The following is a 111,311-nucleotide window of genomic DNA, read 5'->3' on the forward strand; positions in this document are numbered from 1 at the left end:
TCGACAACGCATACGGAGACCGAAACCTCATCTGCACATGCCCACCAATGGACGCTTACGAAGAAGCCGCAGAGTAAACAGACGACAACCAGATCAGCCCACGCACTGTCCGCGGGCTGATCCATCCCGGGCCATATGCCTTTGCCTGTGGCCCAGGCTTTTCAGCGGGGGAGACATGAAGCATTGCATCTTCGAAAATGACCAAGCCTATCTGGCTGAGCCAACCTCTGCTGCGTTCGTGCGAACCCACAACATCGATGTGATCGTGCGCGATAGTAGTGCATTTGCCTCGGCCGAGATGATCAGGGAATTTTATCATGCCCTGAGCGATCTGACCGGCGACCATTCCTATGTCGTTAATCTGCGTTTGGCTGGTGCGGGGTCCGTAGGAGGACCGCAGTACTGGACCGGAAGAGCGGCTGTTTTCTGGGGCGATTTTTCGGATTGTTGGACGTTGTCCGACGCCGAAAGAACATGGGTCTCACAAGTTCTGAACCTTTCGCCACGGACCGTTCTTGTCGGTGGTGCCGTGCTTGTGCTGGCCCAGATTAGATTGTCGGAAAAAACAGTCGCGGCCATTCACCCCAACTTCGATGCAGCAGCGCGTGAAGCAGGTTTGACCAACTGTGGTACAGGCACATATCTGGCGGCGCGCGGGCGCACGCATAGCGCGACGACACGTCTGAGTACGCTGCGTTTGTTGGCGGATTTTGTTTCGTTGGACCATGGTGAGAATATGGCAGATAACCTACGCGGGTTTATCGGCCTGTCCGAACCCAAGCGGGACTGCGAAAGCCAGCTTGCCAATCGCTTGATCCATCGTGCGGGCGGGGATCACCTGGTTATGTCAGCGGTTGAGGCAATGCTGAACCATGTCGAAGAGCCACTCAGGATCACGGATCTTTCGAACATGGTCGGCACTTCAACCCGGCAGCTTCAGAGACGGTTTCTGAACAAGACGGGGGCAAAGCTTTTGGCCACATACCGAGAATTGCGTTTGGAACGTGCGCATAGCCTGCTGCGGTTTACGGATTTGCCACAAATCGAGATTGCCACCGCCACAGGGTTTTCGTCTACAACGTCACTGAAACGTGCTTTTCGAGACCAGTACAAGACGATGCCGGAAGATATCCGCAGCCTCCGCTTTTCCGGTGGAATGGCGGATCGGGGGCTGGTGAACTGACAGCTCGTGCAGTGTGCCGATTAGGGCGCACGCCTTTGAAATCTAAATCCGCTGTGGTTGGCGAATCGAAAAAAGCCTGATCAGACCGAATGCAGGGCAGACCGATATTCGGGCTCAGTATGATCCTTTAAGTCTTTGAAACGCGGATTTCTGCATCCGGATTCTGATTCTGTTCTGCAACATTCTCGTGATTGCTGCAATTCCGTCCCTTTTCTGCCGGAATCGTCACTGATAAACCCTTGGCCATCGGGCAGTGATTTGTTGAGGGGTACGGGCGGTAAAATGAATACCGGGGTAAACGGTCGTGTTGCCATTTCATGGTTGCAGACTGAGATTGATGGGCTAGAGGCGGCGCCTCTGGCATTTTTAAATGTAGGGTCGGCCTGGTCCTGGCGCGGTCAGGCATCGATGCTGGCAGGCAGCGCTGAAGTTGCCGGGCGTAAAAACGCATTTGCATCTGGTACAATCGGGCGCGTTATTCCTGGCACGACTTTTTCGGATAATGTCGTCGGAACGCTCGAGCTTATGAACGGGGCGCAACGGTTTTCAGCGTTACTGGTCGTTTCCGATGATGATGAAAGCCCGTCGCTGGTGTTTGAAAGCGGCTGTCCTTCACGCGATCAGGAATTCTGGATCAGCGCATATACTCAGATCAAGCATCAGAGTGGTGAAGTTGCAGAGCAGGACGGAACTGTCGTCGCGTTTCATCGCAAGGCCACTCAGTTCCAGTACATTGGTGTCGCGAACCTACGCGCAACTGTAAACGGTGCCACTTTAGCGGACTAAATCCCGTTAGTGGTGCCGTCTTTGAATTGAATTTCAGAAAGTTTCGGTTCTGTCCGTTCGGCATGTTGACTCTGCCAGCGCTGCGGATATAAGCGCGGCTTCATTGGTGTTGGTGGCCCCCGCAAGGGGAGGCCTGTCATGAGGGAAACCTCAAGAGGACAACGCCCTTCATAGTGGCCTATCAGGGCCTCGACCTTAAGAAGGAGATCAGCCGTGACCAAACGCACGTCTGCCAAGTACAAAATCGACCGCCGGATGGGCGAAAACATCTGGGGTCGTCCGAAATCCCCGGTCAACCGTCGTGAATACGGCCCTGGTCAGCACGGTCAGCGCCGGAAAGGCAAACTGTCTGACTTCGGTCTGCAGCTGCGCGCCAAGCAGAAGCTGAAGGGCTACTATGGCGACCTGACCGAAAAGCAGTTCCGCCGCATCTATGCCGAAGCTGTTCGTGTCAACGGCGATACCGGTGAAAACCTGATTGGTCTGCTGGAACGCCGTCTGGACGCCGTTGTCTATCGCGCCAAATTCGTCGCGACCGTGTTCGCCGCGCGTCAGTTCGTGAACCACGGCCACGTCACAGTGAACGGCAAGCGGGTCAACATCCCCAGCTACCGTGTCAAAGAAGGCGACGTCATCGAAGTACGTGACAAGTCCAAGCAACTGGCCGTTGTTCTTGAAGCTGCTGCTCTGGCCGAGCGTGATGTTCCTGATTACATCGACGCCGACCACTCGAAAATGACCGCGACTTTCGTGCGCGCACCGGGTCTGGGCGATGTGCCTTACCCTGTCATGATGGAACCGAACCTGGTTGTCGAATTCTACGCGAAGAACTAATCTTCGCCGAAATCGAAATTCGAAAGGCCGCGCGGTTGCGCGGCCTTTTTTCGTTTTAGGGGACTCTGCCCCCAATCACGACCAGCCGCGATGCCCCCCGAGCAATTTTTTTGGCCAAATAAAGAGCGGATCAGATTGGCAAGGGTCGTCCTTCTGCAATTGCCTCCATCGCGAAATATGAGGTTACGCTGTCCAGCTCGACTTTTTCGATGAGGCGTTGATAGACCTTGTCGTACGAAGCCATATCCTGCGTAACAACCTTGAGCTGATAGTCGTAGTCGCCGCCAATGCGGTGAAAGTCCACGACCTCTGGTATCGTCAGAACATGTCTGCGAAAGGCCTGTAACCACTCGGCCGAGTGGTGCCGCGTACGCAGCATGACGAAGACCACAAGGCTCAGCCCTAGTTTTTCGCGCGCGATTTGCGCCGTCGATCCGATGATGACGCCCTGATCATTCAGGGCCTTCAGCCGACGCCAGCAGGCGTTTTGCGATAGCCCGATGCGGTCGGCCAATTCTCGTTGGGACAGCGTAGCGTCGGTTTGCAATTCACGCAGCAGGCGGTGGTCAATATGATCTAGATTTTTTGACATTCCAAATCATATGACACATGATTTATGAAAACCATCTAAAAATATGCATTATATACCCAACACATATCAATCATATTTGTTGGGAAACTTCGGAGTCCATATAATGACACTTTCCCAATTTCGTTCTGACATTGAAGCTGCTGTTCGTAGCGACACGTTGCGCGATGGCTTAATCGGCGAGAATGTTATGATCCCGGGGCTGCGCGGGGACATACCTTTGGTTTACGCGGATTATGTTGCGTCGGGCCGCGCATTGAAGCAGGTCGAGGATTTTGTGGCCGCGCATGTGTTGCCGTTTTATGCCAACAGCCACACCGAGGCGTCTTATTGCGGGGCCTACATGACCCGACTGCGCCGCGAGGCCCGTGCGGAAATCTCCCGGATTGTTGGCGCCGGGGAAAATGATGCGGTGATTTTTACGGGATCGGGCGCTACAGCGGGTCTCAACCGGCTGGTCAATCTGTTGGGGATCGAGGCTGCTGCGCGACCAGTGGTTTTGATCGGCCCATATGAGCACCATTCGAACATCCTGCCGTGGCGGGAAAGCAAAGCGCTGGTGATTGAAATCCCCGAAGCACCCGAAGGGGGTGTCGATCTGTCGGCTTTAGAGCGTGCCTTGGCGGAAAACGCGGATGCGGATCTGATCGTCGGATCATTTTCGGCCGCTTCGAATGTGACGGGCATAATCACTGATCCCGACCCGGTTACGCGGCTGCTCAAGGCTAATGGCGCTGTAGCGGTTTGGGATTATGCGGGCGGTGGGCCTTATCTGCCAATGAGAATGGGCCCTGCGGATGCGCGCAAGGATGCGATCGTGGTCTCTCCTCATAAATTTGCCGGTGGACCCGGCGCGTCTGGTGTATTGATCGTCAATCAAAACGTTGTGCAGCGCACATGCCCCAGCTGGCCCGGTGGTGGCACTGTGAGTTTCGTGTCCCCTTGGGGGCATGACTACAGCGCCGATCTTGCAACGCGCGAAGAGGCGGGAACGCCGAATGTCATAGGCGACATCCGTGCCGCGTTGGCTTTCATGGTCAAGGATGCGGTTGGCGCAGACGAAATCGCAAGGCGCGAGGCGCTTTATAACCAGATGGCATTGGAAGGGTGGGGAGATAACCCAGGTCTGACCTTGTTGGGCGCGGACAATCCACATCGGTTGCCGATTTTTTCCTTTCTTGTTCATGACAGTAAAGGTCAGCCGGTGCACCAGCAGTTATTCACCCGGATGCTGAGTGATGTTTATGGCATTCAAGCGCGGGGCGGGTGTGCTTGTGCCGGGCCCTATGCCCATCGGTTGCTGGGTATTGATCGTGCAGCCTCGGAGCAGTTGCATGCGGCGCTTGGTGCTGGTGAAGAGTTGAAAAAACCCGGTTGGGTGCGTCTGAACTTTTCATATCTGATGTCCCAAGAGACTGTCCGCTTCATCATCGACAGCGTCAATGACCTGTCCCGGCGGACCGAAGAATTTACCCCCTTTTACGACGCCGACCCGGCGACAGCCCGCTTCAAGGCGGCATAAGGGAATTGCCGCTTTTCTCAACGCTTTGAGACGGGTATGAGGGGCTTCTAAATACGGAGCCTCTTATGACCCAGATCACCCCTCAACCCGGCATTATGGACATCGCGCTTTATCAGGGCGGCCAGTCGAAGGTGGCGGGGGTCGACCATGTGATCAAGTTGAGCTCGAACGAAAACCCCTTTGGCCCCAGCCCCAAAGCGATCGAGGCAGTACGTGACAGTGCGGCCACCCTGAACCGGTATCCCAGTACAGATCACGCCAGTCTGCGTAAGGCCATTGGCGAACGCCACGGGCTGGACCCGGCGCGAATTATCTGCGGCGTGGGCAGTGACGAGGTGCTGCAATTCGTGGCACAGGCTTATGCCGGTCCGGGGGATGAGGTTATCTATACCGAACACGGATTTTCGATGTACCCGATCATCGCTCGGATGGCGGGGGCAACTCCGGTGATGGTGCCTGAAACCGATCGTCACGTGGATGTGGACAACATTCTTGCCGCTGTGACTGACCAGACCCGGATCGTGTTCGTGACCAATCCGGGCAATCCGACATCGACCATGATCCCCGAGGCTGATCTTATCCGACTGGCCGAAAGCTTGCCGCAGACCTGTCTGATGGTGATTGATGGCGCCTATGCCGAGTTTGTCGAAGGGTTCGACGGAGGCCGCGCTCTGGTGGATCGGTTCGAGAATGTGATCATGACGCGGACCTTTTCCAAGATCTATGGACTGGGCGGGATGCGGGTCGGTTGGGGCTATGCGGCGCAAGAGATCATTGATGTGCTGAACCGGGTGCGCCAGCCCTTTAACCTGTCGCTGACTGCGTTGGCTGCTGCCGAAGCCGCCATAAAGGACGAAGAGTACCTGACCTTTTGCCACAGCGAAAATGCACGCTTGCGGGATTGGCTTTCGGCCCAGTTGTCCAAAATCGGCGTATCTTCGGATGCGTCCAGCACCAATTTTATTCTCGCCCGCTTTAAGGATCAGGCCGAGGCCGAAGCGTGCGACGATTACCTCAAGACACAGGGTTTGATCGTGCGCCGCGTGGCGGGATATAACCTGCCAAATGCTCTTCGGATCACGGTTGGGGACGAGGAGGCTTGTCGCCGTGTCGTTGCGGCCATAACCGCTTTCAAAGGGGGGGCCGCATGAGCCAGGTATATGACCGCGTTGCGCTGATCGGGTTGGGCCTGATCGCATCGTCGATGTTCTGGGCGATTAAACGTGCTGGATTGGCCGCCGAAGTAACCGGCTATGCCCGGTCCGAGGCCACGCGCGACACAGCGCGCAAGATTGGCCTATGCGACCGGATCTGTGACACCGCGCAAGAGGCCGTTGAGGGGGCAGACCTTGTAGTTCTGTGCGTGCCTGTTGGCGCGATGGGCGCGGTAGCGCAGGAGATTGCGCCTGCCCTGAAGTCGGGCGCGACCGTGTCAGATGTGGGTTCGGTCAAGCGGCATGTCATTCAGGATGTCTCGCCTCACATCCCGCAGGGCGTTCATTTCATTCCCGCGCATCCGCTGGCCGGGACCGAGCATTCCGGCCCTGAATCCGGATTTGCCGAGCTGTTCGATAATCGGTGGTGCCTATTGGTGCCGGTAGAGGGCTCGGACCCGGAGGCCGTTGCGCGACTACGCTCATTGTGGACGGGTTTGGGTTCGAATGTTGATGAGATGGATGCCGATCACCATGATCTGGTTCTTGCAGTGACATCCCATGCGCCACACCTTATCGCCTATACGATGGTCGGCGTAGCGGATGATCTGCGCCGTGTGACCGATAGCGAGGTCATCAAATACTCGGCCGCGGGTTTTCGGGATTTCACCCGGATCGCGGCCTCGGACCCGACTATGTGGCGCGATGTGTTTCTGACCAACAAGGATGCGACGCTAGAGATATTGGGGCGTTTCACTGAAGAACTGTTTGCGCTGCAGCGGGCCATTCGTACAGGTGACGGCGATCAGCTGTTCGATTATTTCACGCGCACACGTGCGATCCGGCGCGGGATCATTGATGCCGGGCAGGATACGGACGCGCCGGATTTTGGTCGCGGGAATACCAACCCATGAGGCGCGGCTGGAGCGGTCTGTCGATTGGGTGGTTGGTACTTGGTGCCACAATGGGGAATGCAACGCCATCGGAACACCGGTTGACCCCCGATGACCAACCGGTTCTGGCCTTTGCCACTCCGGTCGGGATGCAGCCAGAGTTGCAGCCGAATACGCTGGTACAGCAGGTGCTGTTCAAAAAGCGTAAGCTGCGCAAAACATCGGTCTGCGGGAATATCGAAATTCAGGGCAAGCCGGTGGGTAATGTTCCCGGCAAGATCAAAGCCTGCGGGATCAAGGAAGCGGTACAGATCACCTCAGTTTCTGGTGTGGCGCTTAGCCGTCCGTCCACCATGGATTGCGGCACAGCAATTGCGCTGAACCAATGGGTCGAGAAAAGCGTGAAGCCCACCTTCAAAAGGCGCGGTCCCGTTGTCGAACTGCAGGTCGCGGCCCACTACGCATGCCGGACGCGCAACAACCGCAAGGGTGCGCGGATATCGGAACACGGTAAAGGCCGGGCCATAGACATATCAGGTTTCAAGATGGCGAATGGCGAGGTTGTGACCGTTCTGAACGGTTGGCGCAAGAACCCGTCAAAGAAGCAACTGACCAAGATCTGGCGCGCCGCCTGCGGGCCGTTCGGAACGGTACTTGGCCCGAATGCGGACCGGTATCACCGGGATCATTTTCACTTGGACACAGCCCGGTATCGCCGTGGCCCGTACTGCCGTTAACGCAGGATCAACCGCGGCGCCGGACCAAGGGGTAGCGGGCCAAGCGCCACATAGCCCTCACGGAAGTTCAACTGCAGATCCAGCGCATCGGGATTGCCCCCCAAGCCAGCCATGAATTTCAGGGCACGTGTCACAGGGTCTACCGCCTGATCGGGCAGGGCCCCTGCGGCGTTGGCCATGGCAACCATCTCACGCCAATTTTCGGCCTTGATCGAAATCTCTCCGGTAGGAATACCCTGATCGTCCACGTCCAGCTCTCCGGCAGCGAACAGGCGCAATGCACCCCATTTCATCTCAGCCAGACGCAGGTCGATCCGGGTGGGCTGAGGTCGGCTTTGTTCCAGTGCAGATCGATCCCACGGTTTGTCAAAGGTGGCGACCATATCCATTTCCAGCGCATCGAATGTCTGGGGCAGTGTGGTGGCGGAATGCATCATGGCGCGCAGATCATCGCCGGGGGAAAAGCCGTCGATCCGTGCGCTGATCGCATAGGCTTGAGGATTTTCGGTTTGCTCCATCACCAGACCAAGCGTGGTTCCCGCTGCTAGCAAATCAGCATCATTGGCAACGGACCATGGTCCGGCAGTCAGAGACATTTTCTCTAGCACCAGCGCGACACCAGGTTGCAACTGCAGCTCGGCCTGCAGGTCAGCTGCAACGATGGTCGACGTTTGATCGAAATAGGACAGCAGCTGCGGCGTTTCCGCGAAACGCAGAACTTGCCGACCCGGCCAGATCGCGGGGCTTTGGAATTCTATCCAGTCGGCGCTCCAGGCGGTGCCGTTGACCGGGTCGGCCAGTGCGGGGCTGTTCAGTCGGGTGACGTGGTTGAACGGATAGCCTGCTGTTGCTACATCCGAAAAATCGGCCAGCCAGCCTCTTTCTTGTTGGTTGTCGAACCATGTTGTGATCGCGTTGCGCAATCCATATCCGGCGACGAACCAATAGGCGCTCCAGATCGCAGTGATGAAAATGACTACTCGTATCAGCCCGCGCATTGCTAATGGCCCTTTTTCCCGCCTTGAAATTGATGTTTATAGGCGCAAACGGGCAAGGACCAGTGCTATGACGATGTGGGTTTTCGGATATGGGTCGCTGCTGTGGAATCCCGGCTTTCCCGTGTCCCGCAGCGAACGCGCAACCCTGAATGGATATGCGCGGTCTTTCTGCATGAGTTCGATTCATCACCGCGGAACCGAAGAGAAACCCGGCCTTGTTCTGGCGTTGGATGAACAGCAAGACACCCTGTGCAAAGGTCTGGCCCTCGCCGTCGAAGCAGGCCACGAAGAGCGTACCTTGCATGAACTGCGCGAGCGCGAGCTGATCTCGTCGGCCTATGTCGAAAAGATGCTGGATGTGCATTTGGAAACGGACGAGGTCGTAACGGCAGTCACCTATGTTATCGACGCAGATCACGTGCAGTATTGCGGGGGCATGCCGTTAGAAGACCAGGCGCAGATCATTGCCCATGCAGTCGGCGGGCGTGGTCCAAATACCGAATACCTTTATAACACAGCTGAACATCTGACCGAGATTGGTCTGCGTGATCCCGATCTTGAGTGGTTAGCGCAACGGGTGCGAAGCATTACCTCATAAACCCTTGGCGTCACCGGCAGATTTTCGGTAGATTCGCGTCAGAGCAGAAAAGAACCGGGAAAAACGCGCATGGCGCAGGCACAACAGGGCGCGAGACCGCATTTCTCGCAACCCATTCGTCAGATCGTAACGATGCTTGTGGCGATCGGCCTGGCTGGTATGGGCATCTTCATGGCGCTGCCTTACGTTTTGCCGGTTTTCTATGCAAACCCGTATCTGAACGGTTTTATCCTTCTGGTATTCTTCGTCGGCGTAATTGCCTGTTTTTATCAGGTGACACAGTTGATCGGTTCGGTGCGCTGGATCGAGTCCTTCGTTGGTGGCGTTGTTCATGAGGACGCGCGCACGCCTCAGCTTTTGGCACCGCTGGCGTCGCTGCTGCGGGACCGGGGTGCGCGGTCGCAGATCAGTTCCAGTTCGACCCGGTCTATTTTGGATTCGGTGGCCGAAAGGGTCGAGGAAGAGCGTGAGATCACGCGGTATATCACCAATGTTCTGATCTATCTTGGGCTTTTGGGAACGTTTTTTGGTTTGGCCACGACGGTCCCCGCTATTGTCGACACGATCCGCAGTCTCAATCCGCAGGATGGCGAAGAAGGGCTGGCGGTGTTCAATCGCCTGATGGTTGGCCTTGAAACCCAACTGCAGGGAATGGGCGTGGCCTTTGGGTCTTCGTTGCTGGGCCTTGCCGGATCGCTGATTGTGGGGTTGCTGGAACTGTTCGCGGGCCACGGGCAGAACCGGTTTTATCGAGAGCTCGAAGAATGGTTGTCCTCGATCACCCGTGTCGGCTTTGCAGCAGGCGATGACGGCAGCAGCACCGAACTGGCGGTTCTGACACCGGTTCTGGATGCAATGTCCGAACAGATGAACGCCCTGCAGGACTTGTTTTCGGCGCAGGAAACCGACCGGGCCGAGCTGTCGGGCAAGCTGGGGCATCTTGTCGGCGCAATCGGAGATATGAACCAGCGTCAGTCTGAGACCGAGAATGTCACCGCTGCGCTGGAACGTGTCGCACTGGGGCAGGACGCTCTGCTGGATCATCTGCGGGAACAGGGGACCAGCGAGGGAATAGACGCCGAAAGCCGCATGCGCCTGCGCTCGATGGATGTTCAGTTGCTGCGTATTCTCGAAGAAATTTCTGCAGGTCGCCAAGAAAGCATGAGCGAGCTGCGCAAGGACATCGAACTGTTGGTCAAAGCTCTTACATTGCCCAGAGGCGCCGTTCGAACCGCTCCGGAAGGAGAGTAATCCATGGCTCTGTCCCGTCGCACAGGTCAGCGGTTTCAGGGGTCGGTCTGGCCGGGTTTCGTGGACGCGATGACCGGGCTGTTGATGGTGCTGACCTTTGTGTTGACCATCTTCATGGTGGTGCAATTCGTGCTGCGCGAGACGATTTCAGGGCAAGAGGATGAACTGACCGCCCTGTCCGGCGAAGTGGCGGCCCTTGCCGGTGCGCTTGGGTTGGAAGAAAGGGAAAACAGCCGCCTTCAGGCCCGGTTAGGGGCGCTGAATGCGACCTTGACGCAGGCCGAGGAAGATCTGGCGCAGGCAGAAACCAGGATCACGTCATTCGAAGCACAGGTCGCATCTCTGTTGGCCGATCAAGAGCGGTCGCTGGGGGTTATCGCCTCACTGGAATCTGAGCGTTCGGAATTGCTGAATGAACAAGAGGCCCTGAACCTGGCCCTTGCCCAAAGCCGTGCCGAGGTCGATGCCCAGGCCGAGGCCGCCCGGCTTGATGCTGCCCGCCGCGAAGCGCTTGAAGCGTTGGTGGCGGATCTGGAACAAAATGAGGCCGCGCAGGCCGCATTGGTCACCGAGCTTGAAGGCCAGCTTGACGCCGAAGAGGCCGCGCGCCTGGCCGAAGCTGCGGCTGCCGATAACCTGCGCAATCGTCTGCAGGACGCGGATGCGGAACTGACCGCTATGACGCTGGCTCTGGAAGCGCAACGCAAGCAAGCCGAAGAAACCCTGACCCTGTTGGCCGCTGCGCAAGCTGCCAAGGCCGAGCTGGAGCGGCAGTTTGGTGAGCTCGATAGTCAGGAGTTGCAGGCCCAGCTGCAAGCGGCATTGGCCGCCCAAACCGACGCTCTGACAGCGGAACAGATACAGCGTACATTGGCCGAAGAACGCGCAGCCTTGCTGGCCGTTGCGCGTGAGGCAATCTCTGCCGAGAAAGCCGTTTCAGCCAAGGCGCAGCGTCAGACTGCCTTGCTGAACCAGCAGATGGCAGCCCTGCGCGAGCAGTTGGGTGGATTGCAGGCCCTGCTGGACGATTACGAAGACCGCAACGCCGCCGCAGATATTCGTATTCAAACATTGGGTCAGGATCTGAACGCCGCACTCGCCCGCGCCGCCTCGGAAGAGCGTCGTCGTCGTCTGTTGGAAGAGGCCGAGCGCGCCCGGCTTGAGGCCGAGGCCGAGGCTCTTTCGGGTCAGAACCAAGAACTTACGGCGCAGGCCGAGGATCTTCAGCGATATCGCTCGGAATTCTTCGGTCGGTTGCGCGATGTGCTGGGTAATCAGGAAGGCGTTCGGATCGAAGGCGATCGGTTTGTGTTCTCGTCCGAAGTACTGTTCGATACAGGATCAGCAGTGCTGTCGCCCAAGGGTCAGCTTGAGATCGCCAAGGTGGCCAATATACTGCGCAGTGTCGCGGCTGAAATTCCCGAAGGCCTGAACTGGGTTATTCGCGTGGACGGCCATACCGACAATGTCCCGCTGGCCGGAACTGGCCGCTATCGGGACAACTGGGAGCTTAGCCAGGGACGCGCCTTGTCGGTTGTCCGTTATATGGTCGATGCGCTGGGTATTCCACCGCAACGTCTGGCGGCCAATGGCTTTGGTGAATTCCAACCCTTCAACCCCGCAAACACCCCAGAAGCGCGCGCTCAGAATCGCCGGATCGAATTGAAGCTGACCGAGCGCTGATTGCAGCAAGTAAGGCCCATTGTCAGAGTTGGGTGGTTTTCCGGGCGCCCCTGAGATTTTCTTTTGAGACAGGTGACTCAGCTCGGGCAAGAAAAAAGCCCGGCGTAGAAGCCGGGCTTTGATTTGATGCGCTGCTTTTAATCTGCAGTCAGAAGCGGGGGTTTGTCGCCAGGGATGCGCGGTTGATCGGGGCCAAAAATGTCCAGATCCAGCTCTCCCTTCTTGACCGAGACGCGAACGACACCGCCCTTGGCCAGCTTGCCGAACAGCAGCTCCTCGGCCAGAGGTTTCTTGATGTGTTCCTGAATGACGCGTCCCAGTGGCCGCGCACCCATCTTGTCGTCATAGCCTTTGTCGGCCAGCCATTCGGCAGCTTTTGGCGTCAGGTCGATGGTCACATTGCGGTCCAGAAGCTGTGCCTCAAGCTGAAGAACGAATTTCTCGACCACCTGCAGGATGACCTCTTTCGGCAGCGGCGCGAAGGAAATGACAGCATCCAGACGGTTGCGGAATTCCGGCGTGAACATACGTTCGATCGCGGCGGTATCCTCACCTTCGCGGCGGTCGCGGGCAAAGCCGATGGCCGCCTTTGCCTGTTCTTGCGCCCCTGCATTCGAGGTCATGATCAGCACCACGTTGCGGAAGTTCACCGTGCGACCATTGTGGTCGGTCAGCTCTCCGTGGTCCATCACTTGCAGCAGGATGTTGAACACGTCCGGGTGGGCTTTTTCGATCTCATCCAGCAGCAGAACGCAATGCGGATGCTGGTCGACACCATCAGTCAGCAAACCGCCTTGGTCGAACCCGACATAGCCCGGAGGCGCACCGATCAGGCGGCTGACCGCGTGTTTCTCCATGTATTCCGACATATCAAAACGCAGCAGTTCCACTCCCAGCGTATCCGCCAGCTGTTTCGCGACTTCGGTCTTTCCCACACCGGTTGGGCCAGCAAACAGATAGTTGCCGATGGGCTTTTCCGGCTCGCGTAGACCGGCGCGCGCCAGTTTGATGGCGCTGGACAGCGCCTCAATCGCCACGTCTTGCCCGAAGACCACCCGTTTGAGCGACTTTTCAAGGTCTTTTAGAACCTCGGCATCGTCCTTGGTGACGTTCTTGGGTGGAATCCGGGCGATCTTGGCAACAACGGCCTCAATCTCTTTGACACCGATGGTCTTGCGGCGCTTGCTTTCAGCAACCAGATGCTGGGCCGCACCGGCTTCGTCGATCACGTCGATCGCCTTGTCGGGCAGCTTGCGGTCATTGATGTAGCGTGCTGACAACTCGACTGCGGTTTTAATCGCGTCGGCTGTATATTTGATCTCGTGATGCTTTTCGAAATAGGGCTTCAGACCGCGCAGGATTTTTACGCTGTCCTCGACCGAAGGTTCGTTCACGTCAATCTTCTGGAACCGGCGGCTGAGCGCGCGATCCTTTTCGAAATGCTGGCGAAACTCTTTGTAGGTGGTCGAACCCATAGTGCGCAGTTTTCCACCCTGAAGGGCCGGTTTCAGCAGGTTCGAGGCATCCATTGCCCCGCCCGAGGTGGCACCGGCACCGATGACGGTGTGGATTTCATCAATGAACAGAACCGCGTCTGGGTGATCCTCAAGCTCGGTCACGACCGCTTTCAGGCGTTCTTCGAAATCACCGCGATAGCGGGTGCCCGCCAGCAATGCACCCATATCCAGCGAATAGATGGTGGTTTCTGACAGCACATCGGGGGCCTCGCCAGAGATGATCTTAAATGCCAGCCCCTCTGCGATTGCGGTTTTACCAACGCCCGGATCACCGACCAGAAGCGGGTTGTTCTTGCGCCGGCGGCATAACACCTGAATGCAGCGCTCAACCTCATCGGCACGACCGATCAGCGGGTCGATATCGCCTGCTCGCGATTTCGCGTTCAGGTCGATGCAGTATTTCCCCAGCGCGCTTTCTTTTTGCTCGCCATCGGCAGTGCTGGCCGGAGATTCCTCTTCCGCCTGATCCGCGCCTGATACTGAACGGCTTTCGCCGTAAGCCGGGTCCTTGGCCACACCATGGGCGATGAAATTCACCGCATCATACCGGGTCATATCCTGTTCCTGCAGGAAATAGGCTGCGTTGCTTTCGCGTTCGGCAAAGATCGCGACCAGAACATTCGCCCCGGTCACCTCGGTCCGGCCCGAGCTTTGGACATGGATCGCAGCGCGCTGGATCACACGTTGGAAAGCGGCTGTCGGTACAGCCTCGGACCCGTCAATATCGGTGACAAGGTTCGATAGGTCTTCGTCGATGAATTCCACCAGAGTGCTGCGCAATTCGTCAAGATCGACGCTGCAGGCTTTCATCACGCGGATCGCATCGGGCTCTTCCAACAATGCCAGAAGCAGATGCTCCAGCGTTGCGAATTCATGTCGCCGTTCATTCGCAGCCGCCAGGGCCGCGTGGATGGCTTGTTCTAGTGTGCTCGAGAATGAAGGCACGCGGGTGCTCCTCTGTCTTGGGTCAGAAGGGGGCGGGCTGAAGGCCGGATCCCCATCCCAACCATGTCCTCATACTATTAGAGTTTGGTTGATCAGAGCCCGGCTTCAAGGGTTTTCTTGCTCTTGACAGTCACATTTGTTGTGACCGTGGCTGTGAAGTAGGTGAAATAGGTATCAAAACCGATCTTTTCTAGCCCTGATTTCAGCAAAAATTTTGGCTGGTTCGGCGCCTGCCATACCCAGATGCGCCTGAATCGCCGGGTCAGCAGCGCGCAGGAAGGGGTTAGTGGCCTTTTCCAACGCCAGAGTGGAGGGAACCGTAGGCTGTTGGGCGGCTCGGGTGCGGTCAATTTCTGCGACGCGTTTCTGCAGCGCAGAATTTCCTGGATCGACGGTGAGAGCGAATTTGGCGTTGGACTGCGTGTATTCGTGCCCTGAGCAAACCAGCGTGTCATCCGGCAAGGCGCTCAGTTTACACAGCGATTCCCACATCTGCGGTGCGGTGCCTTCAAACAGGCGTCCACAACCCATTGCCATCAGGCTGTCGGCGGTAAAGACCACCGCGCTTTGCGGCATGTGAAAGGCGATATGACCAAGAGTATGCCCCGAAACGTCCAGAACAAGGACGGGTTCCCCGCCGATTTCAAAACTGTCGCCGTCATTGACCTGTTGATCCAAGGGGGGCAGGCGATGTGCGTCGGCTGCCGCGCCGATCACCGTCGCCGGGTGCTGTTCCAAAATGGCCGGCAACCCGTCGACATGGTCGAAATGGTGATGCGTGAGCAACACATGAGACAAGCCCCAGCCACGTCGTTCCAGTTCTGACAGAATCGGGCCGCTTTCGGGCGCGTCGATTAATACGGTGTTGCCGCTAACCGCGTCATGCGCCAGAAATGCGTAGTTATCGCTGAGACATGGGATGGTGACGATCTCAAGAGGCATGGCCTTTTGCCCTTTCGTTGCTAGACTGCGCTCAGCTAATCCGATTGGCCAGGTGTCCGCAATGCATCTTGATGTGCAGGATCTGAGGAATTTCTACTACCGCAGCACTCTTGGTCGTGCAGCGCAGGCGGCCATTCGTGGGCGAATGATTGATCTGTGGCCCGAGGCCAAAGGTCAAACCGTCGTAGGGTTTGGCTTTGCTGTGCCGTTGTTGCGGCCCTACCTGAAAGATGCGCGTCGCGTCATCGGGCTGATGCCCGGGCCGCAGGGGGTGATGCCCTGGCCTGCGGGAATGCCCAACGTATCTGTTTTGACGGAAGAGACCTTGTGGCCGATTGAAACGGGCCATGTGGACAAGCTGGTGGTGATGCATGGACTTGAAACGTCACAACGTCCCGCCGAATTGCTGGCGGAATGCTGGCGTGTGCTTGGTCCCGGTGGACGGGCGCTTTTTATCGTACCGAACCGTGCGGGGCTGTGGTCACGGACCGATCGAACGCCATTTGGATTCGGGCGCCCTTATTCTGCCTCGCAGTTGGAAAGCCAGCTAAGAGCGCATCACTTTATGACGGATAACTATTGTTCCGCCTTGTATTTGCCTCCGTCCTTCCGTCGGTTCTGGTTGAAATCCGGCAGCCTGATAGAGAAAACTGGCCAGCGCTTGCCGACGATCATGGCAGGCGGCGTTCTGATGGTTGAGGCGACAAAGCAAATCAGACCGCCCAGCGGAACCGTCACCAAAGCGACAGGGCGCCGTCAGATCAAGGCGCTGGATGGCCTGCTCAAGCCAGCCTAGCGCAACGCCGGTACTAGCTTCCATCATAAGGCCGAAACACGCGAAAATGGCTGCAGGAATCGCAAAACCTTGCGGTTTGGTAACATTTTTCACCCTCATCAGCCGTATAAAAGGGTCGCACCCAAGCTAAGTATCTGAAATAGAACGCTTTGTGGATAAGGTGCCCATGGTGATAATATGTTGCTAGCTGGGTTTACCTCTGCTACATCCCCGTTGATTTTGATCCCCGGCCTTATGGACGGGGTTTCTTCACGCCCCCGGGTAGCTGCCGCAACGCGAATTCGGGGCCCAAAATATCGGAAGGGTGGACGTGTCCGAACCAGCTTCGATTTCCACAGGCATCGCCGAGCGCTATGCCACAGCGATTTTTGAGATCGCTAAAGAGAATAAAGACCTCGCAGGTCTGGAAACCGGAATCAACGATCTGGCAGCAGCATTGGGCGACAGTGCCGATCTGCGCGACTTGATCGCCTCGCCTCTGGTTTCGCGCGCTGAACAAGAAGGCGCGATTACTGCGATTGCCGACAAGATGGGTCTGAACGCCATCCTGCGCAACACGCTGGGTCTGATGGCGCAGAAACGCCGTCTGTTCGTTGTGCCGCAACTGGTGCAGGTTCTGCGCGACATGCTGGCCGAAGAGCGTGGCGAAGTGACCGCCGATGTCGCCTCGGCCAAGGCGCTGACTAAGACACAGATGGATAAACTGTCCAAAACGCTGTCCGAGCGTGTGGGCAAGACCGTGACAATAAATGCGACCGTTGATGAAAGCCTCATCGGCGGTCTTGTCGTTAAAGTGGGCTCGAAGATGATCGACAGCTCGATCCGCTCCAAGCTCAACTCCCTACAGAATGCAATGAAAGAGGTCGGATAAATGGGAATCCAAGCTGCAGAGATTTCTGCAATCCTGAAGGACCAGATCAAGAATTTTGGTCAGGAAGCCGAAGTGGCCGAAATCGGTCGCGTGCTGAGCGTCGGTGACGGGATTGCCCGTGTATACGGCCTGGACAATGTGCAAGCCGGTGAGATGGTCGAATTCCCCGGTGGCATCATGGGCATGGCGCTGAACCTGGAAAGCGACAACGTTGGTGTTGTTATCTTTGGTTCTGACCGTGACATCAAAGAAGGTGACACTGTTAAGCGCACCAACTCGATCGTGGACGTGCCAATCGGCAACGGTCTGCTGGGTCGTGTTGTTGACGGCCTGGGCAACCCGCTGGACGGCAAGGGCCCGATCGAATCCACCGAGCGCGGCGTTGCAGACGTCAAAGCGCCGGGCATCATCCCGCGTAAATCGGTTCACGAGCCGATGGCAACCGGCCTGAAATCGGTCGATGCAATGATCCCGATTGGCCGTGGCCAGCGTGAGCTGATCATTGGCGACCGTCAGACCGGTAAAACTGCCGTTGCTCTGGACGCGATCCTGAACCAGAAAGTGTACAACGAAGCAGCGGGCGACGATGAGTCCAAGAAGCTGTACTGCGTTTATGTGGCCATCGGCCAAAAGCGTTCGACCGTTGCTCAGCTGGTGAAGAAACTGGAAGAATCCGGCGCGATTGAATATTCGATCGTTGTGGCCGCAACCGCGTCCGACCCGGCGCCGATGCAGTTCCTGGCACCCTATGCCGCGACCGCGATGGCTGAATTCTTCCGCGACAACGGCCGCCACGCGCTGATCATCTATGATGACCTGTCGAAACAGGCCGTGTCCTATCGTCAGATGTCGCTGCTGCTGCGCCGTCCGCCCGGACGTGAAGCCTATCCTGGCGACGTTTTCTACCTCCACTCCCGCCTGCTGGAGCGTTCGGCGAAGCTGAACGAAGACTTCGGCGCGGGCTCGTTGACGGCTCTGCCGGTTATCGAAACCCAGGGTGGCGACGTTTCGGCGTTTATTCCGACCAACGTGATCTCGATTACCGACGGCCAGATCTTCCTTGAAACCGAACTGTTCTATCAGGGTATCCGTCCTGCCGTGAACACCGGTCTGTCGGTTTCGCGTGTGGGCTCCTCGGCTCAAACCAACTCGATGAAGTCGGTTGCTGGTCCGGTTAAGCTGGAACTGGCTCAGTACCGTGAAATGGCTGCCTTTGCACAGTTCGGTTCCGACCTTGACGCCGCAACCCAGCAGCTGCTGAACCGTGGTGCGCGTCTGACCGAGCTGATGAAACAGCCGCAGTACTCGCCGCTGACCAACGCTGAAATCGTTTGCGTCATCTTCGCTGGCACCAACGGTTACCTCGACAAGATCGACGTCACCGATGTTGGCCGCTATGAAGCTGGCCTGCTGGCGCATCTGCGTGGCAAGCACGCGGATCTGCTTCAGTGGATCACGGACGAGGACCCCAAGATCAAGGGCGACGCTTCCGACAAGATCAAGGCTGCGCTGGACGAATACGCCGCAACCTTCGCTTAAGGGAGAGGCGGGCACATGCCAAATCTTAAGGATCTAAAAAACAGGATCGAGTCGGTCAAATCGACCCGCAAGATCACCAAGGCCATGCAGATGGTCGCGGCCGCAAAACTGCGCCGCGCCCAGGAATCTGCCGAAGCCTCGCGCCCCTATGCCGCACGGTTCAATGCCGTGATGGCGGGGCTGGCGGCATCGGTCGGGGGCAGCGACAGCGCCCCCAAGCTGCTCCGTGGTACGGGCAGTGATGATGTCCATCTGCTGGTTGTCATGACAGCTGAACGCGGCCTGTGTGGCGGCTTCAACTCGAACATCGCCAAGCTGGCCCGCGCCAAAGCTTACGAGCTGAAGGCAAAAGGCAAGACGGTCAAAATTCTGACCGTTGGCAAAAAAGGTCGTGATGCAATCAAGCGCGACTTTGGCGACCTGTTCGTGGGCCATGTCGATCTGAGCGAGGTCAAGCGTTTGGGCTATTCCAACGCGCAGGACATCGCAAAAGACGTCCTGTCACGTTTCGACGCGGGTGAGTTCGACGTAGCCACGATCTTCTACTCGAAGTTCGTCAACGTCGTAAGCCAGACCCCGACGGCACAGCAGATCATCCCTGCCTCGTTCGAGGATGTCGAAGGGGACGACAGCGGCGCGGTCTTTGATTACGAGCCCAGCGAAGAGGCCATCCTGGCCGATCTGCTGCCCAAGGCGGTTGCGACTGCGATCTTCTCGGGACTGCTCGAAAACGGGGCCTCGGAACAGGGTGCACGGATGTCCGCGATGGACAACGCGACACGCAACGCGGGTGAGATGATCGACAAGCTGACGATCCAGTTCAACCGTTCGCGTCAGGCCGTGATCACCAACGAGCTGATTGAAATTATTTCCGGCGCCGAAGCGCTGTAGAGACAAACCGGAGACGAAACATGGCGAATGCAAAAGGCAAAGTCACTCAGATTATCGGGGCCGTCGTCGACGTGCAGTTCGATGACGCACTGCCTGAAATTCTGAACGCGCTGGACACCACCAACAACGGCAAGAAGCTGGTTTTGGAAGTGGCTCAGCACCTGGGCGAAAACACAGTCCGCACCATCGCGATGGACGCGACAGAAGGTCTTGTACGTGGTGCCGAAGTCACGGACACCGGCGCACCCATCGCGGTTCCGGTCGGCAACGCCACCCTGGGCCGTATCCTGAACGTTGTGGGCGAGCCCATAGACGAAAAAGGTCCCGTGGAAACCACCGAAACGCGCTCCATCCACCAGGACGCGCCGGATTTCGCGGATCAGGCCACTGAATCCGAAGTTCTGGTGACCGGCATCAAGGTTGTTGACCTGCTGGCCCCTTACGCCAAAGGCGGTAAGATCGGCCTGTTCGGCGGCGCCGGTGTTGGCAAAACCGTTCTGATCATGGAACTGATCAACAACATCGCCAAAGTGCACTCTGGCGTGTCCGTGTTTGCGGGCGTTGGTGAGCGGACCCGTGAGGGCAACGACCTGTATCACGAGATGATTGAATCCGGCGTTATCGTTCCCGACAAGCTGGAAGACTCGAAAATCGCGCTGGTTTACGGCCAGATGAACGAGCCTCCGGGAGCCCGTATGCGGATCGCTCTGTCGGGTCTGACCCTGGCGGAACAGTTCCGTGATGCAACCGGTGCCGACGTTCTGTTCTTTGTCGACAACATCTTCCGCTTTACGCAGGCGGGTTCCGAGGTTTCGGCTCTTCTGGGTCGTATTCCTTCGGCGGTGGGCTATCAGCCGACACTGGCGACCGACATGGGCGCGATGCAGGAACGCATCACCTCGACCAAATCCGGGTCGATCACCTCGGTTCAGGCCGTATATGTTCCTGCGGATGACTTGACCGACCCTGCGCCGGCCACCTCGTTCGCACACTTGGATGCGACCACCGTTCTGAACCGTGCGATCTCGGAAAAGGGTATCTACCCTGCCGTTGACCCGCTCGACTCGACCTCGCGTCTGCTCGACCCGGCCATCGTCGGTGAAGAGCATTATACCGTTGCGACTGACGTTCAGCAGATCCTCCAGCGCTATAAGTCGCTGCAGGACATCATCGCGATCCTCGGCATGGACGAACTGTCGGAAGAAGACAAACTGACCGTGGCCCGTGCCCGTAAGATTGAACGCTTCCTGTCGCAGCCGTTTGACGTGGCCGAAGTCTTCACTGGCTCGCCTGGTGTTCAGGTTCCTCTGGATGTCACCATCGCGTCGTTCAAGGCCGTTGTGGCCGGCGAATACGATCACCTGCCCGAGGCAGCCTTCCTGATGGTTGGCGGCATCGATGAAGTGATCGCCAAAGCGGAAAAGATGGCCGCAGAAGCCGCCTAAGGAGCACACCTGATGGCAAACACGATGCACTTTGACCTCGTCAGCCCGGAGCGGAGCCTTGCTTCGCTCGCGGTGACTGCGGTCCAGCTTCCCGGCGCGGACGGGGACATGACGGCGATGCCCGATCATGCCCCCACCATCACCACGTTGCGCCCCGGTCTGCTAAAGGTCGAGGCACCCGAAGGGTCCAGCGAATACCTGGTCACCGGCGGGTTTGCCCAGATCAATGGCGACAGCATGTCGGTTCTGGCCGAAAAGGCCATTCCGGTCTCTGAAGTGACCCGCGCGCATCTGGACGATCTGATCGCCGAGGCACGTGCGTCGCATGACGCGGCCAAAGGCGGCGACGATCAATCAGTCGTCGACGATGCGGCTAAGCTGCTGGCCGATATGGAAGCTCTTGGGACACATATGAGCCTGTAAGTTTCAGGACATGTAGATTTAGAAACGGCCCTGCCTGTGCGGGGCCGTTTTTTTGTGGTGATTTTGGATGAAGCGCGGTCTAAGGTTCCGTAATTCTTTATAAAAGACGACAAAATGCAGACTTTTAGTACCCATCCGATTGGTATCGACCAAGGCGAAGTTGTGCTGTTCTCCGACTTCGCAGATGGCGGTGACATGTGGACAGGCGAGGGGCCGCGCGAACGACGCTCGGACATAGAATTCAGCCAGCCATTCCGTTCCGCGCCTGTTGTACAGATCAGCGTGTCACTGTGGGATGTTGATACATCTTCGGCATTGCGCGCCGAGGTCAAGGCCGAGGACATCACGCCCGAGGGATTTTCTGCGGTGTTCCGTACCTGGTCGGATACCCGCATCGCGCGCATCCGAATATCTTGGACAGCGTTCGGCGAGGTGCCGCATGAGGATGACTGGGATATTCTGTGAAGCCAGCCTTGGGTTTAGGACTCGTCCGATGCCTCAATCATGGCGACCCGGTGTGCATGCCGTCCGCCTTCGAATTCGGCTGACAGGAACGCATCCACTATATCCAGCGCCTGACCCTCACCCACGACTCGGGCGCCGACAGACAGCATGTTGGCGTCGTTATGCTGGCGGATCATGCGTGCGGAAAAGGCATCCGAGCAGACACCGCAGCGAATGCCGGGGACCTTGTTGGCCGCCATCATGATACCTTGACCCGTTCCACACAGAACGATGCCAAGCTGACAATCCCCGGAAGCCACTGCTTGGGCGGCGGCTTTGCCATGAACAGGGTAATGGGTGCTCTCAGGTGTCTTGGGGCCGATATCGACGACGTCCCATCCCTGGGCCGCAATATGAGAGGCAACCGCCTGGCGTAATTCGATAGCTGCGTGGTCGCTGGATAGAACAATGCGTTTTGAGGCTGTCACGGTAAACTCCGACCTGAATTGCAGAAAGAAAAGAGGCGGCCCTTGGGCCGCCGCGTTCGATCAATCCCTATGATACATCGACTCGTAGATCGGCGTCAGGGTCTTATCCTCGAACAATGACGATACACTGGTGCCGTTCCAGATATTCAGGATCGCCTGCGTAAAGATCGGGGCCGTTGGCACGATGCGGATGTTCTTGGCCTTGGTTATTTCTTCTGTCGGCTGGATCGTGTCGGTCAGCACCAGAGATTTCATCACCGAATTGGTCACGCGTTCGACCGCAGGGCCGCTCATGACGCCGTGTGTGATGTAGGAATGAACTTCCTTCGCACCATTATCCAGCAGTACTTGCGCCGCTTTGCACAGGGTACCGGCCGTGTCGCACATGTCGTCCACGATCAAACAGATCTTGTCTCTGACATCGCCAATTACGGTCATCTCGGCGACTTCGCCGGCTTTTTCGCGGCGTTTGTCCACGATCGACAGCGGGGCGTTGATCCGCTTGGCCAACTCGCGCGCGCGCGCCACGCCGCCCACATCGGGCGAAACGACCATGATCTCGTCGAGGCTGTCCTTGAACTGATGTTTCACATCCAGCGCAAAGATCGGCGAGGCATAAAGGTTGTCGACAGGCATGTCGAAGAACCCCTGAATCTGCGCTGCGTGCAGATCCATGGTCAGGATGCGCTCGATCCCGGCGCCAGTCAGCATGTTGGCCACCAGCTTGGCGCTGATCGGTGTGCGGGCCTTGGTGCGGCGGTCCTGGCGGGCATAGCCGAAATAGGGGATCACGGCGGTAATCCGTTGGGCCGACGAACGGCGCAGCGCATCAGCAATGATGAGCAGCTCCATCAGATTGTCATTGGCCGGGTTCGAGGTGGGTTGGACGATGAACATATCTTCGCCGCGCACGTTCTCGAACACTTCGACAAAGATTTCACCGTCGTTAAACCGTTCGACCCGGGCATCGACCAGACCCTGATCGACGCCGCGATACAGGCTCATTCGGCGTGCAATGGATTCGGCAAGCGGAAGATTAGCGTTCCCAGCGATTAACTTGGGTTCGTGAAGTGTCGGCATCGGCTGAGGTCCCCGGGCAGCAATGGCAAATGTGACAGATTCGTGATGTTGACACCGCTTAGCATGGCCTTACCGTCCAGCAAAGATAACGCTGCGGAGAAAGTTCACATGTCCACCATTGACTACTTTTTTGCGACACTCTCGCCATACACCTACCTGGCGGGACTGCGCCTGGAGGAGATTGCGGCCAAACATGGTGCGACAATCAACTACAAGCCGCTTGATATCGTCGCCCTGTTCGGACGTACGGGAGGTGTTCCGCCCAAGGACCGCCATATCTCGCGCATCGAATACCGGACACAAGAAATGCAGCGACAGTCAAAAAAGCTGGGTATGGCGTTCAACCTGCAACCGGCCCATTGGCCCACCAATGCGGCGCCGTCCTCATACGCGATCATCGCCGCCATTCAGGACGGGTCAGGGGAGGTGGGGCAGCTGGTGCATTCCTTTGTGCGCGCCTGCTGGGCCGAGGAAAAGGACATCGCGCAGGACGACGTGATCCGCGCTTGCCTGGCTGACGCTGGGTTTTCCCCGGATCTGGCCGTTAGCGGCTTGCTGCTCGGGGCTGAGACCTATACCGCCAATCTGGAAGAAGCCGTGGAACGCGGGGTTTTTGGAGCTCCGTTCTATATAACGGAAGACGATCAGCGGTTCTGGGGCCAAGACAGGTTGGACGATCTGGACGGGCATCTGGCCGGGCTGAAGGGATAGGACAACATAATGGCCGTTGCGCAGAACCTGCATGTCACGCAGTTGGGGCAGGGTGATCGCCCTGTGCTGGCCTTGCATTGTACCATTGCTCATTCCGGGGTCTGGGCGGGCCTAGCCGCGGCGATGAAAGGGCAGGCAAGTTTTATTGCACCGGATATGTTGTCCCATGGGCGCAGTCCGGACTGGGATCGCCAGGGGGATCTGTATGACCGGCTGACCGAAGCCACACTTGAACATCTGACCGAGCCGATGGACGTGGTCGGGCATTCTTTTGGCGCGGCGATTGCATTGCGGCTGGCGGTCGAGCACCCAACATTGGTTCGCAGTGTCGTACTGATCGAACCGGTGTATTTTGCGGTGGCACAGCAGGATGCCCCGGACCTTGTGGCGGAATACGCGCATGTTGCCCAACCCTGTATGGACGCGCTTGCATCAGGCGACGAACCTTTGGCGGCAAGGCTGTTCAACCGGTTGTGGGCCGGAGATAGGGGACCGCGTTGGTCAGACATGCCCGAAACTGCACGGGCGGGGATGGTGCGTGGAATTCATCTGGTGTCCGAGGTCGAAAACGAACTGATAATGGATTCCAAAGGCTTGCTACGGCCCGAGCGGATCGCACACGCCAATATGCCGGTATTGCTGCTGCATGGCGCGCTCACCCACCCAGTGATGGTCGCGATAAACTCTGGATTGAAATCCCGTCTTCCAATGGCCGAAAGCACCGTGATCGAAGGGGCAGGGCATATGGCTCCGATCTCTCACCCGACAGAGACCGGCGCTCTGATCGAGGCTTTTTGGAACAGACTGCCTGCCACTGCCTGAAGCTTCGGGCGCGTCGTTACAAGAGCGCGATGAACCGATCAATTTGCGCAGGCTCGATGGACCAGTCACAAACCAGCCGACAGGCTAGAATTTCGCTGTCATCTGCCCCGTCCAGCTCTGCCCCCCACAGGTGGTAAACAGCACCTGCGGCATGCAGTTGCTTGTGTTGGGCGCGTGAAAATTGGGCAAAAATCATATTCGCCTGCGGCGCGTGCAGGAAAGAGGCACCTTTGGCCCGCAACCCCTCGGTCAGACGGGCGCAGTTGTTATTGGCCTGACGGGCCAGTTTCAGCCACAGATCATCCTGCAGATACGCCGCCATTTGGGCGGACAGATAGCGGTGCTTGGAGAACAAATGCGCCCCGCGCTTGCGGCGCAATTCGAATTCCCAGGCTTTGCTTTCATCAAAGAAGACAACGGCTTCGACGCCCATCAGCCCGTTTTTGGTGCCGCCAAAACTGACCGCATCCACGCCTGCTTTCCACGTCATCTCGGCGGGTGAGCAGTTCAACGCAACAAGGGCGTTGGAAAAACGCGCACCGTCCAAATGGACAGGCAGCCCATACTCTTTGGCCACAGCGCAGAGCGCCTGCAATTCTGACAGGGTGTAAACAGACCCTCGTTCGGTCACCTGCGTAATGGATACAGGTCCGCGCTGCGGTCCATGCACGCCGCGTGTTTCTTCGGCCAGAATCGAGCCGCGCAGCGCGTCCGGCGCCATCTTGTCCGCGCCCGGAACCAGCGTCAGCTTGGCGCCGCTGTAAAACTCGGGCGCGTTGCACTCATCCTCGTGGATATGGGCCACAGGTGAGCAGAACACCGTCTCCCACGGCTGCGCCAGCGTCGCCAGCGCCAGCGAATTCGCCGCGGTCCCGGTGGCCACCAGATACACGGCGGCGCCAGGTGCCTCGAACACCCCGCGAATGCGATCCCGGACCTCATTCATCAGGGTGTCGGTTCCATAGGCCATCTGATAGCCCTGATTGGCAGCATTCAGCGCTTCCATGACCGCCGGGTGAACCGGCCCCGAATTGTCAGAGGCAAAGTACATTAGCTGGGCTCCTCGATGATATGATCTTCCCACTCCTCCAGCGGAGTTTCGAATTCGGACACGGTCCGCCCCTGAACCGAGACTCCGGCGGCATGAACGCTGTCCGGTGTGCCAGAAATCAAGGGGTGCCAGTCGTGTAGGGGTTTGCCCTCCCACAGCAGGCGATAGGCACAGGTCTGTGGCAGCCAATAGGCGTGATCGTTGATGTTGCCCGGCGTCATCACGATACATTCCGGCACAAATTGGTGGCGGATATCGTATTGGGTGCAGCGGCAACTTTCGTCATCCAGCAGACGGCAGGCGACGCAGGTCAGGGCAACCTCGCCGGTGTCTTCATCTTCCAGTTTGTTCAGACAACATTTGCCGCAGCCATCGCACAAAGCTTCCCATTCGGCTTGGTTCATGCGGGTTAGCGGTTTTCGTTCCCAGAACCTGGGGGCCAGGCCGGTGCGGTCGATCGGATCCGTTGTCATCGGTCCGCCAGCAGGCCGCGGGCCTTGTCGCAATCGGCATCCATCTGCGCGATCAGGCCGTCCAGACCGTCAAAGGTCATCTCGGGGCGCAGGTATTCTACCAGACCCACCGACAGGGTCGCGCCATAAAGGTCACCCGAGAAGTCGAACAGGAAGGTTTCGATATTGGGGACCTCACCATTGAACATCGGTCGCGTCCCAACCGAGGCTGCGCCTTGATAGCTGCCCAGATGAGGTCCATCCAGAACATCGACCAGTACGGCATAGACGCCGAATCTTGGCGGATGCAGCCCCTCAATGGACATGTTTGCGGTGGGAAATCCCAGTTCACGGCCCCGTTGTTCTCCTCCGATCACCTCGCCTTCGATCCGGTGCCAGTGACCCAGCATGGTAGCGGCATCCTGCGGGCGGCCCTCGGTCAGTGCAGTACGGATCGCAGTGGAAGAAACGACATTTTCGGACCTCTCCATCAACGGAGCGATGGTGACACCGAACCCCATCTCTTGCCCAAAGAGCACCAAGTCATCAGCGGTGCCGCTGCGGCCTTTGCCGAAACAGAAATCGGCACCTACGACGACATGCGACAGGCCGAGCCCGTCGCAGATCACGTTGCGGGCGAATTCCCTGGGCGTCAGGCCAGCCAATGCGGCGTTGAACGGCAGCTCATACAGCTTTTCGACCCCCAGTTTTGCTAACCGGTGCGCGCGGGCATTGCCGCGCATCAGGCGAAAGGGCGGGGTGTCCGGGGCGAAGTATTCCCTGGGATGCGGCTCGAATGTCAGTACGCCCAAAGGTGCACTCGGCGCGGCGCTGAGGGCCAGTTCGATCACAGATTGGTGGCCAATATGAACGCCGTCGAAATTCCCGATCGCCACGCTGGCGCCGCGATCTTGGGGTTCGATGAATTGAAGGTCACGAATGATGCGCATAGCGACTGCCTAGCGGGACAGGCGCGCTTGTTCAAGGGTCTGAGACTCCCGGAAACGCTCAGTCGAATTTGCGCGACGGGGCCAGCACCATGGCTTCGCCGACCAGCACCTTCTTGCCATCCACTGCGCAGTGACAATCGAGCTTGACCCGACGTTTGGCAAAATCAATGTCGATCACCTTGACCTCGGCATAGACCATGTCACCCGGGCGAACAGGAGCGAGAAACTTCAGCGATTGCCCCATGTAAACTGTGCCGTGGCCTGGCAACTGCTCGCCGATCACGGCCGAGATCAGACCCGCGGTCAGCATCCCATGCGCGATGCGCCCCTCGAAGATCGTGTCGCGGGCGTAATCGTCGTCCAGATGTACGGGGTTTCTGTCGGTCGACACCTGAGCGAACATTTCGATATCCTCGTCCGTCACCACTTTGCGAAGGTGACGGGACATGCCCATCTCGATGTCTTCAATACAGATCGTGCCGCGTAGAAGATTATCCAACATGTTGCCCTCACTCGAATTCATCGGGCAACAAAAAAATCAAAGTCACCCCTGTTGGGAAACTTTATTACTTTGCAACTGCAGAAAATCAAGCCTTTTTTGACTACCTAAGGCGGCCGATCGTATAGATCGGGTTTATCTTTTCCTTTTGGATATAATCAGTTAGGGAGTCATGATGCGGATGTGCCTCGGTTTTTGTCTCGGCCGCGGCTAGCCCGCCCGAGATGAAAAGAGAATCAATGCCTTCCCCCATTCCACCCAGAATGTCGGTGTGCGGACCGTCTCCGATGACAAGAATGTCCTCATTGGGGATGTCGTGGCCAAGTTCCTGCAACCTGCGGCGGGCAAGATCATAGATCGGCGGATGAGGCTTTCCGAAATATAGGCTTTCGCCACCCATTTCCGTATAAAGCCTGGCTAATGCACCAGCGCACCACTCCCGAACCTCGCCGCGGTCCACCACAATATCGGGATTGGCACAAAGCAGCTTCAGCCCCTTTTGTTTGGCGTACAGGAAATCAGCGCGGTTCACAGACGGATCGGCCATAGGATCGAAGGGGCCGCAACAAGCAATGCCCTCTGCCTCGGCCAGCGGCACGCGCTCGATATGAATCGGGTGGTCCAACAACTTCAGCGGTTCAAAGAATCCCGCGTCCCGCTGCCATTCGCCCATGAAATAGACCTTTTCGCCCACTGCGCCACGGAACATGGCCGACCGGGCCGAATCTCCGCTGGTTGCAATCGTGTCATAGGCGTCGTCTGGGACATTGAATTGCGCCAGCTGGGTAGCGACGCCAGCACGCGGCTTGGGTGAGTTTGTCACCAGGACAACAATGCCGCCTTGCGCGCGATAGGCCTGCAGGGCCGCAACCGCTTCGGGGTAAGCGGTGATGCCATTGTGAACACAGCCCCAAAGATCGACGAATAGGGCTTTATACCGGCTGGAAACCTCGGGCAATGCGTGGATGATCTGCGTCATGATGGGCCCCCATTGATCTGGAAAGAGTGTCGTTTGAGCCTAAGACAGTGCGTGTGGTGTTTGGCCGGTAAGGGCAATGCCTAGCAAAAAAGGCGCCCAATCAAGGCGCCTTTGGTGATTTTGGGATCAGACCTTGAGGTTCGGAATGATCTGTTTCTTACGGCTCATGATCCCGGGCAGAACGACCGCGTCGCCATCAACCGAAGCGCCAAAGCTTTTCTCGGCCACGGCTTTGACCAGATCGTTGGGAACCAGCAGGGTGGCTTCTTCGTTCAGAATATCGACCACGAACAGCAATACCTGATCGACACCGTCCTCTTTTGCTACGTCGGCCATCGACGCCGCAAGGCTGTCTTTGCGGTCCAGCACGACACCCGGTGCTGTGGTTTCCAGAACCGAAACGCGGAATTTGGTGCCGTCGACTTCGTATTCCTTGCTGTCCATCCGGATCAGATCGGCGTCCGAGAATGAGGACACATCTGATTTGGCCGCGAACATTTCTGCAGCATAGGCCGAGACGTCCAGACCCAGATCCGCGGCCAGTTTTTCGGCCACAGCGCGGTCATGCGCGGTTGTGGTGGGCGAGCGGAATTCCAACGTGTCCGACAGGATGCAGGTCAGCGCCGCGCCTTTGATGGCATCGGGCATTTTGGCGGCATCGACGCCGATCATGTCGACCATGATAGTGGCGGTGCAGGCCAGCGGCCGCACGGTGATGTCGATCGGGCCTTTGGTTTCCAGACCGCCGACCAGTTTGTGGTGGTCGATAATGGCGCGGATATCGGCGCCGTTGATACTGGCGGGCAGCTCGGCGGGGTTGTTCGTGTCGACAATAACAACCGGCGCGTCAGCCTCTACGTCTGTGATGATGCGCGGCTTGGGCAGGTCCCAGTGCTGCAGCATAAAGGCTGCTTCAGTGTTGGGTTCACCCAGCAGGACAGGCTCGGCCTGTTCGCCTTTGATTTCGTTCATGTACCACGACCACAGGATCGGCGAACCGGTGGAATCAGTGTCGGGGGATTTATGTCCAAATACGAGGGTTGTCATTTCAGCGTCCTGAGGAGAGTAGATTTGGGCGCCTTATAGGGTGGTCTGGCACACTTGTCACCCGCCCCTGCGTAAACTGCGACGAAGGGTAAGGCCGGGCCTAGAAAGCGGCACGTTTCAGCGTGTATCCAGCCTGTTCCAACTGGTTCAACAGACCATGGTCATCGCCCAAATGTCCGGCGCCCACAGCAATGACCACCGTTTGGTCCTGAATGGCCAAAATGTGCTGCATCCAGTTGTTGTTGCGCCCGACTAGAAGTTGCTGTTCGAAACTGGACCACTCTTCGTCGAAGACCTCTTGTGACAGACCGGATGTTTCAAGCCCTTGTAGTCTGGCAAATTGGATGATCTCTGCGTGCTTTTCTTCTAGATAGGCATTGACCATAGTCGCCAGCTGATCCTCGCTGCTTTCAAAGGCACTGGCCATGCGGATCAGTGATTGCACCTGCTTTTCGATCGGGTGCTGGTCAAACATCGCCATCAGATCGTCAATCTGCTCTAACGAGTACTGGGGGATGTCATGGGCTTCGGCCATGTCGGTCAGGCGCGCGTCCATTCCATAGCTGGCTTCCGGATTCTCGGTCATGCATGGGGGGACACCCAGCATCATGCTCAGAAACCAGGGGCGCATTTTTGCAGCCATCCAACTGGGGATGCCACGCTCTGCCAGGCCGCTGGACAGGGCGGCCCAGTCCTCTTCCGGCATCAGCTCAATCAGGGTGGGACCTGAGGTGATCAGAACAGGGCTGAGGTCTTTGGCCAGTTCCTGTTCAAATGCAGTCATTTCGTCCTGGGCCACTTCGAAATAGAACGCATCCGCCTGGCTGAGTGTCGGTTCCAGCCTTTCTGTGACGGCGTCCATACGCGGGTCGTTTGTGTGCAGCGTTCCTATCAGATGCAGAACTGTATCGCCTTTTGTCGCGATCCAGTGATTTCCTTCCGGGTACGGGAAGTCGGCCAAAGCCTGCTGCAAATCAGCTTGCGCCACTGGACTTAGGTCAGACCTCAGGTCGCGCCCCTCGCAGGCCGCTTGGGCCGAGAAAGGTACCAGCAGACAAGCCAAAAAGATCAAAAAACGCATCGTACCATCCTGGTTGGATCAATCCCTATATGGGGTGCGACCTTGCCGGGGCCAAGGCCGGTGTTCAACCTGCCAGGATGGACACTGACCTGATCTGTGTCTGGCATTCCACAGTAATTCGAATAGCATGAGCCACATGGACCGCGAGCAGGATCTCTACCCCCCAATCAAGGCGCTGTTTGAGCGTCAGGGCTATACCGTCAAAGGCGAGGTCGGTGCGGTCGATGTCATGGCTGTTCGTGAGGGTGAAGAGCCTTTGATTGTAGAGTTGAAGTTGCGTTTCTCATTGGCGCTGTTTCACCAGGCAATCACCCGACTGAAGGTTACTGAAAATGTCTATATCTGTGTTCTCAAGCCCCGCGGACGCACGGCCAGGCGGGCGTTGAAGGACAACACGGCGCTATGTCGAAGGTTGGGCCTTGGCCTGATAACTGTTCGGGCGGATGGCGTTGTCGAGGTGCATTGTGATCCTGGGCCCTACGCCCCGCGAAAAGACAAGGCCAAAACAGCGCGGCTGCTGCGCGAGTTTGACAGGCTTGAAGGTGATCCGAACGCAGGCGGCGCCACACGCCACGGCCTCGTCACCGCCTATCGTCAGGATGCTTTGCGCTGTGCGGCGCATCTTGCAGAATGTGGTGCCACAAAAGGGGCAGATGTTGCTAAGGCAACCGGTGTTTCGATTGCGACCCGGCTGATGCGCGAAAACCATTATGGCTGGTTCGACAAAATTGAAAAAGGCGTCTACGCCTTGTCGGAATCCGGACAAGAGGGTCTGAAGCACTGGGCCTATAGCTGGGATCAGCCTGACTGAGTCCCAAGGATAAAAAATTCTTCACGCTTGTTGACTCAGGGATTTCGACCCCCTAGCTATACGCCGTTATCACTCGCAAGGGTCGAGTGCTAACGCCTCGCCGCAAGGTGAGGGGAGGATAAATAAACTTTGAGCCCAAGGAGCTGCAAAGATGGCATTGAAACCGCTTCATGACCGCGTGTTGGTTCGCCGTACCGAAAGCGATGAGAAAACCGCTGGTGGTCTGATCATTCCCGACAGCGCGAAAGAAAAGCCCAGCGAAGGCGAAGTTGTTGCGACCGGCGAAGGCGCACGCAAGGACAGCGGCGAGCTGATCGCAATGGCTGTAAAAGCTGGCGACAAGATCCTGTTCGGCAAATGGTCGGGCACCGAGGTCCAAGTCAACGGCGAAGAGCTGCTGATGATGAAAGAAAGCGACATCATGGGGATCATCGAGTAAGCCCACGCGCTTCCTCTGATCTTCATCCCAATACATTTTCTCAAGGAGAAACGACATGGCTGCTAAGGACGTCAAGTTCGACACCGATGCCCGTAACCGCATGCTGGCAGGTGTGAACATCCTGGCCGACGCTGTCAAAGTGACCCTGGGCCCCAAAGGCCGCAACGTGGTTCTGGACAAATCTTTCGGCGCGCCGCGCATCACCAAAGACGGTGTTTCGGTTGCCAAGGAAATCGAACTGGAAGACAAGTTCGAAAACATGGGCGCGCAGATGGTGAAAGAAGTCGCCAGCCGCACCAATGACGAGGCCGGCGACGGCACCACCACCGCAACCGTTCTGGCTCAGTCCATCGTCAAAGAAGGTCTGAAGCAGGTTGCAGCGGGCCTGAACCCGATGGATCTGAAGCGCGGCATCGACCTGGCAACTGCCAAGGTTGTTGAAGGCATCAAGAACGCCTCGCGTGAAGTCAAGGACTCGGCTGAAGTTGCTCAGGTTGGCACCATTTCTTCCAACGGTGAAACCGAGATCGGCCAGCAAATCGCAGACGCGATGCAGAAGGTCGGCAACGAAGGTGTTATCACCGTCGAAGAAAACAAAGGCCTGGAAACCCAGACCGATGTTGTCGAAGGCATGCAGTTCGACCGCGGCTACCTGTCGCCTTACTTTGTCACCAACGCTGATAAGATGGTCGCAGACCTCGAAGACTGCATGATCCTGTTGCACGAAAAGAAACTGTCCTCGCTTCAGCCGATGGTTCCGCTGCTCGAGCAAGTGATCCAGTCGCAAAAGCCTCTGCTGATCATTGCAGAAGACGTTGAAGGCGAAGCGCTGGCAACTCTGGTTGTTAACAAACTGCGCGGCGGCCTGAAAATTGCTGCTGTCAAAGCACCGGGCTTCGGCGATCGCCGTAAGGCTATGCTGCAGGACATCGCAATCCTGACCGGTGGTCAGGTCATCAGCGAAGATCTGGGCATGAAGCTTGAGTCCGTGACTATGGACATGCTGGGCACAGCCAAGAAAATCGAGATCACCAAAGACGAAACCACCATCGTCGACGGTGCTGGCGAAAAAGCCGAGATCGAAGCACGTGTTGCTCAGATCCGCACCCAGATCGAAGAAACCTCGTCGGACTACGACCGTGAGAAGCTGCAAGAGCGCGTTGCCAAACTGGCAGGCGGTGTTGCTGTTATCCGCGTCGGCGGCATGACTGAAGTTGAAGTGAAAGAGCGTAAGGACCGTGTGGACGATGCTCTGAACGCGACCCGCGCTGCTGTTCAAGAAGGCGTTGTTGTGGGCGGTGGTGTTGCTCTGGTTCAGGCCGGTAAAGCACTGGACACTCTGCAAGGCGCAAACGCTGATCAGGACGCAGGCATCAACATCGTTCGTAAGGCAATCGAAGCGCCTCTGCGCCAGATCGCTGAAAACGCAGGTGTTGACGGTGCGGTTGTTGCTGGCAAAGTTCGCGAAAGCGATGATGTGGCATTTGGCTTCAACGCGCAGACTGAAGAATATGGTGACATGTTCGCATTCGGCGTGATTGACCCGGCCAAAGTTGTCCGTACCGCATTGGAAGATGCAGCGTCGGTTGCCGGCTTGCTGATCACTACCGAAGCAATGGTTGCTGACAAGCCGCAGAAAGATGCACCTGCTGGCGGCGGCATGCCCGACATGGGCGGCATGGGCGGCATGATGTAAAACGTCGAATTCGCTTTGGCGAATTCTGACGGCCCCACAGGCGCTTGGCAGCATAGCCAAACCGCCCAGAGGGGAGCTGCAGAGCTAAGGAACGGGGTCGCCTTCGGGCGGCCCCGTTTCGTTTTGACACGCCCCTTATGACTGAAACTGTGGCCAAAACTATTCCGAGGTTGACGGTCTAACCGGTCCCCTTAGGAAAGTGAGTACCCAAACCGGTGTGAAACCGATATCGGGTTGATATGCGACTGTTCCTTCTGACCGCCCTCACCATGTGCGCCTTTGCAGCGAACTCCATTCTGAACCGGATGGCCGTTGAAGGCGGCGATAGCGACCCGGCGGGGTTTGCGGTTATGCGCGTTCTGGCAGGGGCGCTGATGCTGACGGTGCTGGTTCTGATACGTGGCGGCAGCCTGCCGTTGCGCAGCTCTCGCCGGTTCATTGGCGCCGGCGCCTTGTCGCTTTACATGATCGGGTTCTCGATCGCCTATCTTACACTGGATGCCGGGCTGGGCGCCTTGATCCTGTTTGGGGTGGTGCAAATCACGATGTTCGTGGCCACTGCCGTGACTGGAAATTCAACGACACGACAGCAACTTCTGGGGGCGGCGATTGCATTGGGTGGCCTCACCTATGTGCTTTGGCCGTCGGGCACGGTTCGCGTGGACCCGGTCGGAGCCGCCCTGATGTGCGCTGCCGGGATTGGCTGGGCAGCATATTCTCTGGCGGGACGGTCCGAGCCAAATGCGCTTGCCGGGACGGCGGCGAATTTCGTTATTGCCCTTCCGGTGACGGCCGGAGCTTTGCTGTTGCTCGGCGGAGGTTGGCAGATGACGGGCACCGGTTTGTTGCTGTCGGCAATATCCGGGGCGGTCACTTCGGGGCTGGGATATGCGTTGTGGTACCGTGTTTTGCCACAACTGGCACCGACCGTTGCAGCTGTAGTGCAGTTGAGCGTGCCCGTGATTGCTATTCTGGGCGGTGTCCTCTTGCTGAGCGAAACAGCAGAGGCCCGGCTTTTGATTGGCGCAGCGCTTGTGTTGGGCGGCATTGCGCTGGCGGTGCTGCAACGTCAGCGGGGGTAGGGCTTTCATCAGCGGCGCTAAGGCATTATCTGGCGCTTATGAAAATTCTGATCGCCCTGCTTATCTTTCTGCTTCCTGCCGCGGCCAGCGCGAAATGCGTGGTCTTGTTGCATGGTCTTGCGCGGACCGAGGCCTCTTTCACCGTGATGGAGCAGCTGTTCAAGTCACATGACTATTCGGTTGTGCGCCCGGGCTATCCCTCGACCGAGATCGGTATTCCCGAACTGGCCGAACAAACCATTCCTGATGCCTTTGCGTCTTGTGGCGATGACACTGTCAATGTGGTGGCACATTCGATGGGCGGCATTTTGTTGCGCTATTGGCTCAAGGATCATAGCCCGGAAAACCTGGGTCGTGTCGTCATGCTGGGGCCGCCCAATCAGGGCAGCCAACTGGTCGATGAACTTAGCGCGTGGGAGGTGTTCGGCTATCTCAACGGACCTGCGGGCCTTCAACTGGGCACAGGCGCCGAAGGGATCCCGGGTCGTCTACCGCCGGTGGATTTTGAACTGGGTGTTATCGCAGGTGAGAACTCATTAAACCCGGTATTTTCTTCACTGATTGATGGGCCTGATGACGGTAAGGTTTCGGTTGAAAGCACCAAGGTCGAAGGAATGACTGATCACCTGGTTCTGCCGGTGACCCACACGTTTATGATGAACAATCCGCGGGTCATGGCTCAGGCCCTGCACTTCATCGAATTCGGCCAGTTCGACCCGCAGATCACCTGGCTTGACGGGGTGATGGAAGCTATTGACGAGATCTGCATCGGACAGGATTGCTCGGAACCTGACTCGGAGTCCACGCAATGACCGCATTAAGCCTGACTCTGACCGGTGCAGAGGTTCTTCTGCCCGGCGAGGGGCTGACGGATGTCGATCTGACCATTGCCGATGGCGTGGTTCAGACAGGCCCTGCCGGGCAGCAGATCGACCTGTCAGGATATCTGGTTCTGCCCGGTATTATCGACCTGCATGGTGATGGGTTTGAACGGCACATCGCGCCCCGTCGCGGTGCCATGAAGCAGATGAACGAAGGGATCCTCTCAGTCGAGGCTGAACTGGCGGCCAATGGCATCACCACAGCCGTTCTGGCCCAGTTTTACAGTTGGGAAGGTGGGGTGCGCGGGCCTGAGTTCGCAGGGCAGGTGTTTGATGCCATTGCGGCAGTCAAGGACCACACCGTCACCGATCTGATGCCCCAGCTTCGGTTTGAAACGCATATGCTGGACGATTACGCCGGACTGGCAGAAAAGATTGCGGCTTGGCGGGTGCCCTATGTCGTGTTCAACGACCACCTGCCGCATGACCGTCTGGCTGAGGGGCGTAAGCCCCCGCGTCTGACCGGACAGGCGCTCAAGGCCGGTCGCAATCCCGAGGTGCATTTCGAAATGCTGCTGTCGATGCATGCTCGCCGGGATGAGGTGTATACCGCACTGGATGTACTCTGTACTGCTTTGACAAAGCAGGGCGTCCGGATGGGCAGCCACGATGACGCCACTGCCCAAACTCGCGCCGATTGGCGCGCGCGGGGCGCGCGGATTTCAGAGTTCCCCGAAACGCTGGAAGCCGCCGAGGCCGCCCGCACCGCCGGGGATCACATCATCCTGGGGTCGCCCAATGTGGTGCGCGGCGGGTCGCATAAAGGGAATGTTAGCGCGCTGGACCTGATTGCGATGGGGCTGTGCGATGCACTGGCCTCGGATTATCACTATCCCAGCCCGCGCCGGGCAGCCTTGATGCTGGCCAAATCCGGCCTTCTGGACATGGCGGGCGCATGGGCGCTGGTGTCGTCAGGGCCAGCCCGCGTACTTGGGTTGCAAGATCGCGGCACGCTCACCCCCGGGCAGCGTGCCGATCTGGTCATTCTGGAGGCAGATACAAACCGTGTCGCGGCAACGCTGGCTGCCGGGCGCGTCAGCTATATGGCCGGGGATATCGCCGCGCGGTTTGTCGGCTGATTTACCGCGTGATGCGGTTAAAATGACCCATCTTGCGGCCTGCCTTCACCTCGGCCTTGCCATAAAGATGCAGCGCAACATCACGTTCGGTCGCGAGTTCAGGTACGCGGTCCATATCGTCGCCGATCAGGTTCTCCATCACCACGTCTGAATGACGCTGCCCGTCGCCCAGAGGCCAGCCTGCCACGGCACGGATATGTTGCTCGAATTGATCCACTGCGCAGCCATTCTGTGTCCAATGGCCCGAGTTATGCACGCGCGGTGCGATCTCGTTCACGATCAGACCCTGCGGGGTCACGAACAACTCGACCCCCATGACGCCGACATAGTCCAAGGCGTTCAGGATATTTGCCGCCAGCAGGATCGCATCTGTGCGCTTTGCTGCGGGCAGGCGGGCAGGGACGGAGGTGGTATGCAAAATGCCATCGCGATGCACGTTCTCACCGGGGTCGAAACAGGCGACCTGACCATCCAATCCGCGCGCGGCGATGATTGATACCTCGTGGCTGAAATCGACAAACCCTTCAAGGATCGCAGGCGCACCCGCCATATCGGCCAGAGCAGTTTCAGCGTCATCGGGGCTGCGTAGCCGGGCCTGTCCCTTGCCGTCATAGCCAAATCGGCGGGTCTTCAGGATGGCAGGGGTGCCGATCTTGTCAATCGCAGCCTTCAGGCTGTCCAGATCCGTGATATCGGCGAAGGGTGCGGTATTCAGGCCCAGCCCTTGCAAGAAAGCCTTTTCGTTCAGTCGATCCTGACTGACCCGCAGCGCCTCGCGCCCCGGGCGGATGGGGCGGTGGACTTCCAGAATGTCCAGTGCTTCGGTGGGGATGTTCTCGAACTCATAGGTGATGACATCGACTGCTTCGGCAAAGGCCTTGAGGGCCTCGGCATCATCATAAGAGGCGGTGGTCACACGATCCGCCACATGACCCGCAGGCGGGGTCGCACCGGGTTCATAAATATGCGACACAAAACCCAGCCGGGCTGCAGCAACGGACAGCATACGGCCCAGTTGACCGCCGCCCAAAATCCCGATTGTCGCGCCGGGGGCAAGCATTTCCACCATTCTCAACTCTCCAAACGTTTGCCAATAGCGCCAAGTGCTGCGTGCAATGCCTTGTGCGCGCCCTGATCTTGCAGGGTCTGTGTCATTTGCAGGCTCAGCGTGCCGTCAGTGGCCAGCGCATCGCGTTCGGCCTCTAGGCGGCCTGCGGCCTTCTTATCCATCGCGTGCAGAAAGCCCGATACCAACTGGGTGGTGTAGAATTCGGCCCCGGCTGCGTCTCCGGTTGTGTCTCCCAGCCAAGTTGCTCCGGTCGCCATCAGGTCCAGAAGGCCGGGGACCATGGCGCAAATGGCGAAATGTGCGTTCAGTGCCGCCTCATCTGCGACCTTGATCACCGGGTTTTCCGGTGCGAACAAATCGACCAGCAGTTGATCGTTGCCGAAAGCGACAAGCGGGCAACCACCGGCTTCCAAAAATCCCAGCGGAATGGTTTGCACGATTGCCGGCGCCGGAGAGCAGAGCTCGGTTAGTTCATCTTTCGAGACTGCTGCCATGACCGAGACGATCTGATGGTCGGATCGAAACGTTAAGGCGGCCAGAACGTCCGCAGCGATATGTGGGCGCAGGCACAGGAACACGATCTCGGATGCATCTATCACGGCCTGTGGCGTCGTGACAGACACACCCAGTTCAGCATTTAGCGCGGCTGAAACCTGGTCATTGCGTTCTGTCACGGAGATCTCGTGCCCTTTACGGGCCAAAAAACGCACCATCGGGGCCGCAATATGGCCCGTGCCGATGAATCCGATCCGGCTCATCCCTCGGGTTCTTCGGGGATTGAGGCCGATAGCGCGTCGCGCCAGGCATCCAGCCGGTCGGCCAGAGCGTTATCCTGCAGCGCCAGAATGCCAGCGGCCATCAATCCCGCATTGGCACCGCCTGCCGACCCGATCGCCATAGTCGCAACCGGGAACCCTTTGGGCATTTGAACAATGGAATAGAGCGAATCGACGCCAGACAGCGCCCGCGTCTGCACCGGAACGCCGATCACAGGAACGCGTGTTTTCGAGGCCATCATACCCGGTAAATGCGCAGCCCCGCCGGCCCCTGCAATGATCACCTGCAATCCGCGCGAGACAGCAGTCTTGCCATAGTCCCACAAGCGATCTGGGGTGCGGTGCGCTGAAACGATGCGTTTTTCATAGGCCACGCCCAGCTCATCCAGAATATCTGCGGCTTCTTTCATCGTGGACCAGTCTGACTGGCTTCCCATGATGATCCCCACTTTAACGTCGCTCATCCGCTTGCGTCCCTGCCTTCCGAAAGAGCGCGAACTATAGCCAAATCCGCCTTTGTGGCAATGCGGTTCAGATGTCTCAGGCGATGATATCCGGGGTCAGGCGGTCGTCGATCAGGCGAATGATGTCTTTCAGGCGCAGTTTCTGCTTTTTCAACCGTTTGATCGTCAGTTGATCCGAGGTGCCAGTGGCCTGAAGCGCCTCGATTGCTTCGTCAAGATCACGGTGTTGACGGCGGAAAACTTCCAGCTCTACCCGCAGAACCTCATCAGTTTTCATCGAAAGATCGGTGGGCGCGTTCATTGGCGACTCAGAGTTGTTGTGGTGCTTGTCACACAAGATAGTGTGTCAGGCTTGATCCGACCAGACCTTGTGGACATCGCTGTATATTCCCATATTCTATTATACGCGGTTGCCAGAATGGGGCCGCACAACACGTCGCTTTGGCAATAAAGGACGAAAATACGTGTCTAAACTTACTCTGGGCTCATACCCGCATCTTTTGGGGTTCGAGCAGTTGGAACGCCTTCTGGAGCGGTCTGCAAAGGCCGGAAATGAGGGGTATCCGCCCTATAATATTGAACAGACCTCGAATTTTTCCTACCGCATTACCTTGGCCGTGGCCGGGTTTGCAGAAGAGGACCTGTCGATTACCATCGAAGATCGACAGTTGGTGATCCGGGGACGTCAGCGCGACGACAGCGAAGGACGTATCTTTCTACACCGTGGGATCGCGGCACGTCAGTTTCAGCGCATGTTCGTGTTGGCCGATGGGGTCGAGGTTGGCGAAGCGATCATTGAAAATGGTCTGCTGCATGTGGATCTGACCCGCGCCGTGCCCGAAACCGTGGTGCAAACGATCAACATAAGGAAGGGGTAAGAGCAATGAATACACCGTTTGAAATCAACGCCGAAGGCGATCGGATCGTCTATGTCAAAACAGTTGAAGTCGCCGATCTACCTCGGGAAGTTCGCGAACAGGCCGGAGATCTGAGCCTGCTATATGCGGTACACGATGCCGACGGCCAGCAACTGGCACTGGTTGCTGATCGCAAGCTGGCGTTTAACCTGGCGCGCGAGCATGATTTTTCACCGGTGGCCGTGCACTAAAGTGGCCTCCGTACGTTTTCCTCGTGACATCCATGGCCTGTCGGGCGAGACAGTCGAACCTATGATGGTTCGAATATCGGAGTGCACGACACATGAATTGGTTCGACTTTGACTGGGTAGACGCCTTCAGCGATCGCGCCTTTGGTGGCAATGGGTGCGCTGTTGTTCATGGTGGGGCAGCTCTGTCCGAAGACGTCTGCATGGCCTATGTGCGCGAGACGTCCTTGGTTGAATGCACCTTTACTGGCCCGTCCGATGTGGCCGATTTCCGGGTTCGTTATTTTCTGGCCAGTCGCGAAATCCCCTTTGCCGGGCATCCCACGATCGCAACCGTAGCTGCAATACAGTCCAGAGGAATGCTGCAAGGCAATACCCTGACGCTTGAAACCGGCGCGGGGATCGTTTCGATCTGCATCAGCGGTGATGAAATCGAGATGACGCAGATTGCACCACAATTCGGCGCCTATGTTCCCGCCGAGCTGGTCGCCTCTGCCATCAGCCTGCCCAAAGAGGCGATTATCTCGCCGCCGCAATTTGTTTCTACCGGGCTGCCCTTCTGTGTCACTGTTCTTCGTGATCACGACGCCCTGCGCGCGGCAAGACTGGTCGAAAGGCCTTTGCGCGAGATTGCCGAAAAGGCGGGCTTTTCCGGCTCCGATATGGCCGAACCTTTTCTTGTAACGCTCAAAGGCGCGACCAAAGCAGGCGATACATTCTCGAGATTGCTGTTGGCCCCGCCCAGCCCGCCCGAGGATCCGTTTACCGGATCTGCCACAGGTGCGATGGCGGCGTATCTCTGGAAACATGGGCTGATGCCAAAGGACGTTTTTATTGCCGAGCAAGGCCATGATATGGGGCGCCCCGGTCAGGCGACTGTTACCCGAGCTGGTCCATCGGATGCGATGACAGGCATCATGGTCGCCGGTCGCGGGCATATCCTTATGCGGGGTCAGGTTGATTTACCAGATGCCGGATGATGACAGAACCTGCAATCGCCATACTGCCCTATGGGCATCGGTTGGGGCCGAAACTGGCCACGATTCCTTTGTCGGAACTGACTTGGCCCGAAGGCTGCCCGGATCGTCTGATCGGAAAAACAGTGGGCGATCTTGCGCACACGGACCATCTGATTATGTACCCCAATTCCACGGTACATCTGCGTCTTCGTCGGGGGACACGTGCGCGGATATCTTTGATGATGGGAGAGCCTTCGGCCATCCATGCCAAACATGATCGCATGTTGCGCTATACGTGGCGGCGGTTCTTCCGGGTGCTGACCTTTCATGATGTTTTGTTGCAAGGTATCCCAAACGCCGTGTTTCTGCCCTATGGCGTGACGATGGTGGCTGATTGGCGAGAACTATTGGTCGAGAAATCTAAATCCTGTTCTCTGATCGCCTCGGCCAAGCGTGATCTCGAAGGACATCAGTTGCGCCATTCCGTGATCGACTGGGTTCGTGAATCCGGGGCAGATGTCGATATTATGGGGCGTGGCTATACTCCGTTTGACCGAAAGTCTGACGGGCTGGCCCCATATCGCTATTCGGTGGTGATCGAGAATGTGCGGGAGCGGAATTACTTTTCGGAAAAGCTGACAGACGCGATCTTGTGCTCGACAGTGCCGATCTATTGGGGCTGTCCCAATATTGGTGATTTCTTCGACACATCTGGGATGATCCTGTGCGATTCCGAGGCCGACATTCGGAGCGCGATTCAAGCCGCTTCGGTCGATGACTATGCCGCGCGTCTAGATGCTCTGCGGGCCAGCCAGTCCAAAGCGGCCGAGTTTGGTGATTTCGAAGGACGCGCCGTCGCCGCCATTCGGGCAGAACTATGATCCAATAGAAAAAGGCCCCCGGAAACCGAGGGCCTTTTGCTTGATTCTTTGCGCAGGTTACGATCCGGCGATCAAACCCATGCTTTCCAGCTTGAGCAGAACCTGGTGGGCGCAGTTGTCTACGTCCACATTCTCGGTCTCGACGCTCAGCTCAGGATTGGCAGGTACGTCGTAGGGATCGGAAATTCCCGTGAATTCCTTGATCTTGCCTTCACGCGCCAGCTTGTACAGGCCCTTGCGGTCGCGGCGCTCGCATTCTTCGATGCTGGTGGCCACGTGAACCTCGCAAAAAGCGCCGAACGCTTCGACATCTTCGCGGACGGCGCGGCGGGTCGTGGCGTAGGGTGCGATTGGGGCACAGATAGCGATGCCGCCGTTTTTGGTGATCTCGCTGGCCACATAGCCGATGCGGCGGATGTTCAGGTCGCGGTGCTCTTTCGAGAAGCCCAGTTCCGATGACAGGTTCTTACGAACAATGTCGCCATCCAGCAGGGTCACCGGACGACCGCCCATCTCCATCAGCTTTACCATAAGAGCGTTGGCGATGGTCGATTTGCCCGAGCCGGAGAAACCGGTGAAGAATACGGTAAAGCCCTGCTGACTGCGCGGCGGTTTGGTCTTGCGCAACTCGGTCACAACCTCAGGGAAGCTGAACCATTCGGGGATTTCCAGGCCTTCGGCCAGACGGCGGCGCAGTTCTGTGCCCGAGATGTTCAGGATCGTGACGTTGTCTTTGTCGGCGATCTCGTCATTCGGTTCGTATTGAGCGCGTTCCTGCACAAAGACCATGTGCTTGAAATCGACCATTTCGACGCCGATTTCATCCTGGAACTGGCGGAACAAATCCTGCGCGTCGTAGGGGCCATAGAAATCTTCGCCGGCTGAGTTCTTGCCGGGGCCTGCGTGGTCACGGCCGACAATGAAATGCGTGCAGCCGTGGTTGGCGCGGATCAACCCGTGCCACACCGCCTCGCGCGGGCCTGCCATACGCATCGCCAGGTTCAGCAGTGACATCGAAGTTGTCGAGGCCGGGTACTTGTCCAGAACAGCCTCATAGCAACGCACGCGGGTAAAGTGGTCCACGTCGCCCGGCTTGGTCATACCAACAACCGGATGGATCAGCAGGTTGGCCTGCGCCTCTTTGGCGGCACGGAAGGTCAGTTCCTGATGCGCGCGGTGCAGCGGGTTGCGGGTTTGGAACGCAACAATACGGCGCCAACCCAGTTTGCGGAAATAGGCGCGCAGCTCGTTCGGCGTATCGCGGCGGGCACGGAAGTCATAGTGAACGGGCTGTTGGATACCAACAACAGGGCCGCCCAAGTAAACCTTGCCCGCAGTGTTGTGCAGGTAGTTGACCGCCGGGTGGGCATCGTCATCTGCGCCAAAGACCTTTTCCGCCTCGCGCGCCTTGTTCGGCGTCCAGCGGTCGGTCACAGTCATGGTGCCCAAAATGACACCTTCCTGGTCGCGCAGCGCAATGTCCTGACCCAGTTTGATGCCCTCAGCGAAGTCTTCGCTGACATCCAACGTGATTGGCATCGGCCAAAGGGTGCCGTCGGCCAGGCGCATGTTCTCGACGACATTGTCGTAATCGGCCTCGCTTAGGAACCCTTTCAGCGGGTTGAACCCGCCATTCATCAGCAGTTCCAGATCACAGATCTGACGAGGGCTCAGGTCCCAGCTTGTCAGGTCGGCAGCTTCTACTTTCAGTTTCTGTGCGGACTCGTACGAAACATAAAGTTCAGAGATCGGCGCCAGATTGCTTAACATCGTCATGGGAATTCTCTTGTCGAAGGATGGATTGGCCAGTGATTCAGGGGCGTTTGCCGGGCATGTGCCCCGGCGGTCGGGTGAAGTCCAGATGGATTTATGAAACAAAGGACGATATGCGCGGTTTTTCTCCGGATTGGAAGGATTTTCCACATTTTGACGCGAAACCCGACGACAATCCCTTGGATCAAGGCCAAATAGACCGGTTTGAATGAGTGTGTTCTCAGGCGGCAATCTTGGGGGTGAGGTCGGACGCACGTTCGACCGGCAGGGCAGAAATTGGCCTTGTTACCCCACGCAACTGGAAGGGGCGCAGATCGTTCTGCCAACTCTCATGCCCCGCTGCCTTCAGCAGATCGCCCGAAACCAAAAGCTCGACACCCAACCCCTTGGTCTCGGCCTCCAATCGGCTGGCGACATTCACGGCGTCGCCGATAATCGTGCGGCTTGCAGTGCCCACCGCGCCGATTTCGCCCAGAACCAGATCGCCCAGATGTAACCCCATTCCAATGCGAATAAGCGGGCTGCCCTCGGTTTCGAGTTGCTCGTTGAACCGTTGCAATGCGCGGCTGACATTGGCTGCAGCTTTCATCCCGGCCCGTGCTGAACTTGCAGCATCGGCGGTTTCAAACACTGCCAGCAGCCCGTCACCCATATACTTGTCGACCACACCCCCATCCGAGGTGATGGCTGGCACGATGGCGTCAAAGAACCGGTTGAGCAGGAAAACAATGTCATAGGGCAACTGCCCGGTGGTCAGTGCCGTGAACCCTCGCATGTCCAGAAACAGCACCGCCAGTTTACGTTCCTGCCCCTGACTGGCATGGGCGCGATTGCGACCGCTACCGGGATTGTACATCCGAAAGGCCGTGATTGGCTCGGTCGGGCGGATCTGACAGGCCAGGCGTGCGCCTTCGGGTGCTTTTACGGCAGCCAAGCTGCGGGCCTCGATCTCACTGGGGACGGGGAGCTGATCTGCACCATTTTCGACAATAACGCGACAGGTGGTGCAGCGCCCCTTGCCACCACATAGCGCAGTGTGGGGAATGCCGTTGGCCTGAGAAATCTCAAGCAGGGTCATTCCTTTTTCGGCCACAATTTCGGGGCCTTCCACATATTTGATGCGCACCGAATGTCGGCGTCGCAAAATTTTGCGCACCAGAAACACAAGCAATGTAGCGCCAACCGCCAGCCCGAATGCAAGCAGCGTATCTTGCCTCACACCCATCAGAGCCTGAAAAGCCTCGGGCGATGGCCAGTTGTAATGTTCGATATACTGATCGCGCAGAAACGGGTCGGCGAAATCAGCCCAGATGCGTCGGCCCTCTGTCAAAAGACCTGCCAGAGCGAAAGACGGAATGAACACGGCGAGCCCGATCAGATAAGGCAGCGCCCTTTGCCACCAGGATGTCAGGCGCAGCCACATGTGAAGACCGATGCAACTGTGGACCCAGACCACCAGCAAAAGCAGGCTTTGTGTCCAGATTGCATAGCTGGGCCACATTAGCGCGATGATATAACCCATCTCATCATTAACCCCGAAAACTGCATGTGCGTATCGGGTGTGAACAAGGTGCGAGATCAGTTGCAGTGGAATCACAAATCCAAGCACCACCTGTAGCCCCAGACTGAAAGGCATTCGCATGGTTCTGCGCTGAGCTAACGAATACAGCGCCAGCCCAAAATGCACGAGCAAGGCCAGATATAGAATCGCGCTGCCGATGTTGTTGCGCGTAATGACATGGCGGCCTTTCTGCATTTCGTGGAGATAATCAGTATGAAACAGTCCCAGACCGATATTGATGAAGTGAAAGAAGGCAAAGATGAACAGGATCAGGCCGCTCATGATCCTCAGCCGGGTAGCCCACCCGCCTTGCCATAGTACGCTTTTCACTCGGTTCACCTGTGTTCGTTTTGCTCGCATCTCAGAGTCTGTAACGGCGCAGAGCGGGGGTCAAGCGAAGCCTCTATGCCCCGGCAACCAGGGATGCGGATCCCCATCCAGGCACACTACCTCTGGCGAGGTGCTAAACAAAACCGCATGACTGAGTTCCGGCCGGGATCGCGAGCTGTATAGCAAGCCGTCGGCGCCTTTGGCGCGGGCGTCATCCGAAAATAGCCAGGTGGGTGAGGTGCCTTCTTTTTCGTGGATATCCTGCCACACGACCGAGGCTTCACTGCGCCCCCGCAGATCTACCAGCCGAGCGCCGGTGATCCGGCATTTTTGAAGAATGCGTGGTGGATCGGATGGGCAGACATAACGTTTGATGGCTACTTCGGCACCCTCAGCGCTCAGCGAAGAATAAAGCGCGAATTGGCCCGCATAATGAAAACGCCCCTCTGGCGCCCGTGCTGGGGCCAAAGGGGCGTCTATCTGTGACAGGAACAGAATTCTCCAGATCGGGCCGGAGAATTCGATCACCTGATTAATCCTGCTCGGCCAGGAACCGTTCAGCATCCAGCGCGGCCATACAGCCCATCCCGGCGCTGGTAACGGCTTGACGGTAGATGTGATCTGTCAGGTCTCCGGCAGCAAAGACACCTGGAATGGAGGTTTCTGTGGAGCCCGGTTTGGTGATCACATAGCCGCCCATATGGGTTTCCAGCGAGTCCTTGACCAGCTCATTCGCGGGTGCGTGGCCGATGGCGATGAAAACACCTTTACAGGGGATTTCGCGAATCTCACCGGTTTTCACATTCTTGACGCGCACGCCTTCGACACCCAAAGGCGCATCGGTTCCGATGACCTCGTCCAGTTCGTGGAACCACAGGGGCTCGATCTTGTCGTTCTTCATCAGCCGATCCTGCAGGATCTTTTCGGCGCGCAATTCATCGCGGCGATGGATCAAGGTGACCTTGCTGGCAAAGTTGGTCAGAAACAGCGCCTCTTCCACGGCGGTATTGCCGCCGCCGATTACAACGATCTCCTGCCCGCGATAGAAGAACCCGTCGCATGTGGCGCAGGCGGAAACGCCAAAGCCTTTGAACTTCTCTTCCGAGGGCAATCCCAGCCATTTCGCCCGCGCGCCAGTGGCCAGAATGACCGCATCGGCAGTGTAGATGGTGCCGCTGTCGCCCTTGGCGGTGAATGGGCGTTTCGAGACATCCAGATCGCTGATGATGTCGCCGATGATCTCGCATCCCATCGCGGCGGCATGTTCCTGCATCTTGATCATCAGATCAGGACCCTGAACCTCGGTAAAGCCGGGATAGTTCTCGACCTCGGTGGTGGTCGTCAGCTGCCCGCCCGGTTCGATGCCCTGAACCAGTATCGGTTCCAGCATCGCACGGCTGGCATATACGCCCGCAGTATAACCGGCAGGTCCTGATCCGATTATCAGAACCCTGGTGTGTTTTGTTTCGGCCATGATACCCCCGACTCGATCTGCCTGATACGGGCCTGCGGCCCCTTGGCGAATGGATATAGCGACCCCCTTGAGGCGCTTAAAGCCCCTTCGTGCCGTATCGGAGAATCCGTTTCACAACTCGCGCTAGAAAAATACCTGGAAAACCAAAGAATATTGCGCAAACGCGAAACATTATTGCGCATCCCTTGGGTGCTGATATAACAACCGAAAATTCAGGAGCTTTTTATGGTCGCGACACGGCTGGACGAGATTGACCGCAAGATTCTGGCAGAATTGCAGGCAGACGGTCGCATGACCAATGTAGAGCTCGCGAAACGTGTGGGAATTTCCGCGCCTCCGTGCCTGCGGCGCGTGCGCACATTGGAAGACTCGGGCCTTATCCGCGGATACCATGCGGAAGTGAATGCGCGTGAGCTGGGTTTTGAGGTTCAGGTCTTTGCAAGCGTCGGATTGGAAAGCCAAGCCGAAGCCGAACTCAGCGCATTCGAGGAACGCTGCCGCGAATGGCCACTTGTCCGTGAATGCCACATGCTGAACGGCGAAGTGGATTTTATTCTGAAATGCGTCGCTCCTGATCTCAGCAGCTTTCAGCAGTTTTTAACAGGCGAGTTGCTGACCACGCCAAACGTGGCCAGCGTTAAAACCTCACTTGTGATACGCGGCGCTAAGGACGAGCCCGGTGTACCGTTTGACGTCCTGGAAGAACGAATGAACCGGACGGCGTAAAGCGCATCCTTTTGTGACGGCTGGTGCACGGCGGCAAAATCGCCGTGACAACCAGAAACAACACCCAACTAATTAAAATCTGCATAAAGCCCCCACTTTGCAGTACTGGTTAAAACTCAGGCAGTGATTGCGTCCACCTCTCCATCTCCGGCACGCGGTAACTGCAGCGGGCCAAAGTCATTCAGCGATTCGACATGCTCGAACAAGTTCAAATAGATTGAGCGAAGCGAATGGCTGATCATCCGAACCGCATTTACGCCTGGATGATATGATTCAAACTGTAATCCGTCTACCTTGATAACCGAATGGCGTTTCAGACAGATGTGAAACAATTCGATTGGGGTAGGCGGTAGCATCTCGATGACACCCATCCCGTCTTGGAACTCGTGAGCGGGCGTCAAAACAGGAGATCCGCCATACAAGTGCCGCAGATGTGCTGGGGTGCCCAACAGGCGCGCAGCCGGACCGACAGTCACGCCTGACATCGGTTTTTGCATTCCGAAGGTATCCGCCATGATGCGTGTCAGCGGGCGTGTGCGACCACGCGAGTCTTCGCGCCCGGGGATCAAAGTAACCGAGCCCTTCCAGACCACGGTTTCCGAAGTTCCATTCTCGGTCAAAACCGTATCGCCAGGCAAAAGATCTTCGATCGCTATCGGCCCGTTTTCGGTTTCGACAAGCGAACCCCGCGTAAAGGCACAAAACGCATCCTCGAACATGGGCAGCGCTGGCGCGATGTGGCGGGTTTGGGATACCTCGCCATTGCTCAACAATGAACTGACCTCATAGCGCCGCAGCTGCGCTTTTTGTTTTGTTGTATTTCTTGGAATCTCGCGCAGCATTGTCGACGTATCGACGGCGTTTCTGGCGGCGCGGGCCAAAGAATGTGGAATAGTCATACTAATTCCGTCCCCTCAAACATCCGCTCAGGAAGGCTGAACCCCCGTACAGGCCCGCCTGATCGGTTTTCTTTGTCTTGAATGCTATGGCGACTTCGAGACGTCGGCTGTAACGGCCGCGCAGTGCGATGGAATTTCGCAAACTCTTGGTCAACACATTGACCCCCCAGACAAACTCACAACTCGCAGACGAAAATTGTCTACGCACACAAACTCCTAAACACATTCACAGAAAGCGTCTGTGAAGCGCCACACACCGGATCGGAGCACCCCCGCTGTGTGTCTTGACCCTCAAAGCCGGCAGAATGGCTTTGGTAGGCCTGTCCAATCAGCGTCGCGAAGCCAAACGGCGCGCCACACTGGCAGAACGGCTGGAAACCCGCTTCCACGGCATCTCCAGTTTTTGCTCTCTGGACGCTTTTAGAACAGCGCTGAGAAAGCGGGATCTTTGTTTCATCCTGTTGTCCTACTCGTTCAAGGCTTAATGCCTAATGACCCAATCTGAGACTAACGTGTCGCGATATTGAGGCGGCCATAAGGCTGACGCGGGTTGAATCTGGGACAAAAGAAAGTTGGCTGTTTCCTTTTCTTAATCTAGCCGCGCTCACATTCGGAAATATGCAGATAACCATCTGAGAGAGGGCAAAAAAACCTAATTTTGGCGACTCATATAGACACAACAAATGTGGCGAAAAAGCGGCGATTTCGCCACAATCAGGATACGCGTCACAGTTTGATGGCGGAAATCAGGCGGCCGTAGTCGGCTTCTTTTGCATGAACCGATCGGCGGTACGAATAGAATCTGTTCGGGTCCGAATAGGTGCAATGACGAATCCACTCTGCATGCCCGACACCAGCCTGACGTAACCGGTGCAGCCCATAGGACGGGAGGTCAAATTGCATCCGATCACCCGTCCCATTTGCGAAGAACCGCAGGTTTTCTGATGATTCAGCGGCAAAGTCTTCTAGGAACTCGGGCCCGACCTCATACGCAATTTGCGAGATTGTGGGCCCTATGACGGCCACTGTATTCTCGCGCCGTGCTCCCAGCGCCTCCATGGAGTCCAACGTGGCCTCAAGCACACCGTCCAGCGCGCCGCGCCAACCCGCATGTGCAGCTCCTATCACTTTTGCGTGGGTGTCGGCAAAAAGAACAGGTTGGCAATCCGCCGTGAGGATGGTCAGCGCCAGCCCGGGACAGGCCGTAACCAACGCGTCTGCTTTAGGCTTTTCCCCGTCGATTGGACCATCAACAGTTATGACCGTCGGTGAATGCACCTGATGCACCCCAATAAGGGATCCGGGATCGACCTCCATCGCATCCGCTACGCGGTTACGGTTTATCGCGACAGCCTCGGTCTGGTCAGATGATCCATGACCGCAGTTGAGCCCTGCAAAGATCCCGGATGAGGCCCCGCCACGGCGGCAGAAAAAACCATGGCGTACGGATGACAAGAGATCCGAAGTCAGAATTTCCAGCGTCATGATTCCAGTCCCGGTGGCAATGCGGCATAAGATGGGTACAGGCCCAGTACTTTGAACAGGTTTCCCATTTCCTCTGGGTGCGTCAACCGGCGATGTGCGGCTATCAACGCCTCAAGCTTGGACCCGCTGAGTGGTTTCGCCAATGCTTGCGCCCGCGCAGTGATGCCCAGCCGTTCCAGAAAAACGCCTTGGGGTGTCAGGCGCGAATGGGCGCAGCCCGCAGCTCGCGCTGCGCTCGCCAGAGGTTCGAAGTCCACATGGGCGGTCAGATCAGCTTGTCCGGGGCTGGAAAGAGGGTCTATCGGCTTGTGGGCATGCAGCGCTTGAAACGTATCCCCAAGCGAATGCCAGTCGCCATAATCCAGGATCAGTCCGGCCCCGCCGTGTGTCGCGATCCGTCCGGCGATCACAGTGATGATCGGTATGGCCGAAGGGCAAAGCTCGACCAGATCCCCATCCTGCGTGTCCTCAAGCCGGTTCTTCAAAGCGATCTGTGGCGACCGCGGCCCCTGGCCAAAAGCCAGTGATTCGTCCTTCATCCCGATCAAACGTTCCCGCCAATCGCTGCCATCACGGATGAATTGGCGAATGGGCAGAGCGTCAAAGAACTCGTTTGCCACCAGCAAAAGCGGGGAATCGGGTAGATCGGTGACCGATGTAATCCAGCGTGGAGCATAGGCATCCAGCGTCTTTGCCTGAATGGCGCGCAGGGTTGGTGAGGCCTCAAGCAGAACAATATCTGCCGCCGCGTGAAAGCCATCCACGCCCTGTGTTGCACGCAGCATGTCAGCCATCAGCGTTCCGCGCCCGGGACCCAGCTCCGCTAGCGTGAAACGGTCCGGACGCCCCTGGTCAATCCAGCATTGCACAAGGCTGAGCCCGATTAGTTCGCCAAACATCTGGCTGATTTCCGGGGCGGTGATGAAATCGCCCTGCGGGCCAAGGGGGTCGCGGGTGGTGTAATATCCCAGTGTCGGGTGCAGCAGGCATTCGGTCATATAGTCGGCTACACTCATCGGGCCGTCTTGTGCGATACGAGCCTGTAAGAGGTTGGCGAGGGTCATCACTTGGCCTTAGCGCGTAAAGCCAGCCAAAGGCCAAAGGCAATCATTGGCAAAGACAGCAACTGGCCCATGGTCAGGCCGTAGCCGCCCATTTGCCAGGCAAGTCCAAGCGGATTTCCGGCCGAAACAAACTGTGCATCGGGTTGCCGGAAAAACTCGACAATGAAACGCGATGCGCCATAGCCCGCCATAAACACGCCTGTGACCAGACCGGGCCGTAGGAAAGCGCGGCGCCGATAGACCAGCCACAACAGCAGGACGCCCAGCAGCAACCCTTCGAGTGCGGCTTCGTAAAGCTGAGAGGGGTGGCGGGCGCAAAGACCAATAACCTCCGGGCAGTTTTGGGCGGCAGGGCCGGGAAAAACGAAGGCCCAGGGCAGGTCGCTGGGCCTTCCCCACAGTTCGGCGTTGATGAAATTCGCGACACGACCCAATAACAGCCCAGGCGGCACGGTATGCGCGATCAGATCAGCAAGCGGCAAAATCGAAATTTGGTGGCGTCTTGCATAGATATATGAGGCCACGACGACGCCTAGCAATCCACCGTGGAAGGCCATGCCGCCCTGCCAGACCATCAGAATTTCGATCGGGTTCGAAAGGTAATAGGCTGGTTGATAAAACAGCACGAACCCAAGTCGCCCGCCCAGAATCACGCCCAGGATGATCCAGGTGATCAAATCCTCAAGCTGGGCGGGTTGCATAGGTGGCGCCTTGTCGGGCCACAGGGCGGGGCGCTTTAGGGCGATCACCCCGAGACGCCATGCAATCACAATCCCGGCGATATAGGCGAGGGCGTACCATCTAAGTGCGAACTCCATCCCGAACAGTGAGATCGAGAAAAGTTCGGGCGACAGATCGGGGAAATTCAGAACAGCCTGCATGTGCGTCTCATTGCCCGGGCTTTGAGGGTTAAGTCAACCTTGAGCCTGCGCCAATCATTCCCCATATAGAGACCAACCGCCAAATCGGAGGATAACCATGCAAACCCGCAACAAGATTCTGGATGATGTTTCCCAACTCATGACCAACGCCATGGGTGTTGCCCAAGGCGCAAAGGACGAGGCGGAGAACGCCATGAAGTCGATGATCGACCGTTGGCTGGCTGATCGCGATTTCGTCACACGCGAAGAATTCGACGCTGTCCGTGCCATGGCTCAGAAAGCGCGCGAGGAAAACACAGCGCTCGAGGCGCGCATTGCAGCGTTGGAAGCCAAGCTGGGCGAATAATCCACCGCGAAATTTTCGAAAAAAAACAAACGCCGCGCAATCCGGTTCTGGGTTGTGCGGTGTTGTGCATCATGCCGTCTTGCGGGAATTAATCAAGACAAAGCTGCATCTGATGCCAATATTTTGATCCCCGTTGCCAGCTATCCACAACTTATTGCTGTTATCCCCAAAAATGGGGGTTGTCAGGCCACCACCCACAGCGCACCATATTTAGTACAGGCCTATGGGGGAAGCCCGGCTTGTAGAGCAGGCAACTAGCGCTGGGGCGCTGCCAGCCCCGAAATGCTAGAAATTAGTGAGGTGGCATTATGGCCCTTTCCGAGCAGTTTCTTGACGAAGACCTTCATCCGATCGACATTGTTGAACATCTTGCCGAACATCACGATTGGGACTTTGATCGGATCGGGGATGATCAGATCGCAATGGCTGTCGAAGGACAGTGGCGCACCTACTCGATTACGCTGGCCTGGTCGAATTATGACGAAACGCTGCGTATGGTGTGCTCGTTCGAGATGGAGCCACCTGAGGCGCGCGAGACCGAGCTTTATGAACTTCTGAACAAGATGAACGATCAGTGCTGGGCCGGGGCCTTCACATACTGGGCCAATCAGAAGCTGATGGTTTACCGGTACGGTCTGGTTCTTGCGGGTGGTCAGATGGCCAGCCCGGAACAGATTGATACGATGATCACTGCAGCGGTCCTGAGCGCCGAGCGTTATTATCCCGCGATCCAACTGGTCACATGGGGCAACCGTACCCCGGAAGACGCGATGCAAGTCGCCATTGCAGAGGCCTACGGCCGCGCGTAAAGCTTTGCCCCGAGCCAAATAAGCGGAGGGGCAATCATGGACATGTCACGCGTCGCCGAACAGGGGCTGGTGCTTTTGGGATGCGGCAAGATGGGATCGGCCATGCTTGCCGGGTGGTTAGAGCATGGCCTTCTTGCCTCGTCAGTCTGGGTGATTGACCCTTTCCCGTCGGATTGGCTGAAATCGTCGGGCGTCAACATCAATACCCCGCTACCCGAGGCGCCTGCAGTTGTGCTGGTCGCGGTAAAGCCGCAGATGATGGGCGATGCGCTGCCCGCAATTACAGCCTTGGGCGGCGGGCGCAGCCTGTTCGTGTCGGTCGCGGCAGGCACCTCAATCTCCACATTCGAAGAGGTGTTGGGCCAGAAAACACCAATCGTGCGTGCCATGCCGAACACCCCGGCGGCGATCCGACAGGGAATCACAGCGTTGATTGGAAATTCTGCTGTTTCGGATGCGGATCTGGCCCTAGCCGAAAACCTGCTATCTGCGGTCGGTGAGACGGTCAGATTGCAGGATGAGGCGCAGATTGATGCCGTTACCGGGCTGAGCGGGTCCGGCCCTGCCTATGTATTCCACCTTATAGAAACGCTCGCTGCCGCGGGTCAGGCTCAGGGCCTGCCACATGATCTGGCGATGAGGCTGGCCAAGTCCACGGTCGCCGGGGCAGGGGCCTTGGCCATGGCGTCTGACGAGGACCCATCGCAACTGCGCGTCAATGTCACTTCGCCTAATGGAACCACGCAGGCCGCGCTTGAGGTCCTGATGCACGACGAATTCGGTTTTCCCGACCTGCTGCACCGCGCTGTTAAAGCCGCAACCGATCGGTCCAAGGAGCTGTCTCGTGGGTGAAATTACATTCGACGATTTTCTTAAGGTCGACATTCGCGTCGGCGAGGTTATCCGCGCCGAGCCCTTCCCAGAAGCGCGCAAGCCAGCGATCAAGATGTGGATCGATTTTGGACGAGACATCGGCGAGCGGAAAACCTCGGCCCAGATCACTGCGCATTATGATCCCGCCTCATTGGTGGGCAAGCAGGTGATGGCGGTGGTAAATTTCCCTCCGCGCCAGATCGGCAAGTTCATGTCCGAAGTGCTTGTTTTGGGATTGCCCGATGAGACTGGTGAGATCGTCCTGATCGGGCCGGATGGCAAGGTTCCAACCGGTGGGCGGATGCACTGATGCGTGTGTTCATTGCCCGACCGATGACCGCCTCTGTCGCAGCACGTGCACGCGCAGAGTTTGACGCAGAGATGCGCAGTGAAACCTTGCCGATGTCACCCGAGGAAATGGGGCATGCGCTGTCCGAATTCGATGTGGTGGTGCCGACCTTGGGCGACCTGTTTTTTGCCCAGATCTTTGCTGAGGTGCCGGAACCGCGGTGCAAACTGCTGGCGAATTTTGGGGTTGGGTACAATCACATTGATGTGGACGCGGCCCGTAACGCCGGAATTGCCGTGACCAACACGCCGGGCGCTGTCACAGATGCGACTGCCGATATCGCCATGACATTGCTGCTGTCCACTGCCCGCCGCGCCGGAGAAGGCGAACGGCTGGTACGTTCAAACCTTTGGCAGGGCTGGCATCCGACACAGATGTTGGGCCATCACGTGACCGGCAAACGGGTCGGCATTGTGGGCATGGGGCGCATTGGGCAAGCCATCGCGCGACGTTGCCACTATGGGTTTGGTATGCACGTCGCCTATCAATCGCGCAGCCCAAAGGAGCTAGAGTTTCCGGCGGATTATGTCCCAGACCTCAAAGCTTTGGCTGCCGGTGTAGATTTCCTGATCCTGGCTGTGCCGGGCGGTGCCGAAACCCGGCATCTGATCAATGCGCAGGTGCTGCAGGCGATGAACGCTGCTGCCATCCTGATCAATATTTCTCGGGGAGAGGTAGTGGATGAATCGGCCCTGATTTCGGCGTTGCAAGAAAAGCAAATCGCGGGTGCGGGTCTGGATGTCTACGAATTCGAACCCGCAGTGCCGCAAGCTCTGATAGATTTGCAGAACGTGACCCTGCTGCCCCACCTGGGTACCGCGACTGAGGAGGTCCGCAGCGATATGGGGCACATGGCGCTAGATAATGTTGCGGCCTTTGTTCAGGGGCGTCCGCTGCCAAATCCGGTTTAGGTGCCCACGGCCTCGCGCCAATGCCTGCGGCACAGCGAGACATAGGTTTCGTTGCCACCAATTTGGACCTGAGCACCCTGGGTGATGGGATTTCCATTCTCGTCCTGACGAATCACCATTGTTGCCTTGCGGCCGCATTCGCAGATCGTGCGAACCTCGCGCATCTCATCCGCCAGCGCCAGCAAGGCGGCCGATCCGGGAAACAGCCGACCCTGAAAATCGACCCGCAACCCATAGGCCAGCACCGGCACGTTCAGGTCATCTACGGCGCGGGCCAGTTGCCAGACCTGATCTTCGGTCAGGAACTGGGCTTCGTCGATAAAGACACATGCAATTTTGCCTTGCGCCATGCGGGCTTCGATCATGGCGAAAACATCATCATCGGTGTCAAAAGTATCAGCCTCGGATGATATCCCAATCCGCGAGGCAATTTTCCCAGCACCGGCGCGCCCATCCAATGCGGCCGTCATCAGGTAAGTATCCATGCCGCGCTCGCGATAATTATGCGAGGCTTGCAGCAACACGGTCGATTTGCCCGCGTTCATAGTCGAGTAGTTGAAGTAAAGTTTTGCCATGGCTCGGGTCTAATTCGCCAGCCCCGCCTGGGCAAGCCATCTCATGTGGCGAAATGAGCGACGCCGCCGTTGTCCAGTTAGGGGATGAGCTCACGCTCTTTGGGGATGGAGCCCCTGCACTCACAACAGCGACGCCTTCGGCCTATAAGCGGCCTAAACGAAGCGGGGCTAATATGTGCCCCGCTATCACTCGCTACCGGCATTATTGCCGCCACTCACTCACAAAACCCTCGCATATCTGAGGGATAGCCAACATATCGCATTTCAATTATGACTCAGGTATGGGAAATTTCATTTCCCTTTCCCCCGCAATGGCAGATGTAGTGGGGAAGGCAGGTAGCAAAGGTAAAAACATGGCAGATATCGGGGCCTATCTCAAAAAGCACACCGAAGCGTTGGTCAAGGACGTTGGAATTGAGTCCGCGTGCGAGATCACGGGTAAATCCAAAGCCACGCTTGGCCGATATTATTCAGATAATGCAGAACATGCTGATCGGTTCATGCCGGTTGATGCAGTTGCTCGCCTTGAAGCGGTGGCCAACTTTCCGCATGTGACGTCGGCTTTGGCCGACCTCAAGAACATTACGCTGTCATATGATGGCCGCAACACGGACGCTCCTCGCACCGGAGGTGTTAATTCGGATGTCATCGCGTTGAGCCAACGCTTTGCCATGCTTATGACCGAATACCAGTCTGCTATCGAAGACGGTATCATCACGGTGAACGAGGCCAAACGCCTGTTGAAGGAAACCAGCCTGCTGCAGCATGTTCTGATCGAGATGAAGCTGCACCTGGAAGAAGAAAGCGTGAGCTGAGGCAAGGGAAGCTGCGTGTCTTGATCCAGTTTGGTGTGCGTACCGATACTCATGACATGCTAGGTCAAGCTTGACCCGATCTGAACGCTCGCATGCTGGGGCTTTTGCCGCTTGCCGCCGGACGGGGTGATGCCAGTGCTGAAACAAGGATCAAACAACCAAGCCGGGTAGAATGAGCCCGGTTTTCTTGTACGAATTTGTAGTTGCGCGGAGTGTTGTCTTAACCGTGCCGTTTCACGATTACCGAACCCACGGAATACCCTGCTCCGAAGGAACAGATAAGGCCGATCTCGCCATCGGTGAAATCGTCCGAGTATTTCGAAAATGCGATGATCGACCCTGCCGAGGACGTGTTCGCATAGTCTTGCAGGATGTTTGGCTGCTCTCCGGGGGCGGGCTCGCGGCCCATGACTTTTTTACCGATGAAATCATTCATCGTTTTGTTCGCCTGATGCAGCCAAAGACGTTTGAGATCGGCGTTGCTGATCCCTTCGGCGTCCATGTGATCGGCAATGTGTTTGCTGACCATTGGAAGAACCTCTTTGAACACTTTACGGCCGTTTTGCATGAACTGCATATCGCGGCGGTCGGTCAATCCCTCTGGCCGAGTGCGACGCAGGAAGCCATTATTGTTTCGGATGTTGTTGGAAAAATCCGTGGCGCAGCTGGTCGACAAAATCTCGAAATGCGGTCCGGTCGCATCCTCGATCCGTTCAATCAAGGTGGCCGTTGCCACGTCACCAAAAATAAAGTGGCAATCACGGTCACGCCATTCCAGGTGGCCCGTGCAAATCTCGGGGTTTACCACAAGCGCACATTTGACCGAACCGGACCTGACCATATCCGCCGCCGCCTGAATGCCGAACGTGGCCGAAGAACAGGCAACGTTCATATCGAATCCGAACCCTTTGCATCCCAGCGCCTGCTGGATCTCGATCGCGATTGCAGGATAAGCCCGTTCATGGTTCGAAGCCGCGCAGATTACCAGATCAACATCGTCCCCGTTGCGCCCAGCCTGTGCCAGTGCTTTCTTGCAGGCGTCAACGGCCATTTCGGTCATGATGCCAGGTTCATCGTCAGAGCGCTGACGAAACAGCGGGTGCATCACGTCGGGATCCAGAACGCCCGCTTTGTCCATCACATAGCGGTTCTCGATTCCGGAGGCCTTCAGAATGAACTCTTCAGACGAATGCTGCATCGGCTCAACGTCACCAGCGGCAATCGCCTCTGCGTTCTGGGTGTTCATCCTGTCGGCATATGCATTGAAGGCCGAAACGAGCTCGGCATTCGTAATGACATTATCTGGCGTGAAAACACCCGAGCCGGTGATTGCTGGCGTATACATGTTGCGTCCTGGATTTCTGGATTCACCCAAAATGCCGTTATGATTGGTATTGTTCAAGAGAGATTGACCCGAGGGAATGTTAAGCTTGGTTGGAAATTGAGCTTCAGTTCTTGAATAGTTCGTTTTTCGAAGTATATACGCGTCAAATTCTGCAAGGAATCAACCCATGGCCCATGATCATAACACTCTGTTGCATCGCTTAAGCCCCGAGATGCAGGCGATGATGGGTGTGTATGCGCTCTATTGGAAGCTCGAGGAGAGCTTCGATGCCATCGAAATAGAACTGAGCCATCAAGAATGCCATATGGTGATCAAATTGGACCAGCCCAGGCGCATGGGCGTTTTAGCGGCTGACATGCTGTCAGTTCCTTCGACAATCACGTCGACCGCCGATGCCTTGGAAAAAGCGGGCTATTTGAGACGTGAACGCGATCCAGAGGATCGCCGTGCATGGCTTTTGGTTTTGACCGAAAAAGGCACAGAAACACGCCAGATGCTTGTGGCCCAAGCGGGCGCCCTGTTTCAGCGCGCGTCCGGACTGAACAAAGATGAAACCGCAGAATTCGCAAGACTGGCCCGGAAGATCCGGGAAAACATACTGAAAACTGGAATTCCCGAGGGACTGAAGAAATGAAACTGATCTCTGCTTTGGGCGTGGCCCTGATCTTCCTCTCCAGCTCAATCATGGCTGAAGAAGCTGCCAAGCCGGTAAAGCTGATGGTGGTAAAGGAAACCACACCTGGGTTCACACGTCAGTTCTTTGGTCGCGTCGCTGCGCGGCAAACGGTTGATCTGGCCTTTCAGGTGGCTGGACAGATTGTTGAAATGCCAGTGGCTGAAGGATTTGTCATCCCCAAGGGTGAGCTGATCGCCGAGCTGGATCGTGAGCCGTTCCAGCGCCGCTATGATCGTGCCGTTCTGCAAAAAGATCAGGCGGATCGGACACTGGCCCGCCTGTCTCGGCTGCGGGGAACTGCAGCCAGCCAAGTGGCTGTGGACGACTCTGAGACTGCGGCGCAACTGGCTGATATCGCTGTGCGTGACGCGCTTTACGACCTGGAACAGGCGACATTGACGGCACCGTTTAACGCGCTGGTGTCCAGCCGGGCGGTCGAGGCCTTTACCACTGTTTCCGCAGGTACCCCGATCGTGCGCATCCATGATATGTCCGAACTTCGGATTGAGGTCGACGTACCCGAAATTTTGTTTCAACGGTCAGGCCAGCAGGATGACATCACCATCACCGCGAAATTTCCGGTGAGCGACGAAGTCTTCCCGCTTCAGATCCGCGAATTCGATGCTGAATCTTCAAGCGTCGGTCAAACCTTCCGCATCCAATTTGGCCTGACACCGCCTGAAGGGCTGCAAATTCTGCCTGGTTCGTCGGCTACTGTGACCGTTCGGGTCAAGGACCAGAAACGGGGAATCTTTGTTCCGCCTACAGCCATTGTGGCCGATGTCGAAGGGGCGCTGGGCGTAATGGTGTTTTCTCCGACTGGGGCTGACCAAGGGACACTGCGCCGCGTCCCCGTTACCATCGAGCCCACGGAAACCGGTGATGTCAACGTACTGGACGGCCTAAGTGACGGGGAAGAAATCGTTGTCGCCGGCGGCGACGTTTTGATTGACGGTCAGGTGGTGCGCCGCTTTACCGGTCTTGCCAACTAAGGGGCGGATTGATGAACATCGCACGCGCATCCATTGATCGCCCTATCTATACATGGCTGGTCATCCTGATCGCCTTGTTCGGCGGTATCTGGGGATTTCTGTCGCTTGGCCGTCTGGAAGATCCAGCCTTCACAATCAAAAACGCCGTCATCGCTACCCAATATCCGGGGGCAACGGCTGAACAAGTGGCGCTGGAGGTTTCAGAGCCACTGGAATCCGCCATCCAGCAGATGGGCGAGGTCAAGACAATCACATCAATGAACCAGCCCGGTTTTTCGCTGATCGAGGTCGAGATTAACTCAGCCTATGATGGGACCGAGCTGCCGGAGATCTGGACCAAATTGCGCGCCAAGGTCCGTGACGCCTCACGGGAGCTGCCATCCGGGGTGGGTGATCCGCTGGTCAATGACGGGTTTGGCGATGTGTTTGGCTTGTTTTATGCGGTCACGGCCGAGGGCTTCTCGGACGCTGAAAAACATGAGCTTTCCACATTTCTTCGGCGCGAACTACTGACGGTTGACGGTGTCGCGGATGTAGAGGTGATGGGCCTGCCGCAAGAGGCGATCTTTATCGAACCCGACCTGTCTATTTCGGTGAACCAGAACGTGCCTCTGCAGGCGCTTACCGACGCGATAACAAATGCGGACTCGGTAAACTCGTCGGGGTCATTGCGATCAGAAGATGGCCGGACCGCGATATTAACCGCCGAAGGGTCCGATACGGTTTCCGCCATTGCTGGCCTTTCTGTTGGATCGCAGGGCCAGGTTATCAACCTGTTCGATATGTCGAATGTACATCGCGGTCGCCTAACCGATCCTAATGTCATCATCCGGTTCAACGGGACCGAAGCTTTCACTCTGGGTATCGCTGGGCTTTCGACTGATAATATCGTTGAGGTCGGCAAGCGTGCTGACGCGAAATTTGCCGATTTGGATCCTCAGATCCCCTATGGTGTCGAGATCCTGCCGATTTACCAGCAGCACGTCGTTGTTGAGCAGGCATCGAACGACTTTCTGGTGAACCTCGCGCTATCGGTCTCTATTGTTGTTGCGGTTTTGGCCCTGTTCATGGGTTGGCGCGCGGCTGTGGTTGTGGGAACAACTCTGTTGCTGACCGTGGTTGGCACGTTGTTGTTCATGGCATTGTTCTCGATCGAGATGGAACGAATTTCGTTGGGCGCTTTGATCATCGCAATGGGTATGTTGGTGGACAACGCCATTGTGGTGGCCGAAGGAATGCAGATTGCAATGCTGCGCGGCAAGAATTCTCGCGATGCGGCGGATGAGGCTGCGGCCAAAACGCAAATCCCGCTGTTGGGAGCAACGGTGATTGGCATCATGGCTTTTGCCGGGATTGGTCTTAGCCCTGATGCGACGGGCGAGTTCTTGTTTTCGCTATTTGCTGTTATCGGGATATCGCTGCTGCTGAGCTGGACCCTGGCGCTGACGGTGACTCCGATGCTTGGGCACTATTTCTTCAAGCAGGGCAAAGAAGGTGAAATTGATGCCTATGGCGGGATCATGTTCCGTGTTTATGGCGCGATCCTAAACTGGGCGCTGCGGTTCCGTTGGATGGTGATTGCAATGCTGGTGGGCATTACCGTGGTCTGTTTCGCAGGATTTGGTTTGGTCAAACAACAGTTCTTTCCAGACTCGAATACACCGCTGTTTTTCGTGCATTACAACCTGCCGCAGGGCACACCCATTGCGCGCACCGCCGAGGATATGGCTGTTTTCGAAAACTGGCTGGCGGATCGGGACGATGTGGTATCTGTCACGACATTTGTTGGGCAAGGAGCAACTCGTTTTTTGTTGACCTATTCTTCGGAAAAGCCGAACCCCAGCTACGGTCACATGATCATCCGGACGGAAACATTGGATGACATTCCGGCTTTACGGGCGGATCTCGAGGCGTTTGGCTCGGCGCAGTTCCCCGAAGGCAAGTTCCGCACCAAGCGGCTGGTCTTTGGTCCTGGGGGCGGTGATCCAATTCAAGCCCGTTTCTCGGGAAGCGATCCGGCGGTGCTTCGGCAACTTGCGAATGAGGCTGTGCAGACGATGCGCGCGGCTTCGCCCAATGCGCTGAACGTCTATCACGACTGGCGCGAACAAGGGCTGGCTGTCCAGCCAATTTATGCGACCGAACGGGCGCAGACCGCAGGGGTGTCGCGCGAAGATATCGCGGCGACTCTGCAATTCTCGACCGATGGGATCACTGGTGGTGTGTTCCGCGAACGCGACCGCCTGATTCCGATCATCTTGCGCCGCCCGGTGGACGGGGATTATTCGATCGTGGATCAGGTTGTATTCTCGGACCAGTCGCAGAAATTCGTGCCGATCGAGCAAATGGTCGACAGGTTCGAATATAAGGCACTCAATACGCTGGTTCACCGCCGGGATCGTGTGCTGACCATTACGGTAGGGGCCGACATCCCGCCGGATTTGACAGCTGCGCAGGTTCATTCCGAAGTCCGCACAGCCATCGAAAGCATGGAGCTGCCAGCGGGCTATCGACTGGAATGGGGTGGAGAGTTCGAGAATGCTGGCGATGCAAATAAAAGCCTGGGTCGTCAGTTGCCGTTGAGCCTGTTGATTATGGTTCTGATTTCGGTGCTGATATTCAACGCCATTCGTCAGCCGATCATTATCTGGCTGTTGGTACCGATGTCGGTAAACGGAGTGGTGATCGGTCTGCTGGGAACGGGTCTGCCGTTCACATTTACGGCGCTGCTGGGACTGCTTAGCCTATCGGGGATGCTGATCAAGAATGGCATCGTTTTGGTCGAAGAGATCGACTTGGTACGTGCAACCGGTCAGGGGCTGCGTGAATCGATCATAGAGGCTTCGGTCTCGCGTTTGCGCCCCGTGATGCTGGCCGCGATCACGACGATCCTGGGCATGGCGCCGTTGCTGACGGATGCGTTCTTCAGGTCGATGGCGGTGACCATCATGGGAGGTCTGGCCTTTGCCACGGTCCTTACCATGGTGGCGGCCCCCGTGTTCTACATGGTGTTCTTCCTGCCGGAGGAACGGCGCAAGAAACCACCGCAGCCGGTTGTCTAAATGAAAAACCCCCGGTCATGGACCGGGGGTTTTGCTTTATTCTGGTGTAGTGGGAGAAGGTCAGCCTTGCAGGGACCTCACCTCGACATCACCTTCGGCCTGCGCCTTTATCGCCAACGCGGCAGCGTGGCTGGCGGCGGCGGTGGTGAAATATGGGATCTTGTCATAAAGCGCGATGGACCGGATGGCCTTGCTGTCCTCGACCGCCTGTGCACCTTCGGTGGTATTCATCACCAACTGTACCTGACCATCTTTAAGCATGTCAGCCACGTCAGGACGGCCCTCATAGACCTTGTTGACCAGATCACAGGCAATACCGTGCTCGGCCAGCCAGCTTTGCGTTCCGCGGGTGGCGACAAGGGCAAAGCCCTGCGCGGCCAGAACCTGTGCGGCCTCAAGCATGGCCGGGGTCTTGTCGGCATCCTTGATCGAGATAAACGCACGACCCGAGGATGGCAGAACCATGCCCGCACCCATCTGTGCTTTGAGGAAGGCACGGGGGAAGTCGCGGTCCCAGCCCATGACTTCTCCGGTCGAGCGCATCTCAGGCCCCAGAATAGTGTCGACGCCGGGGAACCGGGCGAAGGGCAGCACTGCCTCTTTCACCGAGAACCACGGCATATCCGGATCGGCCAGCGTCATCTGGTCGGCGATCTTGGTATCGTCCACGGTTTTGTATGCAGGGCGCAGTGGGAAATCCGCCAGCTTCTCGCCCGCCATCACACGCGCGGCGATTGAGGCGATGGCGCTGTCCGTCGCTTTGGCCACGAAGGGCACGGTACGCGAGGCGCGCGGGTTGACCTCGATCAGGTAGATATCATCATCCTTGATCGCGAATTGAATGTTCATCAAGCCGACAACGTTCAGCGCCTTGGCCAGCTTGAAGGTCTGCTCTTTGACCCGGCCAATCACTTCTTTCGACAGCGAGTAAGGTGGCAGCGAACAGGCGCTATCGCCCGAGTGCACGCCGGCCTCTTCGATATGCTGCATGATGCCTGCGACATGAACATCCGTGCCGTCGCACAGCGCGTCGACATCCAGTTCAACCGCGCCCGCCAGATAGCTGTCTAGCAGCACAGGGCTGTCGCCCGAGACCACCACGGCCTCGTTGATATAGCGCCGCAGCTGGTCCATATCGCGCACGATTTCCATCGCGCGGCCACCCAGAACATAGGAGGGACGGATCACCAGCGGAAAGCCGATATCCTCGGCGATTTTCAGCGCTTGCTCGTCGGTCGATGCGATGCCGTTATTGGGCTGTTTCAGGCCCAGATCATTGACAAGCGCCTGGAACCGCTCGCGGTCTTCGGCCAGGTCGATGGCGTCGGGCGTGGTGCCGAGGATCGGAATGCCTTCTTCTTCCAGCGCATTGGCCAGTTTCAACGGGGTCTGCCCGCCTAACTGAACGATCACACCGTGCAGAGTGCCGTTTTCCTGTTCTTTCGTCAGGATTTCCATGACGTGTTCGAATGTCAGCGGTTCAAAGTACAACCGGTCCGAGGTGTCATAATCGGTTGAAACCGTTTCGGGGTTACAGTTGATCATGATGGTCTCATAGCCCGCATCGGTCAGTGCGAAGCAGGCGTGACAACAGCAATAATCGAATTCGATCCCCTGACCGATCCGGTTGGGGCCGCCGCCCAGGATAACAACTTTCTTGCGGTCACTCGGGCGCGCCTCGCACTCAACATCACCCATCATAGGGGCTTCGTAGGTTGAGTACATATAGGGCGTCTGCGCCTCAAACTCGGCAGCGCAAGTGTCGATGCGCTTGAATACTGCGTTAACACCCAGATTGCGGCGGGCGCGGCGTACATTGCCTTCGTCACGGCCTGTCAGGTTGCCCAGGCGCGCATCGGTAAAGCCAAGCATTTTCAGCCTGCGGATGCCTTCTTCGGTCACCGGCAGGCCGTCTTTGCGCAACTGACGCTCGGCCTCGATGATCTCGCGGATGCGGGCCAGGAACCAAGGGTCAAATTTGGTGACCCCAAAAATCTCATCATCGGTCAAACCGTGACGCATGGCCTGCGCGATGGTGCGCAGACGGTCGGGGGTTTGCTTGCTGATCGCTTTGATCACCGCGACTTTGTCACTGACCTCGTCCCAGACACCAACGTTCAGGCCGGGGATTTCTACTTCATCAAAGCCAGTCAGGCCGGATTCCATCGAGGCCAGCGCCTTTTGCATCGATTCGTGGATCGTGCGGCCAATGGACATGGCCTCACCCACCGATTTCATCGCCGTGGTCAGGTAAGGTTCAGAGCCGGGGAACTTTTCGAACGCAAATTTCGGAATTTTTGTCACGACATAGTCGATGGTTGGCTCGAAGGAGGCGGGCGTGACCTTGGTGATGTCATTGTCCAGCTCGTCCAGCGTATAGCCAACAGCCAGCTTGGCCGCGATCTTCGCAATCGGGAACCCGGTCGCCTTGGACGCCAGCGCGGACGAACGCGACACGCGGGGGTTCATCTCGATCACGACCATTCGGCCGTCTTCGGGGTTGATCGCCCATTGTACGTTCGAACCGCCAGTCTCGACCCCAATCTCGCGCAGAACGGCGATGGAGCCGTTGCGCATGATCTGGTATTCTTTGTCGGTCAGTGTCAGGGCAGGGGCCACAGTGATCGAGTCGCCGGTATGCACACCCATCGGGTCGATATTCTCAATGGAACAGACGATGATGGCGTTGTCGGCCGTGTCGCGTACCACCTCCATCTCATACTCTTTCCAACCCAGCAGGCTCTCATCGACGAGGATTTGGTTTACCGGCGAGGCATCCATGCCCGAGCGGCAGAAGTGAATATAATCCTCGCGGTTATAAGCCACACCGCCGCCGGTGCCGCCCATGGTAAAGGCGGGGCGAATGATGGCAGGCAGGCCGATGTCTTCCAGATCGCCCAAGGCAATCTGGACGCCAGCATCAAGATCGGTGGAGCCGTCGTCGCGCTTGGGGGCGGTAACGATGGTGGCCTTGGGGTTTTCGATGCCCAGCCGATCCATCGCTTCGCGGAATAGTTTGCGGTCTTCGGCCATTTCGATGGCGTCGCGGGTCGCACCGATCATCTCGACACCGAACTCGTCCAGTACGCCCATCTCTTCCAGTGCAAGTGAGGTGTTCAGTCCGGTCTGCCCACCCATTGTGGGCAACAAGGCGTCGGGGCGTTCTTTCTCGATGATCTTGGCGACAACTTCGGGCGTGATCGGCTCGATATAAGTGGCATCGGCCAGACCGGGATCGGTCATGATTGTAGCTGGGTTTGAGTTTACCAGAATGACCCGGTATCCTTCTTCGCGCAGGGCTTTACAGGCCTGTGCGCCTGAATAGTCGAATTCGCAGGCCTGACCGATGACAATGGGGCCCGCCCCGATGATCATGATCGACTGGATGTCGGTTCTTCTCGGCATAGCCTGTTTCCTTCGGTTAACTGCGAGTCAGGGCACCGCCCGCGTGCCCAAATTGTTCTGCGTTATAGGGACCGCGCCAAAAGGTTCAAGAGGTATCGGAAACAGGGGCGAAATTGCCGCTTTCCCCTCTTTCCCTTACCGCCGTATTGTCTATACCGCGCAGCACGACAAATGAGGATGCACGTGCGTATTCGTTTTGATCAGGGGCCGGCCGGATCGGGAACTTATTTCGAACGGCCAGACCGGGTGATCCGCGCAGACAAAGCGGAAGACGTGCCACAGGCTTTGGCGGCGCTGGATGAGGCACGCGCGGATGGGGCCTGGCTGGCCGGTTATGCAAGCTATGAGCTTGGATATGCGTTGGAACCCCGCCTGTTGGTCCGGATGCCTACTGACCGCCGCCTGCCACTGCTGTGTTTCGGCGCCTATGATGCGCCAGGCCAGTGCGATCTGCCCGCACCCCTAGGCGGTGTTGCCGAATTCACACCGCGCTGGGACGAGGCAAGATATGCACGCGCCTTTCAGCTGGTCCACGATGCGATCGGGGCAGGGGATATCTATCAGGCCAACCTGACGTTCCCCATTGACCTGACATTGCAAGGGGATAGCGCCGCGCTTTATGCGGCGTTGGCTGTGGGCCAGCCGGTCGGTCATGGAGCGCTGGTTCAGCAGGATGATTTGCCCGATTTGCTCAGCCGCTCGCCAGAGTTGTTCTTTCGCACCGGTGCAGATCGGACGATCGAAACCCGCCCGATGAAGGGCACACAACCCCGCAGCGAAGACATGGCCGAGGACGCGCGCCGCCGCGATTTCTTGTCGAGAGACGAGAAGAACCGCGCTGAAAACCTCATGATCGTTGACCTTCTGCGCAATGACATCAGCCGGGTTGCGCTGCCGGGGTCCGTGAAGGTACCCGAGCTATTCAAGGTCGAAACATATGCAACCGTGCATCAGATGATCTCGCTGGTGCAGGCACAGCTGCATCTTGGGGCAGAACTTTCCGATATCCTAAACGCGTTGTTTCCCTGCGGCTCGATCACAGGCGCGCCCAAAATTCGCGCGATGGAGATTTTGACCGATCTCGAACCCTGGCCACGCGATATCTATTGTGGTGCTATCGGTTGGGCCGCGCCAGACGGGCGATCCGAGTTCAACGTGGCTATTCGCACGCTGATGGTCGAGGGCAACAAGGCCACGCTGAATGTGGGTGGGGGCGTTGTCTGGGACAGCACAGCCCCATCCGAATATGAGGAAGCGCTATGGAAGGCACGTTTCGCCCACCAGCTGACCCTGACTTCCGTCTGATCGAAACGCTGGCATTCCGGCCAGAGAGCGGGTTTGTGCGTGTTGGAAAACACCTGGCCCGGATGGAACGTTCGGCACGGGCATTGGGGCTTCCTTTCGATGCAGGGCGCGCGATTGCAACGCTCGACCAAGTTGCGGGTTCAACCTCGTTGCGCTGTCGATTGACGATGGACATCAGTGGCGGGTTTGGCGTGACAACTGGTGCACTGGCGGATAACCCGTCCGTCTGGCGGGTCGCAGTTCCCAATACGAGGCTTGCCGCCTCTGATATCTGGTTGCAGCACAAGACGACGCAGCGCGATGTTTATGACCGGGCCCGGGCGGCACTGCCCGAGGGCGTAGATGAGTGGCTGTTTCTGAATGAGCGTGACGAAGTGTGCGAGGGCACCATCACTAACATCTTTCTGGACATGCCCGATGGTCGTTGCCTGACGCCGCCCTTGTCCTCCGGCTTGCTTCCCGGAATTTTGCGCGAAGAATTGCTGGAAAATAATAAAGTCAGCGAGGCGGTGCTGACCATGACCGACCTGCAAAGCGCGGAAAGGTTCTGGATGGGCAATTCCTTGCGAGGCCTGATCTGGGCGGAACTGGCGGTACTGTGAGCAGGCAAACCGATTGGACTGAAGCCGCAGCACCTTCCCGTTGGTTGCGACTGGAATTTGGTTTGTTCTTCATCGCCGTACCCGTGCTGATCGCCGTACTTTTCCCGCCCAACTGGATGTTTCCATCGCTGTTTACCTTTACGGCCATCGGGATCGTGTTGTTGCATTTCACGCACGGATTTGCCTGGGCGGAATTGCGATATAACTGGCGCAACTGGTCCTGGCCCGAAGTCGCCGGCTTTGCTGTGGGAATGACCCTGTTTTGTGTTGCGCTAGTACGACTGACCCGTCCCGAAGCTGCCTTTTTCCTGTTGCACAACCAACCCGAGCTGCTGGCGATGATTTGGGTGTTATACCCATTCGTTTCCGCCCTGCCGCAAGAGCTGCTGTTCCGGTCGCTGTTCTTTCGTCGCTACCACGCAATCCTGCCCAATGGACGCACAGCTTATCTGCTGAATGCATCGCTCTTCTCGCTTGCGCATCTGATGTATTGGAGCTGGATCGTATCTCTGATGACATTTGCCGGAGGGCTGCTGTTCACCTGGGCCTATCGCAAACGCGGATCGTTTTTCTATGCGGTTCTGCTGCATGCCATCGCGGGGAACATCATCTTTGCGGTGGGTCTGGGCATCTATTTCTACTCAGGCAACGTGCAAAGGCCGTTTTGACGGTGCGACTTGCCTTGACTTTCCCAGTCTGACGCGGTGTATCGGCCCGACCAATTCTGCGCCCGAAGGGATATGATCCATGCACGCCTATCGCAGCCACACCTGCGCCGCTCTGACCGCCGCCAATGTCGGTGAAACCGTTCGCCTGTCTGGCTGGGTGCATCGGGTCCGAGATCACGGCGGCGTTCTATTCATCGACCTTCGCGATCATTTCGGCGTCACACAGGTTTTGTGCGACGGCGACAGCGCGGCATTCGCCGAACTGGAAAAAGTCCGCTCGGAATGGTGTATCCGTATCGATGGCACAGTCAAAGCGCGCGCCGCTGATCTGGTGAACGCGAAATTGCCCACGGGCGAGATCGAAGTTTACGTGCGCGAGTTGGAAGTACTGGGCGCCGCTGACGAGCTGCCGCTGATGGTGTTCGGCGATCAGGAATACCCTGAGGAAACGCGCCTGCGCTATCGCTATCTGGACCTGCGCCGCGAAGTGATGCAGCAGAATATGACCTTGCGCTCGGACGTTGTTGCCTCGATGCGCCGCCGGATGTGGGATCAGGGCTTCCGCGAGTATCAGACGCCAATCATCACGGCGTCCTCGCCTGAAGGCGCGCGCGATTTCCTCGTTCCGTCACGTCTTCACCCGGGCAAGTTCTACGCGCTGCCGCAGGCCCCACAGCAGTTCAAACAGCTGATCATGGTGTCGGGCTTTGACAAGTATTTCCAGATCGCGCCCTGCTTCCGGGACGAAGACCCGCGCGCCGACCGCTCACCCACCGATTTCTACCAGCTTGACCTTGAGATGTCGTTTGTCGAGCAGCAGGACGTATTCGACACGATTCAGCCCGTTCTGACCGGCGTGTTCGAAGAGTTCGGCGGCGGTCGTAAAGTCGATCAGGACTGGCCGCAGATTTCCTACAAGGACGCGGCCTTGTGGTATGGCAGCGACAAGCCCGACCTGCGGAATCCTATTAAAATGCAAGTGGTCTCCGACCACTTCCGCGGGTCTGGGTTCGCGATTTTCGCGAAGCTGTTGGAGCAGGATGGCACCGAAATCCGCGCTATCCCTGCGCCGACGGGTGGCAGCCGCAAGTTCTGCGACCGCATGAACGCCTTTGCCCAGAAAGAGGGTCTGCCCGGTATGGGCTATATCTTCTGGCGCGATCAGGGCGAAGGGATGGAGGCCGCCGGTCCACTGGCCAAAAACATTGGCCCTGAACGGACCGAGGCGATCCGCCAGCAGTTGGGTCTGGGCGTCGGAGACGCTGCGTTCTTCCTTGGCGGCAAACCGAAAGCCTTTGAAAAGGTGGCCGGCAGGGCGCGCGATGTGATCGGTGATGAACTGAACCTGACCGAGAAAGACCGCTTTGCCTTTGCCTGGATCGTCGATTTCCCGATCTATGAGCAAGACGAAGAAACCGGTGCGATCGACTTTGAACACAACCCCTTCTCGATGCCGCAGGGCGGGATGGAGGCGCTGAACGGCAATCCTCTGGACGTGCGCGGTTATCAATATGACTTGGCCTGTAACGGATACGAGCTGGTCTCGGGCGCGATCCGGAACCACAAGCCCGAGATCATGCTGAAGGCCTTTGAGCTGGCTGGCTATGGCGCGGATGAGGTGAAATCCCGCTTTGGCGCGCTGTTCAACGCCTTCCACTATGGCGCCCCGCCGCACGGTGGCTGTGCAGCTGGTATCGACCGGATCGTGATGCTTTTGGCCGATGAAGCCAATATCCGCGAGGTCATGATGTTCCCGATGAACCAGCGCGCCGAGGATCTGATGATGCAGGCACCGTCCGACCCGGCCTCGGACCAGCTGATGGAGTTGGGCCTGCGGATTATCCCGCAGGACTGATAGAAAACCCGCCACAGTCGCCTGTGGCGGTTTTTTTCTGTTTTCAACCCATTCCCAATTCTCTGATAGCGGGTTTACAGGAAATGGTCCTTTTTCCTCTCACGGCTGTTCCGAATGTCACGCGCGCTGACGCGTGTCTGTCTGTATGCCCACAGACAAAGGAGCGATGCGGTAATTAGATATGCGGTTGTCACTTCAGATAGCCTCGCGCTGTTCCAGACGGGCCTGCACTATTCCCGCAACCTGGGCTGTCAGAGCGGTGATGGGCATACCTGCGGCGCGTGAGGCTGCCAACTGCTGGGCGGCTTCGGCCAGAACCGTATCTTCAGCATCACGGGCAACGCCGCGCAGGAATTGAGCCGCATAGTCCAGTGACCGATGGTCATTCGGTCCGGCCAGAACATCGGCGATATGTGCCATGTCGTCCTGATAGGCCATAGGATCGGGGCATATCACCTCATCCCGAACGGCGTGGAGCGTGCAGGGGCGGCGGTCTTCCGGCAGGCAACTTAGAATAGACGACTGGAAATAGGACAGTGAGTTAAGCGGCTTGGCAAGAAACCCGTCCGCGCCAACCTCTGTCGAAAGGGTTTCTGAATTGTCGTCGCCTGACATGCCCAGAATCGCTCCGATCCGGGGCGTAGTCATGGCCAGTTCGGCAATCAGATCAGCGCCAGAGCCATCTGGCAGCCCCATATCCACCAAGATCACCGAAGGCCGATAGATTTGAAGGTGGCGTCGGGCGGACTTCAGGCAATCGGCCCGCCTGATCCGCGCGCCTGAATGCAAACACATCAGGCGGATGGCATCGCAGGCATAGCGGCTGTCCTCAACAACCAAAATGGTTTGTCCCAGCAGCGGCCGCGTGGCCGTCGGCTGCGCGGGTGAGGCGAAGGGGCTCGAATCGTCCATGGCAGAACTCCTATTCAGCAGATGCTTCACGCTAGGAACTTCTGGCTAACACGGGGTTAACGGCAATTTGGCGCACTTGTCCTTTGCCTGATCTGTCCCCATAACCGCTGCAACGCAGAAGGTAGGAGAGTTCCATGATTGGCCGCTTAAACCACGTTGCCATTGCCGTCCCTGATCTTGTGGCGGCGTCTGAACAGTACCGCAGCGCTTTAGGTGCCAAGGTTGGCGCGCCGCAGGATGAACCTGATCACGGCGTTACTGTGGTGTTCATTGAATTGCCCAACACCAAGATCGAGTTGCTTTATCCTCTGGGCGATGACAGCCCGATCAACGGTTTTCTAGAGAAGAACCCCGCCGGCGGAATCCATCATGTCTGCTATGAGGTGGAGGATATCATTGCCGCGCGTGATCACCTGAAAGAAACCGGCGCCCGGGTGCTGGGTAGCGGTGAACCCAAGATCGGCGCGCACGGGAAACCGGTTCTTTTCCTGCATCCCAAAGATTTCAACGGCTGTCTGGTCGAGTTGGAACAAGTATAAACACCGGAGGTGTACACATGACGATCACTGCAGGACTGGTTCTGTTTGCCGTCATCTGGTTCATGACGCTTTTGGTGATTCTGCCGATCCGCATCAAGACCCAGGGTGATTTGGGCGAGGTCGTTCCCGGCACCCATTCAGGGGCCCCGGAAGTGCATCACATGAAGAAAAAGTTATGGATCACCACCGGGGTGTCGGTCGTGCTCTGGGCTATCATTGCAGGGATCATTATTTCGGGCGTGATTTCGGTACGGGATTTCGATTGGCTAAATCAAATGGAACCGCGAAACTAAGCTTCAGGGCGTTGGCCCTGACAGCTTATGAAAGATATGCGTGAATGTAGCAGCTCCAATAATCGGGATCACAAGGTTCACCAGCGGAATAGACAGTGGGATGGCCATCAACGTGCCCGCAAGCCAAATTGTTGACGAATGTTGTGCTCGCAGTTTTCGCGCGCCCTCACGCCCGATACGGCGCATGGCTGCCAGCGTAAAATACTCACGCCCCAGCAGAAATCCGTTCATCGCCCAAAAGATAAACGGGGCCAGTGGCGTGAAGATCGCATAAAGGATCAGCGCCAGAAGGTTGGCCAGGATCAACACGCCCATAAAGCCAAGCGCGTCAGTGATCGCATCGCCTATCGGGATGCGTGGAACCGCGGGCAGGCTCGGATAATGCCTGTCCTCTACAGCTTGCGCGACATCGTCCAGAAACACAGACGTGATGGCTGAGGCGACGGGAATCATCAGAAACACTGGCAGGATCAGCACCAGGAAAATGCCGGAATAGCTGAGGACGTCATTCAGCCAGGGAACTGCACCAATGAATGGCAGCGATATCTCGTCCCCTGACAGCCGGTTGATCAGCCAAATTGCACCGGCGCAGGCTGCGATCAGCATCAGGATGGTCAGGCCGATACCTCGCAGCAGAACCCCGCGGAATTTCGGGTCTCCGATCTGACCAAGCGCTGAAAAAAAGGCGTTGAGGATGATCATTCTGTGACCCATTCGGTCAGGGCATCAACATCCGGGCGGGGGCGTTCGGGCGGGGTCGAGCCCTCGGTCGCGATATGGATCAGACCGGCAACCCGTTCGTTATCCTGCAATTCAAACGCCTTGCGACAGAATTCCGGATCGTGGGTTTGCCAGCCAGACAACCAATTCGCGCCCCATCCTGCGGTCAAAGCAGCGTTCAGCAAAGCAAGGCAAACAGCCCCAGCTGAATAGGTCTGCTCGATGGCTGGAATCTTTTCCGAAGGCTTCTGAACCTCGATCACAGCGACGGCGAGATGGCCTAAATCAAACTGTCCGCGCGCTTTTTCAATGTCTTGAGGGGATTTGCCAAGCGCCTCACCGCATTCCTGCGTTAGCCCCGACAGGCGCCCCATTGCACCTTTTTCAAGCACGATGAACCGCCAGGGTTCCAGTTTTCCGTGATCCGGGCTGCGGGCTGCTGCGGTCAGCAGGGGCATCAGCTGCTCACGGTTGGGGGCAGGTTCAATCAACGTCTTAGCTGGGCGCGAGCGCCGGGTCTGCAGAAACTCAAAAGCGGCCGGATTCTTCAAGGACATATGTTAACTTCCTTTACATAGGCAGTCTGTATCTGGTTGAACGTCTGGCGAGTTTCAAGTGCAATTGGCTGGACAGGTTGGATCAATTTCATTCCCCGCCCAACCGCGCAAGGGTCTTTGTTAACAGAAGGTGCCGATGGCCAGACCGAAACTCAGAAATCTTCCCGACCTGAGCGACTGCTTTGCACCCGATGCCGAGATTGTGGTCAGGGTTACCCCGAAAGCCGCAGCAGACAGGATTGTGGTTCAGGACGGGGTGATCAGAATATATGTCACGGCACCGCCCGAAAACGGTCGGGCAAATGCTGCCACGCGTGAGATTCTGGCGGTGGCACTTGGGGTTGCGCCCTCTGCACTGATCCTGAAACGCGGCCAGACATCGCGTGATAAGGTCTTTGCGTGTCAGACCTGATCGGGAGTTTCGCGAATTTGGTAAACGCCTTCGGGCAGATCCAGCGCAGCCGCAAGATCGCGAACCTGTTCGGGCGAAAGCGTAATTTTCTGAATCTGGTCAGTGCGCGGATCCAACTGTTCCAGCGTTACGCATTCTGCAAAATTGTTAATGACCACATCCTCGTTCAAAGGCTTTTCGCCTTCGTCCACCAGGGTTATGACCGTCGAGTCGAATTCATGCTCAATCGAAAACATGTTTCCAGCTTGCCGGGCGGAACATTGCAATGCAACCCGTTCGTGGGAAATCGTCCGGTGGCGAACCGCCTAGTGTCGGGCTATGTTCGAAGAAAAGGCATGACCGGACCAAAGGAAATAGTATGCGTCGCCTGATCTTGATGATATTTGGTCTGGTTCTGTCGGCCTGTGACACCGGTTCGCTACGCGTTCAGCCGGTAGAGGAATGGCAACAACCTTCAACTGATTTTCAGGTCGATGTGCTGACCTTTCGCGAAATCAGTCAAAGGGTCGGGGATGTGGCGCGCGCAGAGTGCAAGCGGCGCAGTAATGTCAGCAACTGCGATTTTTCGATCGTGGTTGATCTGAACCCTCGCGCACCAGCAAATGCTTTTCAAACCTTGGATGACGACAATCAACCAGTCATAATCTTCACCCGCGCGATGATTCAATCGGTGGAAAACGCCGATGAACTGGCCTTTGTGATGGGGCATGAATCTGCTCATCACATCCTGCGCCATATTCCCCGCCAGTCCGAAAACTCACGAGAAAGTGCCGCGATTTTTGGCGAGCTTGCACGCATAGCGGGGGCAAATGACGCAGATCTTGAACAGGCGCAGAAGCTGGGCGCGCAGGTGGGTGCCCAGATATATGTCAAGGACTTTGAACTGGAAGCGGACCGGTTGGGAACGATCATCACGCACCGGGCAGGATATAATCCCTTGTTAGGAGCCCGCTATTTTGCCCGAATTCCTGACCCGGGCGATCGTTTTCTAGGCACCCATCCACCGAATGCTCAGCGCGTCGAAATTGTTTTGGAAACCTCGCGGCAGCTTGGGCTGACACAATGACGGGACTGAAACGGTTGGGGGTTGTCTTGACGGACCGCGGATCGAAATATGCCGTGTCCGGCGCTTTGGTCAGTTCCCGGGACGAGGTGGCAGCTGTCCTGCAGGACCTGAAATCTGACAAAAGCTATGCCAAGGCCACGCACAATACCTGGGCCGCAATCCTGCCTACTGGTGCGCTCAAGGCGGATGACGGGGAAAGCGGTGCCGGAATGGTGATTCTGCGCATGCTGGAAAGGGCCGAACTGAGCGGTCATATCGTCATTGTCACTCGATGGTATGGCGGAAAAAAGCTGGGCGGTGATCGATTCCGACGGGTGCAGGATGCAACACGGGCTTATCTGGACGAACTGGAATTGGGACTTTGACCTGCGTCAAGGCTTGGGCTGTTTCGTATTGCTAGTCTGATCGGACAAAGCGAAACGGAAAGGAATGCCAATGCCCGATCGCGAAACGCTTAGGCATCATGCTGGTCTTGTTGACCGTATGGCTGGCAAGCTGGGGGTGGATCTGCAGGAATCTGCAATCGCTGGACATATATCGGTGGATCAGATTACCGATGCGGTTCTGCGATGCACCGATTGCCCGAACCCGGGCCATTGCCAATCTTTTTTGAATCAACCGGTTCTGGCAACGCAGACACCCGAATATTGCCGGAACCAGGATTTGTTAAGCAAGTTGATCCCTTAGGGGGGCCGCAATGCCGCGCCTTGGACACCTCATGACTCATTTGCGCCTTGTGTTGAGGATGGGGCAAACTACGGGTACGGATATTGTGCGGGCCCACAATAAAGGTCGGCTAAGTCAGGAAGACTGGGCTGAAATGATCCGCCTGTGTCAGGGATGTGGCTGGGCGGCTGCCTGTCCGGATTGGATGGAAAGACATCCAGATGTTGCAGGAGCACCACAAACCTGCCCGAACAAACATCAATTCGCCGCGTTGAAAGTAATACAAATGCAGGAATTGGGATGAAACACGCTGTACTGGGCGACGTGGAAAAGCACTTTTGGCTGACTCGATCTGTTGCCCGATGCCTTAAGATCTCGTTGACCGAAGCCATGTCCGACGGGCGGTTGAGTCCGGATGAATACGCCGAGATGGTAACGCGTTGCCGGGCCTCGGACTGTCACGAGAAATGCACGATATGGCTGGCCGCACAGCAATCTGATCCTCGTTCAGCGCCCGGGTTCTGCGTAAATAGCCAGGTTTTCAACCGGCTGAAGTGATCAGATCTTGGAATGTGTCCCGTCGCAAAACGGTGGGTTAGCGCAGTTTTTACAGCCGCAGAAGAACAGTTTCTTGCTGGTATCAGCCGTGAACTTGACCGGTTCAAAGCCGGTTCCTTTGTGAGATCCATCACAAAATGGCTGCCGATTGGACCGGCCGCACGAGCACCAGAAATAGCTTTTTCCTTCGGTTACTTCGATTGGATAGGGCGCTTTTTGCGCAATGACAGGACCTTCTGGCATCTGATTTCTCCGTTCGCTGACTTTCCCCAGTCTATCGCCTGAACAGATGTGCCGAAAGCAGTAGCTGCCACGCGGCACCCATTCCATGGGCAATCCCCCCGGCATGGTTTTGCCTGCTTTCGCAAACGCGCTGTTGATTTTATTGCAAAATTACCAACCACACCGTATTGTGAAGTCGGCCCCATGTTCAGGGCAATAACAGAAATTAATTAGAGGAATGACGGACATGAAACTCAAATTTGCTGCCGTTAGTGCGTTTGCCCTGGTTCTGGCTGCTTGCTCGCAACAGGAAGAGCCGACACCGGTATACATTACCCCAGATTATGACAAATACGGCACGCCGAGCTGCCCGGCAGGGACAGATCTGGCGACGACCGAAGCAGGTCAGACCGTATGTAATCCGACTGCTCAATAAGATTTTCGCGGGCGGATTCCGACATAGCCGCCCGCACAATCGAACAAAAAAGCCGCCCTATGGGTGGCTTTTTTATTGCCTGTCATACGGTGTTAGGGTTTCTGTTTGACCTATTGAATTACCGAGGTCGCATGAGAAAACTTGTCACCCATCTAAAGGACCGCATCCGCTGGAGCTGGCAGGGATTGGCTGCCACTTGGCACAGTGAATACTCGTTCCGCGCTTGGGTCTGCACCAATCTTGTTTCTGCGGGTCTGGCCCTGTGGCTGCCCCTGAGCGACGGCGTTCGGGCTCTGATACTGGTGATCGGTCTGTTGGTTCTGGTGGCTGAACTGTTCAACACGGCGATCGAACGGGCGGTGGATCATACTTCGACCGAACACAATCTATTGGCCGGGCAAGCCAAAGACGCCGCCAGCGCTGCGGTGGCACTGACTGCTTTGGCTGGCGGATTGGCCTGGGTTATCGGGCTGTTGAGCCTTTTTTGACTGCCGCTGGGTCGGTCAATTCAGGTAGGTGTGGTTAGCGAAGCTTGCCCCATAGATCATATTCCCCGGCCTCGTCCACCTCGACCGAGACAATGTCGCCCGGCTTCAGGGCCTCAAACCCCTCGTCGATGAACAGATTGCCGTCAATCTCGGGCGCATCTGCGGTGGTGCGACAGGTCGCGGCCTCATCGTCGATATCATCCACGATGACTTGCAGGGTATGGCCGACCTTGGCGGCCAGTTTGGCCTCGGAAATCGCCTGAGCCTTTTCCATGAACCTTTCCCATCGGTCTTGTTTGACATCGGCGGGCACATGGTCAGGAAGGTCGTTGGATCGGGCTCCTTCGACGTTCTCGTACTGAAAGCAGCCGACGCGATCCAGTTGCGCCTCGTCCATCCAGTCCAGAAGGGTCTGGAACTCAGCCTCGGTCTCGCCGGGATAGCCCACGATAAAGGTGGATCGCAGAGTGATGTCAGGACAGGTCGCGCGCCAGGCAGCGATCTCGTCCAATGTTCTGGCAGCTGCAGCGGGGCGGGCCATTCGTTTCAAAACATCCGGATGTGCGTGTTGAAAAGGGATATCCAGATAGGGCAGCACGTTGCTGCCCGCATCCGCCATCAGCGGGATCAGTTCACGTACATGCGGGTAGGGATAGACATAGTGCAGACGAATCCAGGCATCCAACTGACCCAATTCACGCGCCAGATCGGTGATATGGCTGCGGACCTCACGGTCTTTCCAGGGATTCACATCGTATTTCCGGTCCAACCCATAGGCCGAGGTGTCCTGAGAGATCACCAGCAATTCGCGCACACCGTTATCGACCAGCTTTTCCGCCTCGCGCAGAACAGCATGCGCCGGACGGCTGGCCAGTTTGCCGCGCATGTCCGGGATGATGCAGAACTTGCATTTGTGGTTACAGCCCTCGGATATCTTGAGATAGCTGTAGTGGCGCGGCGTCAGTTGAACGTTGGCTGCAGGCAGCAGATCCACGAAGGGATCGGGATCAGGCGGCACGGCCTTGTGTACCGCATCCAGCACCTGCTCGTACTGATGTGGTCCGGTGACGGCCATGATACGGGGGTGATGCTCGCGGATGTAATCGGGTTCGGCCCCTAGACATCCGGTTACGATAACCTTGCCGTTTTCCACCAAAGCCTCGCCGATGGCATCCAGAGACTCCGCCTTGGCGCTGTCCAGAAATCCGCAGGTATTCACAATCACGGCATCCGCGCCTGAATAGTCCGGCGAGATGCCGTATCCTTCGGCCCTCAGGCGCGTCAGAATCCGCTCGCTGTCGACCAAAGCCTTGGGGCAACCCAGCGATACCATGCCGATGGTCGGCTGGTTCGGACGTGGTGTATCAGTGATCCGGGCAGCAGGTGCCAGGTCGGGGCGGAGGTTTGGCGGGTTTGTGGTCATGGCGCGGCATATAGTGGGGAAAGCTTCCCCTTGCAAATGCGCTGCCGTCTTTGAATGATCTTTTTATAGCGTGCCAAATAAGTCGGAGAGCAGAAAATGAAATGGCTAATGCGCATCCTGTTCCTTTTGGTGGCTGTGGTAGGTCTTGTCATCGGCGCGTTGCTGCTGATGCCGGGCGACAAGTTGGCGACCATTCTGGCCGAGCAGGTCAAGGCACAAACCGGGCGTGATCTGAAACTGTCGGGGGGCGTTAAGCTGTCCTTCTGGCCTGTGCTGGGCATGGAAACCGGGGCGGTTTCCTTCGGAAATGCCTCGTGGGCGGGGTCTGAGCCGATGCTGAGCGCCGAAAGCCTGGCGGTTGGGGTCGATACCTTGGCCATTTTGTCCGGCGATGTGCTGATCAAACGGATTATTGCCGAGAATCCGACCCTCAGACTTGAACTGTCAGACGGGCGCGGAAACTGGGAGTTTGACACGGCCGTCGCCCCGACAGCCAGCGGCTCGGGTGGATCAAAACCGGCCGATGCATCGCGTGCGGTGACACTGGAGCATCTGAAACTGACTCAGGCGCGTCTGATCTTTGTTGAAAATGGATCGGCCCGATTTGATGTCGCAGATGTGGATTTGTCTGCTAGTTGGCCAGCAGTCTCGGCCCCCATGGTTCTGGATGCACAAATGCCGGTTCCGGGCGGTGAGGCCCGCGTGGATATCAAGATACCCGACCTGCCGGCCTATGCCTCGGGCGCGGCTTCCGAGATTGAGCTGGCGCTTGCCGCCCCCGGTGGTGACATCGGGTTTGACGGGCGCGTCAACCTTGCCGGAGAGATGGACGGCAAGCTGCAGTTGGAAACCAAAGACACGGAAAAAATGCTGGCTGCGTTTGGTCAGGAGGGCGTTGGAGTGCCGCACGGGTTGGGCCGCGCTGCGAATGTGTCGGGGCAGATGACTTATACCAGAGATGGTCGCATATCTGTGCGCGATCTGGTGGCTTCACTCGACAGTAACCGTTTTACAGGCGAAGTTGATATTGTCATTTCCAACCCGCCACAGATCACTGCTCGGTTGGATGCCAGTGATCTTGATCTTTCTCGCTATAATCAAAGTGGTCAGACGGTCTCGTCCAGTTCCGGCGGTTCCGGCTCGGGTGCTGCCTCGGAGGGGTGGTCAAGGGAACCGATCGACGCCTCGGCGCTGGCTTTGGCCAATGGTGAAATTCGACTGACAGCCAAATCTATCGCGCTGCCCGAGCTGACGCTTGGCCCCAGCGACCTGACAATGCGGCTGGACCGGTCTCGGGCTGCATTGGAGATGAACCCGGCAACCTTGTTTTCCGGAACGCTGAACGGGCAGGTGGTGGCCAATAATCGGAATGGGTTGTCCGTTGGCGGCAAGATAAAGGCCAAGGGCATTGACCTCAAACTAGCTCTGACAGCCTTGGTCGGGGTCGAGCGGCTGTCCGGGACCGGGTCGGGATCATTCGAGTTTCTGGGCGTTGGCCAGAACGAGAATCAGATCATGCGCTCGCTCAGCGGTAAGGGCCGCTTGGATGTAGGAAAGGGGCTGATATCGGGTTTTGACCTTGATCGTCTGATGGGACGAGGCAAAGGTTCGGGTGGCACCACCGTGTTCAACAGCCTGACGGCTAGCTTCACCATTGATAAGGGCGTTTTGCAGAACAACGATCTGTTGATGTCGCTGGACAATTTCCGCGCGGATGGCAAAGGAAAAGTCGGGATCGGAGCGCGCAATATCGACTATCTGTTCACGCCAGTCGCTCTGCGTGCGAATTCGGGAGAGGGCCTGTCGGTTCCGGTGCGTATAGTTGGACCATGGAGCAATCCGTCGATCAAGCCGGACCTGACCAAGGTGATCGAAGCGGCTGCCGGAGGAAAAGTCAAAGAGCTTGAGGATGATGTCAAAAAGAAAGTCATCGACAAGATAGGCGGCGATACCGGTACGGCCGGGACTGACGGTGACAGCGTCGAGGACGCGCTGAAGAACAAGCTTGAGGACGAGGCCAAGAAAGGACTGCTTAAGCTGTTTGGCGGAAATTGAAGTGTCGGGGCCAGAGCCCCGACACCAACGCTCAGATGGTCTGGTCGTAATCTCCGACACCAGGTTCGGTTCGGATGACCGCGTCGATATCCGCAAAAATGGCACGCATCTCTTCTTCGCTTTCGCTGCTTTCGCAGACGACCACCAGATTGGGCGTATTCGACGAGGCGCGCACCAACCCCCAGCTGCCATTGTCCAGAATGACTCGGGCACCGTTGACAGTGACCACTTCCTTGATCGGGCGACCTGCAAGCGTCTCTCCGGCTTCGGATTTGGCGACCAGCTTTGCGACCAAACGGTCGAGTATGTCGTATTTCTCGGTATCCGCTGCATAGGGGGACATGGTCGGTGTCGACCATGTTTTCGGTAGTGCCTTTCGCAGGTCGGACATGCTTTGGTCCGGGTTGCGGTCCATCAGTTTACAGATCTCAACCGCGACGCGCATGCCGCAATCATAGCCACGGCCAATCGGTTCGGCCAAAAAGTAATGCCCCGACTTTTCGAACCCAGCCAGCGCGTTGATCTCTTTGACTCGCCGCTTCATGTGGCTGTGGCCGGTTTTCCAATAATCTGCCTTGACCCCGCGGGCCTTCAACTCGGGGTCGCTGGCAAAAAGGCCGGTTGATTTCACGTCGGCGACAAAGGTGGCATTGGGGTAAATCTTGGCCAGATCGCGGGCCATGATCACGCCGACCTTATCAGCAAAAATCTCCTCCCCCTCGTCATCCACAACGCCACAGCGGTCACCGTCACCATCGAACCCCAGCGCCATGTCGGCACCGCTGGCTTTCACGGTATCGGACATGTCGTGCAGCATTTCCATCGCTTCTGGGTTCGGGTTGTAATGCGGGAAAGTATAGTCCAGCTGGTTGTGGCTGGGCACGACTTCGACCCCCATGCGTTCAAAGATTTCCGGGGCAAAGGCGGATGCGGTGCCGTTCCCTGTGGCACAGACCACTTTGAGAGGCCGGGATATTCTGAAATCGCCGACCAGATCGTCGATATAGGCCTCTTTCACGCCATCAACGAATTCGTAGGACCCGCCAGGGTGGGTCTGCCCTTCGCCATTCAGAACAATGTCTCGCAGCTCTGACATCTCGTCCGGGCCATGGGTCAGGGGACGTTCGAACCCCATCTTGACCCCGGTCCAGCCATTTGGATTGTGGCTGGCCGTGACCATGGCCACGGCTGGAACGTCCAGATGGAACTGAGCGAAATAGGCCATCGGGCTAAGCGCCGGACCGATATCCTTTACCTGAATTCCCGCCTGCATCAGGCCCAGGATCAGGGCATTTTTAATGGCCAGAGAATAATCACGATAATCATTGGCTACAGCAATCACGGGTTCAATCCCACGCTTGCGCATCTGTGTGCCCAGACCCAACCCCAGTGCGGTCATGCCCGGCAAGTTGATCTCTTCTGGATATTTCCAGCGGGCATCATATTCGCGAAAGCCGGTTGGCTTGATCATTGCGTCGCGCAGAAAGCTCCAGGTGTTCGGAGTCACCTCGGGGTTGGGTTTGGTCATGGGAATACTCTTGTTCAGATTTGGATAGGGTTGGCCTTGGCCAACGCATCAAAACGCATCAATGTATCGATGAGCTGCGGCATCTGGTCCAATGGGATCATATTAGGACCGTCGGAAGGTGCAGTATCAGGGTCCTGATGGGTTTCGATAAAAACCGCACCGATGCCAAGCGAAACCGCAGCGCGGGCCATCACAGGCGCGAATTCTCGCTGCCCACCAGTAGAACCACCCTTGCCGCCAGGCTGCTGTACCGAGTGTGTGGCATCCATTACGACCGGGTATCCCGTTTTGGCCATCTGCGGCAGGCCGCGCATGTCAGCGACCAACGTATTATATCCAAACGAAGTTCCGCGTTCTGTCAGCAGGATGTTTGTGTTCCCAGTGCTTTCTACCTTGCTCACGATGTTGCCCATCTCCCATGGGGCCAAAAACTGTCCTTTTTTGACATTAACCGCCTTGCCGGTATTACCAGCAGCGAGCAGCATATCGGTCTGTCGGCAAAGAAACGCGGGGATTTGCAGCACGTCCACAGCCTCGGCCGCAATCGAGCACTGGGCTTCGGTATGTACGTCTGTCAGCACTGGAATACCCAAGGTTTTGCGGATGTCATCCAGAACCTTGAGCCCTGTGTCTATTCCCATACCTCGCGCACCCGACAGAGAAGTCCGGTTCGCCTTGTCGTATGAGGCTTTAAAGACGTACTGCGCCCCGGCGGCGTCGCAGGCCTCTTTCATTTTTCCTGCGATCATTTGGGCATGATCGGCAGTTTCCAGTTGGCAGGGACCGGCGATGATCGTCAGGGGAAGATCATTGCCGACCGTGAGATCGGAGATTTTTACATGTTTCATGTGTCTTACGAGGATACCTGTTCACGAAGGACCGACGCGGTAAGCGAGATCATCAGGTAGATACCAGCAAACAACAGGAAAGCCAAAATCGTATTTTCGAACTTGCGCGGATAGCTGGGTTCCTGACTGGGAACAGGATTGACGGAAACCGTCAGATACCGAACCTGACGATTGGCTTCGGTCCTGGTTGTCTCCATATGCTGCATAGCTGATTGCAGGATCATATCCCGAGCGGCCAGATCGGCCTGTGCCATCTGAATCCGAACACTCAGCCTGGCCAGCGAATTCTCGCCGGCAGAGACATCCAGCATTTCGGCGTTCAATTCCTCCAGCACAACCGTAAGCCGGGCGATATCGGCCTGCGCGCCATCCACCTTGGCTTTGTTTGGGCGGCGATTGTCCAACAAGGCTGCAAGCTGCAGCTCTTTGTCCTGAATAAGCGTCTCGATTTCGTTTATGCGGCCCCGCAACCCGGCAATGACGCTTTCAGGGTCAAGGATTGCGCCTTGCAGCTGAAGCTCGATCAGGTCTTCCTGAGCTTTCTTGCGTTCTTCCTGAGCGCTTACAAACCCTTCCCGGGCATCTTTCATCTGGTCTTCGCGTTTCTTTTCGGTCAGCGCGTTTACCCGTTGCTCAGCATAGGAAATCAGTTCTCGGGAAAACGCGGCCGAAGTCTGGGGGTCAGGTGTCGCCACCTCCATCCGGATCAGGCCATCGGTCGGGTCATATCCGACCGTGATCATGCGTTTGTACAGCTTGTAAGCCTCTTCGAGACTGGCGTCTGGGGATAATCGCTGAATGGGGTCGATCCAGTCCTGTTTGAACACATCAGCGAAACCGGCCTTTGTGTCCAAAAGTTCAAGCGCATCTTTCGATTCCAGAAACTCCTGGGTGGCAACCGAATCCTGCGTGGTCGCAAATTGGGTCCCTGCCAGAAGCCCTCCAATAGAGCCCGCGCCCCCGTCCGCTTGAAGGATCAGAAAGGCAGAGTTGCTGGCGTACATTGGGGTCGCGATCCGATAGAAATAGAGACCCACGACAAAGGTAGGTAGCAGGACAAAGGCCGCAAGCCGCGCAAACAGAGCGAACAGTTTGCGACGGCGGCGGCGGGCGATGTCCCTCTGAATCTGTCCGATTTCACGTTCACGCCGCTCGGCCGGGCTCATCTCCGGTCCGGGCAAGTTCTCCGGTGCATCTTTCACGGTCTGGGGCAGGTGGATCGTGATGCGATCATTCGTCTGCTCGTCCGAAGTTTTCTTTTCCGAGGCAAGGTTCAGCAGACTGGAGCGTTCAAACGGATCAATTCCCTTTTTGCGCAACAACCGAACTGCATCATAGTCCGAAGTCGCCGCAAGACCGTTTTTCTGGGCAAGACGACGTGCCACCCGCAGTTGGCGGCCGGTCAGTCCTTCGCGTTTGATAGCGTCGATCTCGGTCCCTACTGGCGGTTCATTTTCTGGGCCGGGCGCCTGTGTGGCCTGGCGAATGCGCGAGATCGCGTCTTCGCGCGTTTCGGCATTTCCCGCAGACCGCCGTTTGCGACGCCAGTTGTATTTATCAGCCCTGGGTTTGGTAGTCATATAACTGCTTTGCCTCTTCCAAGGTTTCGAACAAGTGAAGCTGACCATCCACTAATACCGCCGCCTGACGCGCGAATTTTTCAAGCAGGGCCGGGTTGTGAGAGACGATGACCAGTGTTGTTGTGCGCAGCCGTTCCTGCAGAATGTCGCCTGCCTTTTTGTTGAATTCAACATCTGTTGTGGCCGGCATCCCTTCGTCGATGAGGTACATGTCGAAATCCAGAGCCAGCATCAACGCAAATGTGAACCGCGACCGCATACCGGATGAATAGGTCGCCAGCGGTTGATTGAAATATTCACCCAGGCCACACAGCCAACTGCAATATGCCTCGACATAGTCCGGGTCCATACCATAGATTTTGGCGATATAGCGCGAGTTCTCCAGAGCCGACAGCTTGTTTGAAACTCCGCCGGTAAATCCCATCGGAAAAGAGACGCGGCAGGATTTGCGAATGACCCCTTCGTCGGGTTTCTCTAGTCCGGCCATCATGTTGATCAGGGTGGTTTTTCCGGTACCGTTCGGGGCCAGAATACCGATGGATGTGCCAAGTTCGACGCGAAAAGACACTCTGTCCAGAATCACCTTTCGGCGCGTCCCGGTCCAAAAGGACTTGCTGACATTTTCAAACTCAAGCATCCAAAGCCTGCGGGTTTATCTTGTTGTTGCGCCGTTCGGACCGGCGAAAGAACGGTACCTCTACGGCGCCATATAGGCCACATTATGTCGAATTATGAAACAAATGATCAATGCGTTCCGGGGGTCGTTTTTGGTAATGTGACTTTTGCATCTGTTGGCGTCTGGATGTGTGTTACCTATCTTGCTTTCAGAACACTAACCATCTGATGCGGCACTGATTGCGATCTCATGAACCCACTCGAAAAAGAAATAGAGGCCTGCCGTATTTGTGCCGACCGATTTGCGGCAACCGAAACCGCGCATGAACCAAGACCCATTGTCTGGTTCCGCAAAGACACGCCCATTTTGGTCTGTGGTCAGGCTCCGGGGGCACGAGTGCATGCGTCGGGTCGCCCTTTTACCGACCCTTCCGGTGATCGGCTTCGGGCGTGGTTGGGTGTTGATGAGGAGCTGTTTTATGACCGTTCGCGTGTCTCGATCGTTCCAATGGCGTTTTGCTTTCCTGGCTATGATGCGCGCAAGGCAGATTTGCCTCCTCCGTCAGTATGCGGTCAGACTTGGCACGATCGGGTCATGGCGGATCTTGGGCCTGTGCCGTTGACCATTCTTGTCGGGGGGCACGCCCATAGATATCACCTGAAGTCACGTGGGTCAGTCACCGAAACCGTCCGCAACTGGCGGGACTATGCGCCGCGGGTCTTTGCCTTGCCTCATCCGTCCTGGCGGAATACGGCATGGATGAAGAAAAACCCGTGGTTCGAAGCCGATCTGTTGCCGGTTTTGCGCGCACGGGTGCAAGAGGTTCTGAATGACTGAGATTTCGGCTCTGGACGCCGCCCATGCCGCGGCTGAGGCTGCTCCGCAGGATGATGCGGCCCGTCTGCGTTTCTTTGAACGGCTGGCTGACAGTGAGCTGTTCCTGATGCTGACGGAAGAGGCAAAGAACGAGAATATTTCGCCCGAATTGTTCGATGTGGCAGATGGGCGTTTTGTGCTGGCTTTCGATCGCGAAGACCGGCTGGCCCGCTTCGCAGACCGCCCGGTGCCCTATGTTGCGCTGTCGGGGCGGGTTTTATCGTCTATGTTGTCGGGGCAGGGGATCGGGCTCGGGTTGAACCTTGAGGTTGCCCCATCCTCGATGTTGATCCCGCCCGAGGCATTGGGCTGGTTGGCGGAAACATTGCAGCATGGTCCCGAAGAGGTGCAACAGCACCTGTCCGAGTTCCTGGCTCCATCGGGGTTGCCCGACGAACTGCTGACAGCTTTGGACGCCAAGCTGGCTACGGCCATTGGGTTGGCGCAAGCCGCCTATCTGGTCAGCACCAAAACGGCTGAAGGTGGGTTCGGGCATTTGCTGGGTTTTGTCGATGCCGTCGAAGGGGCAGAGGCAGCTCTGGCTAAGGCCGCGTCCGAAGCGCTTACCTTTTCCGGGGTCGAAGCTGGGGCAATGGACGTAGGTTTTTTCAAATCAAGTGACACGGCCGCAGCGTCTTTGGCGCGGGTGGGTTTGCGGTACGATCTGCCGCAGCCTGAGGCGCGTGTGAATGCGCATATCGCTCCTGGGCGCGATCCGGACAAACCGCCTTTGCTCAAGTAATGGTAGAATGGGGCTTCGCAGATTGATCCGCGAAGCCCGGTTTGTTTACTCGGCTGCTGGCTCCAGCTTGTCCTGTGTACGCGTTTCAAAGTCGCCGGCCTCGTGGCGTTCGTGAAGCTGTGTATGCTTTTCGCCAAAGGCACGATTGACCATGCGACCACGTTTCACGGCGGGACGGGCGTCAATCTCCTTGGCCCAGCGCATGACGTTCTTGTAGGATTCGACGTCCAGGAACTCGGCTGCGCTGTACAGGCGCCCAAGAACCAGTTGTCCGTACCAGGGCCAGATCGCGATATCGGCGATAGAGTAATCCTCGCCTGCGATATAGGTTTTCTCGGACAACTCCCGATCCAGAACATCCAGCTGCCGCTTGGTTTCCATGGCAAAGCGGTTGATGGGATATTCCCATTTCTCGGGCGCATAGGCGTAGAAATGGCCAAACCCGCCACCCAGATATGGTGCACTGCCCATTTGCCAGAAAACCCAGTTCATCACCTCTGTCCGTTCTGGCCCGGATTCGGGTAGAAATGCGTTGAACCTTTCAGCCAGGTGAAACAGAATCGAGGCACTTTCGAACACGCGCACTGGTTTTTCACCGGACCGATCCCAAAGGGCAGGGATCTTCGAGTTCGGGTTGGCCTCGACAAAGCCCGAACTAAACTGATCTCCCTCGCCGATGTTGATCAGCCAGGCGTTGTACTCGGCCTCTTCATGGCCTAGCGCCAGAAGCTCTTCCAGCATGACGGTTACTTTTACCCCGTTCGGAGTGGCAAGCGAATAGAGCTGCAGAGGATGGCGCCCAGCAGGCAAATCCTTGTCATGAGTTGCCCCCGCAATCGGGCGGTTGATATTAGCGAATTGTCCGCCGTTTTGGCTGTCCCATGTCCAGACCATCGGGGGCGTATAGGTCGATTGCTCGCTCATTTCTTGCCTTTCTCAGCAAAGTTCGGGTGAATTATCCGTTCGCTGCAACAGCTAATATTGCAAAGGGCAAAGTCCAACCCTGCCCGTTGGGAAGATTTTGTAACATTCAGTGCAAAAGACTTCACGTTTTCTCATTCGATGTCACAGCGACGCGAGCGGGACTGCGTTTGATCGAGGAATCACCTATTCTCTGCACAGCCCCGTATTCCGGGCCGATCACCCATCCAATAAAAAAGGACCGCCCTTATGAAACGACTTGTCTGGACCTTAGCTGCGACCTTGGCATTTGCCATGCCTGCCCTTGCAGGTGATCAGTATGTGGACGGCACCGGCTATGCGGTGTCAGGATATGACGTGGTTGCCTATCGCAGTCTGGATCAGGTTGCTGTCGGTCAATCACAGCCCGAAGCCGTCCGCGGAAGGTCAGATATTACGGCCGAATACAACGGCGTTACCTGGGCATTCTCGACCGAAGAGAACCGGGACAAGTTCTTGGAAAACCCTGCTTATTATGCGCCGCAATATGACGGTCACTGCGCCTATGGCGTGTCACGCGGCGGCAAGGTGCCTGCGAACCCGAACCTGTGGCGGATTGTTGATGACAAGCTGTATCTAAACATTACCGATGTGGTTGTCGGGTTTTTTGAAGAAGATATTCCCGGCAATATCAATCTGGCTGAAGGAAACTGGCCGGGCATCGAGGCCGACGGGGCCTCCAGCAGCGTGATCCCGAAGTTTACCTCCGAAGGCCCGGTCGCAAACTGAGATTTCTGCAACGGATGCAAAGCCCGGCATTGATTTGCCGGGCTTTTGTTTGTCATCCGGTCAACCAGTACTCATCCTGCGTTTGCTGGTCGGCGTTGAATCTGATCCGCACGCTGCGGGCGCCCGGAAATTTCTTGGTCGCAAGCGCAACGGGTACGACAACTTCGCCAGTGCCCGCATCTTTGGACTGAAAGCTCAGAATCTCTGTCTTGACGCGCTTGGAGCCAGCAAGAACACTCGTCGGCAATGCGACGCGGTTAGCACCTTCGCAGACAGGTGCGGAAATGAAATAAGTCAGGTTGCGGCCATGCAAGCCGACAGCGTCCGGAATGTGGTCAGCATCTTGCAGGCGATCCGCATCTTGACTGTCCGCTGGGGTGTCCGGGGAGTCCTGCAAGTGGGGCAGCGCCGTATTCAACATTGCACGACAGGCATCAATATCTTGGGTTTCCAGCTGAATAACGCGTTTGCGCAACCGGGGGCGGCGTGGTTTCCCCGCCGCCGAGCTCGCCAGACCTTTCCCGGCCAGCCCCTCGCTGCGCAGCAAATCATAGGCCGCCTTGGCGTTGGCCAAGGCCGCACCGTCTCCGCCATTCTTATCGGGGTGGGCTTCGAATGCGATGTCGCGCCACGCTTCTCGAATGTCATCTGAACTGGCGCTTTGAGCCAGACCAAGTGTGCCGAATGCATTGGCGCGGGCACTAACCTTGTCAAAAGGTTCCATACTAAATTCACTCATAAACAAACTATACGGCCCCACAATGAATGGGCGGCTGCTAAAGTCAAATTTGTAACAGAATTGAACGGTTTACCGCGACAATGAATAAGGCTTCAGTTGGATTGTTCAAGTGGCCCCTGTTAGGCAGGGCAATCCCAACTTGTTCCACAAAAACACCCGGGGTTTTAGCCCCGGGTGCACAGTCTGAAACAAGCGGATATCAAGCGACGTTCTGAAGCTCGGCCTTTGGTGTGACTCCAAGGGCAAAGCACACATCCCGGGTCAGTTCCGGCCGGTTCAGGGTGTAAAAGTGGAGCTTGTCTACTCCGCCCTCGATCAGGTCTGAACAAAGTTCTGTGCACAACGCGGTGGCCAGCAGGTCTTCGCGGTCGTCACGAATGGCCTTCTCAAAGGCATTCTCGATCCAATCCGGAATATGTGTCCCGCATCTGCGGGCAAAGTTGCGCGCCCCTTTCCAGTTTTCGATTGGCAGGATGCCCGGAACGATGGGCTTGTCGATCCCTGCCTTTTCACAGGCATCGCGGAAACGGAAAAAGGTCTCGGCCTCAAAGAAGAACTGTGTCAGCGCTTCGTCGGCACCCGCGTCCAGCTTGGCCTTTAGCCAGTCGATATCAGCGGCAAAATCCTGTGCTTCCGGGTGTTTGTCCGGATAGGCGCCAACACGGATGCTGAACATCTCGGTTTCTGCCAGTGCTTCGATTAATTCGACCGAGTCCGCGAACCCTTCCGGGTGCGGCGCGAACCGATCCTGACCCTTGGGCGGATCGCCGCGCAAGGCGACGATGTTCTCCACGCCCGCCCGAGCAAAGGTATCTGCGATTTCCAGTGTTTCCTGACGTGACGCATCCACACAAGTCAGATGTGCAGCAACAGGCAGGCCAGAGGACTTGTGCAGTGTGGCCACCGCATCGCGCGTCAGCTCACGCGTGGTGCCCCCCGCGCCATAGGTGACAGAAACAAAGCGCGGTTCAAGCGGTGCCAGTGTTTGCACCGTATCCCAAAGGCGGAATGAAGCCTCAAGTGTCTGTGGCGGGAAAAATTCAAATGAAACTTCTGGTCTTGTCATCTCGGCCTCACGGGTGAAATCTCTGACCCTTGTGCCAGCTTACGCATTGTGAGACAAACTCATATTATTCAAGAACAACATGAGTTCCACGCAATGCATATCGAATTCCGCCACCTGCGTACGATCAAGGCGATCCATGAATGTGGCGGGCTTGCCCGTGCCGCAGATCAACTGAACATCACTCAATCCGCGTTGAGCCATCAAATCAAAGGCCTAGAGGATCAGGCCGGGGTCGAATTGTTCTTGCGCCGGTCCAAACCGATGAAACTTTCGGCGGCCGGTTTGCGGCTGTTACGCCTGGCCGAGCAGATCCTGCCGCAGGTCGAGGCAACACAGCAGGAGTTCTCTTCTTTGCGCGACGGGCGCACGGGCCGTATGCATATCGCCATTGAATGCCACGCCTGTTTTGAGTGGCTGTTCCCGGTGCTGGAATCCTTTCGTAAATCCTGGGGCGATGTGGATGTCGATATCCGCCCCGGCCTGGCCTTTGATGCCTTGCCGGCTTTGCAAAAAGAAGAGGTCGATCTGGTCGTTTCCTCGGACCCAGAAGATCTGCCCGGTGTCGAATTCATCGAACTCTTTGACTATGACGCGGTGTTTGTCGCGGCTTCGACACACCCGCTTGCCCAGAAAGAGTTCATTGAGGCCGAAGATTTTCGGGGCCAGACCCTGATTACCTATCCGGTCGAACGTACACGGTTGGATGTATTCAGCCAGCTGCTGATCCCTGCGCGGGTTGAACCGGCCGCAATCCGGCAGGTTGAGCTGACCGCTGTGATCCTATTGCTGGTCGCGTCGAACCGGGGGATATCTGTGCTGCCGGACTGGGTCGTGCGTGAGGTGAAGTATAATTCCGACTATGTTACCCGCCCGCTGACCAAGGCGGGCGTAACACGTCGCCTTTATGCTGCAGTGCGCACCGAGGACCTTGAGAAACCCTTTGTGCAAGAGCTGATCAAGCTGGCCAAAACCGAGGCGCGCAAGCTGCAGGAGCAATAGGCACAAAACGCGGGTCTGCTATGCGTATCATTCCTCTTGGCAAGGGCGCATTGCCCCAGTATACGCGCGGTTTGACCGGACAGGAGCCTTTGGACAATGGTTGGCAGTGCAAACCTCAACATCATGATCAAAGCCGCGCGCAAAGCGGGGCGTTCACTGGTCAAGGATTTTCGTGAAGTCGAGAACCTTCAGGTGTCGATGAAAGGCGCCGGGGATTTTGTGTCCAAGGCAGACATTGCAGCCGAGGCGATCCTGAAAGAGGAACTGCTTGGCGCGCGCCCGACCTATGGCTGGCTGGCCGAAGAGGGCGGGGAGATTGCCGGCGAAGATCCCACCCGCCGCTGGATTGTGGATCCGCTGGATGGCACCACGAATTTTCTGCACGGCCTGCCGCACTGGGCGATCTCGATCGCGCTGGAACATAAAGGCAAAATCGTTGCCGGTGTGATCTATGACGCCGCCAAGGACGAGATGTTCTTTGCAGAAAATGGCGAAGGCGCATGGATGAACGACACCCGTATCCGCGTTTCGGGTCGTCACCGCATGATCGAGTCGATCTTTTCGACCGGGCTGCCTTTTGGCGGACGGTCCGACTTGCCTGCGACCCTGCAGGATCTGGCACGTCTGATGCCGGTCTGCGCCGGTGTACGTCGGTGGGGCGCAGCAGCGCTGGACATGGCTTATGTTGCTGCTGGCCGGTATGAAGGCTTTTGGGAACGCCGTCTGAATGCCTGGGATGTTGCCGCCGGGATCATCATCGTGAAAGAGGCCGGTGGCTTTGTGCAGGCTTTGAACCCGGAAGGTAACGTGCTGGAGGACGGCGAGGTCATCTGTTCCAACGAGCCCATCTTTGATCAGTTTTCCAAGGTCATCCGGGGCTGAGCCACCAACAGACAGGTCAAGCAAGCGCGCCCGATTGAGGCGCGCTTTTTCGTTTCAGAGGGTCGCGCGCTGGGCTAGATCCGCCTCTTCAGCCAATCTTGCAGCGACAGAGGCGACTGCAAGATCCTGCAACCCGACCCCGGTTCCATCAAACAGAGTGATCTGATCGTCGCTTGTCCGACCGGGGTGGTCACCATTGATGACGGCGCCGATGGGCGCGATTGCATCCTCGGTCAAGGCGCCAAGGCTGATGGCATGTTGGGACTCGCCGATTGTCACGGACTGGGCGACCTCGTCGGTAAAGACAGACGCTGCGGCGACGAGATCCGCGTCAACCTCCTGTTTGCCTTTGGTGTCGGTGCCCATGCAAGCCAGATGCGTGCCGGGCTTGATCCAGTCTTTCATCAAGAGCGGCTCAAAAGCCGAGGTGATGGTGATGATCACATCCGCCTGTGCGCCCAGCTCCTGTTGGCTGACGGCTTCGAATTCCAACCCAACCTCAGTGGCCACAGCTGCAAGGCGGGGCAGCATGTCGGGATGCGGGTTCCAGGCAACGACCTTTTCGAAGTCGCGCTGTTCCGCCGCCGCCCGCAGCTGGAAAGTTGACTGATGTCCGGCCCCGACCATGCCAAGTACTCTTGCGTCTTGCCGCGCCAGATGCGCGATCGAAACCGCCGAAGAGGCCGCTGTGCGCACCGCTGTCAGGTAATTGCCCCCGACAAGCGCGGACAATCGCCCGGTATCGGGGTCGAACAGAAACACTGTGGATTGGTGGTTGGTCAGGCCCTTCGCCGCATTGCCCGGCCAGTATCCACCGGATTTGAGGCCCAGCACCTGACCGTCGCGGTCAAATCCCGATTTGAACCCATAGAGTGCGTCGGCATGGCCCAAAGCCTCGCGGATAACGGGAAAGTTCCACGCGCCACCTTTAGCCATCGCACCGAACACAGCTTGTACAGCGTCAAAGGCCTGCTGGCGTCCTACCAGTTTCTCACACAGATCTTCGCCTACAATCAGCAGGCCGTCGCTTTTCATAACATCCCTCATCTCAATAGGCTTTCCCGCGGGCCGAGACCGGCCACAGGGCTTCGACTTTGCCGCCCCGTACGCCCACATACCAATCATGGACATTGCAGGTGGGGTCACAGTGGCCCGGCACCAACCGCAGCTTGTCATTGACCTTCAGTACGCCGTCTGGATCCCCGATAACCCCATGCTCGTCCGAGCACTTGAGGTATTCGACATCATCACGTCCGAACACAAAAGGCAGGCCGCTATCGACCGATTGCGCCTTGAGGCCGGCGTCGCAGATGGCCTTGTCTGCTTTGGCGTGGCTCATGACGCTGGTCAGGATGAACAGCGCATTTTCCCATTCTCCCTGATCAATCCGCTGGCCGTTCTGATCCAGAATCCGCCCATAATCCGCGTCCATGAAGGCGTAAGAGCCGCATTGCAATTCGTTGTAAACGCCCGAGTTACTTTCGAAGTAATAGGAACCGGTGCCGCCGCCCGAAACCAGTTCGCACTCGATCCCTTCTGCTTTCAACCCGGCGACAGCGTCTTTGACCATGGCAATGGCTACATCCAGCTTCTCTTTACGGGCCTCATAGGTGTCGAGATGTTGCATCGCACCCTGATAGGCCTGAATGCCGGTGAATTTCAGATTTGGCGCTGCTTGCACAGCTTTGGCAATCTCGATGACCGCCGGTGTCGTGGTTACACCACAGCGCCCTGCGCCGCAGTCGATCTCGATGAACACTTCCAGTTCTGTGCCGTGACGCGAAGCGGCAGCCGACAGGTCGGAGATATTGTCGATGTCGTCCACGCAGACAATGATACGCGCGCCGAAATTGGGCAGCCGTGCCAGTCGGTCAATCTTGGCCGGGTCGCGCACCTGGTTGGATACAAGGATGTCCGTAATGCCGCCACGGGCAAATACCTCGGCTTCCGACACTTTCTGACAGCAGACGCCGACCGAACCGCCCATCCGTTCCTGCAGCTTGGCCACATCGACCGATTTGTGCATCTTGCCATGAACACGATGGCGCATCCCATGGGCCTTTGCGAAATCGCCCATCTTTCGGATGTTGCTCTCTAGCGCGTCCAGATCAAGGATCAGGCAAGGCGTCTGTATCTCGCTTTCGTCCATGCCGATCGCGGCAGGGATGTCGAAGCCGACCTCGAGGTCTTCAAAATTTACGGTCTTGTTCATGTTGTTTCTCCTTACCCTTTCAGCCAGGGCAGTTTGTCCAAGTCTACATTGCCACCGGTCACGATGACGCCAATGCGCTTGCCTCGGAAAACCTCTGGGTTCTTCAAAATGGTTGCCAGAGGAACCGCCGAAGATGGCTCCATCACCACGCGCAGGTGCTTCCAGGTCAGTTTCATCGCTTCGATGATTTCCTCTTCCGAGGCGGTAAAAATATCGGTCACGTGGTTGGATACGAAATGCCAGGTGTTTTCTTTCAGGGGCACCAGCAGCCCATCCGCGACTGTCTTGGGGGCGTCATCTGCGATGATATGACCGGCCTTGAAGGACCGGTAAGCGTCATCCGCCTGTTCCGGTTCCGCTGCATAAATTGCGGTCTCGGGCGCAAGGTTCGAAACCGTCAGACAGGTGCCTGAAATCATGCCGCCACCGCCGATGGGCGCGATAACGGCGTCCATACCACCAGTCTGTTCCAGCAGTTCGGCGGAGCAGGTGGCCTGACCGGTAATCACACGCGGGTCGTTATAGGGGTGAACAAATTCGCCACCGGTTCTGGCCTGAACCTCGGCAAATGTTGCTTCGCGCGAGCTTGTCGAAGGGTCACATTCGGTGATTGTACCGCCATATCGGCGAACTGCATCCTTCTTGGCCTGCGGGGCTGTGCGCGGCATGACCACATTGCACGGAATACCGCGGCGGCCGGCCGCATAAGACAAAGACAAGGCGTGGTTGCCGCTGGAATGCGTGCAGACACCCTTGGGCATCAAATGGTCTGCAAGGCCGAATACAGCGTTGCAGGCCCCACGCACCTTAAAGGCCCCGGCTTCTTGGAAATTTTCGCATTTGAAGAACAGCTGCGCGCCGGTCAGGTCATTCAGGTGGTCCGAAGCCATGACCGGAGTTCGGCGGATATGCGGTTTGATCCGATCATGCGCGACACGCATGTCCTCGATCGTCAGATCCGCGGCAGAGGGGTGATCCAACATTGTCATTCTCCTTACGCCGCGGCCTCGGTTCGGTTGCCGGGAGTGGCGCGAAAGTGTTCCTGGGCTGCGGCGACGCCAGAGCCCAACGTGATCGGATAGCTTAGATCGGCCATTGCCATCTCGATCGTACAGAGTCCGGACAGGACCATCGCATCTGTCAGACTGCCCAGATGCCCGATACGGAACGCCTTGCCGTGCAACTGGCCCAAGCCAACACCAAAGGACATCCCGTAGGTGTTAAAGGCATGGTCGGTCAGAATGTTGCTGTCGAACCCTTCGGGCACGTAGATTGCGCTGACCGTGTCCGAGTAAAGGTCTGGCGATTGAGCAACCAGTTCCAGCCCCCAAGCATCGACGGCGCGCCGGACGCCCTCGGCAAGCCGATGATGACGGGCGTAAACATTCGGTAAGCCTTCTTCAAACAGCATCTTCAGGCTTTCACGCAGCCCGTAGATCAGTTGCAGAGGTGGTGTATAGGGAAACCCTCCGGTCGCATTGGCCGCCATCATATCCCGGAAATCGAAAAAGGTCCGGTGCAGCTCTGCGGTTTCCATCGCGTCCAGCGCTTTCTGGCTGACGCAAAGGATGGCCATGCCAGTGGCCAGCATGAATCCCTTCTGCGATCCCGAAACCGCGATGTCGACGCCCCAGCGGTCGAACTCGAACGGTACAGAGGCCAAAGAGCTGACGCAGTCCACCATCAAAAGCGCCGGATGATTGGCGGCATCCATCGCCCGTCTTACAGCCCCGATATCCGAAAGCACTCCTGTTGCCGTTTCATTATGAGTGACCAGAACGGCGCGAATTTCATGCGCTTTGTCCCCACTCAGAACAGTCTGAAATTGGTCAGCGGGAGCGCCGCTGCCCCAAGGGCAGTCGATGACCTGAACGTCAAGCCCGTGACGTGTGCACAGATCAATCCAGCGGTGGCTGAAAACGCCATAGCGCGCAATCAGGACCTTATCACCGGGGCTGAGCGTGTTGGTGATTGCAGCCTCCCATCCACCTGTGCCGCTGGCGGGAAAGGTAACGATCTGGGCCGCAACGGTATCAAAGACCTTCTTGGTGTCTTCCAGTACGGGTGCAAATGTCTGGACAAAGTCCGGCGCGCGATGATCCTGCGTCTGGACCTGCATGGCCAGGCGCAATCTATCAGGTATGTTGGTCGGGCCGGGAATGAAAACCGGGTTTTGGTTCGACATGGCTTGTTCCTCTGCTTTGGAGATAAGTGTCCGGGAAAAAGCTGCATTACGCAATTTTCTTGAAAAATATTTTCATTTATTGAAGATAAATATTAAGCTACTGATATATTAAACTTTTCCGTTTTTCAATTTTACGTACAAGAAATCCGGACGCGAGAAACTTTGGACAGCTGAAAGGAAATGCCTGGGATGGAAACGCAGAAAAGGCCACGCGGCAGACCAAAATCGCTGTTCAAGGAAAGCTCGGCCGGGACCATGCAATCGCTGGATCGGGCGCTTAGCGTTTTGACCACAGTGGCCCGTCTGGAACGCGCAGCACTCAGCGATTTGGCGCGCGAAGTTGATGTGCCCACGGCCACAACACACCGAATTCTGGTGACGCTGCAGAAGCACGGTTTCGTCGCCTTTGATGAAGAGCGTCAAGAATGGATGATCGGGATCGAGACCTATCGCACCGGAGCGTCCTTTCTACGCCGTAATGGTGTTATCGAAATCGGAAGGCCCATTTTACGCCGGCTGATGCAAGATAGCGGCGAGACGGCGAATCTAGCCGTTCCGGACGGGGCCGAAGTGGTGTTTGTGGGGCAGGTCGAAACGGCCAATCCGATCCGGGCCTTTTTTCCTCCGGGCGCGCGGACACCGATGTATGCCTCGGGCACCGGTAAGGCGATCTTGGCCGCGTTGAACGAGGCTGCATTGATCAAAGCGCTGGGCACGTTGGACACAAAGGTCTTCACGCCTCAAACACTGGTGCCCGGCGATGCACTACAAAGCGATCTGGATCAGACCCGGGCCCGCGGGTGGTCGCATGATCGGGAGGAACGATACGAGGGGATGTCATGCATCGGTGCGGCCATCTTCAACGACCGGGGGGAACCCTGTGCGGGCATTTCCGTATCTGGCCCTACCGCCCGGTTCAGCACTGAACGCGCGCCGGAATTGGGCCAATTGGTACAAGCCGCCGCGCAAGAGGTTACCTTGCTCAGCGGTGGGCGCTTACCGGCGCGGGATGCGGGGGATGCGGGATTGTGACAGCTTGTATTTGTGCTCTGGATGGGGCGGATGCCCATGGGTGCGGTTCCAATAGTCACTCGCGCCGCGCCGCAACCAAAGGGGTATGCACAAGAGCAAACCAACAAGGAAGCCCCCGGTATGGGCCCAATAGGCGACGCCGCCCTCGTCGGGGTTGCTGGACAGGCTCCCAATGAACTGCATACCCAGCCATACGCCTAGCATGACAAACGCCGGGATCGAGAAGACACGGAAATAGATCACCAGAACAAGCAGGATGTCCACGCGCGCTTTGGGGAACATCAACAAATAGCCACCCATGACGCCAGCTATTGCGCCAGACGCACCAATCGTAGGAACCAGAGATTGTGGCGCTGTGACGACGTGGATCAGACCGGCCCCGATACCCGCGGCAAGATAGAACAGCAGAAAGGGCAGGTGGCCCATTTCGTCTTCGAGGTTGTCGCCGAAGATCCACAGGAACAGCATGTTTCCTGCCAGATGCATCCAGCCGCCATGCAGGAACATCGAGGTCACAAGGGTCTCAAGCGTATAGCCGTCCGTAATCCGGGCGGGCACCACCGCATAGTCGGTATACAGCTGGGTGATCAGTCGCTGGTTCTCCATGCTTCCCGCATAGCTGAGGAAAATCAGGATATTTGCAGCCATCAACAGATAGATGACATACGGTGTGCGTCCCGAAGGGTTATGGTCACGAATTGGAAACATGGTGCGACGCTGGGCGGTTGGCTGCCCAGCGTCAAGGCCTGTTTAGGCCGCACCCCCCAGCAATGCGGCATTCCCACCCGCAGCAGTGGTGTCGACACAGACATGTCGTTCTCCCAGAACGCGGGTGCGATCTGGCTGGCCGGGGATCAGAGGGATGATCGGGCCTGCACGCCGGGACAGATGACGCTCGATTTCCTGACCGGTTGCGTCGTTGCCCCACCACAATACGCCCGAGAAGCCAGTCAGGTTTTCAAGCCGGTGCAGGTCTAACGCGCCGATAGCAGTGATAGCCCGCCCGCCCAGTGCTTTGACCGCGTTGGCCTGCGCTTGTGCGGCTTCAACTCCGGGACCCATACACAATAGCGGTGCGCGTGAGAATTCACTCAGGCGGTTCGATTCACCCGTCGGACCGGGCAGCAACCGCGCCTTGATCTCAGCAGATTTTCCTTCTGGCAATGGTAGATCGGTCATATCGGTGGACCATTGCTCGGGACTGACCTGCCGGTCCGGGGCGCAGAAACGGGTCAGGTAGTTCGGCCCGCCCGCCTTTGGGCCGGTCCCCGACAGACCCTCGCCGCCAAAGGGTTGCGATCCAACTATGGCGCCGATCTGGTTGCGATTGACGTAGATGTTTCCGGCATGAACAGCTTCGGTGATGTGCTGAACGCGGTCGTCGATCCGTGTGTGCAGGCCAAAGGTCAGCCCGTATCCTGTGGCGTTGATATCGGCGATGATCTGATCCAACTCCGAGGAATTGAACCGCACTACATGCAGGACGGGGCCAAACACCTCGCGCTCCAACTCGGCAATGCCGGGGATTTCGATAAGGGTTGGGGCGATGAACGTGCCGTCGCCAGGGACGGACATCTCTTTCAGGACACGCCCTTCGGACCGTGCCAATGCGATGTGATCAGCGATTCCAAGGCGGGCATCTTCGTCGATCACGGGGCCGCAATCGGTTGAAATCAGCCAGGGATCGCCAACCAGCAGCGCGTCCATGGCCCCTGTCAGCATAGTCAGAAGATCATCGGCAATGTCTTCTTGGACATAAAGACAGCGCAACGCCGAGCACCTTTGTCCCGCTGATTGGAATGCGCTTTCGATGATCGACTGAACCGCCTGTTCGGGCAGGGCGGTGCTGTCCACGATCATCGCATTCAAGCCACCGGTTTCCGCGATCAGAGGCGTTCCCGGTCGCAAGTTTCCGGCCATGGCCGCACGGATTTTCAGGGCGGTCCCGGTCGAGCCGGTAAAGGCCACTCCCGACACCCTCGGGTCCGAGGTCAGGGCTGCGCCCACCGATGGACCGCCCGGCAGCAACTGTAGCGCGCTGCGTGGCACTCCGGCCTCGTGCAGCAATTCAACGGCGCGATGCGCGATCAATGGTGTCTGCGGTGCGGGCTTTGCCAATACCGCATTCCCAGTGGCCAAAGCGGCGGATAATTGACCGGTGAAAATGGCCAGCGGAAAGTTCCACGGGCTGATACAGGTGAACACACCCGCTGGTTCTGCGTCGGGTATATTCGCCGCATAATAGCGCAGGAAATCTACCGCCTCGCGCAGTTCGGCGACTGCATCGGGCAGGGACTTACCAGCCTCACGGGCCAGCAGGGCGAAAAGTTCACCGAAATGGGTCTCGTAAAGGTCGGCGGCGGCATTCAGAACCTGCGAGCGTTGATCTGCCACTACCTGCCAGGGGGTGGCTGCAGTCAAAGCAAGCTCGACATCTTGTGCGCTGGCCGGGGCAACGGCACCGGGGCGATCCCGCGACTGTGCGGGGTTGACGATGGGCTGATCGTCATCGGGCCGCGCATCGCCGGACAACAACGGGCGCGCATACCAGTGATGCGTCCGAAACGCGTCCCGCGCGGCGTTGACCCGGTCCAAAGTGGGAATGTGCCGCAGGTCAAACCCCTGCGAATTGGGCCGCTCGGGTTGAAACAGCTCGGGTCCGGTTGGAATGGCGCGCGCCGGTTCGAGGAGAGTGAGAAACGGATCGGCCGCAACCTCCTCTGGGGGAACAGTATCATCCACGATTTGGTTCACGAATGAAGAGTTTGCACCATTCTCAAGCAGTCGCCGCACCAGGTAGGCCAGCAAGTCACGATGGGCCCCGACAGGCGCATATATGCGGCAGCGTGTGTTGTTTGCGTTCTTAACCAGATGGTGCAGGGTTTCTCCCATCCCGTGCAGCCGCTGAAATTCGAAAGGCTGATCAGTTGCCATTTGCAGAATTGTACTGACCGTATGGGCGTTATGGGTGGCAAACTGCGGATAGATCCTGTCGGTCATGCCCAGCAATTTTCGCGCATTGGCGATATAGGAGACATCGGTCACGGCCTTGCTGGTAAACACCGGAAAACCCTCTACGCCTTCAACCTGAGCGCGCTTGATTTCGGTATCCCAATAGGCGCCTTTGACCAGCCGCACCATCAGTTTGCGGTCATAGCGCTCGGCCATTCCATAGAGCGCGTCCAGAGCGATTCCGGCACGCGGACCATAGGCCTGAACCACAATTCCGAACCCGTCCCATCCTGCGAGTGCAGGCTCGGCCATCACCGCTTCGATGACCTGCAGGGACAGCGACAGGCGGTCGGCCTCTTCGGCGTCGATGTTCAGGCCCATGCCAGCGGCTTTGGCCAAAAGGCACAGAGCGCGCAGGCGCGGGACAAGCTCGGCCATCACACGCTGTTCCTGGGCCAACTCATACCGGGGGTGCAGCGCTGACAGCTTGACCGAGATGCCTGGATTGGCGCGAATGTCATCATGGGTGCAGGCCTCTGCAATGGCGGTGATGGCACGGGAATAAGACAAATGATATCGGGCCGCGTCGGCCTCGGTCCGTGCGGCTTCACCCAGCATATCGTAGGAATAGGTATAGCCCTTGGTCTCCATCCCGCTGGCACGTTCCATGGCCGACTGGATGGTCTCGCCCAGCACGAACTGACGACCCATTTCCTTCATTGCGCGCCCGACGGCCGTGCGGATAACCGGTTCACCCAGTCTTTTGATCGCACCTCGCAGGGCACTGACAGGCGAGGGCTTGCCGTCGTCGAGGACTTTACCGGTCAGCATCAGCGCCCAAGTCGAGGCATTCACCAGCGGCGAGGAGGATTGCCCAAGATGCTTGCCCCAGTCGGACGGCGCGATCTTGTCTTCGATGAGAGCATCGATCGTGTCGGCATCCGGCACGCGCAGCAGCGCTTCGGCCAGACACATCAGCGCCACGCCCTCATCGGTAGACAGGCCATATTCGGCCAGAAACACCTCCATCATGCCCGGCGATGTACTGGATCGAATATCACGCACAAGCTGGGCGGCTGCCGCACAGATTTGGGCGCGATCAGTTTCAGACAGCGCGGCATGATCGATAAGATTGTCGAGAACGGCGGTTTGATCAGCGTAGGTTTGGCTGTCGATATGGGTGCTCAGGCTGTGTGACATGAATCCTCCAGGCTTTTGTTGAATATAATGTCGATTTCTCAGGACGATTGCCGTATTTTTTAATTCATCTGGTCGGATGGACTGTATTTAGGGGATAATGCCGTGCAAATGAACTTTCCGGATTTGGATCGGTTTGATCGAGCGATCTTGGCGATTCTCTCAGAGGATGGGCGCATATCAGTTGCCGACCTAGCGCGGCGGATCGGGCTGTCGAAATCCCCAACCCAGGCGCGTCTAAAGCGACTTGAGGCTAGCGGGGTGATCACCGGGTATCGCGCCCTACTGGACCCGATCCGACTGGGGCTGGACCATGTGGCTTTTGTCGAGGTGCGCCTGACCGACACGAGAGAGAAGGCACTGGCCGAGTTTAACGCCGCAGTCCGCAAGGTGCCCGAAATCGAGCAAGCTCATATGATCGCGTCGAATTTCGACTATCTGCTGAAAATCCGCACTGGTTCAATGTCGGAATACCGCGCCGTTTTGGCTGAGAAGATATCCTCGCTTCCGCATGTGGCGAATACCTCGACCTTTGTGGCGATGGAGGCAGTTAAGGAAACCGTTGTTTCAGGCGCTTTGGACAGGGTGGGTTGACGAATTGCGCAAGCGCGTCACCATACGCGTATGAAGCGTTTTGTGTTCCCTCTGCTAGTGTTGGCGGCCCCTCCGGGTGTCGCCTGGTCTGAAGAATGCCCGTCCTCGCCGGATCATACCGAAAGCATCTCGGCCGTAATCGCGCAAATTCAGGATGTTGGAAACGAGGCCGAAGCCCAGACATTTTCCAATCAGTTATGGGAGTTCTGGACCGATGCGCCCGACGCTGTTGCGCAGGCCGTGCTGGACCGGGGCATGACCCGCCGCAGTGGCTGGGACCTTCGGGGCGCCATCGAGGAGTTTGACAAGCTCATCGAATACTGCCCGCACTATGCCGAGGGGTACAATCAGCGCGCCTTTGCATATTATCTTAGCCAGGATTTCGCATCTGCGTTGCCGGATCTGGACAAGGCGATCGAGCTGTCTCCGAACCATGTCGCGGCGATCAGCGGGCGCGCCCTGACGCTGCTTGGCTTGCATCGGATAGATGAAGCCCGTGCGGCACTGTCACATGCTTTGGAGCTTAATCCCTGGCTGTCCGAGCGCCACTTGATGGCTCCAGGCGGACCGTTGGAGCCGCCCGGTGAGGATATCTGAGGAATAGACGTCCCCGACCCATAGGACCGGGGACAATCTGGAACAGCTTAACCGACCAGCCCGTTATCGGTGCGCTTGATCGTGATCACCGACGAGCGCGGTGTGCCACCATCCGGCCATTCGCTGCCGGGATGCTGGATGCCGACAAACATGGTGCGCAGATCGCTGGACCAGGCCAGACCCGTGACCTCACACCCGTTTGGACCGGTCATGAAACGGGCGATTTCGCCTGTGACCGGATCGCCGACCAGCATCTGGTTGTTGCCGTGGCCTGCGAAGTCTTCTTCATTGTCGTCATTGCCGTCGGTCTGGATCCAGACCAGACCGGTCGAGTCGATGGTCATCCCGTCGGGTGAGTTGAACAGGTTGCCCTCGTTCACATTGGCCGACCCGGCGCGGGCGTCAGAATGCACAGTCGGATTGCCGGCCATGACATAGAGATCCCAGACGAACGCATCGGCTGCGTGGTCGTCATTATCCGGTTTCCAGCGAACGATCTGGCCATATTTATTGGCCTCACGCGGGTTGGGTCCATTGGTCGACGTATCGTCGCCTCCGGCATTTGGTTTCACGCCGCGGTTCTTGTTGTTGGTCAGGCAGCAATAGGCTTCGACCGCTACTGGGCTGGACGCCACCCATTCAGGGCGGTCCATTGTGGTGCCGCCTGCTTTGGATGCCGCCATTCGGGTAAAGATCGCAATATCCGCCGCATCCATGCCGGTTGCATCCGGCGTCAGCGGCAGCCAGGTGCCTGTCATGTCGTCATCGAATTTGGCCACATAAAGCGTGCCGTCGTTCAACAGGCTCTGGGTTTCGCCGCCGGGCTGATAGGTGCCGTTCGAGACGAATTTGTACAGATACTCGCCCCGCTCATCATCACCCATATAGACAACCACGCGGCCATCAGCGGACAGAGTTACCTCGGCATTCTCATGCTTGAAACGGCCAAGACCGGTGTGTTTGACCGGGGTGCTGTCGGGTTTGGTCGGGTCGATTTCAACGATCCATCCCACTCGGTGCGGCTCGTTTGGGTTTTTGGAGGTGTCGAACCGCGGATCGAACAGTTCGTAGCCATTCCAGCTTTCGGCTTTGACACCATAGCGCTTGAAGCCGTCCGCAACCTTCTGATCGTAGCTGGCGTTTTCGTCGCTGGAGCCGAAATAGCCGTTAAAGTTCTCTTCGCAGGTCAGATACGTGCCCCAGGGCGTCTTGCCTGCACCGCAGTTGTTCATGGTGCCCAGCGAGGTTGTGCCGGCCGGGTCGGCCTCGGTCTTCAGCAGGTCGTGGCCAGCGGCGGGGCCGACGATGTTCATCTCAGTGTTGTGGTGAATGCGCCGGTTGAACGGGCTGTCCTTGACCACGGACCAGCCCTCGGGGCCTTCGGTGATTTCCATTACGGTCACGCCCTGCAGGTTTTGCAGTTTGCGCACGTCGTCAGCACTGGCCGGAACACCTTCCTGCGCGGCGGGCAGGTTGATTTTACCGTTCGGATATTCGTGATTGATCGCAATCAGCTCATGACCCTGGAAGGTAAAGGTCTCCATGCCGTCGGTATTCTCGCCAAAGATGCGGTCCGAGGTCTCGACCGGGCCGCCCTCGACGAGGTCATAGCCATCGGCATCCGAAAACAGTGGATCACCCCAACGCATCAGGATCTGCCAGTCGTACCCTTCGGGCACATGGACGGTGCCGTCGGTCTGTGCGGCGATTGGTGTGAAGGCAAAGCGGGATGCAGCCTGTGCCTGCGCCGAGGTCGAGCCAAGCAGGCCGGTTCCCAACGCAGCCGCGCCAGAGCCGAAGGCCACGACGCCGGACAGAAATCCACGGCGGGAAATGGCGCTTTCGACGACACGGTCAAAGTCGTTTTCTTCGGGGCGGGGGAAATGCAGCTCGTCCCAGTCGTCGGCGGAAAGTGTGGTAGGGTCAACGTCTTTCATGGATTGCTCCTGGCTGTCTGTGAAAAGTCGATGAAACGGATTTAGGGGGCATATGTGACAGGGTGATAACAGCGCCAATAACGATGGCGCCGGGATACTCAGGAAACAGATTTACTCGGGATGCGTTAGGATACGCCGATTGGACCAGCCCGTCAAAACGGACTGATCAAAGCGTGTTTTATTAGTAATTTGCCAGTGAAAAAGCGGTCAGGTAAGGCGCTGACCTTCTGGATTGAACCGATAGGCCTTGTCCGGAGAATAGGCGAGTCGCAATTCCTGCCCTTCGGATATCGCATGCTGGCCAAACAGCCGGGCGGTTATGGCGTGTTCGTTGATCTGCGCGATGACATTTGTGTCTCCGCCCAGCTTCTCAACATGGCTGACGCGTGCAGTAAGCGGGCCGTCATCTGCAAGGAACAGATCCTCGGGCCGAATGCCGATCGTGTTCTGACCGCTTTCGTTGAGCAATCCTTGAGGCAGAAAATTCATTGACGGCGAGCCGAGGAACCCCGCCACGAACTGGTTGGCGGGGTTGTTATACAGCTCCATCGGGCTGCCGATCTGTTCTACCTGGCCGTCACGCAGAACGACGATCTTGTCGGCCAATGTCATGGCCTCGGTCTGATCATGGGTGACATAGATCATCGACGCATCCAGCGCGCGGTGCAGGTTGGCGATCTCGATCCGTGTGTTCATCCGCAGCGCGGCGTCCAGGTTGGACAGAGGCTCATCAAACAGGAACAGTTTGGGTTCGCGCACGATGGCGCGGCCAATGGCAACCCGCTGACGCTGACCGCCTGAGAGTTCGGACGGGAAGCGGTCCAGATAGGGTTCCAGGTTCAGCATTCGACTGGCAATGGCGACTCGGTCTTCGATCACTGACTTGGATTGTTTTTCCTGTTTCAGCGCCAGGGTCATGTTGCCCCGCACGCTGAGATGCGGATAGAGCGCATAGCTTTGGAACACCATCGCGATCCCACGCTTGGACGGCGGCACCAGATTGACTTGCTGACCTCCAATGTTGATCTCACCGGACGATGCATCCTCGAGCCCCGCAATCACCCGCAGCAGGGTGGACTTACCACAGCCCGAAGGGCCGACAAAGACGACAAACTCGCCGTCTTCGACTTCAAGCGTGATGTCTTTTAGGACATGGACATTGCCGAAGGATTTATTGATTTTGTTCAGCGTCAGGGCGGTCATGTCGCTTGCTCCTCAAAGGAAACGGGCTGGCCAGTGCGGATGCTTTCATCTGCGGCCAGGCAAATGGCAAGGGATTGGACAGCGTCATTCATATGACGCGTCAGGTCTATGTCTTCGGCGATGGCGCGCAGCATATAGCCCTGTTCGGCATCGCAGAGTTCCTGGTGACCGGGTTCACCTGGCATGTCGATTGTGTGGTCGCCTTGCGGTGTGTGGACTAGCAGACCGCCAACCTTTGTGTGGCCGTCAATATCCGCCGAGGCGCCCTTGTTCCCGTCGGTGATCGAGACCGAACCGTTGGGCGACACTATATCTTTCACGAAGAACGCGGTTTCCGACATCATCGGGCCCCAGCCGGCCTCATACCAGCCGACCGAGCCGTCATTGAAAACCACCTGAAACTGCCCGTAATTGTACATGTCGGGCGCGATCTCATCTGACAGGCGCAGACCCATTCCGTGGACACGGACGGGCCGGGCATCGGTGATCTGACACATCACATCGACATAGTGAACGCCGCAATCCACGATGGGCGAGGTGGTCTGCATCAACGCTTTATGCGTCTCCCATTCCGCGCCGCTGGATTGCTGGTTCAGGTTCAGGCGGAATACATAAGGCCCACCCAGGTTGCGGGCCTCGGCAATCAGCCGCACCCACGAGGGGTGGTGGCGCAGGATGTAGCCAACAACCAATTTGCGGTTCAGTCGGGTGGCGGTTTCGACCACGCGCCGCGCATCAGCGACATTGGTGGCCAGCGGTTTCTCTACAAAGACATGCGCCCCGGCTTCCATCGCCGCACAGGCATAATCCGCATGGCTGTCGGAATAGGTGGCGATCACGACCAGATCCGGGTTCGTTTCGGCCAGCGCGGTTTCGAAATCCGAATAGGCAGGATAATCCGCCAGATCGGGGTCATCCACGCGCCCGGATCGGTTCACCAGCCCAGCAATTTGCACGTCCGGGTGATGGTGATGGGCCAGCGCGTGGCTGAACCCCATATTGCCAAGACCTGCGATCAGAACACGTGTCATTTGACAGCCCCTGACGTGATGCCGCGGATCAGCTGGCGTGAGAATATGACATAGAGAACCAGGACCGGCAGGATTGCCATCGACAAGGCTGACAGGACCGCGTTCCAGTCGGTGACAAATTGACCGATAAAGACCTGGCTGCCCAGCGTCAGGGTCTTGGTCTCTTCGGCGGGGGCCAGGATCAGCGGGAACCAAAGGTCGTTCCAGATCGGGATCATGTTGAACACCGCCACCGTCGCCATGGCGGGCCGCACCAGTGGCAGCACCAGGCGGAAGAAGATCGTATATTCCGACAGCCCATCAATGCGCCCGGCATTCTTAAGATCATCACTGACCTGTCGCATGAATTCGGACAGGATGAACACAGCCAGCGGCAAACCCTGTGCCGTATAGACCAGGATCAGCGCCCAAAGTGAGTTCACCAACCCGGTCGCCACCATCATCTCAAGGATTGCGACAGTGCCGATGCGGATCGGAATCATGATCCCCAGTGCCAGATACAGGCCCATCAGCAGGTTGCCTTTGAACTGGTATTCGGACAGCGCATAGGCCGCCATGGCACCGAACAGCAGGATAAAGAACAACGACGCCACGGTGACGATCATCGAGTTCTGAAAGTAGAGGAAGAAATCTCCCTGCTTCATCACCGTCTCATAGCCGATCAGCGAAAAACTGTCTGCGTTGGGCAGGGCCAGCGGTTCGCGAAAGATCGACCGGCGGGTTTTGAAGCTGTTGATCAGGATCACAAAGACCGGGAACAGCGCGATCAGCGTGTACAGGATCAACCCGGCATGCATTGCTGCGGTGTTGAGGGGGTTTTGGCGTGCTTTGTTCATCACTTGGCCCTCACAGTTGATACCGGCGCATCCGGGTCTGGATGCCGAACAGATAGATACAGACGCCCACCAGGATGATTGCGAACATGGCCCCGGCGATGGCCGATCCCATATGCGGGTCGCCTAGTTGCAACTGGAAGCCGAAGAATGTGCGATACATGAAAGTACCTAGAATATCGGTTGAGAAATCCGGCCCCGCCAGCGCGCCTTGTGAGGCATAGATCAGGTCGAATGCGTTGAAATTTCCCACAAAGGTCAGGATCGAGATGATCCCGATCGAGGGCAGGATCAGCGGCAGTTTGATCTTCCAGAAAGCCGAGGCCCCGGTGATGCCGTCGATCTCTCCGGCCTCAAGGATTTCTTCGGGGATGGTCAGCAGGGCGGCATAGATCAGCATCATCGGGATGCCTACGAACTGCCAGACCGAGATCAGCGCCAGCGTGGTCAGCGCGTATTCCTCTTTGCCCAACCATGGCGCAAAGAGCGACTTTAGCCCAACCGCGTCCAGCATCGAGGGCGCTATGCCCCAGATCGGTGACAGGATCAGTTTCCAGGCAAAGCCCACGATCACAAAGCTGAGGATCGTTGGAATGAAGATGGCCGAGCGATAGAGGGCCGCAAACCGTAGGCGGGGGTGGCTGAGAAGGGCGGCCAGCGCGATGCCGATCGGGTTCTGAACCAACATATGGATCAGGAAGAACCAAAAATTATTACCCAGAGCATTCCAGAACTGATCCGACCAGTTGGGATCGAAAAACAGCGTCCGGAAATTCTGCAATCCGACAAACACGCGAGCCTGATCAACCTCTGTATACAGTGCAAGGCGCAGTGTGTTGAACAGCGGGAAAATCATCACAGCGGTATAGACGAGTACGGCAGGTGCCAGAAATACAACGATATGCCAGCGGATGCGGGGGCGGGTCATGGGATTGCTTTCAAAGGGGTGTCGGAGTTACCCGGGCGGTCGGCACCGCCCGGGTATGGATCAGCTTACTGATGCGGAGCGTACCAGGAGGCCAGGCCTTCCTGCAGTTCGGCACCCAGTTCCTCGGGGGATTTTGCGCCTTTGATGGCGGCAACCGAAGCGCCCCAGGTATCGTTTTCAAGGTTCGGTGTGCCACGCGACAGGATTTGATAGGTCGAGCGGATGGTCGATTCACACTCTTCGCGCCAGCCTACGATTTCCTTGGCCAGCGGATCCTGCAGCTCGACCGGAGTGTTCGAGAGCGGGAAGAAGCCAGGCAGGGCGTTGCCGAAGATTTCGGCGAATTCCGGGCTTGCGACCCAGGCCAGGAACGTTTCGGCAGCTTCGGGATTCGCGGTGGCCGCATTCATACCAATGCCAATGTCGGTGTGGTCCGAGATATAGCAGGTATCGCCCGCATTCTGGACTGGCGGCTTAAAGGCGCCCATTTCGAAATCGGCCTGCGCATTGAAGCCCGAAATTTCCCAGGATCCCGCAGGGTAGACGGCTGCGCGACCCAGGGTAAAGATGTTCTGGCTGTCGGGATAGGTCTGCGCCTCATATCCGTCACCCAGATAAGCGCCCCAACGGGCCAGGGTGGCATAGGGGGCGGTCCAGGCTTCATCGGTCAGCTTTTGCTCGCCCGCGATCAGCGCCTGGCGGCCCTCTTCGCCTTTCCAATAGTTCGGGCCGATGTTGTTATAACCCATAGTGGCGGCTTCCCACTGGTCGTTGGTGCCCATCGCCATCGGGATATAAGTGCCGTCTTCCTTGATCTTGTCGAGGGCGGCAAAGAACTCGTCCTCGGTTGTGGGAACTTCGATACCCAGTTCGGCAAACGCGTCCTTGTTATAGATGAACCCGTGGATCACCGATGCCATGGGAACGCAGAAGCTGGCCGAGCCGTCATCCGTTTGCCAGGCCGACTTGGCGACATCCGAGAAGTTGTTCATCGCTTCGACACCGGACAGGTCGCTCAGGTGGCCGGCCTCATAGAGGGCCAGTGATGCATCGAAAGGACGGCAGGTGATCAGATCGCCAGCCGAGCCCGCATCCAGTTTCGAGTTCAGGACAGCGTTGTATTCTGCCGGGGCCGAGGGTGTAAATTGCACTTTGATGCCGGGGTGTTTGGCCTCAAACGCAGGGATGATCTGGTCCTGCCATAGGGTCAGGTCGTCATTTCGCCAGCTCTCGATGGTCAGGGTCACATCATCCGCATAGGCAGCCGACGCCATCAGCGTCGTGCCTAGCAGAGCAAGTTTCAAGCTATTCTTAGTCATCCATATTCTCCCGATTGATGGTTATTATTCTATGGCCAGTGCGGCCGTTAGGATTCCGTCTGATGTTCGTAGGCGTTCGGTGGCTTCGGATGCCGAAACACCTTTTGCGGCGACAAGCACGGCGGGCTTCACATCACCGCGCGTTGCTTCCAGTG

Annotated in this window: 116 protein-coding genes (1 of these 116 running past the window's edge); 62 read left to right on the forward strand and 54 right to left on the reverse strand. The window is 57.4% G+C overall.

The window, feature by feature from the left end; genetic code table 11:
* Positions 1-175: 175 nt before the first annotated feature.
* The 3 genes from AC2FH6_RS07235 (at position 176) to rpsD (ending at position 2,803) form a co-directional block, all read left to right on the forward strand.
* Positions 176-1,183: a helix-turn-helix domain-containing protein gene (locus tag AC2FH6_RS07235; protein WP_496691033.1), complete on the forward strand. Its 1,008-nt coding sequence runs from the start codon at positions 176-178 to the stop codon at positions 1,181-1,183.
* Positions 1,184-1,465: 282 nt separating this feature from the next.
* Complete coding sequence (locus AC2FH6_RS07240; protein ID WP_496701877.1) at positions 1,466-1,969, forward strand: hypothetical protein; 504 nt, start codon at positions 1,466-1,468, stop codon at positions 1,967-1,969.
* Between the two features lie 213 nt (positions 1,970-2,182).
* Entirely contained in the window at positions 2,183-2,803 is a 621-nt protein-coding gene (rpsD, locus tag AC2FH6_RS07245; protein WP_058279997.1) for a 30S ribosomal protein S4, read from the forward strand.
* 130 nt (positions 2,804-2,933) lie between these two features.
* Here rpsD and AC2FH6_RS07250 read toward each other — a convergent pair whose 3' ends face one another.
* Positions 2,934-3,395: an Lrp/AsnC family transcriptional regulator gene (locus AC2FH6_RS07250; RefSeq protein WP_142636466.1), complete on the reverse strand. Its 462-nt coding sequence runs from the start codon at positions 3,393-3,395 to the stop codon at positions 2,934-2,936.
* A 103-nt stretch (positions 3,396-3,498) separates the two neighbouring features.
* Between AC2FH6_RS07250 and AC2FH6_RS07255 the strand changes: the two genes are divergently transcribed.
* From AC2FH6_RS07255 to AC2FH6_RS07270, 4 genes are all read left to right on the forward strand, one after another.
* On the forward strand, positions 3,499-4,914 hold the full coding sequence (locus tag AC2FH6_RS07255; RefSeq protein WP_496701879.1) for an aminotransferase class V-fold PLP-dependent enzyme: 1,416 nt from the start codon (positions 3,499-3,501) through the stop codon (positions 4,912-4,914).
* 65 nt (positions 4,915-4,979) lie between these two features.
* Positions 4,980-6,065, forward strand: coding sequence for a histidinol-phosphate transaminase (hisC, locus tag AC2FH6_RS07260; protein WP_496701881.1), 1,086 nt, complete (start codon positions 4,980-4,982; stop codon positions 6,063-6,065).
* Complete coding sequence (locus tag AC2FH6_RS07265; protein WP_142636472.1) at positions 6,062-6,982, forward strand: prephenate/arogenate dehydrogenase family protein; 921 nt, start codon at positions 6,062-6,064, stop codon at positions 6,980-6,982. Before hisC ends, AC2FH6_RS07265 begins: the two co-directional genes overlap by 4 nt.
* A complete protein-coding gene (locus AC2FH6_RS07270) occupies positions 6,979-7,698 on the forward strand; it encodes an extensin-like domain-containing protein (RefSeq protein ID WP_496701883.1) in 720 nt (239 codons plus the stop codon). The genes AC2FH6_RS07265 and AC2FH6_RS07270 overlap by 4 nt, the downstream gene beginning before the upstream one ends.
* On the opposite strand, the gene AC2FH6_RS07275 is transcribed toward AC2FH6_RS07270, so the two are convergent.
* Positions 7,695-8,696 (reverse strand): DUF2125 domain-containing protein, encoded by a 1,002-nt coding sequence (locus tag AC2FH6_RS07275; protein WP_496701885.1) that lies wholly within the window; start codon positions 8,694-8,696, stop codon positions 7,695-7,697. The genes AC2FH6_RS07270 and AC2FH6_RS07275 overlap by 4 nt on opposite strands.
* Positions 8,697-8,763: 67 nt before the next feature.
* Here AC2FH6_RS07275 and AC2FH6_RS07280 point away from each other — a divergent pair, with 67 nt between their 5' ends.
* The 3 genes from AC2FH6_RS07280 to AC2FH6_RS07290 all read left to right on the forward strand — a co-directional run bounded on the left by AC2FH6_RS07280 (position 8,764) and on the right by AC2FH6_RS07290 (position 12,228).
* Positions 8,764-9,294, forward strand: a complete 531-nt coding sequence (locus tag AC2FH6_RS07280; RefSeq protein WP_496691028.1) for a gamma-glutamylcyclotransferase — start codon at positions 8,764-8,766, stop codon at positions 9,292-9,294.
* Between the two features lie 69 nt (positions 9,295-9,363).
* Positions 9,364-10,545 (forward strand): biopolymer transporter ExbB, encoded by a 1,182-nt coding sequence (locus AC2FH6_RS07285; RefSeq protein WP_282021534.1) that lies wholly within the window; start codon positions 9,364-9,366, stop codon positions 10,543-10,545.
* 3 nt (positions 10,546-10,548) lie between these two features.
* Entirely contained in the window at positions 10,549-12,228 is a 1,680-nt protein-coding gene (locus tag AC2FH6_RS07290) for a peptidoglycan -binding protein (RefSeq protein WP_282021533.1), read from the forward strand.
* Positions 12,229-12,365: 137 nt separating this feature from the next.
* Here AC2FH6_RS07290 and clpA read toward each other — a convergent pair whose 3' ends face one another.
* Together clpA and gloB are read right to left on the reverse strand one after the other, a co-directional pair.
* Entirely contained in the window at positions 12,366-14,690 is a 2,325-nt protein-coding gene (gene clpA, locus AC2FH6_RS07295) for an ATP-dependent Clp protease ATP-binding subunit ClpA (protein ID WP_496693892.1), read from the reverse strand.
* 174 nt (positions 14,691-14,864) lie between these two features.
* A complete protein-coding gene (gloB, locus tag AC2FH6_RS07300) occupies positions 14,865-15,632 on the reverse strand; it encodes a hydroxyacylglutathione hydrolase (RefSeq protein ID WP_496694696.1) in 768 nt (255 codons plus the stop codon).
* Between the two features lie 61 nt (positions 15,633-15,693).
* On the opposite strand from gloB, the gene AC2FH6_RS07305 reads away from it, so the two are divergent.
* From AC2FH6_RS07305 to AC2FH6_RS07335, 7 genes are all read left to right on the forward strand, one after another.
* The gene (locus AC2FH6_RS07305) at positions 15,694-16,428 is read left to right on the forward strand and encodes a class I SAM-dependent methyltransferase (protein ID WP_142636487.1); all 735 of its coding nucleotides are present in this window, start codon (positions 15,694-15,696) and stop codon (positions 16,426-16,428) included.
* Positions 16,429-16,738: 310 nt separating this feature from the next.
* On the forward strand, positions 16,739-17,299 hold the full coding sequence (locus AC2FH6_RS07310; protein WP_142636489.1) for a F0F1 ATP synthase subunit delta: 561 nt from the start codon (positions 16,739-16,741) through the stop codon (positions 17,297-17,299).
* Positions 17,300-18,838 carry a F0F1 ATP synthase subunit alpha gene (gene atpA, locus AC2FH6_RS07315; protein WP_142636491.1) on the forward strand — a complete coding sequence of 513 codons (1,539 nt, stop codon included), beginning with the start codon at positions 17,300-17,302 and terminating at the stop codon, positions 18,836-18,838.
* Between the two features lie 15 nt (positions 18,839-18,853).
* On the forward strand, positions 18,854-19,729 hold the full coding sequence (locus tag AC2FH6_RS07320) for a F0F1 ATP synthase subunit gamma (protein WP_142636493.1): 876 nt from the start codon (positions 18,854-18,856) through the stop codon (positions 19,727-19,729).
* Between the two features lie 20 nt (positions 19,730-19,749).
* On the forward strand, positions 19,750-21,174 hold the full coding sequence (atpD, locus tag AC2FH6_RS07325) for a F0F1 ATP synthase subunit beta (protein ID WP_142636495.1): 1,425 nt from the start codon (positions 19,750-19,752) through the stop codon (positions 21,172-21,174).
* 12 nt (positions 21,175-21,186) lie between these two features.
* Positions 21,187-21,597, forward strand: a complete 411-nt coding sequence (locus AC2FH6_RS07330) for a F0F1 ATP synthase subunit epsilon (RefSeq protein WP_142636498.1) — start codon at positions 21,187-21,189, stop codon at positions 21,595-21,597.
* Positions 21,598-21,711: 114 nt separating this feature from the next.
* Complete coding sequence (locus AC2FH6_RS07335) at positions 21,712-22,062, forward strand: H-type lectin domain-containing protein (RefSeq protein ID WP_496701480.1); 351 nt, start codon at positions 21,712-21,714, stop codon at positions 22,060-22,062.
* Between the two features lie 14 nt (positions 22,063-22,076).
* Here AC2FH6_RS07335 and rpiB read toward each other — a convergent pair whose 3' ends face one another.
* Positions 22,077-22,529 carry a ribose 5-phosphate isomerase B gene (gene rpiB / locus AC2FH6_RS07340; protein WP_142636502.1) on the reverse strand — a complete coding sequence of 151 codons (453 nt, stop codon included), beginning with the start codon at positions 22,527-22,529 and terminating at the stop codon, positions 22,077-22,079.
* 60 nt (positions 22,530-22,589) lie between these two features.
* Entirely contained in the window at positions 22,590-23,609 is a 1,020-nt protein-coding gene (locus AC2FH6_RS07345; RefSeq protein WP_142636504.1) for a ribose-phosphate pyrophosphokinase, read from the reverse strand.
* Between the two features lie 108 nt (positions 23,610-23,717).
* Between AC2FH6_RS07345 and AC2FH6_RS07350 the strand changes: the two genes are divergently transcribed.
* Together AC2FH6_RS07350 and AC2FH6_RS07355 are read left to right on the forward strand one after the other, a co-directional pair.
* Entirely contained in the window at positions 23,718-24,320 is a 603-nt protein-coding gene (locus AC2FH6_RS07350; RefSeq protein ID WP_496701888.1) for a 2-hydroxychromene-2-carboxylate isomerase, read from the forward strand.
* Between the two features lie 9 nt (positions 24,321-24,329).
* The gene (locus AC2FH6_RS07355) at positions 24,330-25,142 is read left to right on the forward strand and encodes an alpha/beta fold hydrolase (protein ID WP_496694699.1); all 813 of its coding nucleotides are present in this window, start codon (positions 24,330-24,332) and stop codon (positions 25,140-25,142) included.
* Positions 25,143-25,158: 16 nt separating this feature from the next.
* Here AC2FH6_RS07355 and AC2FH6_RS07360 read toward each other — a convergent pair whose 3' ends face one another.
* The 7 genes from AC2FH6_RS07360 to AC2FH6_RS07390 form a co-directional block, all read right to left on the reverse strand.
* Positions 25,159-26,193, reverse strand: coding sequence for a threonine aldolase family protein (locus tag AC2FH6_RS07360; protein ID WP_496701890.1), 1,035 nt, complete (start codon positions 26,191-26,193; stop codon positions 25,159-25,161).
* Positions 26,193-26,666, reverse strand: a complete 474-nt coding sequence (locus AC2FH6_RS07365) for a YcgN family cysteine cluster protein (protein ID WP_142636512.1) — start codon at positions 26,664-26,666, stop codon at positions 26,193-26,195. Before AC2FH6_RS07365 ends, AC2FH6_RS07360 begins: the two co-directional genes overlap by 1 nt.
* Positions 26,663-27,595, reverse strand: a complete 933-nt coding sequence (locus AC2FH6_RS07370; RefSeq protein ID WP_282021528.1) for a bifunctional riboflavin kinase/FAD synthetase — start codon at positions 27,593-27,595, stop codon at positions 26,663-26,665. The genes AC2FH6_RS07365 and AC2FH6_RS07370 overlap by 4 nt, the downstream gene beginning before the upstream one ends.
* A 58-nt stretch (positions 27,596-27,653) precedes the next feature.
* Positions 27,654-28,097: a MaoC family dehydratase gene (locus AC2FH6_RS07375; protein WP_496701892.1), complete on the reverse strand. Its 444-nt coding sequence runs from the start codon at positions 28,095-28,097 to the stop codon at positions 27,654-27,656.
* Between the two features lie 100 nt (positions 28,098-28,197).
* On the reverse strand, positions 28,198-29,073 hold the full coding sequence (locus AC2FH6_RS07380) for an HAD family hydrolase (RefSeq protein ID WP_496701894.1): 876 nt from the start codon (positions 29,071-29,073) through the stop codon (positions 28,198-28,200).
* Positions 29,074-29,199: 126 nt separating this feature from the next.
* Positions 29,200-30,120 (reverse strand): manganese-dependent inorganic pyrophosphatase, encoded by a 921-nt coding sequence (locus AC2FH6_RS07385; protein WP_496701896.1) that lies wholly within the window; start codon positions 30,118-30,120, stop codon positions 29,200-29,202.
* 100 nt (positions 30,121-30,220) lie between these two features.
* On the reverse strand, positions 30,221-31,201 hold the full coding sequence (locus AC2FH6_RS07390) for a TraB/GumN family protein (RefSeq protein WP_496701898.1): 981 nt from the start codon (positions 31,199-31,201) through the stop codon (positions 30,221-30,223).
* A gap of 136 nt (positions 31,202-31,337) precedes the next feature.
* On the opposite strand from AC2FH6_RS07390, the gene AC2FH6_RS07395 reads away from it, so the two are divergent.
* The 6 genes from AC2FH6_RS07395 to AC2FH6_RS07420 all read left to right on the forward strand — a co-directional run bounded on the left by AC2FH6_RS07395 (position 31,338) and on the right by AC2FH6_RS07420 (position 37,189).
* Positions 31,338-32,012, forward strand: a complete 675-nt coding sequence (locus AC2FH6_RS07395; protein ID WP_496701900.1) for a DUF2161 domain-containing phosphodiesterase — start codon at positions 31,338-31,340, stop codon at positions 32,010-32,012.
* Between the two features lie 151 nt (positions 32,013-32,163).
* Complete coding sequence (locus AC2FH6_RS07400; RefSeq protein WP_120632017.1) at positions 32,164-32,451, forward strand: co-chaperone GroES; 288 nt, start codon at positions 32,164-32,166, stop codon at positions 32,449-32,451.
* Between the two features lie 55 nt (positions 32,452-32,506).
* Positions 32,507-34,147: a chaperonin GroEL gene (gene groL, locus AC2FH6_RS07405; protein WP_496691017.1), complete on the forward strand. Its 1,641-nt coding sequence runs from the start codon at positions 32,507-32,509 to the stop codon at positions 34,145-34,147.
* Between the two features lie 239 nt (positions 34,148-34,386).
* Positions 34,387-35,229 (forward strand): DMT family transporter, encoded by an 843-nt coding sequence (locus tag AC2FH6_RS07410; protein WP_496701902.1) that lies wholly within the window; start codon positions 34,387-34,389, stop codon positions 35,227-35,229.
* A 38-nt stretch (positions 35,230-35,267) separates the two neighbouring features.
* The gene (locus AC2FH6_RS07415; protein ID WP_142636531.1) at positions 35,268-36,041 is read left to right on the forward strand and encodes an alpha/beta fold hydrolase; all 774 of its coding nucleotides are present in this window, start codon (positions 35,268-35,270) and stop codon (positions 36,039-36,041) included.
* Positions 36,038-37,189: an alpha-D-ribose 1-methylphosphonate 5-triphosphate diphosphatase gene (locus tag AC2FH6_RS07420; RefSeq protein WP_496691014.1), complete on the forward strand. Its 1,152-nt coding sequence runs from the start codon at positions 36,038-36,040 to the stop codon at positions 37,187-37,189. The genes AC2FH6_RS07415 and AC2FH6_RS07420 overlap by 4 nt, the downstream gene beginning before the upstream one ends.
* A gap of 1 nt (position 37,190) precedes the next feature.
* On the opposite strand, the gene AC2FH6_RS07425 is transcribed toward AC2FH6_RS07420, so the two are convergent.
* The 4 genes from AC2FH6_RS07425 to AC2FH6_RS07440 all read right to left on the reverse strand — a co-directional run bounded on the left by AC2FH6_RS07425 (position 37,191) and on the right by AC2FH6_RS07440 (position 39,799).
* Entirely contained in the window at positions 37,191-38,258 is a 1,068-nt protein-coding gene (locus AC2FH6_RS07425) for a 5-(carboxyamino)imidazole ribonucleotide synthase (RefSeq protein ID WP_496691013.1), read from the reverse strand.
* Between the two features lie 2 nt (positions 38,259-38,260).
* On the reverse strand, positions 38,261-39,016 hold the full coding sequence (locus AC2FH6_RS07430; RefSeq protein WP_496701904.1) for an NAD(P)-binding domain-containing protein: 756 nt from the start codon (positions 39,014-39,016) through the stop codon (positions 38,261-38,263).
* Positions 39,013-39,498, reverse strand: a complete 486-nt coding sequence (purE, locus tag AC2FH6_RS07435) for a 5-(carboxyamino)imidazole ribonucleotide mutase (RefSeq protein WP_271949196.1) — start codon at positions 39,496-39,498, stop codon at positions 39,013-39,015. The genes AC2FH6_RS07430 and purE overlap by 4 nt, the downstream gene beginning before the upstream one ends.
* Positions 39,499-39,574: 76 nt before the next feature.
* A complete protein-coding gene (locus tag AC2FH6_RS07440; protein WP_496701906.1) occupies positions 39,575-39,799 on the reverse strand; it encodes a YdcH family protein in 225 nt (74 codons plus the stop codon).
* A gap of 163 nt (positions 39,800-39,962) precedes the next feature.
* Between AC2FH6_RS07440 and AC2FH6_RS07445 the strand changes: the two genes are divergently transcribed.
* From AC2FH6_RS07445 to AC2FH6_RS07460, 4 genes are all read left to right on the forward strand, one after another.
* Complete coding sequence (locus AC2FH6_RS07445) at positions 39,963-40,376, forward strand: Hsp20 family protein (RefSeq protein WP_142636541.1); 414 nt, start codon at positions 39,963-39,965, stop codon at positions 40,374-40,376.
* Between the two features lie 5 nt (positions 40,377-40,381).
* The gene (locus AC2FH6_RS07450) at positions 40,382-40,606 is read left to right on the forward strand and encodes a DUF1150 family protein (protein WP_142636543.1); all 225 of its coding nucleotides are present in this window, start codon (positions 40,382-40,384) and stop codon (positions 40,604-40,606) included.
* Between the two features lie 92 nt (positions 40,607-40,698).
* Positions 40,699-41,583 (forward strand): PhzF family phenazine biosynthesis protein, encoded by an 885-nt coding sequence (locus AC2FH6_RS07455; RefSeq protein ID WP_496701908.1) that lies wholly within the window; start codon positions 40,699-40,701, stop codon positions 41,581-41,583.
* Entirely contained in the window at positions 41,583-42,443 is an 861-nt protein-coding gene (locus AC2FH6_RS07460; protein ID WP_496701910.1) for a hypothetical protein, read from the forward strand. Before AC2FH6_RS07455 ends, AC2FH6_RS07460 begins: the two co-directional genes overlap by 1 nt.
* A 57-nt stretch (positions 42,444-42,500) precedes the next feature.
* Here the strand turns inward: AC2FH6_RS07460 and AC2FH6_RS07465 are convergent, their stop codons facing one another.
* The 4 genes from AC2FH6_RS07465 to trxB form a co-directional block, all read right to left on the reverse strand.
* Entirely contained in the window at positions 42,501-44,219 is a 1,719-nt protein-coding gene (locus AC2FH6_RS07465) for a bifunctional sulfate adenylyltransferase/adenylylsulfate kinase (protein WP_142636548.1), read from the reverse strand.
* A 217-nt stretch (positions 44,220-44,436) separates the two neighbouring features.
* Entirely contained in the window at positions 44,437-46,107 is a 1,671-nt protein-coding gene (locus AC2FH6_RS07470) for an adenylate/guanylate cyclase domain-containing protein (RefSeq protein WP_496701912.1), read from the reverse strand.
* A gap of 60 nt (positions 46,108-46,167) precedes the next feature.
* Complete coding sequence (locus AC2FH6_RS07475) at positions 46,168-46,635, reverse strand: RES family NAD+ phosphorylase (protein WP_281972662.1); 468 nt, start codon at positions 46,633-46,635, stop codon at positions 46,168-46,170.
* A 4-nt stretch (positions 46,636-46,639) separates the two neighbouring features.
* The gene (gene trxB / locus AC2FH6_RS07480) at positions 46,640-47,581 is read right to left on the reverse strand and encodes a thioredoxin-disulfide reductase (RefSeq protein WP_281972663.1); all 942 of its coding nucleotides are present in this window, start codon (positions 47,579-47,581) and stop codon (positions 46,640-46,642) included.
* A gap of 225 nt (positions 47,582-47,806) precedes the next feature.
* Between trxB and AC2FH6_RS07485 the strand changes: the two genes are divergently transcribed.
* Positions 47,807-48,307, forward strand: a complete 501-nt coding sequence (locus AC2FH6_RS07485; RefSeq protein ID WP_142636556.1) for an Lrp/AsnC family transcriptional regulator — start codon at positions 47,807-47,809, stop codon at positions 48,305-48,307.
* A 116-nt stretch (positions 48,308-48,423) separates the two neighbouring features.
* Here the strand turns inward: AC2FH6_RS07485 and AC2FH6_RS07490 are convergent, their stop codons facing one another.
* The 4 genes from AC2FH6_RS07490 to lgt all read right to left on the reverse strand — a co-directional run bounded on the left by AC2FH6_RS07490 (position 48,424) and on the right by lgt (position 52,636).
* Complete coding sequence (locus AC2FH6_RS07490; RefSeq protein WP_142636558.1) at positions 48,424-49,206, reverse strand: Hint domain-containing protein; 783 nt, start codon at positions 49,204-49,206, stop codon at positions 48,424-48,426.
* A 726-nt stretch (positions 49,207-49,932) separates the two neighbouring features.
* Positions 49,933-50,691: a peptidoglycan editing factor PgeF gene (gene pgeF, locus AC2FH6_RS07495; RefSeq protein WP_496701915.1), complete on the reverse strand. Its 759-nt coding sequence runs from the start codon at positions 50,689-50,691 to the stop codon at positions 49,933-49,935.
* Positions 50,688-51,755 (reverse strand): class I SAM-dependent methyltransferase, encoded by a 1,068-nt coding sequence (locus AC2FH6_RS07500; RefSeq protein WP_496701917.1) that lies wholly within the window; start codon positions 51,753-51,755, stop codon positions 50,688-50,690. Before AC2FH6_RS07500 ends, pgeF begins: the two co-directional genes overlap by 4 nt.
* Positions 51,755-52,636: a prolipoprotein diacylglyceryl transferase gene (lgt, locus tag AC2FH6_RS07505; RefSeq protein WP_496701919.1), complete on the reverse strand. Its 882-nt coding sequence runs from the start codon at positions 52,634-52,636 to the stop codon at positions 51,755-51,757. The genes AC2FH6_RS07500 and lgt overlap by 1 nt, the downstream gene beginning before the upstream one ends.
* A 97-nt stretch (positions 52,637-52,733) precedes the next feature.
* On the opposite strand from lgt, the gene AC2FH6_RS07510 reads away from it, so the two are divergent.
* The 5 genes from AC2FH6_RS07510 (at position 52,734) to AC2FH6_RS07530 (ending at position 55,924) form a co-directional block, all read left to right on the forward strand.
* Complete coding sequence (locus AC2FH6_RS07510; RefSeq protein WP_142636566.1) at positions 52,734-52,982, forward strand: accessory factor UbiK family protein; 249 nt, start codon at positions 52,734-52,736, stop codon at positions 52,980-52,982.
* 308 nt (positions 52,983-53,290) lie between these two features.
* Positions 53,291-53,791 carry a type III secretion system chaperone family protein gene (locus AC2FH6_RS07515; RefSeq protein ID WP_496691006.1) on the forward strand — a complete coding sequence of 167 codons (501 nt, stop codon included), beginning with the start codon at positions 53,291-53,293 and terminating at the stop codon, positions 53,789-53,791.
* A gap of 36 nt (positions 53,792-53,827) precedes the next feature.
* Positions 53,828-54,643, forward strand: coding sequence for a pyrroline-5-carboxylate reductase (gene proC, locus AC2FH6_RS07520; protein ID WP_496701920.1), 816 nt, complete (start codon positions 53,828-53,830; stop codon positions 54,641-54,643).
* The gene (locus AC2FH6_RS07525; protein WP_282021513.1) at positions 54,636-54,974 is read left to right on the forward strand and encodes a tRNA-binding protein; all 339 of its coding nucleotides are present in this window, start codon (positions 54,636-54,638) and stop codon (positions 54,972-54,974) included. Before proC ends, AC2FH6_RS07525 begins: the two co-directional genes overlap by 8 nt.
* Entirely contained in the window at positions 54,974-55,924 is a 951-nt protein-coding gene (locus AC2FH6_RS07530; protein ID WP_496701922.1) for a 2-hydroxyacid dehydrogenase, read from the forward strand. The genes AC2FH6_RS07525 and AC2FH6_RS07530 overlap by 1 nt, the downstream gene beginning before the upstream one ends.
* Here AC2FH6_RS07530 and AC2FH6_RS07535 read toward each other — a convergent pair.
* The gene (locus AC2FH6_RS07535) at positions 55,921-56,499 is read right to left on the reverse strand and encodes a thymidine kinase (protein ID WP_496701923.1); all 579 of its coding nucleotides are present in this window, start codon (positions 56,497-56,499) and stop codon (positions 55,921-55,923) included. The two genes, AC2FH6_RS07530 and AC2FH6_RS07535, sit on opposite strands and share 4 nt — an antisense overlap.
* A 353-nt stretch (positions 56,500-56,852) precedes the next feature.
* Here AC2FH6_RS07535 and AC2FH6_RS07540 point away from each other — a divergent pair, with 353 nt between their 5' ends.
* Positions 56,853-57,314, forward strand: a complete 462-nt coding sequence (locus AC2FH6_RS07540; protein ID WP_142636888.1) for a hypothetical protein — start codon at positions 56,853-56,855, stop codon at positions 57,312-57,314.
* Positions 57,315-57,534: 220 nt separating this feature from the next.
* On the opposite strand, the gene AC2FH6_RS07545 is transcribed toward AC2FH6_RS07540, so the two are convergent.
* Positions 57,535-58,659 carry a beta-ketoacyl-ACP synthase III gene (locus AC2FH6_RS07545; RefSeq protein ID WP_496701514.1) on the reverse strand — a complete coding sequence of 375 codons (1,125 nt, stop codon included), beginning with the start codon at positions 58,657-58,659 and terminating at the stop codon, positions 57,535-57,537.
* A gap of 166 nt (positions 58,660-58,825) precedes the next feature.
* Between AC2FH6_RS07545 and AC2FH6_RS07550 the strand changes: the two genes are divergently transcribed.
* Genes AC2FH6_RS07550 through AC2FH6_RS07560 form a run of 3 tightly spaced genes read left to right on the forward strand, consistent with a single transcriptional unit; the run spans position 58,826 to position 63,389 of the window.
* Entirely contained in the window at positions 58,826-59,293 is a 468-nt protein-coding gene (locus tag AC2FH6_RS07550) for a MarR family winged helix-turn-helix transcriptional regulator (protein WP_185956678.1), read from the forward strand.
* The gene (locus tag AC2FH6_RS07555; protein WP_271949243.1) at positions 59,290-60,327 is read left to right on the forward strand and encodes an efflux RND transporter periplasmic adaptor subunit; all 1,038 of its coding nucleotides are present in this window, start codon (positions 59,290-59,292) and stop codon (positions 60,325-60,327) included. Before AC2FH6_RS07550 ends, AC2FH6_RS07555 begins: the two co-directional genes overlap by 4 nt.
* A gap of 11 nt (positions 60,328-60,338) precedes the next feature.
* Complete coding sequence (locus AC2FH6_RS07560; RefSeq protein WP_496701925.1) at positions 60,339-63,389, forward strand: efflux RND transporter permease subunit; 3,051 nt, start codon at positions 60,339-60,341, stop codon at positions 63,387-63,389.
* Between the two features lie 60 nt (positions 63,390-63,449).
* Here the strand turns inward: AC2FH6_RS07560 and carB are convergent, their stop codons facing one another.
* Positions 63,450-66,794 carry a carbamoyl-phosphate synthase large subunit gene (carB, locus tag AC2FH6_RS07565; protein ID WP_496701926.1) on the reverse strand — a complete coding sequence of 1,115 codons (3,345 nt, stop codon included), beginning with the start codon at positions 66,792-66,794 and terminating at the stop codon, positions 63,450-63,452.
* A 177-nt stretch (positions 66,795-66,971) separates the two neighbouring features.
* Between carB and AC2FH6_RS07570 the strand changes: the two genes are divergently transcribed.
* From AC2FH6_RS07570 to aspS, 4 genes are all read left to right on the forward strand, one after another.
* Entirely contained in the window at positions 66,972-68,099 is a 1,128-nt protein-coding gene (locus AC2FH6_RS07570; RefSeq protein WP_496701927.1) for an aminodeoxychorismate synthase component I, read from the forward strand.
* The gene (locus tag AC2FH6_RS07575; RefSeq protein WP_496701929.1) at positions 68,054-68,701 is read left to right on the forward strand and encodes an aminotransferase class IV family protein; all 648 of its coding nucleotides are present in this window, start codon (positions 68,054-68,056) and stop codon (positions 68,699-68,701) included. Before AC2FH6_RS07570 ends, AC2FH6_RS07575 begins: the two co-directional genes overlap by 46 nt.
* Complete coding sequence (locus AC2FH6_RS07580) at positions 68,698-69,369, forward strand: CPBP family intramembrane glutamic endopeptidase (protein WP_496701931.1); 672 nt, start codon at positions 68,698-68,700, stop codon at positions 69,367-69,369. Before AC2FH6_RS07575 ends, AC2FH6_RS07580 begins: the two co-directional genes overlap by 4 nt.
* A 79-nt stretch (positions 69,370-69,448) precedes the next feature.
* Positions 69,449-71,224, forward strand: coding sequence for an aspartate--tRNA ligase (aspS, locus tag AC2FH6_RS07585; protein WP_142636592.1), 1,776 nt, complete (start codon positions 69,449-69,451; stop codon positions 71,222-71,224).
* A gap of 195 nt (positions 71,225-71,419) precedes the next feature.
* Here the strand turns inward: aspS and AC2FH6_RS07590 are convergent, their stop codons facing one another.
* Complete coding sequence (locus AC2FH6_RS07590; protein ID WP_496701522.1) at positions 71,420-72,136, reverse strand: response regulator; 717 nt, start codon at positions 72,134-72,136, stop codon at positions 71,420-71,422.
* A 134-nt stretch (positions 72,137-72,270) separates the two neighbouring features.
* Here AC2FH6_RS07590 and mce point away from each other — a divergent pair, with 134 nt between their 5' ends.
* Both mce and AC2FH6_RS07600 read left to right on the forward strand, forming a co-directional pair.
* Positions 72,271-72,675 carry a methylmalonyl-CoA epimerase gene (mce, locus tag AC2FH6_RS07595; protein WP_271949260.1) on the forward strand — a complete coding sequence of 135 codons (405 nt, stop codon included), beginning with the start codon at positions 72,271-72,273 and terminating at the stop codon, positions 72,673-72,675.
* A gap of 17 nt (positions 72,676-72,692) precedes the next feature.
* A complete protein-coding gene (locus AC2FH6_RS07600; RefSeq protein ID WP_142636598.1) occupies positions 72,693-72,968 on the forward strand; it encodes a DUF1467 family protein in 276 nt (91 codons plus the stop codon).
* Between the two features lie 3 nt (positions 72,969-72,971).
* Here AC2FH6_RS07600 and AC2FH6_RS07605 read toward each other — a convergent pair whose 3' ends face one another.
* Positions 72,972-73,670 carry an EI24 domain-containing protein gene (locus AC2FH6_RS07605; RefSeq protein WP_282021506.1) on the reverse strand — a complete coding sequence of 233 codons (699 nt, stop codon included), beginning with the start codon at positions 73,668-73,670 and terminating at the stop codon, positions 72,972-72,974.
* Positions 73,667-74,245, reverse strand: a complete 579-nt coding sequence (locus AC2FH6_RS07610) for a nitroreductase family protein (protein ID WP_496701933.1) — start codon at positions 74,243-74,245, stop codon at positions 73,667-73,669. The genes AC2FH6_RS07605 and AC2FH6_RS07610 overlap by 4 nt, the downstream gene beginning before the upstream one ends.
* A 136-nt stretch (positions 74,246-74,381) precedes the next feature.
* Between AC2FH6_RS07610 and AC2FH6_RS07615 the strand changes: the two genes are divergently transcribed.
* Positions 74,382-74,657, forward strand: a complete 276-nt coding sequence (locus AC2FH6_RS07615; RefSeq protein ID WP_496701935.1) for a DUF167 domain-containing protein — start codon at positions 74,382-74,384, stop codon at positions 74,655-74,657.
* Here the strand turns inward: AC2FH6_RS07615 and AC2FH6_RS07620 are convergent.
* Positions 74,648-74,893 (reverse strand): DUF8831 family protein, encoded by a 246-nt coding sequence (locus tag AC2FH6_RS07620; RefSeq protein ID WP_496701526.1) that lies wholly within the window; start codon positions 74,891-74,893, stop codon positions 74,648-74,650. The two genes, AC2FH6_RS07615 and AC2FH6_RS07620, sit on opposite strands and share 10 nt — an antisense overlap.
* A 122-nt stretch (positions 74,894-75,015) precedes the next feature.
* Here AC2FH6_RS07620 and AC2FH6_RS07625 point away from each other — a divergent pair, with 122 nt between their 5' ends.
* From AC2FH6_RS07625 to AC2FH6_RS07645, 5 genes are all read left to right on the forward strand, one after another.
* Positions 75,016-75,723 carry a M48 family metallopeptidase gene (locus AC2FH6_RS07625; protein WP_271949271.1) on the forward strand — a complete coding sequence of 236 codons (708 nt, stop codon included), beginning with the start codon at positions 75,016-75,018 and terminating at the stop codon, positions 75,721-75,723.
* Entirely contained in the window at positions 75,720-76,088 is a 369-nt protein-coding gene (locus tag AC2FH6_RS07630) for a YigZ family protein (RefSeq protein WP_142636608.1), read from the forward strand. The genes AC2FH6_RS07625 and AC2FH6_RS07630 overlap by 4 nt, the downstream gene beginning before the upstream one ends.
* 70 nt (positions 76,089-76,158) lie before the next feature.
* On the forward strand, positions 76,159-76,410 hold the full coding sequence (locus AC2FH6_RS07635) for a DUF6455 family protein (protein ID WP_142636610.1): 252 nt from the start codon (positions 76,159-76,161) through the stop codon (positions 76,408-76,410).
* Between the two features lie 10 nt (positions 76,411-76,420).
* Positions 76,421-76,693, forward strand: a complete 273-nt coding sequence (locus AC2FH6_RS07640) for a DUF6455 family protein (RefSeq protein WP_496701528.1) — start codon at positions 76,421-76,423, stop codon at positions 76,691-76,693.
* Positions 76,690-76,947: a DUF6455 family protein gene (locus AC2FH6_RS07645; RefSeq protein ID WP_271949278.1), complete on the forward strand. Its 258-nt coding sequence runs from the start codon at positions 76,690-76,692 to the stop codon at positions 76,945-76,947. The genes AC2FH6_RS07640 and AC2FH6_RS07645 overlap by 4 nt, the downstream gene beginning before the upstream one ends.
* Here AC2FH6_RS07645 and AC2FH6_RS07650 read toward each other — a convergent pair whose 3' ends face one another.
* Positions 76,948-77,190: a CDGSH iron-sulfur domain-containing protein gene (locus AC2FH6_RS07650; protein ID WP_142636614.1), complete on the reverse strand. Its 243-nt coding sequence runs from the start codon at positions 77,188-77,190 to the stop codon at positions 76,948-76,950.
* A 226-nt stretch (positions 77,191-77,416) separates the two neighbouring features.
* Here AC2FH6_RS07650 and AC2FH6_RS07655 point away from each other — a divergent pair, with 226 nt between their 5' ends.
* Together AC2FH6_RS07655 and AC2FH6_RS07660 are read left to right on the forward strand one after the other, a co-directional pair.
* Positions 77,417-77,605 carry a hypothetical protein gene (locus AC2FH6_RS07655; RefSeq protein ID WP_142636616.1) on the forward strand — a complete coding sequence of 63 codons (189 nt, stop codon included), beginning with the start codon at positions 77,417-77,419 and terminating at the stop codon, positions 77,603-77,605.
* Between the two features lie 131 nt (positions 77,606-77,736).
* Positions 77,737-78,093 carry a diacylglycerol kinase gene (locus tag AC2FH6_RS07660; protein WP_496690995.1) on the forward strand — a complete coding sequence of 119 codons (357 nt, stop codon included), beginning with the start codon at positions 77,737-77,739 and terminating at the stop codon, positions 78,091-78,093.
* 34 nt (positions 78,094-78,127) lie between these two features.
* Here the strand turns inward: AC2FH6_RS07660 and rimO are convergent, their stop codons facing one another.
* Positions 78,128-79,516, reverse strand: a complete 1,389-nt coding sequence (gene rimO, locus AC2FH6_RS07665) for a 30S ribosomal protein S12 methylthiotransferase RimO (protein WP_142636620.1) — start codon at positions 79,514-79,516, stop codon at positions 78,128-78,130.
* Between the two features lie 96 nt (positions 79,517-79,612).
* Between rimO and AC2FH6_RS07670 the strand changes: the two genes are divergently transcribed.
* Positions 79,613-81,571: an AsmA family protein gene (locus AC2FH6_RS07670; protein ID WP_496701938.1), complete on the forward strand. Its 1,959-nt coding sequence runs from the start codon at positions 79,613-79,615 to the stop codon at positions 81,569-81,571.
* 31 nt (positions 81,572-81,602) lie between these two features.
* Here the strand turns inward: AC2FH6_RS07670 and AC2FH6_RS07675 are convergent, their stop codons facing one another.
* Genes AC2FH6_RS07675 through AC2FH6_RS07690 form a run of 4 tightly spaced genes read right to left on the reverse strand, consistent with a single transcriptional unit; the run spans position 81,603 to position 86,164 of the window.
* A complete protein-coding gene (locus AC2FH6_RS07675) occupies positions 81,603-83,099 on the reverse strand; it encodes a phosphomannomutase/phosphoglucomutase (protein WP_281994962.1) in 1,497 nt (498 codons plus the stop codon).
* Between the two features lie 14 nt (positions 83,100-83,113).
* Complete coding sequence (kdsA, locus tag AC2FH6_RS07680) at positions 83,114-83,947, reverse strand: 3-deoxy-8-phosphooctulonate synthase (protein WP_496701939.1); 834 nt, start codon at positions 83,945-83,947, stop codon at positions 83,114-83,116.
* A gap of 5 nt (positions 83,948-83,952) precedes the next feature.
* Positions 83,953-85,527 carry a KpsE/RkpR family capsule polysaccharide export protein gene (locus AC2FH6_RS07685; RefSeq protein ID WP_496701941.1) on the reverse strand — a complete coding sequence of 525 codons (1,575 nt, stop codon included), beginning with the start codon at positions 85,525-85,527 and terminating at the stop codon, positions 83,953-83,955.
* Complete coding sequence (locus tag AC2FH6_RS07690) at positions 85,505-86,164, reverse strand: ABC transporter ATP-binding protein (RefSeq protein WP_142636630.1); 660 nt, start codon at positions 86,162-86,164, stop codon at positions 85,505-85,507. The genes AC2FH6_RS07685 and AC2FH6_RS07690 overlap by 23 nt, the downstream gene beginning before the upstream one ends.
* 228 nt (positions 86,165-86,392) lie before the next feature.
* Between AC2FH6_RS07690 and AC2FH6_RS07695 the strand changes: the two genes are divergently transcribed.
* Together AC2FH6_RS07695 and AC2FH6_RS07700 are read left to right on the forward strand one after the other, a co-directional pair.
* Positions 86,393-86,980, forward strand: coding sequence for a uracil-DNA glycosylase family protein (locus tag AC2FH6_RS07695; protein ID WP_496690991.1), 588 nt, complete (start codon positions 86,393-86,395; stop codon positions 86,978-86,980).
* Complete coding sequence (locus tag AC2FH6_RS07700; RefSeq protein WP_496701943.1) at positions 86,973-87,761, forward strand: SseB family protein; 789 nt, start codon at positions 86,973-86,975, stop codon at positions 87,759-87,761. Before AC2FH6_RS07695 ends, AC2FH6_RS07700 begins: the two co-directional genes overlap by 8 nt.
* Positions 87,762-87,806: 45 nt before the next feature.
* Here the strand turns inward: AC2FH6_RS07700 and yghU are convergent, their stop codons facing one another.
* Positions 87,807-88,685, reverse strand: a complete 879-nt coding sequence (gene yghU / locus AC2FH6_RS07705; protein ID WP_271949300.1) for a glutathione-dependent disulfide-bond oxidoreductase — start codon at positions 88,683-88,685, stop codon at positions 87,807-87,809.
* A gap of 246 nt (positions 88,686-88,931) precedes the next feature.
* On the opposite strand from yghU, the gene AC2FH6_RS07710 reads away from it, so the two are divergent.
* The gene (locus tag AC2FH6_RS07710; RefSeq protein WP_496690990.1) at positions 88,932-89,450 is read left to right on the forward strand and encodes a YHS domain-containing (seleno)protein; all 519 of its coding nucleotides are present in this window, start codon (positions 88,932-88,934) and stop codon (positions 89,448-89,450) included.
* Between the two features lie 52 nt (positions 89,451-89,502).
* Here AC2FH6_RS07710 and AC2FH6_RS07715 read toward each other — a convergent pair whose 3' ends face one another.
* Both AC2FH6_RS07715 and metF read right to left on the reverse strand, forming a co-directional pair.
* Positions 89,503-90,174 (reverse strand): J domain-containing protein, encoded by a 672-nt coding sequence (locus AC2FH6_RS07715; protein ID WP_496701945.1) that lies wholly within the window; start codon positions 90,172-90,174, stop codon positions 89,503-89,505.
* Between the two features lie 214 nt (positions 90,175-90,388).
* On the reverse strand, positions 90,389-91,255 hold the full coding sequence (metF, locus tag AC2FH6_RS07720; RefSeq protein WP_271949306.1) for a methylenetetrahydrofolate reductase [NAD(P)H]: 867 nt from the start codon (positions 91,253-91,255) through the stop codon (positions 90,389-90,391).
* 93 nt (positions 91,256-91,348) lie between these two features.
* On the opposite strand from metF, the gene AC2FH6_RS07725 reads away from it, so the two are divergent.
* Both AC2FH6_RS07725 and AC2FH6_RS07730 read left to right on the forward strand, forming a co-directional pair.
* Positions 91,349-92,254, forward strand: coding sequence for a LysR family transcriptional regulator (locus AC2FH6_RS07725; protein ID WP_496701538.1), 906 nt, complete (start codon positions 91,349-91,351; stop codon positions 92,252-92,254).
* A 96-nt stretch (positions 92,255-92,350) separates the two neighbouring features.
* Complete coding sequence (locus tag AC2FH6_RS07730; RefSeq protein WP_142636646.1) at positions 92,351-93,136, forward strand: inositol monophosphatase family protein; 786 nt, start codon at positions 92,351-92,353, stop codon at positions 93,134-93,136.
* Between the two features lie 54 nt (positions 93,137-93,190).
* On the opposite strand, the gene bhcD is transcribed toward AC2FH6_RS07730, so the two are convergent.
* Genes bhcD through bhcA form a run of 4 tightly spaced genes read right to left on the reverse strand, consistent with a single transcriptional unit; the run spans position 93,191 to position 97,533 of the window.
* A complete protein-coding gene (gene bhcD, locus AC2FH6_RS07735; protein ID WP_496701947.1) occupies positions 93,191-94,171 on the reverse strand; it encodes an iminosuccinate reductase BhcD in 981 nt (326 codons plus the stop codon).
* Between the two features lie 13 nt (positions 94,172-94,184).
* Entirely contained in the window at positions 94,185-95,348 is a 1,164-nt protein-coding gene (gene bhcC / locus AC2FH6_RS07740; RefSeq protein WP_496690986.1) for a 3-hydroxy-D-aspartate aldolase BhcC, read from the reverse strand.
* Positions 95,349-95,359: 11 nt separating this feature from the next.
* Complete coding sequence (bhcB, locus tag AC2FH6_RS07745) at positions 95,360-96,331, reverse strand: beta-hydroxyaspartate dehydratase BhcB (protein WP_496701949.1); 972 nt, start codon at positions 96,329-96,331, stop codon at positions 95,360-95,362.
* Between the two features lie 11 nt (positions 96,332-96,342).
* Complete coding sequence (gene bhcA, locus AC2FH6_RS07750; protein WP_496701950.1) at positions 96,343-97,533, reverse strand: L-aspartate--glyoxylate aminotransferase BhcA; 1,191 nt, start codon at positions 97,531-97,533, stop codon at positions 96,343-96,345.
* Positions 97,534-97,722: 189 nt separating this feature from the next.
* On the opposite strand from bhcA, the gene AC2FH6_RS07755 reads away from it, so the two are divergent.
* Positions 97,723-98,565 carry an IclR family transcriptional regulator gene (locus AC2FH6_RS07755; RefSeq protein ID WP_271949320.1) on the forward strand — a complete coding sequence of 281 codons (843 nt, stop codon included), beginning with the start codon at positions 97,723-97,725 and terminating at the stop codon, positions 98,563-98,565.
* On the opposite strand, the gene AC2FH6_RS07760 is transcribed toward AC2FH6_RS07755, so the two are convergent.
* Both AC2FH6_RS07760 and putA read right to left on the reverse strand, forming a co-directional pair.
* A complete protein-coding gene (locus tag AC2FH6_RS07760) occupies positions 98,530-99,273 on the reverse strand; it encodes a rhomboid family intramembrane serine protease (protein WP_142636658.1) in 744 nt (247 codons plus the stop codon). The genes AC2FH6_RS07755 and AC2FH6_RS07760 overlap by 36 nt on opposite strands.
* Before the next feature lie 42 nt (positions 99,274-99,315).
* Positions 99,316-102,717, reverse strand: a complete 3,402-nt coding sequence (gene putA / locus AC2FH6_RS07765) for a bifunctional proline dehydrogenase/L-glutamate gamma-semialdehyde dehydrogenase PutA (RefSeq protein ID WP_496701953.1) — start codon at positions 102,715-102,717, stop codon at positions 99,316-99,318.
* A gap of 108 nt (positions 102,718-102,825) precedes the next feature.
* Between putA and AC2FH6_RS07770 the strand changes: the two genes are divergently transcribed.
* Positions 102,826-103,308, forward strand: coding sequence for an Lrp/AsnC family transcriptional regulator (locus AC2FH6_RS07770; RefSeq protein WP_425595921.1), 483 nt, complete (start codon positions 102,826-102,828; stop codon positions 103,306-103,308).
* 30 nt (positions 103,309-103,338) lie between these two features.
* Positions 103,339-103,905, forward strand: coding sequence for a tetratricopeptide repeat protein (locus tag AC2FH6_RS07775; protein ID WP_496701955.1), 567 nt, complete (start codon positions 103,339-103,341; stop codon positions 103,903-103,905).
* 47 nt (positions 103,906-103,952) lie between these two features.
* Here the strand turns inward: AC2FH6_RS07775 and AC2FH6_RS07780 are convergent, their stop codons facing one another.
* The 7 genes from AC2FH6_RS07780 to AC2FH6_RS07810 form a co-directional block, all read right to left on the reverse strand.
* Positions 103,953-105,842 (reverse strand): PhoX family protein, encoded by a 1,890-nt coding sequence (locus AC2FH6_RS07780; RefSeq protein ID WP_496701957.1) that lies wholly within the window; start codon positions 105,840-105,842, stop codon positions 103,953-103,955.
* A gap of 207 nt (positions 105,843-106,049) precedes the next feature.
* On the reverse strand, positions 106,050-107,045 hold the full coding sequence (locus tag AC2FH6_RS07785) for an ABC transporter ATP-binding protein (protein ID WP_496701959.1): 996 nt from the start codon (positions 107,043-107,045) through the stop codon (positions 106,050-106,052).
* Complete coding sequence (locus AC2FH6_RS07790) at positions 107,042-108,076, reverse strand: Gfo/Idh/MocA family protein (protein ID WP_496701961.1); 1,035 nt, start codon at positions 108,074-108,076, stop codon at positions 107,042-107,044. The genes AC2FH6_RS07785 and AC2FH6_RS07790 overlap by 4 nt, the downstream gene beginning before the upstream one ends.
* Entirely contained in the window at positions 108,073-108,912 is an 840-nt protein-coding gene (locus AC2FH6_RS07795) for a carbohydrate ABC transporter permease (RefSeq protein WP_142636672.1), read from the reverse strand. The genes AC2FH6_RS07790 and AC2FH6_RS07795 overlap by 4 nt, the downstream gene beginning before the upstream one ends.
* 10 nt (positions 108,913-108,922) lie before the next feature.
* Positions 108,923-109,837, reverse strand: coding sequence for a carbohydrate ABC transporter permease (locus AC2FH6_RS07800; RefSeq protein ID WP_142636674.1), 915 nt, complete (start codon positions 109,835-109,837; stop codon positions 108,923-108,925).
* A gap of 65 nt (positions 109,838-109,902) precedes the next feature.
* Positions 109,903-111,156 carry an ABC transporter substrate-binding protein gene (locus AC2FH6_RS07805; RefSeq protein ID WP_282021497.1) on the reverse strand — a complete coding sequence of 418 codons (1,254 nt, stop codon included), beginning with the start codon at positions 111,154-111,156 and terminating at the stop codon, positions 109,903-109,905.
* A 24-nt stretch (positions 111,157-111,180) separates the two neighbouring features.
* Positions 111,181-111,311, reverse strand: partial view of an N-acetylmuramic acid 6-phosphate etherase gene (locus AC2FH6_RS07810; RefSeq protein ID WP_496701963.1) — the end only. Its footprint extends 754 nt past the window's final position; only the last 131 of its 885 coding nucleotides appear in the window; its start codon lies off the right edge, out of view; its stop codon occupies positions 111,181-111,183.

Source organism: Ruegeria sp. CDSC045, assembly GCF_059610725.1.

Bases quoted from the DNA above. Each gene is read 5' to 3' on its own strand.
- AC2FH6_RS07730 (WP_142636646.1), top strand. From the start codon at position 92,351: ATGGTTGGCAGTGCAAACCTCAACATCATGATCAAAGCCGCGCGCAAA.
- AC2FH6_RS07330 (WP_142636498.1), top strand. From the start codon at position 21,187: ATGGCAAACACGATGCACTTTGACCTCGTCAGCCCGGAGCGGAGCCTT.
- AC2FH6_RS07385 (WP_496701896.1), bottom strand. From the start codon at position 30,120: ATGACAACCCTCGTATTTGGACATAAATCCCCCGACACTGATTCCACC.
- AC2FH6_RS07715 (WP_496701945.1), bottom strand. From the start codon at position 90,174: ATGGAACCTTTTGACAAGGTTAGTGCCCGCGCCAATGCATTCGGCACA.
- AC2FH6_RS07725 (WP_496701538.1), top strand. From the start codon at position 91,349: ATGCATATCGAATTCCGCCACCTGCGTACGATCAAGGCGATCCATGAA.
- AC2FH6_RS07530 (WP_496701922.1), top strand. From the start codon at position 54,974: ATGCGTGTGTTCATTGCCCGACCGATGACCGCCTCTGTCGCAGCACGT.
- AC2FH6_RS07760 (WP_142636658.1), bottom strand. From the start codon at position 99,273: ATGTTTCCAATTCGTGACCATAACCCTTCGGGACGCACACCGTATGTC.
- atpA (WP_142636491.1), top strand. From the start codon at position 17,300: ATGGGAATCCAAGCTGCAGAGATTTCTGCAATCCTGAAGGACCAGATC.
- AC2FH6_RS07755 (WP_271949320.1), top strand. From the start codon at position 97,723: ATGGAAACGCAGAAAAGGCCACGCGGCAGACCAAAATCGCTGTTCAAG.
- AC2FH6_RS07635 (WP_142636610.1), top strand. From the start codon at position 76,159: ATGCCCGATCGCGAAACGCTTAGGCATCATGCTGGTCTTGTTGACCGT.
- AC2FH6_RS07265 (WP_142636472.1), top strand. From the start codon at position 6,062: ATGAGCCAGGTATATGACCGCGTTGCGCTGATCGGGTTGGGCCTGATC.
- AC2FH6_RS07485 (WP_142636556.1), top strand. From the start codon at position 47,807: ATGGTCGCGACACGGCTGGACGAGATTGACCGCAAGATTCTGGCAGAA.
- AC2FH6_RS07240 (WP_496701877.1), top strand. From the start codon at position 1,466: ATGAATACCGGGGTAAACGGTCGTGTTGCCATTTCATGGTTGCAGACT.
- AC2FH6_RS07630 (WP_142636608.1), top strand. From the start codon at position 75,720: ATGACGGGACTGAAACGGTTGGGGGTTGTCTTGACGGACCGCGGATCG.
- AC2FH6_RS07620 (WP_496701526.1), bottom strand. From the start codon at position 74,893: ATGTTTTCGATTGAGCATGAATTCGACTCGACGGTCATAACCCTGGTG.
- AC2FH6_RS07290 (WP_282021533.1), top strand. From the start codon at position 10,549: ATGGCTCTGTCCCGTCGCACAGGTCAGCGGTTTCAGGGGTCGGTCTGG.
- AC2FH6_RS07540 (WP_142636888.1), top strand. From the start codon at position 56,853: ATGGCAGATATCGGGGCCTATCTCAAAAAGCACACCGAAGCGTTGGTC.
- AC2FH6_RS07700 (WP_496701943.1), top strand. From the start codon at position 86,973: ATGACTGAGATTTCGGCTCTGGACGCCGCCCATGCCGCGGCTGAGGCT.
- AC2FH6_RS07400 (WP_120632017.1), top strand. From the start codon at position 32,164: ATGGCATTGAAACCGCTTCATGACCGCGTGTTGGTTCGCCGTACCGAA.
- bhcC (WP_496690986.1), bottom strand. From the start codon at position 95,348: ATGAACAAGACCGTAAATTTTGAAGACCTCGAGGTCGGCTTCGACATC.
- putA (WP_496701953.1), bottom strand. From the start codon at position 102,717: ATGTCACACAGCCTGAGCACCCATATCGACAGCCAAACCTACGCTGAT.
- AC2FH6_RS07685 (WP_496701941.1), bottom strand. From the start codon at position 85,527: ATGACTACCAAACCCAGGGCTGATAAATACAACTGGCGTCGCAAACGG.
- AC2FH6_RS07590 (WP_496701522.1), bottom strand. From the start codon at position 72,136: ATGGACGATTCGAGCCCCTTCGCCTCACCCGCGCAGCCGACGGCCACG.
- AC2FH6_RS07375 (WP_496701892.1), bottom strand. From the start codon at position 28,097: ATGTTGGATAATCTTCTACGCGGCACGATCTGTATTGAAGACATCGAG.
- AC2FH6_RS07440 (WP_496701906.1), bottom strand. From the start codon at position 39,799: ATGAACGCGCCCACCGATCTTTCGATGAAAACTGATGAGGTTCTGCGG.
- AC2FH6_RS07775 (WP_496701955.1), top strand. From the start codon at position 103,339: ATGAAGCGTTTTGTGTTCCCTCTGCTAGTGTTGGCGGCCCCTCCGGGT.
- kdsA (WP_496701939.1), bottom strand. From the start codon at position 83,947: ATGAAACATGTAAAAATCTCCGATCTCACGGTCGGCAATGATCTTCCC.
- AC2FH6_RS07805 (WP_282021497.1), bottom strand. From the start codon at position 111,156: ATGACTAAGAATAGCTTGAAACTTGCTCTGCTAGGCACGACGCTGATG.
- AC2FH6_RS07785 (WP_496701959.1), bottom strand. From the start codon at position 107,045: ATGACCGCCCTGACGCTGAACAAAATCAATAAATCCTTCGGCAATGTC.
- purE (WP_271949196.1), bottom strand. From the start codon at position 39,498: ATGAGCGACGTTAAAGTGGGGATCATCATGGGAAGCCAGTCAGACTGG.
- AC2FH6_RS07780 (WP_496701957.1), bottom strand. From the start codon at position 105,842: ATGAAAGACGTTGACCCTACCACACTTTCCGCCGACGACTGGGACGAG.
- bhcD (WP_496701947.1), bottom strand. From the start codon at position 94,171: ATGAAAAGCGACGGCCTGCTGATTGTAGGCGAAGATCTGTGTGAGAAA.
- AC2FH6_RS07360 (WP_496701890.1), bottom strand. From the start codon at position 26,193: ATGTACTTTGCCTCTGACAATTCGGGGCCGGTTCACCCGGCGGTCATG.
- AC2FH6_RS07450 (WP_142636543.1), top strand. From the start codon at position 40,382: ATGAATACACCGTTTGAAATCAACGCCGAAGGCGATCGGATCGTCTAT.
- AC2FH6_RS07355 (WP_496694699.1), top strand. From the start codon at position 24,330: ATGGCCGTTGCGCAGAACCTGCATGTCACGCAGTTGGGGCAGGGTGAT.
- trxB (WP_281972663.1), bottom strand. From the start codon at position 47,581: ATGGCCGAAACAAAACACACCAGGGTTCTGATAATCGGATCAGGACCT.
- AC2FH6_RS07500 (WP_496701917.1), bottom strand. From the start codon at position 51,755: ATGACCCTCGCCAACCTCTTACAGGCTCGTATCGCACAAGACGGCCCG.
- rimO (WP_142636620.1), bottom strand. From the start codon at position 79,516: ATGACCACAAACCCGCCAAACCTCCGCCCCGACCTGGCACCTGCTGCC.
- bhcA (WP_496701950.1), bottom strand. From the start codon at position 97,533: ATGTCGAACCAAAACCCGGTTTTCATTCCCGGCCCGACCAACATACCT.
- AC2FH6_RS07625 (WP_271949271.1), top strand. From the start codon at position 75,016: ATGCGTCGCCTGATCTTGATGATATTTGGTCTGGTTCTGTCGGCCTGT.
- AC2FH6_RS07675 (WP_281994962.1), bottom strand. From the start codon at position 83,099: ATGACCAAACCCAACCCCGAGGTGACTCCGAACACCTGGAGCTTTCTG.
- bhcB (WP_496701949.1), bottom strand. From the start codon at position 96,331: ATGTTGGATCACCCCTCTGCCGCGGATCTGACGATCGAGGACATGCGT.
- AC2FH6_RS07600 (WP_142636598.1), top strand. From the start codon at position 72,693: ATGACGATCACTGCAGGACTGGTTCTGTTTGCCGTCATCTGGTTCATG.
- AC2FH6_RS07640 (WP_496701528.1), top strand. From the start codon at position 76,421: ATGCCGCGCCTTGGACACCTCATGACTCATTTGCGCCTTGTGTTGAGG.
- groL (WP_496691017.1), top strand. From the start codon at position 32,507: ATGGCTGCTAAGGACGTCAAGTTCGACACCGATGCCCGTAACCGCATG.
- AC2FH6_RS07250 (WP_142636466.1), bottom strand. From the start codon at position 3,395: ATGTCAAAAAATCTAGATCATATTGACCACCGCCTGCTGCGTGAATTG.
- AC2FH6_RS07285 (WP_282021534.1), top strand. From the start codon at position 9,364: ATGGCGCAGGCACAACAGGGCGCGAGACCGCATTTCTCGCAACCCATT.
- proC (WP_496701920.1), top strand. From the start codon at position 53,828: ATGGACATGTCACGCGTCGCCGAACAGGGGCTGGTGCTTTTGGGATGC.
- AC2FH6_RS07550 (WP_185956678.1), top strand. From the start codon at position 58,826: ATGGCCCATGATCATAACACTCTGTTGCATCGCTTAAGCCCCGAGATG.
- AC2FH6_RS07490 (WP_142636558.1), bottom strand. From the start codon at position 49,206: ATGACTATTCCACATTCTTTGGCCCGCGCCGCCAGAAACGCCGTCGAT.
- AC2FH6_RS07345 (WP_142636504.1), bottom strand. From the start codon at position 23,609: ATGCCGACACTTCACGAACCCAAGTTAATCGCTGGGAACGCTAATCTT.
- AC2FH6_RS07420 (WP_496691014.1), top strand. From the start codon at position 36,038: ATGACCGCATTAAGCCTGACTCTGACCGGTGCAGAGGTTCTTCTGCCC.
- AC2FH6_RS07535 (WP_496701923.1), bottom strand. From the start codon at position 56,499: ATGGCAAAACTTTACTTCAACTACTCGACTATGAACGCGGGCAAATCG.
- AC2FH6_RS07465 (WP_142636548.1), bottom strand. From the start codon at position 44,219: ATGACGATGTTAAGCAATCTGGCGCCGATCTCTGAACTTTATGTTTCG.
- AC2FH6_RS07410 (WP_496701902.1), top strand. From the start codon at position 34,387: ATGCGACTGTTCCTTCTGACCGCCCTCACCATGTGCGCCTTTGCAGCG.
- AC2FH6_RS07610 (WP_496701933.1), bottom strand. From the start codon at position 74,245: ATGTCCTTGAAGAATCCGGCCGCTTTTGAGTTTCTGCAGACCCGGCGC.
- mce (WP_271949260.1), top strand. From the start codon at position 72,271: ATGATTGGCCGCTTAAACCACGTTGCCATTGCCGTCCCTGATCTTGTG.
- AC2FH6_RS07275 (WP_496701885.1), bottom strand. From the start codon at position 8,696: ATGCGCGGGCTGATACGAGTAGTCATTTTCATCACTGCGATCTGGAGC.
- hisC (WP_496701881.1), top strand. From the start codon at position 4,980: ATGACCCAGATCACCCCTCAACCCGGCATTATGGACATCGCGCTTTAT.
- carB (WP_496701926.1), bottom strand. From the start codon at position 66,794: ATGCCGAGAAGAACCGACATCCAGTCGATCATGATCATCGGGGCGGGC.
- AC2FH6_RS07235 (WP_496691033.1), top strand. From the start codon at position 176: ATGAAGCATTGCATCTTCGAAAATGACCAAGCCTATCTGGCTGAGCCA.
- AC2FH6_RS07270 (WP_496701883.1), top strand. From the start codon at position 6,979: ATGAGGCGCGGCTGGAGCGGTCTGTCGATTGGGTGGTTGGTACTTGGT.
- AC2FH6_RS07430 (WP_496701904.1), bottom strand. From the start codon at position 39,016: ATGAGCCGGATCGGATTCATCGGCACGGGCCATATTGCGGCCCCGATG.
- AC2FH6_RS07350 (WP_496701888.1), top strand. From the start codon at position 23,718: ATGTCCACCATTGACTACTTTTTTGCGACACTCTCGCCATACACCTAC.
- AC2FH6_RS07305 (WP_142636487.1), top strand. From the start codon at position 15,694: ATGCATCTTGATGTGCAGGATCTGAGGAATTTCTACTACCGCAGCACT.
- metF (WP_271949306.1), bottom strand. From the start codon at position 91,255: ATGACAAGACCAGAAGTTTCATTTGAATTTTTCCCGCCACAGACACTT.
- AC2FH6_RS07380 (WP_496701894.1), bottom strand. From the start codon at position 29,073: ATGACGCAGATCATCCACGCATTGCCCGAGGTTTCCAGCCGGTATAAA.
- AC2FH6_RS07790 (WP_496701961.1), bottom strand. From the start codon at position 108,076: ATGACACGTGTTCTGATCGCAGGTCTTGGCAATATGGGGTTCAGCCAC.
- AC2FH6_RS07710 (WP_496690990.1), top strand. From the start codon at position 88,932: ATGAAACGACTTGTCTGGACCTTAGCTGCGACCTTGGCATTTGCCATG.
- pgeF (WP_496701915.1), bottom strand. From the start codon at position 50,691: ATGACGCTGGAAATTCTGACTTCGGATCTCTTGTCATCCGTACGCCAT.
- AC2FH6_RS07390 (WP_496701898.1), bottom strand. From the start codon at position 31,201: ATGCGTTTTTTGATCTTTTTGGCTTGTCTGCTGGTACCTTTCTCGGCC.
- AC2FH6_RS07615 (WP_496701935.1), top strand. From the start codon at position 74,382: ATGGCCAGACCGAAACTCAGAAATCTTCCCGACCTGAGCGACTGCTTT.
- AC2FH6_RS07770 (WP_425595921.1), top strand. From the start codon at position 102,826: ATGAACTTTCCGGATTTGGATCGGTTTGATCGAGCGATCTTGGCGATT.
- AC2FH6_RS07510 (WP_142636566.1), top strand. From the start codon at position 52,734: ATGCAAACCCGCAACAAGATTCTGGATGATGTTTCCCAACTCATGACC.
- AC2FH6_RS07650 (WP_142636614.1), bottom strand. From the start codon at position 77,190: ATGCCAGAAGGTCCTGTCATTGCGCAAAAAGCGCCCTATCCAATCGAA.
- AC2FH6_RS07605 (WP_282021506.1), bottom strand. From the start codon at position 73,670: ATGATCATCCTCAACGCCTTTTTTTCAGCGCTTGGTCAGATCGGAGAC.
- AC2FH6_RS07555 (WP_271949243.1), top strand. From the start codon at position 59,290: ATGAAACTGATCTCTGCTTTGGGCGTGGCCCTGATCTTCCTCTCCAGC.
- AC2FH6_RS07670 (WP_496701938.1), top strand. From the start codon at position 79,613: ATGAAATGGCTAATGCGCATCCTGTTCCTTTTGGTGGCTGTGGTAGGT.
- yghU (WP_271949300.1), bottom strand. From the start codon at position 88,685: ATGAGCGAGCAATCGACCTATACGCCCCCGATGGTCTGGACATGGGAC.
- AC2FH6_RS07515 (WP_496691006.1), top strand. From the start codon at position 53,291: ATGGCCCTTTCCGAGCAGTTTCTTGACGAAGACCTTCATCCGATCGAC.
- AC2FH6_RS07655 (WP_142636616.1), top strand. From the start codon at position 77,417: ATGAAACTCAAATTTGCTGCCGTTAGTGCGTTTGCCCTGGTTCTGGCT.
- AC2FH6_RS07455 (WP_496701908.1), top strand. From the start codon at position 40,699: ATGAATTGGTTCGACTTTGACTGGGTAGACGCCTTCAGCGATCGCGCC.
- atpD (WP_142636495.1), top strand. From the start codon at position 19,750: ATGGCGAATGCAAAAGGCAAAGTCACTCAGATTATCGGGGCCGTCGTC.
- AC2FH6_RS07320 (WP_142636493.1), top strand. From the start codon at position 18,854: ATGCCAAATCTTAAGGATCTAAAAAACAGGATCGAGTCGGTCAAATCG.
- AC2FH6_RS07280 (WP_496691028.1), top strand. From the start codon at position 8,764: ATGACGATGTGGGTTTTCGGATATGGGTCGCTGCTGTGGAATCCCGGC.
- AC2FH6_RS07800 (WP_142636674.1), bottom strand. From the start codon at position 109,837: ATGACCCGCCCCCGCATCCGCTGGCATATCGTTGTATTTCTGGCACCT.
- gloB (WP_496694696.1), bottom strand. From the start codon at position 15,632: ATGCCTCTTGAGATCGTCACCATCCCATGTCTCAGCGATAACTACGCA.
- AC2FH6_RS07365 (WP_142636512.1), bottom strand. From the start codon at position 26,666: ATGACAACGGATCCGATCGACCGCACCGGCCTGGCCCCCAGGTTCTGG.
- AC2FH6_RS07560 (WP_496701925.1), top strand. From the start codon at position 60,339: ATGAACATCGCACGCGCATCCATTGATCGCCCTATCTATACATGGCTG.
- lgt (WP_496701919.1), bottom strand. From the start codon at position 52,636: ATGCAGGCTGTTCTGAATTTCCCCGATCTGTCGCCCGAACTTTTCTCG.
- AC2FH6_RS07425 (WP_496691013.1), bottom strand. From the start codon at position 38,258: ATGGTGGAAATGCTTGCCCCCGGCGCGACAATCGGGATTTTGGGCGGC.
- AC2FH6_RS07695 (WP_496690991.1), top strand. From the start codon at position 86,393: ATGAACCCACTCGAAAAAGAAATAGAGGCCTGCCGTATTTGTGCCGAC.
- AC2FH6_RS07645 (WP_271949278.1), top strand. From the start codon at position 76,690: ATGAAACACGCTGTACTGGGCGACGTGGAAAAGCACTTTTGGCTGACT.
- AC2FH6_RS07460 (WP_496701910.1), top strand. From the start codon at position 41,583: ATGACAGAACCTGCAATCGCCATACTGCCCTATGGGCATCGGTTGGGG.
- AC2FH6_RS07690 (WP_142636630.1), bottom strand. From the start codon at position 86,164: ATGCTTGAGTTTGAAAATGTCAGCAAGTCCTTTTGGACCGGGACGCGC.
- AC2FH6_RS07370 (WP_282021528.1), bottom strand. From the start codon at position 27,595: ATGCGCATCATTCGTGACCTTCAATTCATCGAACCCCAAGATCGCGGC.
- aspS (WP_142636592.1), top strand. From the start codon at position 69,449: ATGCACGCCTATCGCAGCCACACCTGCGCCGCTCTGACCGCCGCCAAT.
- AC2FH6_RS07255 (WP_496701879.1), top strand. From the start codon at position 3,499: ATGACACTTTCCCAATTTCGTTCTGACATTGAAGCTGCTGTTCGTAGC.
- AC2FH6_RS07660 (WP_496690995.1), top strand. From the start codon at position 77,737: ATGAGAAAACTTGTCACCCATCTAAAGGACCGCATCCGCTGGAGCTGG.
- AC2FH6_RS07570 (WP_496701927.1), top strand. From the start codon at position 66,972: ATGCACGTGCGTATTCGTTTTGATCAGGGGCCGGCCGGATCGGGAACT.
- AC2FH6_RS07795 (WP_142636672.1), bottom strand. From the start codon at position 108,912: ATGAACAAAGCACGCCAAAACCCCCTCAACACCGCAGCAATGCATGCC.
- AC2FH6_RS07415 (WP_142636531.1), top strand. From the start codon at position 35,268: ATGAAAATTCTGATCGCCCTGCTTATCTTTCTGCTTCCTGCCGCGGCC.
- AC2FH6_RS07335 (WP_496701480.1), top strand. From the start codon at position 21,712: ATGCAGACTTTTAGTACCCATCCGATTGGTATCGACCAAGGCGAAGTT.
- AC2FH6_RS07545 (WP_496701514.1), bottom strand. From the start codon at position 58,659: ATGTATACGCCAGCAATCACCGGCTCGGGTGTTTTCACGCCAGATAAT.
- AC2FH6_RS07395 (WP_496701900.1), top strand. From the start codon at position 31,338: ATGGACCGCGAGCAGGATCTCTACCCCCCAATCAAGGCGCTGTTTGAG.
- AC2FH6_RS07575 (WP_496701929.1), top strand. From the start codon at position 68,054: ATGGAAGGCACGTTTCGCCCACCAGCTGACCCTGACTTCCGTCTGATC.